This window comes from Microbacterium gorillae (assembly GCF_000826185.2).
In the GTDB taxonomy this organism is placed as follows: Bacteria; Actinomycetota; Actinomycetes; order Actinomycetales; family Microbacteriaceae; genus Microbacterium; species Microbacterium gorillae.
Genome location: NZ_LN648874.1, coordinates 168,444 through 280,789 on the forward strand (window position 1 = coordinate 168,444; position 112,346 = coordinate 280,789).

Genomic DNA, 112,346 nt, shown 5'->3' on the forward strand with positions numbered 1-112,346 from the left:
ATCATCGACGCGCTCGATGTGATGCGGACGCTGCGTGCGGAGAGCGTGCTGCTGTCCGGCTTCACGGAGGTCGGACGGGCACGACTCCGCGACGCCGCGCAGATGTTCGACCGCCTCCGCCGCGCCTCCGGCCAACCGATTCCGGAGCTCATCCGCCTCATCGAGGCCGAGCTGCGCCTGGACATCGAGCTCGCCGCGAACGAGCATCGCGGACCGGCCCGTGTCGCGGCCACGCAGTTGCGGGCGTTCCTGGATGAGGTGCGCGCCTTCCTCGCCGCGGACGAGCGCGGGACGATCGGTTCCCTGCTGGCATGGTTGTCCCACGCCGAGGACACCGACGAACTCATGCCGCGGCCCGAACCGCCACAGCCCGGTGTGGTGCAGCTGCTGACGATCCACGGGTCCAAGGGCCTTGAGTGGGATGCGGTGGCGGTGGTCCGGCTCGTCGCGGAGGAACTGCCCAAGAGCCCACGGACGTCACTCGGCTGGCTCTCTCTGGGCGCGCTGCCCTTCGATTTCCGCGGGGACCGCGCTGCTCTGCCCGAGCTCGAACTGCCCGGTCCCGGTGCGAACCGGACCGCGGTGCTGAAGTCGATCAAGGCGTTCAAGGACGCGAACAAGGCCTATCAGGAGGAGGAGGAGCGGCGACTGGCGTACGTCGCCGTGACACGTGCGCGCAGCGACCTGCTGCTGTCCGGCTCACCGTGGGGCGGTCAGACTCGCGCTCGCAAGCCCAGTCCGTACCTGCTGGAGATGCTGCACGCGCTGAGCCTGGAGACGCCCGACTCCGACGTGGACGGCGAGAACCCGATCGAGCGCGAAGGACGGGTGCTGGCGTGGCCGTTGGATGCCCTCGGGTCGCGTCGTGCGGTGGTCGAGACCGCTGCTGAGCTCGCGCGTGTGACCCCGGCGGCGGCACCGTCGAACGAATTGGAGCGGCTGCTCGCCGAGCGCGAAGCGCGGACACGACGCACACGACCGGTTGCGCCGACGCGCATTCCGGCGTCCTCCTTCAAGGACTACGTGACCGACTTCGCGCGTGCCGCGGGGGACATCTCGCGGCCGATGCCCGAGCGGCCCTATCCGCAGACGCGGATCGGCACCGATTTCCACGCGTGGGTGGAGAACCTGTACCAGGTCGCCGGTGCCGGTTCGTCCCTGGATGACACGCTGTGGGAGCTCGATGATGACCGGCCCGCGACCACGGAGGCGGAAGCCGCCCACGACGACCTCCTGCAGGAGCTGCAGTCGGCGTTCCTGGCCAGCGAATGGGCGGGTCTGAAGCCCCTGGAGGTGGAGAGCGAGGTCGACTACGTGCTCCGGCCCACCGACGGCTCGCCGGCGCACATCATGATCTGCAAGCTCGACGCCGTGTTCCGCCGCGTCGACCGCGGCGACCGGATCGAGATCGTCGACTGGAAGACCGGCCGGCCGCCGGCCACGGCCGCGGAGCGGGAGGAGCGGCTGATGCAGCTCGCCCACTACCGCGTCGCGTACAGCCATGCCCGCGGTATTCCGCTCGAGGACATCGACGTCGCCCTGTTCTACGTGGCGCACGGTCATGTCCTGCGTCCGGAGCACGTGCGCACCGAGGCTGAGCTGGCCGAGGCCTGGACCGCCGCGAAGAACCGCGACTCCGCGCCCTCACCCTCGTGAGTCAGTCCTGGGCCCAGCGGCGGAGGGTGGCGTCCGCGGCGCGCTCCGCATCGGCGACGTCCGCGTCGCCCTCCGGAGTCGCGGCCGCCAGCGTGCCGTCCGACTCCCCATCCGGCTCGTCGAACAGCGTCTGCTGACCGAAGAAACCGCTCTCGATCTCCTGCGTGGCGTTCACGTCGTCCTCGTAGAAACCGCGGTCCAGGGCCTGCGTGGCGTTCGGATCATTCGCCGGTTCGTCCGGGGACGCGCCGGCCCCGGCGAAGAAGCCGGGAGCGATCTCCTGCGTGGCATCGCCGTCCAGGAACCGGCCGAGCTTCTCCGGGTCGTACGCATCGGTCTGCATCGAGGTGTCCACGGCGGCGCGAGCGGCCTCGGGGACGCTGCCGAGCGCCGCGACGGCGTCGTCGATGTCCGAGCCGGCCGCGGTCGGACGCAGCGTGTTGTCACGGACACCGTCCGCGAGCGAATCCAGGAGCGCGGCGGCATCGTCCATGACGTCCTCGCGGTGCTGATCCCGGCCGTGCAGCAGCCAGCGCGCGAACTCGAGCTCCGCGTGCAGACGGGCGCGAACGCGGAGCGACTCGTCCGGAGCGCGATGGGAAGCGGCCGCGTACGCGCTGTGCACCGTGTCCACGGCCTCCGGCGCCGAGGTGAGGAACTGCAGATCCAGGGCGGGGTCGGCCACCTGGAGGCCGTGCCAATCGATCACGCCGACGACGGCGGGTTCGGCCGACACCTCGTCATACACGAAGGAGGTCGCCGAAGCACCGCCCAGAGACACGGCCGGCTCGAACTGCCACACCGCGTCGTCATCGATCACATCGCGCCAGCGGACCATCAGGCGCACCGGCACCCGGCCGGTCGCGCTCGACTCCTCGAGCACCCTGCGGACCTCGTCACGCACGTCGGAGGCGGTGCGGACCGGCAGGCCGGCGCCACGGACCACGGACTCCGGAAGGGCGTGGATGGCAGCGAGGGCGGCACCCAGGGAGGCGGCCACGCCGCGCCCGGCCGGAATGCTCGCCGCCGGCACCTGGTAACCGGGAATGAAGGTGGTCACGAAGACCCGCCCCTCCGGAACCGGTGCGGCGCCGAGGAACTCCGGGATCGCGAAGCTGACGAGCGAGCGCACGCCGTCGGTGAGGGCGCGCAGCGCGAGAGCCTCAGCGGCCAGATCGGCATCGGCGGACTCGTCCAGCGGGATCCGCACGGCGACGCGTCGGCCGTCCACCAGGGTCGCCATCGCGGCGTCATTGCGGCCGTTCGTGCCGGTCGTGAGAGGGCTCGCCTCGACGATCTCGAGACCGGGGACGGCAGCGGTCGCCGCCGCGGCTAGAGTGAGTGCAGAGCGTGCCATGCGTCCAGGTTAGGTCGGTCCAGACCGGGCCCGGAGTCGCCACGCCCGCGAGGAAGGGAGTCGATGAATCGCATCGCTGACACCCCGGAAACCGCATCGACGCCGGTCGGCTTCGACCGGGCCGGTGCTGAGCGCACCGCGGATGGTCTGATCGCCGGATTGCTCGCTGATCCGTCCACCCGGGTGGTCGCGGTGGACGCGGATCGCGTCGCCGGCGGCGCCGACGGAGCCCCGCTGCTGTTCCGGCCGGACGATCCCGGACTGGCCGAGCTCATCGATGACGACACCCTGGTCGGCTTCGTGGGGCGCCTGCACGGAGCCCCGGTGCTCGTGCGCGCCGTGCGTCGGCCGCAGGACGCGCCGTGGCCCGCGCTGCGCACGCTGACGATCGCGGACGCACCGCTGGTGGAGACCCTGATCACCGCGGTCGCGCTCGGGCGCTGGTTCCGCGACGCCGGTCACTGCCCGGTGTGCGGAGGGACGGCACCGCTGACGCAGGCGGGGTGGGCGCGTCGATGCTCCTCCTGCTCGCGAGAGCACTTCCCCCGCACCGACCCGGCGATCATCGTCGCGGTCACGCACGGCGATCGTCTGCTGCTCGGGTCGAACGCGATGTGGGAGCAGAACCGGTTCTCCTGCTTCGCCGGCTTCGTCGAGGCGGGGGAGTCGCTGGAGTCCGCGGTCGTGCGCGAGGTGGCTGAGGAAGCGGGCGTGCGCGTGAGCGATGCGAGCTACGTCGGATCGCAGGCATGGCCGTATCCGCGCTCGCTGATGCTCGGCTTCCGTGCGGAGGCCGAGAGTGAAACGGCGGCCCGACCCGACGGAGAGGAGATCCTCGCCGTGCGGTGGTTCACCCGCGCCGAGATCCGCGCCGCCCTCGCCGGGGAGAGCGAGATCATCCTGCCCGGCTCGGCATCGATCGCTCACCGCCTGATCACCGAATGGGTCGCGGCCGGCGCATGAGCGCGCTGGACGGACTGGACGACCGACAACGCGAGGCCGCTGCCGTGCTGCGCGGCCCCGTCTGCGTGCTCGCCGGGGCGGGCACCGGCAAGACCCGGGTGATCACCCACCGGATCGCGCACGGCGTGGACACCGGCGCCTACTCGCCGGGCCGGGTGATGGCGGTCACCTTCACCGCGAAGGCGGCGGGTGAGATGCGCGGTCGCCTTCGCGCGCTCGGGGTGCAGGGCGTCGCGGCCCGCACCTTCCACGCCGCCGCGCTCAGCCAGCTGAACTACTTCTGGCCGACGCTGACCGGGGGACCGGCACCGAGCATCATCGACAACAAAGTGCGCATGCTCGCGCACGCTTCGGACGGTGTCGGGCTGCGACTGGACACCCCGACGTTGCGCGATGTCGCGTCCGAAATCGAGTGGCGCAAGATCACGATGCGCTCGATCGACCAGTACGCGCTCACCGGACGCACGGTGGGGCGGCTCACGGTCGAGGAGACCGTCCGCCTGCAGCGCGCCTACGAGGCCCTGAAGGACGAACGGCGGCAGCTGGACTTCGAGGACGTGCTGCTCGCGTGTGCCGGAATGCTGGAAGCGGAACCGCGCGTGACCGCCGCGGTCCGGGAGCAGTACCGGCACTTCACGGTGGACGAGTTCCAGGACGTCTCGCCGCTGCAGTACCACCTGCTGAAGCTGTGGTTGGGCGACCGGCGCGACCTCTGCGTGGTGGGGGACGCGAGCCAGACGATCTTCTCCTTCGCCGGCGCCGATGCGAAATTCCTCCTGGAGTTCGATCGGGCGTACGAGGATGCGCGGGTCGTGAAGCTGGAGCGCAACTACCGCTCGGATCCCACCGTGATCGAGGTCGCGAATGACCTGATGCGCGGTCGCCCCGGCGCACTGACCCTCGAGGCGGTGCGTCCGGCGGGCGCGCCGACGCCCACCGTGACCGCTTACGACGACGAGCGGGACGAGGCGTACGGGATCGCCCGCGCCATCGGCAAGCAGATCGCCAGGGGTGCGGGGCCTCAGCAGATCGCCGTGCTGTACCGATCGCAGGCGCAGTCGGCCGCGATCGCCGACGCCCTGGCGCAATCCGGAATCGCCAGCCAGGTCATGGGCGGAAAACGGTTCTTCGACCTGCCGGAGGTGCGCACGGCGGTCCTGGAACTGCGCGGGGCGGCGATCGCGCCGAACACCTCGGGCTTCCTGCCGACGGTGCGCGACGTCCTGCGCGGGCTCGGCCTGACGGACGCGCCCCCGCCCACCGGCGGTGCGCTGCGTGACGCCTGGGAGGCGCTGGCGGCCCTGTTCCGCCTGGCCGAAGACGCCCCCGCCGACACGACCCTCCGCGCGTTCGCCGACGATCTCCTCCTGCGGACGAAGGACCAGCACGAACCGGTGCTCGCCACAGTCACGCTCGCCACCCTGCACGCCGCGAAGGGCCTGGAGTGGGAGCATGTCCACATCATCGGTTGGTCGGAGGGCCTGCTGCCGATCTCGTACGCGACGTCCTTCGACGCCGTCGACGAGGAACGGCGACTGGCCTACGTCGGAGTCACGCGGGCCGGGACATCGGTGTCGCTGTCCTGGGCTCGGGGAGCCGGACGGCAGGCGCGCAAGCCGTCTCGATTCCTTCAGGAGATCGGCAGCCGCAGTCTGCGCGCGGCCGGTGCGTCCGCCAGGATTCCCGGCTCGCCGTCACGCTGACGGCGCTGCTGATGTCATCCCACTCCGCCTGCTCCGCGCGAGTTCGCAACAGGCGCACGGCCAGCTCGCCGGCTCGGGCGTAGCGACCGATGCCGGGCAGACGCGGTGGACGATCCTGCAGCTGTGCCATCAGCGCGGGATAGGCGGGATTCGCGGCCGTCCGTTCCGTCGTCAGACAGGACGCGCAGGCCGTGAGCCCCGGGACGATGACGGGCCCGACGGTGATGCCGTCGGTGTCGACGACGACGGGCAGGTGGACGCGATCATCGGAGAGCCAACCGGCCGCCGTGCGGGGCAGCAGCGAGTGCGGTGTGACGATCACCACCGGTCCGCGATCGGCCGTGATGCGTGCCCCGGCAGCCTCCAGCGCATCGGCGAGCGCTGCGGCCCGGACCCGGTCCATCGCGGCGGGCAGCGCTCGCACCGTCAGATCGAACGGTTCGGGTGAGGTGTCCAGGGCCGGGGCGATCAGTGCCAGCAGGTCCTCCGCCTCGACGGCCGTCACCCCGCAGGCGGCGGCGGTTCGGTCGATGTGGTCGGGCGGGACGCCGAATTCCAGGGCGCGCAGGAACTGCAGCTGCCAGGGCGCCGGGTCGGGGACCAGGACCGGATCGTCGAGGCCGAGCTGCAGGGTGTCCTGGTCGCGCCAGAGCGGTCGGCGTCGGGGATCGAGTCGCAGGTAGGAGGCCATGCCTGATCCTGACTCGCCGACGGCGCGCATCGCGCGGCTGTCCACACCCCGGAACCGGGCGGCGCAGCGCAGTCCGGTGGGGAGGAGCGGATCAGACCGGGCGCGGGCCCTCCGGACCTTCGGGGGAGCCATCCGCGTCCCCGGTGCCACCCTCGCCGCCGGTGTCGGGTGCGTCCGCTTCTCCGCCCGAGCCGAAGTCTTCACCGGCGAGCAGCCGCTCGAGAGCGTCGTCCATCTCATCGCGGGGTGCCTCTTCGCCGCGGGCGCGTGCCTGCAGCCGGGCGACCAGGGCGGAGGGATCGTCGATGTCCGCCGCTGTGGGCATCAGATCCGAGTAGTCCCAGAGCGCGTCCCGTGCCTCCATGCCCACGGCGTCGGTGACCGCCCGCCACATGGCCGCCGCCTCACGCAGGCGCCGCGGCCGCAGCTCCAGTCCGACCAGGGCACCGAGGGCCTGCTCGGCGGGGCCCCCGACGGCCCGCCGGCGCCGGACCGCTTCGCCGATCCGCTCGGCATCCGGAAGACGGGAGGTGGCGTCAGCGGTCACGACGTCCACCCAGCCCTCGACCGTGGCCAGGAGATTCTCCAATCGCGCGAGCGCCTGGGTCTGAGCCTCGGAACGCTGGGGAAGCAGGGCGCCGGACTCCAGCAGTTCCCGCAGCTCGTCCGGGTTCTCCGGATTGAAGCGTCCGGCGAGATCCTCCAGACCCGCGGTGTCGACCTCGACGCCACGGGCGTACTCGGTCACCTGGGAGATCAGGTGCAGGCGCAACCACTTGGCGTGCCGGAACAGGCGCGCGTGCGCCAGCTCACGGGTGCCCAGGTACAGGGCCAGCTGATCGTCCGGGACCTCGAGCCCGCGACCGAAATCCGCGAAGTTCTGCGGCAGGATCGCGGCCTCGCCGGCCGGGAGCAGAGGGATGCCGACGTCACCGCCGGAGACCACTTCGCGCGAGAGTCGACCGATGACCTGGCCGAGCTGGCCGGCGAACAGCGAACCACCGATGCCGCGCATCACGCGACCGGCCCCCTCCACGATGCCGCGCATCTCCTCCGGAGTCTGCTCCCCGAGGGCGGACATCAGGGCGTCCGTGATGCTGGAGGCCACCGGCTCGGCCAACTCCTGCCACACCGGCATGGTCTGTGAGACCCAGTCTCCGCGGGTAAGCGCACGGGCGGGCTGGGCGAGTTCCGAGATCGCGGTGACGCCGCTGAGCCACATGTTGGCCAGCACGAAGGCCTGGTCGAGGTCGGTGCGCTGACCGGCCGTCACGGACAGCCCGTCCTGGTTCGCGATGTGCAGTGCCTGCCGCTCGGCGTTCTCCCACGGGATTCCGCCATCGCCACTGGCGAAGGCACCCTGCATCTGATGCATCAGCTGCTGCAGCATGGCCGGGTCGATCTGCATGCCGGTCAGCCGCTCGATCTGTTCCGGATCGATGCCTGCGCCGCCGGCGCCGAAGAGCTTCTTCAAGAGCTCCTGGAACTCGTCCTCGGGGGAGCGATCATCGTCGGACACTTCAGCCGCCTTCCAGCAGGGTGCTCGGGTCTTCTTCTACGCTAGTCGCACACACGTCCGCACAGCCGGTGTTCGGACGGATGCCTGTACGCCGCTCGCGAACGAGCGTCGGACGAGGCGGAAAGGCGGGCGCAGTGGCGTTCTTCGACGAACGGACCCCGTCGCAGCAACGGTCGCGTGCGCGTCGGACGCGACGCCCTGTGAGCCTGGGACTGATCGCGCTGGCGGTCGCCCTCATCGCGATGTTCACTCTCTCCCTCCTGCCCAGCGGCTTCGTGATCCAGCAGCCCGGACCGGTGGTCAACACCCTGGGTGAGACCACCGGCGAGGGTGACGCTCAGGTCCCGTTGATCGATGTCCCCGATCGCACCGAGTACCCGACCAGCGGCACCCTGTCGCTGGTGACCGTCCAGGTCGTCGGCAATCGTGAAGGCACACCGAGCTGGCTCGAGATCGCCTCGGCGTGGTTCGATCCGTCGCTGGCGGTCCTGCCCCTGGACGCCGTGTTCCCGCTCGGGCAGACGACGGATGAGCGCCAGGCGGAAGACGCGCAGATGATGACCGACTCGCAGACCGCGGCCGCGGCCGCGGCGTTCACCGAGCTCGGCGAGAAGGCGCCGATCAAGATCACCGTCGCCGCTGACCCGGCCGAAGGCACCGCGGCCCACGGACTTCTCCGACAGGGAGATGTGCTGACCAAGGTCGACGGTGCCGCGATCACGAGCACCGACCAGGTGCAGAAGGCGGTCACCTCGTCCGAGGGCAAGCCGGTCACGTTCACGATCGATCGGGACGGGTCCACCGCTGACGTCGCCATCACGCCGAAGCTGACGGACACCACGGCCGGGAAGCTGTACCTCGTCGGGGTGAGCATGGGGGTCACCTATGAGCTGCCCACCCCGGTCCACATCCAGCTGAACGACATCGGCGGACCGAGCGCCGGCATGATGTTCGCGCTCGGCATCATCGACACCCTGACGCCGGGGGACATGACCGGCGGAGCGCACATCGCCGGCACCGGCACGATCGACGGCGCCGGAGACGTCGGCGCGATCGGCGGAATCCGCCAGAAGATGTACGGCGCCGAGCGCGCCGGCAACGACTACTTCATCGCCCCGGCCAGCAACTGCGACGAGGTCGTCGGTCACGTGCCGAGCGGACTTCGTGTGTTCAGCTCATCCACGCTGAGCGAGAGCGTCCACATCGTCGAGACCATCGCCTCCGGGAAGGGACTGGACGCACTGCCCACCTGCCACGCCGGTCAGTGAGTGCACAGGGCATACCCACCGCCGATGCCCAGGCAATGCGCACGTAGGATGGAACGGTGACCACGACCTCAGCGCCGAACCAGGCCACGCCCAACACCGGCCGTCGCATCCTCGTCATCTCGCTCGTCATTCTGGCGGCGCTGGTGGCGGCGTTCTTCATGTTCGCCAACGTCTTCGCCGATTTCCTCTGGTACGACCAGCTGCACATCTCCTCAGTGCTGATCACCCAGTGGACCGGCCGGATCACGATGTTCCTCGTCGGCTTCGTCGGCATGGCCCTGCCCGTGTGGGGAGTGATCCAGCTCGCGTACCGGCTGCGGCCGGTCTACGCGCGCCTGTCGAGCCAGCTCGATCGCTACCAGGAGGTCATCGAGCCGCTGCGGCGCCTGGCCATGTGGGGCATTCCGATCTTCTTCGGAGTGTTCGCGGGCCTGTCCTCCGGCAACCAGTGGGAGACCGCCTGGATGTGGGCGAACGGCGTCGCGACGAAGGAGTACGACCCGCAGTTCGGGTTGGACACCGGGTTCTACATGTTCGCCCTGCCGTTCTACTCGGCCGTGGTCGCGTTCGTCTCCGCCGTCCTGCTGATCAGCCTGCTGGTCACCGCGTTCGTCAGCTACCTCTACGGCTCGGTCCGTATCGGACAGGGCGAGTTGCGGATCTCGAAGGCGGCGCGCATCCAGCTGGCCGTGATCGCGGGACTGTACATCCTCGTCCAGGGCGTCAGTCTGTGGCTGGACCGCTACCGCACGCTGGTCACGGCCAACACCTCCAGCGCCGGCTCCGGCTCGCTGGAGATCACCGGCCCGACCTACGCGACGGCGAACGCCGTCATCCCCGGTCAGACGATCCTCGCCATCGCGGCGGTCCTCGTCGCCGTGATGTTCTTCATCACCGCGGTGATCGGGCGCTGGCGCTTCCCGCTGGTCGGCACGGCGCTGCTCGTGGTCAGTGCGCTCGTGCTCGGCATCGGGTACCCGTGGGTGGTCACGACCTTCCAGGTGAAGCCGAACGGCATCGACCTCGAGTCGACCTACTACGAACGCAACATCGAGGGGACGCAGAAAGCGTTCGGCATCGATCAGATCGAGAAGACCGACTTCAAGGCGGAGACCACCGCCGAGGCCGGACAGCTGCGCGCGGACGCCAGCACGACGGCGTCGATCCGCATCATGGACCCGGCGATCATCTCTCCGGCCGTTCGCCAGTTGGAACAGGTCAAGCCCTACTACCAGTTCCAGCAGGACATGGACGTGGACCGCTACGAGATCGACGGCAAGAGCCAGGACGTCGTGGTCTCGGTGCGTGAGCTGGACATGGCCAACGTGAACGACTCGTGGCAGAACCAGACCACGGTGTACACCCACGGCTACGGCATCGTCGCGGCGGCGGGCAACCAGCGCACCGCCGACGGCAGCCCGGTGTTCCTCGAGCAGGGCATTCCGGCGTCCGGGTTCATCTCGGACGAGGACAAGAACTTCCAGCCGCGGGTCTACTTCGGCGAGCAGTCGCCGAAGTACTCCATCGTGGGCGCGGAGAAGGGCGCCGCGGACGTCGAGATGGACTACCCCCGCGGTGCGGACGGTGCCACCGAGACGAAGACGACGTTCACCGGTAACGGTGGCCCGAAGATCGACAACCTCTTCACCAAGGTGATCTACGCGCTGAAGTTCCAGTCCGAGCAGATCCTGTTCTCCGACCGCGTGAACGCGAACTCGCAGATCCTGTACGACCGCGATCCGAAGACGCGCGTGCAGAAGGCGGCGCCCTACCTGACGCTGGACAGTGACCCGTACCCGTCGGTGGTGGATGGACACATCGTCTGGATCGTGGACGGCTACACCACGAGCTCGAACTACCCGTACTCCACCGGTGTCAGCCTGAGCGGTGCGATCGATGACTCGACGGCGTCGAACAGCTTCCAGGTCGACGACATCAACTACATCCGCAACTCGGTGAAGGCCACGGTGGACGCCTACGACGGCTCGGTGACGCTGTACGCCTGGGACGCCCAGGATCCGGTGCTGCAGACGTGGGAGAAGGTGTACCCCAACACCATCAAGCCCATGAGCGACATGTCCGCGCAGCTGATGAGCCACGTGCGGTACCCGACCGACCTGTTCAAGGTGCAGCGGGACGTGCTGGGCGTCTACCACGTCGACAGCGCTCGCTCGCTGTTCCAGGCGGACAACGTCTGGACCACGCCTAACGACCCGAACGCCTCCAGCGACACCCTCCAGCCGCCGTACTACCTGACGATGAAGATGCCGGGCCAGGATGAGGCCGCGTATTCGATGTTCACGTCGTTCATCCCGCGCGCGGCCAACTCCGCCAACGCGCGGAACGTCCTCACCGGCTACCTCGCCGTCGACTCGGACGCCGGCAGCACCAAGGGTGAGAAATCCAGCGCGTACGGCAAGCTGCGAATGCTCGTGATCGACTCGGACACCACTGTGCCCGGTCCCGGTCAGGTGCGCAGCACGTGGGATTCCGATCCCACCGTGTCGGCGCAGTTGAACGTGCTGAAGGTCTCCACCGGTCAGTCCGACGTCATCAACGGCAACCTGCTGACTCTTCCCGTCGGTGGCGGACTGCTCTACGTGGAACCGGTGTACGTCCAGTCGAAGGGGTCCACGAAGCTGCCCTACCTGCAGAAGGTCCTGGTCGCGTTCGGTAATCAGGTGGCCTTCGAAGACACTCTGAGCGAAGCCCTGGACACGCTGTTCGGTGGCGACTCGGGGGCCCAGACGGGGGACAACAACGTCAACCCGACAACACCGGATGAGCCCACATCGCCCACGGGGAACGGCACGACGCCGACCCCGGCTCCGACCACGAGTCCCTCGCCGAACGAAGGCGGCACGAACTCCGGCGTCACCGGCGAGCGCGACGCCCTGCTGCAGGAGGCCGCGGACGCCCTGAAGGCGCGCGAAGCCGCCATGGCCAAGGGCGACTGGACGGCCTACGGTGTTGCGGACAAGCAGCTCACTGATGCCCTCGAGAAGCTGATCGCGCTCGAGGGGAAGTGACCGTCGAGTCAGCGTCGAACGGGGCGCCCGCTGCTGCGGGCGCCCCGTTCGGGCTTTCGGAGTCGACCGGTCGGGAAGACGGCGACCCGGAGGCGGTGATGTCCGAGCTGCTGCGCGCCGTCCGGGAGTTCGGCGGGGCCCACGAGCGCTTCGCCGGCGCGCTGAAGCACGAGATGACGATGAACGCCAACGACCTGATGGCGCTGCGACTCCTGACCGGCCGGGAACAGCTGGGGCAGCGGGTCACGCCGCACGAGATCGCCCATCATCTGCGGGTCTCGACCGCCTCGACCACCAAACTGCTGGATCGTCTGGTGGAATCGGGGCACGTTCGCCGCGTGCCGCATCCGTCCGATCGCCGCGCACGGGTCGTGGAGCTGACCGCCGCCGCAAGAGCCGAATTCTGGGCGCTGTTCGCCGTACGGATGGACGGCGTTCGGGCAGCATTGGCCGACGTGCCGGCGGCGGAGCTGACAGCCGCCGCGGCCGTGATGCGGCGGGTGTCCGCCGTGCTGGATCCGGGGGACTGACGCGGACGATCGGCGATCTCCACGCAGGCCGCGCTCGCCCTCCGGATCGGAGAAAGGCAGAAGGCCCGGATCATTCGATCCGGGCCTTCTTCTCGTTGCGGGGACAGGATTTGAACCTGCGACCTCTGGGTTATGAGCCCAGCGAGCTACCGAGCTGCTCCACCCCGCGGCACGTCTTCTAACCTAACACGGTTTCAGGCCGGAGCCGTGCACGCGTGGCAGCTCTGCCCCGTGCGAGTGCGGCGTCAGCGGGACTCACCCGAATGGTGACCGCCAGCCCAGACCGACGGCGGCGACCGCGAAGGCCGCGAAGTACAGGATGACCAGGGCGAGCACCCCGAGCACCCACCACCACGCGATGCGCCGCCGCCGCCGATGCGCCCGAATGCTCAGCGTCAGCACGCCGGCCAGAGACAGGAGCGAACCCCACAGTGCCAGCTGCGAAGAGGCGCGATACCATCCCCAGTCGCACGTGGGGGTCGTGCCCACCGGAACATCGGCGCACGGCGCACCCATCGCCCCGAGCCCCACGGCGAGAACGAGGTAGGCGCTCAGGGCGAGGTAAGCGACGGTGGCGAGGACCATCACCACGGCGAAACCGACGGTGCGCGCTCGGGTGGCGGCAGGTGCCGATCGGGTCATACGCCACAGCATAGGCATCCGCGCCGCACCGGCGCGCCGATACCCCACGCGGGTGTGGCCGATCCGTTCGATTCGGGAATGGCAGAAGGCCCGGTTCCTTCGAACCGGGCCTTCTTCTTGTTGCGGGGACAGGATTTGAACCTGCGACCTCTGGGTTATGAGCCCAGCGAGCTACCGAGCTGCTCCACCCCGCGGCACGTTGAACAGCCTATCACCGCAGGGGACAGGGGGCCGCATCGGTGCGGAAGCCCGGGCGTTTCCCGGCTATCGTGAGAGGCCGAGGAGAGGAAGTCCGTGAGCGAGATCCTGGTCGCGGTGGCGCAGTTCGCGCCCGGTCCCGACGACAACCTGCCGGTGGTCCGTGACCTCGTGAGCCGAGCAGCGCGCAGGGGAGCGCGACTCGTCGTCCTTCCGGAGTACGCGTCCTGGTTCGCCAATCCCTTTCCCGCGGACCTGGCCGCACACGCCGAGTCGCTGGACGGCCCCTTCGTGGCGGCACTGACCGAGGTCGCCGCGGGGTCGGCCGTCACCGTCGTCGCCGGAATGCTGGAGGCCGCCGGCGATGGTCGCGCACACAACACCGTCGTCGCGGTCGATGCCGGAGGGCTGCGCGCGCGGTACCGCAAGGTGCACCTGTACGACGCGTTCGGTCAGCGGGAATCGGACCTGATCGCGCCCGGCGCGCCGACGGATCCGGAGACCTTCGACGTCGATGGCATGCGGTTCGGGCTGATGACCTGCTACGACCTCCGCTTCCCGGAGAGCGCCCGGGCGCTGGTGGATGCCGGAGCCGACGTCCTGCTGGTTCCGGCGGAGTGGGTTCGCGGCCCGCTCAAGGAGGATCACTGGGAGACCCTCCTGCGGGCGCGGGCGATCGAGAACACCGTGTACGTCCTCGCGGCGGATCACACTCCGCCCGTCGGCGTGGGACGCTCCGCGGTGATCGATCCGTCCGGCATCCTGCTGGCCTCTCTCGGAACGGAAGCCGGCGTCGCCGTGGCCGCCGTCGGGACCGAAGAGATCGGACGCGTCCGCGCCGTGAACCCGGCACTGGAACTGCGTCGTTACCGCGTCACCCCACGGGACTGACCCGAGCCGGGGCGGTCAGGGGCGTTACAACCGGGACAGGCGGGCGGCAGCCTCGCGGATGACGGGAAGGCGCTTGCAGGCGGCGAACCGGACGAGGGTTCGCACGTCCGCCCGCTCGCCGGGACGGACGAATGCGGTCATCGGGATCGCCACGACGCCGACGCGCTCCGGGAGTGCGCGGCAGAACTCACCGGCATCGGTGGCGCCGACGTCGCCGGCGTCGGCGACCGTGAAGTACGTCGCGGCCGGCGTCGACACCGTCATGCCCGCGGCCCGCAGGCCGGCGCCGAGTTCGTCACGGGCGGTGCGCATCTCCTCGGCCAGTCCGGTGAAGTAGTCATCGCCGAGGCGCAGTCCGGCGGCCATCGCGGGCTGGAAGGGCGCACCGCCGCTGTAGGTCAGGAACTGCTTGACCGCGAGAACCGCATCCACCAGGTCCGCGGGCCCGGTGACCCAGCCGACTTTCCACCCCGTCGTGCGGAACGTCTTGCCTCCGGACGAGATCGACAGCGTCCGCTCCGCGGCATCGGGGAGCGTCGCGATGGGCACGTGACGCGAGCCGTCCAGAACGAGGTGCTCGTAGACCTCGTCGGTGACGATGAGGGCGTCGTGCTTCTGCGCGAGCCGGACGATCTCCGCCCGCGCCTCGGCCGAGAAGACGGCGCCCGTCGGGTTGTGCGGGTCGTTGACCAGGATGATCCGCGTCGCGTCCGTGACCGCGTCGGCGAGCGCATCGAGGTCCGGCTGGAAATCCGGCCAGCGCAGAGGCACCGTGCGCAGGGTGGCGCCGGACAGGGCCACGCACGCGGCGTATGAGTCGTAGTACGGCTCGAACAGGACGACCTCATCCTCGGGACCGGAGACCAGACCCAGCAGCACGGCCGCGAGCGCCTCCGTAGCGCCGGCGGTGACGAGCACGTCCGTGTCCGGATCCGTCATCAGGCCGTACCAGCGGTGCTGGTGTTCGGTGATGGCCTCGCGCAGTGAGACGTCGCCACGACCCGGTGGGTACTGGTTGACGCCCGACGCGATCGCTTCCCGCGCCGCCTCGAGGACCTCTGGCGGGCCATCGCTGTCCGGAAAGCCCTGGCCGAGGTTGATCGCCCCGGTCTGCGCCGCGAGAGCGGACATCTCGGCGAAGATGGTGGGGGAGCCGGTGCCGTCCGCCGAAAGGAGTCCGGCGCCGGCGGCGGCACGGCGCCACGCGCCGGGAATGGTTCGCATGCGGCCCAGGTTAGTCGCATAGGCGCGTCGCACCGGCGGCATAAGCAATACACAGACTCCGAGGGCAATCTGAAGGAGCTTTCGGAGAAGGAGCAATCATGAGCGACAACAGCGACCCTCGTCCCCAGGACGCTTCGGTCAACAATTCGGCCGCCAACCCGGCGACCTCCGGCCACACGCAGCCCACCATCCCGCTCCCCGCGGGCGGCGCGGGATCGTCATCCGTCCCGCAGGCTCCGACCCCGCAGGGGCCGTCCTTCCCGGCGCCGACCGCGCACACCTCATCCGGCTACGCCACGAACGGCTACAACGGCAACGGCTATCCAGCCACCGGCAGCGGCTACACCGGAAACGCCTACGGCAACGGTTACGCCAACGCCCCGCAGCAGCCCACCTACCAGGCCCAGCCGCAGTACGTCGCCGGTGGCCACACCACGCACCCGCAGTACGGCGCCGCGTTCGGTGCAGCCGCAGGCCGCCCGGCCGCGGCCACCGCACCGCGCCCGGCCAAGCGCAAGGGCCTCGGTGTGTTCGCCGGTGCCCTCGTCGCCGTAGCGGTCGTCGGCCTCGGAACCGGCCTCGGCGGAGCGTGGGCCGGCAACCAGCTCTGGGGCGGAAACGCGGCGGCCACGACGCAGGGGCCCTCGAACGTCACCATCAACAACCCGGACAGCGTGAACGCCGTCACCGCGGTGGCCGCCAAGGTCACCCCGAGCGTCGTCACCATCTCCGCCACCGCTTCGACCGAGGCCGGCACCGGTTCCGGTGTGGTCCTCAGCAAGGACGGCTACGTCCTGACGAACACCCACGTCGTCACGCTCGGCGGGGAGACGTCGGATGCCACGCTCAAGGCCACCACGACGGACGGCAAGATCTACAACGCGAAGGTGGTCGGGCTCGACCCGACATACGACCTCGCCGTGATCAAGTTGGAGGGTGTGAGCGATCTCACCCCGATCTCGTGGGGAGATTCGAACAAGCTCAACGTGGGTGACCAGCTCACCGCCATCGGTGCGCCCCTGGGCCTGGACGACACGGTCACCACCGGTATCGTGAGCGCGCTGAACCGCTCCATCTCGATCCAGTCCTCCGCGGTTCCGGAGAACTCGTCCGGTGACACGCAGCAGACCGATCCGAACCAGCAGAACAACCAGAACGGTCCGTTCCAGTTCGATCTGCCGGGCCAGTCGCAGCAGCAGTCCACCACGAAGACGATCTCGATCGCCGTGGTGCAGACGGATGCCGCCATCAACCCGGGCAACTCCGGTGGTGCCCTGGTGAACCGTGACGGTCAGGTGATCGGTATCAACGTGGCGATCGCCTCGACCGGGTCGTCGAGCTCCTCCTCGAGTGAGTCCGGCAACATCGGCGTCGGCTTCGCGATTCCGTCCTCCGTCGCTCACCGCGTCGCGGAGCAGCTCATGTCGAAGGGCTCGGCCACCCATGGCCTGCTGGGCGCGAGCGTGACGGACGCGACCGCGGAGGCGAACGCCACCCAGGAAGGTGCACTGATCCGCTCCACCAGCGCCAACGGTGCGGCCGAGAAGGCCGGACTGCAGGCGGGCGACGTCGTCACGGGCGTCGGCGACGTGCCGATCCAGAGCGCCACGGACCTCACCGCTCAGATCCGCGCCAACGCCGGCGGATCCACGGTGAAGATCACGTACGTCCGCAACGGCAAGGCTCACGACGTCGAGGTCACCCTCGGCACGATGTGACCTGATCGCTCCACCGAGAACTGGACGCCACCCCGCGATAGGCTCGCGGGGTGGCGTCCTTCTCGTTCGATGCGGGCAATGCTCAAAAGCTCGTCCGCATCCCGCTGTATCTGGCGGGAAAGCTCGCGACCCTGGTGATCCCGCGTGAGCGGAACTGGGTGTTCGGCTGCGGTGCGGGGATCGGTGACGGCCCGCTCGCGCTCTTTCGCCACGCCCGGAGCCAGGGTGTGGTCCCGGTCTGGCTGGTCGAGAACGACCGCGATGAGGCGGACGCCCGTGCGCTCGGCATCCCGACGATCCACAAGCACTCGATCCGGGGATTCTGGGCGACCGCCCGGGCCGGAGTGATCGTCGTCTCGCACGGACTGGGCGATGTGAACCGGTACGCCGTGTCCGGTGCGTTCGTCGTCCAGCTCTGGCACGGCATCCCGCTCAAGCGCATCGGCCTGGACTCCCCGGCGACGGTTCGCAGTGCTCTGCTGCCGGACTCCGTCGCCATGCGGCGGCTGCTGGGCATGCTGTACCGGCGCACGGTCAGCGCCATTCGCGTGCTGCCTGCGGCATCGCACCTGGTGCGCGGACGGCTGGAATCGGCCTTCGGTCTTCCCGATGAGAAAGTCCTGGTCACGGGCGAGCCACGCGTGGACGTCCTGAGCGCGGGCGACGCCGCCACCCGGTACGCGACCGCGCGAGCGCTGCTGGATACCGTCGTCGGCCCGCTGCCGGACGAGGTCGTGCTGTACGCCCCGACGTGGCGGGACGGTGAGGCCGATCCTGCGGTGCCGTCCGCGGCGGAGTGGCAGACCATCGACGAGACGCTGAGCCGACAGAACGCGGTGCTGCTGATCCGCTCCCACCCGCTGGGCGCCGGCGCGTACACACCGCCGTTCGCCACCGATCGGATCCGGCTGCTCGGCAGCGACGTGCTGCGGGACGTGACGCCGGCGTTGCCGGGGCTGACGGTGCTCATCACGGATTACTCGTCGCTGGCCTACGACGTCGGCCTCGTACCGCTGCCCGCGCTCTTCCTCGCGCCCGACGAGCAGGACTACGCCACCCGGCGCGGCTTCTACGGCCGGTACCGGGATGTCGCCGGCGACGACGTCGCGGCAGACTGGTCGACCGTGATGGCGCAGCTCGACGCGCTGCTGGCCGAGCCGGACGAGCGCGCCCGGCGCCTTGCCCGGTCCGAGCGCATCTCGGCTCGCGTGCACGCGTTCCGGGACGGCGGTAACACCGCTCGTGTGTACCGTGAGATCGTGCGGCGTTTCCCGCGTGCGCACGGGGAGGGGAGACGATGACGCACGCCGAACTGCGCGGCGATGTCCTGGAGGTGTTCGGGACGGGGGCGGCTCCGGATCACGTTGCGCTCGTCGGCGCCCGCGCCCGGGTGGCCGGGACGGTGCACACCGGAGCGGACGGCTGGAGCGTCACGATCCCCCTGCGCGCGGCCCGCTGGGGTGGGCCGGAACTTCCCGTGCCGGCAGGGGACTATCGCCTCGAGGGCGTCACCGTGGCGCCGGCGATTCCGGTGACCCTTCTGGACACCCTGCGCATCAGCGCTTCCGGCGACCGGGTTCGCATCGACGCACCGATCGATCCGGCGTATGACAGTGGCGAGGGCCAGGCCGCCCTGGAGCGACGCTACGCCGCCCAGACCGGAGACGTGTTCGAGGACGCCGTCTTCTTCGAGAGCTTCTACGGACGCAATGCGAGCTGCAATCCGCTCGCGTTGGACGCTGAGATCGCTCGTGTCGCCCCGGGGGTGACCCGCTACTGGAGCGTGGTGGACCTGTCGGTGCAGGTGCCGGAGGGAGCCGTTCCCGTCGTGGAGGGCTCACCGCAGTGGTGGCGTGCCCGCGGTACGTCCCGTCTGCTCATCGTCAATGACTGGCTCCGCCGTCGGTACGTGCGACGCCGTGGGCAGCGCGTGCTGCAGACGTGGCACGGCACTCCGCTCAAGCGTCTCGCGCTGCACCGCCCCGGCTTCGACCCACGCCGCACCGTCGCCGTCTGGCGGGAGTCGCGGCGCTGGGACGCGCTGCTCGCCCAGAACCCCTACGCCGCCCGCATCCTGCGTTCGGCCTACGCGTTCCGTCGCTCAGTGTGGGTCGAGGGTTATCCGCGCGACGACGTGCTGTCCACGGGCGACGGTGCCGCCACGCGGGCGGCACTCGGCATCGCTGCCGACGAACGGGTGATCCTGTTCGCCCCCACCTGGCGGGACGACCGCGAGCACATCGTCGACTTCCTCGATCCGGTCCGCCTGGCCGAGGACGCCGATGCGGTGGTCCTCGTGCGCGGCCACTCCCGCACGCTCCTGCCGGGAGAGGACGCGCACGGCCCCCGGGTGATCGATGTCACCGGGTATCCCGACACCTCTCAGCTGATGCTGGCGGCGGACGCGCTCGTGACCGACTACTCATCGATCATGTTCGACTTCTCCGTCACCGGAAAGCCCATGTACTTCCTGGTGCCGGACATGGAGCACTACCGCGGCGAACTGCGCGGCTTCTACTTCGATCTCGCCGAACTCGCGCCGGGCCCGTTGGTGCGCACTCACGATGAGCTGCGGGACGCGCTCGCCGCCGAGGATCAGGCGGCGTTCGCTGAGCGCTACCGGCGCTGGCGCGCGCGGTTCAACCCTCGCGACGACGGCTCGGCCGCCGAGCGGGTCGTGGCACGCCTGCTCGATCAGGGGTGGATCGGCGGCTGATCCCGCCGCCGGTCAGGGCAACGGCGTGTTGCGGCCACCGAGTCGCGACGTGTCCACCGTCTCGCCCGCACCGCGAACGATCCCGGCGAGAAATCCGGCGCCCCAGGCCAGGTGCATCGTGGGGAGCACGGCCGCCGTCCAGACCTTGTCCCGCAGGGTGTCGCCGCCGCCGGATCGTGAGAGCGCGACGGCCAGGACCAGCAGAACGTATGCGATCAACGGCAGATAGAGGACGGAGAGCGCGATCGAGAGCAGCCCGTGCACCACACCGGTCAGCTGGAGCACGGCAAGTACGAGTGCCAGGACGACCAGCACCAGCAACGCCGGCGGAGCGAAGAAGCGAATCGAGTTGCGTCGGCCGAAGCGCCGCACCAGTTCCGCGCGCCACGTCCCGGTGGCGAAGAACTGCCGGACCAGGCGGGTCCAGCTCTCCCGCGGCCAGTACGTGACCGACAGCGCCGGGTCGAACCACACGCGGTAGCCCGCCTGGCGGATGCGCAGGTTGAGCTCCCAGTCCTCGCCACGGCGGATGGACTCGTCGAAACCGCCGACCTCATCCAGAACCGAGCGACGCATGACGCCGAGGTACGCGGACTCCGCCTCGCTCTCGGCGCCGCCACTGTGGTACGCGCCGCCCCCGAGTCCCACGGGGGAGTTGTACGCGCGCGCCACGGCGCGCTGGAACGGCGTGCGGCCCTCCGCGTGCATGATGCCACCGACGTTGGCGGCACCCGTGCGCTCCAGGGTCGCGAGCGCATCGCGCGCGTAGCCGGGGTCGAGTTCGGAGTGGGCGTCCACCCGGATCACCGTCGGGTAGCGCGATGCGGAGATCGCCGCGTTCAACCCGACCGGGATGTCGGCGCGCGGGTTGTCCACCAGCACGATGCGCTCATCTGCGGCAGCCAGGTCGCGGGCGAGCTCGGAGGTTCCGTCCGTGGACGGGCCGAGGGCGAGCACGAGCTCGCGGGGGCCGTCGACCTCCTGTGCGAGGACCGTCTGCACCGCCCGGGCGAGGTAGTCCCGCTCGTTCAGCACGGGCATGACGAACGACACCCCTGCGGTCGGGGGAACGGGAGGGGCGTCGTGGGCGTCGGCCGGGTCCGGTTCCTCGGAATGCATCCCACGATCATCCCATGAGAGCGAGGTCGGGGTGCCGGTAGGCTGGTTCAGTGAGCATCGTTTCGGACGCGCGGAAGGCCTATCGGCTGCTGACCCGAGCCGTCGCCACACGCTCCTCGGTGCAACGAGTGCGTCGGGAGCTGTCCGCTCGCGGACCGCTGCCGGAGAAGCGTTTCCAGGTGGCCGTCTACTTCGCCGACGGCGACGTGAACATGTACCAGATGCGGCAGTGGTACAAGCCTCTGTCCGAGCTCGCGAAGACGTGGCCGGTCGTGGTCCTGGCCCGCAACGCGCGCGGCGCGGCCGCCCTGCTGACGGAGAGCGATCTGCCCGTCGCCTTCGTGCCGACCGTCGCCGACCTGGAGGCGGCGATCGCCCGCCAGGACATCCGCGTCGTGCTGTACGTGAACCAGAACACCCGGAACTTCCAGATGTTCCGCTACGGCAAGCGCTGGCACGTGTTCATCAACCACGGCGAGTCCGACAAGATGTACATGACCACGAACCAGTACAAGGCGTACGACTACGCCTTCATCGCCGGTCAGGCCGCGCGCGAGCGCCTGACGCGCGTGCTCTGGGACTATGACGTCGACGCTCGCACGCTCGAGATCGGTCGCCCGCAGGCGGACCACTATTCGGGCGCATTGCCGTACACGCCGGACGATCGCACCGTGGTGCTCTACGCGCCGACGTGGGAGGGCGATCGCCCGTCCGCGCACTACGGTTCGATCCGCACGCACGGCGAGGCGCTGGTGGAGGCGCTGCTGCGCACCGGACGGCACCGCGTCATCTACCGGCCGCACCCGCGCTCGGGCGTCGTCGACCCGGAGTACGGAGCCGCCAGCGCCCGTATCGTCGCCGCGCTGAAGGCGGCGAACGCGTCCGATCCGGGCGCCCACCACGTCTTCGACGACGGTCCCGAGCTCGGCTGGCAGCTCGCCGCCGCGGACGTGGCGGTCGTGGACATCTCGGCGATGGTCTACGACCGACTGGCCGCCGGGAAGGCCCTGTTCGTCACCCGACCGGTGGACGAACGGGCCAGCGTCGACACCTCCGGCTACCTGTCCGACTGCGAGTGGCTGACCGCGGAGCGCGCCCCGGAAATGGTCGAGGAGGTCGAGCGCGTCCTGCACGACCCGACTGCCACCGCGCGGCTGTCGCTGTGGGTCAAGCACTACTTCGGCGACACGGCGCCGGGAGCTCCGACGGCGAAGTTCCACGACGCGATCGCGACGCTCATGGAGCGGTGGGACGAGTGGAACCAGTGGGAGCTGGAGCGCCGTGACGAAACCGAGGAGCACGACCCGGAAGAGCTCGAAGAGGACGACTGACACGACAACGAGACCCGGGCGCTCGTTGAGGACCGCGTGTTCTGGGCCGGACAGGTCGTCGCATCCGACGGCGGAACCGCGTTCGACATCTGGAGCGACGACGACCCGGAGGACACCGACGTTCCCGCTCCCGCGGTGATCGAGGCTCGGCGCGGAGACAGCACGATCCTGCTGTTCGATGCCGGAGGACGGGGCGGGCCCGACGGCGACACTGTTGCGCTCGTCGACGAAACCAGCGTGACGTGGGCGGAGGCGAAAGCGCTCGGGTTCGACTGAATCGACGTCTGGCCTGAACGATCGCCGCGACGGGCTCAGTCGTCGATGGCGGTCTGATCGGAGGGGCGACGCCGGACGACTCGGCCGGCAGCATCGCGGGCGAAACCGCCGATGCTGCGCGACGCGTTGCCGACCGCGGATGCCGCCGAGCGCATCGCGCCGGCGGTCGCCGAAGCCACCTGGGCCTCGAGCTTCTGCGCGCCCAGCCGCGGGGACAGGTCCTCCGGGAACGTCAGCGGCGGCGGACCGAACGCGGGCTTTGCGGAGCGCACCACGCGCCGGCCGAGGATGTTGTTGCCGCCGGCGCCGATCACCGCGCCGACGCCGAAGGGCAGGGCCTTGCCGACGAAGGACGCGCCACCGCGCTTGGCGAACTGCGCCAGGAACACGTGCTTCAGCCGATCCGTCACCGGACCGAGCGCGGCCCGGGGGAGCGTCTTGGTGACCAACTCGCCCCAGAATGTCGACCGTGTCGCGCCGCCGCCGAACTGCGAGCCGAGCTGCTGGATGAGCTGTGTACCCTCGGTGCCAAGGATCATCGTCATGACGAGGGCTCGGGCGCGATCGGGATCCGACACGCGGATCCCGTGCACCTCAGCGACGGACTGAGCGAACAGGGCGGTCGCCTCCAGGAAGCCGAGCGTCTCCGCTCCGGAGAGAGCCAGGGTCGCGACCGTTCCGATTCCGGGCACGACGGCCGTCGCACCGACGGCGGCACCGGTGCCGGTCACCGCGGCGAGATACCGCCGCTCCAGGATGCGCAGCAGCTGCTCGGGAGTCGCGGACGGGTGACGCAGCCGGATGCTGCGCAGATGCGCGAGCACGACCGGTCGCTGCACGCGCAGGACGCGGTCCAGCGCACGGATCGGGATCGGGTGCTCCGTGGACCCTTCGGGCGGAAGCCCTCCCTGCCACGGCGCATCAGCCGGGAGGGAGTGGATCCGATGGACCTTCTCCGGCATCGAGTCAGACGTAGAGGTTCGCGCGCTCGAGGTCCTCGGCGAAGTCCACCTCGACCGCGTACAGGTCGGAGATGTCCATCGGGACCGTGCGCACGCCGTCCTCGATGATCGCGAGCTCCAGTCCGCGCTCGAAGTAGTCCTGATCGTCGACACGACCGAGCTGGCGAATGAACGCCTTCTTGTCCGCGCGGGAGATGTAGTTGATGCCGACCGCCTCGCCGATTCCGCCGACGACGGTCTTCGACAGCTGGTCGATGAAGCCCTCGGCGCTGAGGGTGTACTTGACCTCTTCGTCGCTGACCTTCGAGGTGTTGACCGTGACGAAGGACTGCTCGCGCTCGATCAGCTCGATGGCGCGGCCGAGCACCCGCGGGTCGAACACTACATCGCCGTTCATCCACAGCACGCCGTCCTTGCCGGTCGCGTTCAGCGCGCGCAGCAGGCTCTTGGACGTGTTCGTCTGGTCGTAGCGCTCGTTGTGGACGTAGTCCGCCTTCGGGAACGCGTCCGCGATCGTCTCGGCGCGGTACCCGACCACCGTGGTGATGCGCGTCTTGGGGCCGAACGCCGCGTGGATGTTGTCGTGCTGCTGCTGCATGATGCTGCGGCCGTCGTTGAGGACGGTGAGAGACTTCGGCAGGCTGCGGCCGAGTCGCGAGCCCATGCCGGCGGCGAGGATGACGGTCTGAATGTTCACTGCTTATCGCTCCTTGGGAGTACGTTCATGGTCGGTTCACCGACGAGACACACCCTTGTGCGAGCTCCATGTTAGCGAATACGGCCTGTGAACTCCGGGAAATCCCAGATTACCGTTGCTTGATCGTGACGGCCCGGCCTGCCGACGCCGCCGGGTGACGCGGCGCGTCACGCGGTGCGCGGTGCTCAACGGCGGTTGATAGGTTGGGGTGGTGACGGACGCGCAGGAATCTTTCCATGATCCCGCGGACGCCGCCTCGGGGGGCGAGCGGGACGCGCCGATGAACGCGCCCGAAACCTCCGCCGGACCACAGACTTCCGGTCCGGAGCCGGCGGCCGCCGACACGAACAAGCGTCCGGTGCGGAAGCCCGCCGCCTCGGCCACGAAGAAGGCCGGATCCGCCGCGAAGCCGACGCCCACCGCGAAGAAGTCGACAACCGCCGCGAGGTCGACTTCCACCGCGAAGAAGTCGACAACCGCCGCGAGGTCGACTTCCACGGCGAAGAAGACGACGACCACGAAGACCACCGCGAAGAAGTCGCCGGCCGCCTCGGCCCGCCCGAGCGCGTCGTCTTCCTCGACGACGACTTCGCCCGTACAGTCGAAAGGGACGGCTCGTGCGGCATCCGTGGCAGAGCCGGACGGAGGGGGCTCACGGGTGGCGAAGGACACCGCAACAGGCACGACGACATCTCGCGACGTGACGGACGAGCGCGGTGGTGCAACACGCGCCACGGCAGCGCTCACCGATGCCGGCGCGAAGGTCGAGGTGCCCCGCATCGAGGTCGACCACAGTGTCGACCTGCAGCGCGGAGGCGACTCCGCGACCGTCGCGACCCCACCGCCGCCGCCGCGCAAGCGCACCCCGGCACGCAAGAGCACGGCCAAGAAGAAGGCGCCGGCGCGCAGCACTCAGCCGTCCGCAACGGATGAGCCGGGAGCCGACACTTCGGGGACGACCGCGTCGGTGGAGACCGATGCTGCGGTGTCGGAACCGCAGACTCCGGCTTCCGTCACGGACGCGGCGGAGTCCGACGACGTCCCCGTGACGCACCGGCCCATCGAGGACATCACCCCACACGCCGACGGAGCGGAGCCGGCGGACGACGACGCATCCGACCCGACCGAAGCTCCCGCGGAGCAGAACGCGTCGGCGGACGACGCCGTCTCCATTGCGCCCGCGTCGGCGCCGGAGGCTTCCCGAACCGCCCCGACGGAGACCGACCCTTCGACGAGCGAGGCTCCGGCGGCGACCGCACCACGTCCGCAGCGGCGCGCTGCAGCGTCCCCGACGTTCGTGCCCAAGCCCTCACCCAAGGTCGACCCGAGCGCCGCAGCACTGGTGGCGCGCGGTCTGCAGAAGAACTTCGGCGGCGTGGCCGCCGTGGACGGCATCGATCTCACGGTTCCCGCCGGAACGTTCTACGGGCTGGTGGGTCCGAACGGTGCCGGTAAGACGACGACCCTGTCCATGATCGCGGGTCTGCTGCGTCCGGACTCGGGCACGATCTCGGTGTGCGGTGTCGACGCCCGCAAGGACTCCCGCGCCGCGAAGCGGCTGCTCGGTGTGCTGCCGGACCGCTTCCGGACCTTCGATCGACTGACCGGCCGCCAGTTGCTGCACTACTACGGCGTCCTGCGCGGGCTGCCCGCCGCAGTCGTGGACGAGCGTGCGGCGGACCTCGCGCGTGCGTTCGATCTGACCGACGCCCTGGGACGCGTGGTCTCGGACTACTCCGCCGGAATGACCAAGAAGGTCATGCTCGCCGGTGCACTGATCCACACCCCACGACTTCTGGTCCTCGACGAACCGTTCGAGTCGGTGGATCCGGTCAGCTCGGCCGTGATCCTCGAGATTCTGACGTCCTACGTGTCCGGCGGTGGAACCGTGATCCTCTCCAGTCATGGCATGGGCCTGGTGGAGAAGGTCTGCTCGCGCGTGGCCGTGGTCGTCGGTGGCCAGGTGCTCGCCGAAGGAACCGTGGACGATGTCCGTGGGGGCGTGTCTCTCGAAGAGCGCTTCGTGGAGCTCTCCGGCGGACTCGGCGAGGTGGAGGGGCTGGAGTGGTTGCACACGTTCTCCGGCTGAGGCTGGACCTGCTGCTCGGCTCCTTCCGCGGCGAACGCTCGCGGGTCATCCGCACGGTGCTCGGCGGTGCGGTGTTCATCGCCGCCATCGTGGCGGTCGTGGTGGGGCTCCTGTCCTTGCGCGAAGACACGGTCGCCGCGACCGCTGCCGTGACGGTGTTCGCCGGATCGGCTCTGGTTCTCGGGATCGTGCTGGCTCCGATGATCGCCGGGTTCGAAGATCTGCTGGACCCGCGGCGGTTCGCGCCGTTCGGGCTCGCACCGCGCCCGCTCGCCGTGGCGCTGCTGCTGGCGGCGCCCATCGGCGTCCCGGCGATCGGCCTGATCGCGGTCTGTGCGGTCTTCGCCGTGGTGTGGTCCGAGCACGGGGCCGGCGGGCTCGTCTCCTGGCTGTCGGCCCTGCTCGCGCTGGCGACGTGCCTCGTCGCGACGCGGGTGAGCATGGCCTGTGCGGCGCTGCTGCTGCACGGCCGACGCACGCGCGAACTGACGGGTGTGATCATCCTGGCGGTCATCGTCGTGGTGGTGCCGGTCGCCGTCTTCCTCGGTTCGCTGGAGTGGGGCGGGATCGTGCCGCCGCAGCTCGGTGAGGCCGCCGACATCCTCGCGCTCACGCCGCTCGGTGCGGCCTGGGCGATCCCCGGCGCCGTCGCCGCGGGGGAGGGTGGCGTCGTGGCGCTGATCGTCGCCGTCGCACTGCTGACCCTCGTCCTGCTCACGTGGGCCTGGTTCGCTCTGGTCGCCCGGATGCTCTCCACGATCGAGCGCCCGATCCTGACCCGCGAGCGCGGTGGACTCGGCTGGTTCGCGGTCACGCCGGGAACCCCGGCCGGCGCGGTCGCCGCACGCAGTCTGGTGTACTGGATGAAGGACCGTCGCTACCTGGTGAACGTCATCGTGGTACCGATCGCCGCGGTCGTCACGGTCGTCCCGCTCCTCATCGCCGGCGTTCCCGCCGACCTCGCCTCCTTGCTTCCCGTGGTGCTGATGGCGCTGTTCCTGGGATGGATGCCGCACAACGACGTCGCCTACGACTCCACCGCGGTGTGGCTGCACATCGTCAGCGGCGTTCGCGGCATCTCGGACCGGCTCGGTCGGCTCGTGCCGATCGTGCTGTTCTCGGTGCCGTTGCTCGCCGTCGCGGTCTCCGTCTCGGTCATGCTGCACGGGCGGTGGGCCGTGCTGCCGGCCGTGATCGGCGTGGTCGCCAATCTCTTCCTGGCCGGTCTCGGGCTGTCCTCGATCTCCTCGGTGGTCGCCCCGTATCCGGTCACGCGCCCGGGCGATTCGCCGTTCCAGCAGCCGCAGCGCGCGGGCAGCGGTGTCGGGTCCCAGGCTCTCGTACTGCTCGGGGCCATCCTGTTCAGCCTTCCCTCGATCGGGTTCGCCTGGATCGCGGTCACCTCGGACGTCTCCGCGGCCTCCGACGCGCTCTGGGCGGGACTCGGGGCGGGCGTCGCCGTCCTGGTGGTCGGCCTTGCGATCGGCGCCCTCCTGTTCGATCACCGCGGCTCGCGGATCATGGAGTTCGCCGAGGCCGCGTGATCCGATCCGGCCCTCTCGGGCGGGGTTATCATGGGGCGATGAGCACGCCACTGGACCGCCCCGACGAGGGTGGCGTCACCACTCTGGACCGCGAACTCGAAGAGCTGATCCGTGAGGAGACCATCGAGCCCGGTGACCACGAGCGCTTCTCCCACTACGTCAAGAAGGAGAAGATCCTCGAGTCGGCGCTGACCGGAAAGCCCGTCCGCGCCCTGTGCGGGAAGAAGTGGACGCCGGGGCGTGACCCGGAGAAGTTCCCGGTCTGCCCGACGTGCAAGGAGATCTACGAGTCACTGACCAAGTGACCGGGGGCGTTCCGCGCCTCTGACCTCGGCCCCGCCTCGACCTCTCGCAGCAGTCGCAATCGGCTGATCATGCGGGCGGCATCGGGCCGCGCGGTGGCGGTCGCGACGAAGTCGTCGCGGGAGAGCGCGGAGCGGACGTGCAGGGGAACGTCGAGATCGCTCAGCACGTCCACCAGCGTGAGGAATCGTTGCTGTGCGTCCGGTGAGGTGCGCGTGAACGACGGCACATGCGTGAGTTCGAGCGCGCCGTGCTCGCGCCCCCATGCCCGATACTCCGTCGCCGCCGTGGCGGCGCCGCACAGCTGCTCGAACGTCGCGCGCAGGGCGCCGGGGCTCGCAGCCGTGACGGTGAAGTCCCGGCCCCCGTGTCGCACACTCGTGAAGGTGGTCGGCAGCGGTTCGGTCAGCGTCGTCCAGGTGCCTGTCGCGAACCCGTGCCCGGCGGGCCGCGCTTGTCGGCGGTGGTCGACGCCGTCATCGATCGGGATGACCTCGAGATGATCCTCCAGCAGCGTGATGCACGGCAGCATCAGCTCGTGCCAGAGCGGGGAGGGGAGCAGCTCGCCGGGCGCGAAGTTCGACGTGGTGATCAGCGTCGCGCCGCGTTGCAGCACCGCCTCGACCAGGCGAGTGAGGAGAATGCCGTCGCCGGGGTCGTGGGCGTGGAATTCGTCGAACACCACCACGTCGGCCTCGGCGGTGACCGCCGCGACGGCGGCGATCATCGCCGCGGTGCCGTGCCCGTCCGCTCGCGCGCGGAACAGCGCGGATTGCAGGTCCACCAGCAGTCCGTGCACGTGCACGCGCTGGACGGACGCGTCCGGCACCGCCTGGATGAAAGCGTCGATCAGCCAGGTCTTGCCGCGCCCGACCGGCCCGTGCAGGTACAGGCCCCGCGTGGGCACACGACCGGCGCGCAATTCGTCCCCGATGCGCCCGAGGGCGGCCGCGGCGGTGCGTTGACCCGCGGTCAGGGCGAACCCGGCGGTGCCCGCCGCGGTCGCGATGGCGTCGGTGACGCCCGTCATCGACTCACTTCGCGTTGACGAAGACCGTGGGGATGACCGGGTCGGACTTGCTCAGCGCGAGTCCGCGCACCGGCAGCTCCTCGCGGACCATCGCGTGGTGAGCGCGTGCCGCGGCGGTGCCGTCGACACCCTCGTGGGCGGCGTCGATCTCGCCGTGGTCGACGAAGACCACCTGCAGGGCACGTGCGTCCGGATGATCCGCGGCGGTCTGCACCTTCTCGAAGCCGTCGGAGACCGCCACCAGCTCACTGGTCGCCTTGCCGCGTTCGAGCGTGCGGAAGGCCGCCTTGCGGCCACCCAGAGACGCCTTGTCCTGAGCCTTCTTCGCGACCGCCACCCAGGCGCCGTCCGTGTCCTGACGGGCCACGAGCTTGTAGACCATGCTGGCGGTGGGGTAACCGGAACCCGTGACGACGGAGGTGCCGACGCCGTACGCGTCCACGGGAGAGGCGGCGAGGGATGCGATGGCGTACTCGTCCAGGTCGCTGGTCACGGTGATCTTCGTCTTCGCGGCGCCGAGGGCGTCCAACTGCGCGCGGACTTCGCCGGCGACGATGGGAAGGTCGCCGGAGTCCAGGCGTACTCCGCCGAGGTCGGTGCCGGCGACGCGGATGGCGGTCTCGACACCGGTCGTGATGTCGTACGTGTCCACCAGGAGCGTGGTGCCGACGCCGGACGCCGCGATCTGGGCCCGGAAGGCCTCCTCCTCGGAGTCGTGCAGGAGGGTCCACGAGTGCGCGGCGGTGCCCATCGTGGGAATGCCCCACGTGCGGCCGGCCTCCAGGTTGCTGGTGGCGTCGAAGCCGGCGATGTACGCGGCGCGGGCGGCGGCCACAGCGGAGTACTCGGCCGCCCGTCGCGCGCCCATCTCGGCAAGGGGTCGATCCCCGGCGGCGAGGGACATGCGCGCCGCGGCCGTGGCGACTGCGGAGTCGTGGTTCAGGACGCTCAGTGCGATGGTCTCGAGGATCACGGCTTCGGCGAAGGTGCCTTCGACGGTGAGGATCGGCGAGCCGGGGAAGTACAGCTCGCCCTCGCGGTAGCCGGTGATCGTCCCGGAGAAGCGGAAGTTCTCGAGGAAGGACATCGTCGAAGCGCTGACGACGTGGTTGTCCGCGAGGGACCGCAGCTCGTCCTCACCGAAGTGGAAGTCCCGCAGCAGCGTGAGCAGCCGTCCCGTGCCCGCGACGACACCGAACCGGCGCCCACCGCTGAGTCGCCGGGAGAACAGCTCGAACACGCACTCGCGGTCGGCGGTGCCGTCCTGCAGGGCGGCGTCCAACATGGTCAGTTCGTAGCGGTCCGTGAGCAGGGCGGTGGATCCGGTCATGCGCAGAACTCTACCGTCGCGGCGGGGGCGGAACCCACCGGGTGACGGCGTAGGCTGGATCATCATGTCTGACGCGCCGATCGGGATCTTCGACTCCGGAGTGGGCGGGCTCACCGTCGCTCGTGCGATCGGTGACCAACTCCCGAACGAGTCATTCGTGTACATCGGCGACACGGCCCGCACGCCCTACGGCCCGCGCCCCATCGCCCAGGTGCGGGAGTTCTCCCTCGAGGTCCTGGACTCGCTGGTCGCGCACGGGGTCAAGATGCTCGTGATCGCCTGCAACACCGCCTCGGCCGCCGTGCTGCGCGATGCGCGCGAGCGCTACGACGTGCCGGTCGTCGAAGTGATCGGACCGGCCGTGCGGACGGCGATCTCCACGACCCGCAACGGCCGTGTCGGTGTGATCGGGACGGAAGGGACCATCACGAGCGGCGTCTACCAGGACATGCTCGGCGTCGACGCGCGGTTGACCGTCTTCGCGCAGGCCTGCCCGCGCTTCGTCGAGTTCGTCGAGGCGGGGATCACCAGCTCGCCGGAGCTGCTGGAGATCGCTGCGGACTACCTCGAGCCGCTCCGTCGTGCCCAGGTCGACACTCTGGTCCTCGGCTGCACGCACTACCCCTTCCTCAAGGGCGCCATCAGCTATGTGATGGGCCCGGACGTCTCGCTGGTCTCCAGCGACGTGGAAACGGCCAACGACGTCTACCGCCAGCTCGTCGGGGGCGGTCTGCTGGCGTCCGGTGCCCGGCATCCCACCCGGGTGTACGAGGCGACCGGGACCAGCGAGGAGCAGTTCCTCGCGCTGGCCCGACGACTCATGCGCGGCGACGTCGACCGCGTCCAGCTGGTGCAGACCGGCTCCATCTCCCTTCCTCGTCCCTGATCGAAAGAGGCACCCATGTCCGAGACCGTTCGCGCCGATGGCCGCGCCGTCGACCAGCTCCGCCCCGTCACCATCGAGCGGGGGTGGAGCGCTCAGGCCGAGGGCTCGGCACTGGTCAGCTTCGGTGGCACGAAGGTGCTGTGCACGGCGTCCTTCACGAACGGCGTGCCCCGCTGGCTGACCGGCAAGGGCAAGGGCTGGGTCACGGCGGAGTACGCGATGCTCCCGCGAGCCACGAACAGCCGCAACGATCGCGAGAGCGTCAAGGGCAAGATCGGCGGACGCACGCATGAGATCTCCCGCCTGATCGGCCGCGCACTGCGCGCGGTGATCGACACGAAGGCGCTGGGTGAGAACACCATCGTGATCGACTGCGACGTGCTGCAGGCCGACGGCGGCACCCGCACGGCCGCGATCACCGGTGCTTACGTCGCCCTCGCCGACGCGATCGCGTGGGGACGGGAGCACAAGTTCATCGGGCAGAAGTCCCGGGTGCTGTTCGACTCGGTGTCCGCCGTGTCAGTCGGCATCATCGACGGTGAGCCCATGCTCGATCTGGCATACGTCGAGGACGTTCGCGCCGAGACCGACATGAACGTGGTGGTCACCGGTCGCGGCCTGTTCGTCGAGGTGCAGGGCACGGCTGAGGGGGCGCCGTTCGACAAGCGCGAGCTGGACGCGCTCCTGGAGCTGGGAGTGAACGGTTGCGCTGACCTGCGCGACATCCAGACGCAGGTGCTCGCGTGAGCGTTGACCGCGTCGTCCTGGCCACGCACAACCCGCACAAGGTCGCGGAGTTCCAAGCCATCGTCGCCACGGTGCGTCCGGACCTCACGGTCATCGGCTACGACGGCCCGGAACCGGTCGAGGACGGCGTGACCTTCGCGCAGAACGCACTGATCAAAGCCCGGGCCGCCACCGCCCACACCGGTCTGCCCGCACTCGCGGACGACTCCGGTCTGTGCGTGGACGTGCTGGGCGGCTCACCCGGTGTGTTCTCCGCCTACTGGGCCGGTCATGCGAAGGATGACGTGGCGAACCGCCGTCTGCTCCTGGACCAGCTCTCCGACCTCGCTCCGGAGCACCGTGGGGCGCACTTCACGTCCGTGATCGCACTCACCCTGCCCGATGGCACGGAGCGTACGGTCGAGGGGATCTGGCCCGGGCGGCTCGCGCGCACGGAGACCGGACAGAACGGGTTCGGTTACGACCCGGTGTTCGTGCCGGACGACGCCGACGGAACGCCGGGCACCGGCTCGGCCGCCGAGCTGAGCGCGGAGGAGAAGAACGCGCAGTCGCACCGCTCGCGCGCGTTCGCGCATCTGCTGCCGTTGCTGGCCTCGCTCTGAATCTCACCGAGCACGCCCCATTCGGCGGGGCGTGCTCGCGGACCTGCATCCGTCAGCGGATGCCGCGCCGGGCAGGGGTGGTCGCGTTGATCCGCCGTCGTCAACGGAGGGCGGATCGCCCACGAGGGGCCCCGTCGGAGCGCGTTCGCTCAGTCGTGGTAGCCCTCGACCTCTGACGCCGGGCGCTCGGCGACGCTGTTCGGGTCTTCGCCGAACTCGGCTTTGGCACGACGCTGGCGCAGCAGGTCCCACAGCTGATCCTTCTCGACGTCGAGGGCGCGGAGCCGCTCGAGGTCGGCGGCCGGGCGTTCCGCACCTTCCGTGTCGACCGAGCGCAGCGTGCGCTGCTCGTCGTCGATCGCAGCGATGCGTCGGGTGATCTCCGTGTCGTTCATGCACCGATCCTCTCACCGACGGTTGCGCAGGGGAACGATCGCGCGCAGCAGCGGCGAGCGGACAGATGAGAGGGGTTCTCATTCCCGACTGCGCTGGATCGTGGGGATCACCGCCTCCGGCGTCCTAGCCTGGGAACATGCATGATCACGCGCCTGCAGCAGGGATCCGCGGCGCCGGCAATCGTCGGTTGCTGGCGATCTCGCTGTCCATCACGGCGACCATCATGCTCGTTCAGGTGGTCGGCGCGATCCTGTCCGGCTCGCTCGCGCTGCTGGCCGACGCGGCGCACATGTTCACCGACGCGTCCGCGCTGGTGATCGCCCTGGTCGCGAGCATCGTCGCCGCACGTCCGGCCGATGACCGTCGCACCTTCGGCTACCAGCGCGCGGAAGTGCTGGGAGCGCTGATCAACGCGATCATCCTCGGCGCCCTCGCGATCTGGGTCGGTGTGGAGGGTGTGCTCCGCCTGATCCACCCCGCGCAGGCCGAGGTCCAGGGCTCGCTGATGCTGATCGTCGCGATCGTCGGCCTGATCGCGAACGCGGTCTCGATGTGGTTGCTGAGCTCGGCGCAGCGCACGTCCATCAACGTCCGGGGCGCGTACCTCGAAGTGATGGGCGATCTCATCGGCTCGGCCGGCGTCATCATCGCGGCGATCATCATCCTGCTCACCGGGTGGGTTCAGGCTGACGCCATCGCTTCGCTGTTCATCGCGGTGATGATCGTGCCGCGCGTGATCACGCTGATGCGCGAAGTCGTCTCGGTGCTGTTCGAGTCAGCCCCGGACGGTACCGCGCTCCCGGACATCCGCACGCACATCCTCGGGTACCCGGGAGTCCGAGACGTGCACGACGTGCACGTCTGGCAGTTGACGCGTGGAGCTCCCGTGTTCACGGCGCACGTCGTGGTCGATCCGCAGCTGCTCGCGGACGGCGGACATGTCTCCTTGCTCGCCGATCTGCAGGCATGCCTGGCGGCGCACTTCGACGTGGAGCACTCGACGTTCCAGATCGAGCCCGCCGGCCACAGCGAGCACGACGACGTGCTGCACGACTGAGCGCCGTCAGTCCGTCCGGCGGACGTCGGATGCGGCGATGTCCGTCCGCAACCCGCGCCAACGCGGGTGGCGCAGATGCTCCGACGGACTCCATTCCGCGAACTCGACCTCGCCGACGTGCACCGGCTCCACCCACACGGCATCCGCAGCGTCCGCGGCGGGCACGTCGGCGAAGGGATTCACGTCGGTTCCCAGCGGAGCGAGCAGGCGCAGCAGGGCGTCGGCGGCGGAATCACTGAAACCGGTCCCGACGCGCCCGGCGTAATGGAGGGAGCCGTCCGGCGTGCGGACACCGACCAGCAGAGAGCCGATCGCACCGGCGCGCCCGCCCCGACCCGGGCGGATGCCCCCGATCACGACGTCCTGCGTCCGCGTGAGCTTGAGTTTGAGCCACGCGTCGGAGCGGGACCCGGCGCGGTAGGGCGAACGCGGGTCCTTGACCATCACTCCTTCCAAGTCCAGCGCGCGGGCGGCATCCCACGCGTCGGAAACATCATCGAACACCGGAGGCACGGCGACCGATGCGCTTGCGGCGACCAGGCTCTCCAGACGCTCCCGTCGATCGCGCAGCGGCAGATCGGTGAGGTCGGTGTCGGCGGCAAGGATGTCGAAGAGGAACAACGACACCGGCGTGCGACGAGCTTCGGCGGAGATCGCGGACGCGTCGGTGAGATGCATGCGGTTCTGCAGCAGCGGGAAGCTCGGCCTGTTCGCGCTGTCCAGGGCGACGATCTCGCCATCGAGCACGGCCGAGGTGGCCGCGACCGTCAGCGCACCCGCCGCGGTGAGCTCGGGGTAGCGGGCGGTGATCTCCGTCCCGTTGCGTCCCCAGATGCGCACCCGCCCGCCGTCCCACCCGACGATCGCGCGGATGCCGTCCCACTTCATCTCCACCCACGGCGTCTGCCCGGTCCGGGTGGCGGCGGCGGTGCCCAGGGCGGGGGTCGCCGGCGTCGCGAGCATCGGTGCGACGTAGTGCGCCGCGGCACCAGCCGCGGAGCTCGCGGGTGGCGACGGGGGAGGGCTCAGCGGGTCGTCCTCATCGTGCGGAACAACGGGGGACCCGTCCGGCTGCGCTCGTCCGTCCGCGGTCCGCTTCATGCGGCGCAGCAGCCAGGTGGAGCGCTCGCCTTCCCCGTCCGTGCGGATCAGGACGATGCGGACGCCGTCGGCGGGACCTCCCGGGCGCCCGTGCAGCGTGACGATGATCTCGTCCTCGCGCCATTTCTCCTCGTCGTACGTGCCGCGGTCCCACAACCACATCCGTCCGGCGCCGTACTGGCCGCGCGGGATGTCGCCGGCGAAGTCGAGGTACTCCAGGGGGTGGTCCTCGGTCTGCACGGCGAGGTTGTTGCGCGTCGAGGTCTCCGGGAGGCCCTTGGGCACCGCCCAGCTGACCAGCACTCCGTCGTGCTCGAGGCGCAGATCCCAGTGCAGGGCACTGGCGTGGTGCTCCTGGATGACGAAACGCCGTTCGCCCGTGTCCGTCGCGCGGGGTGTGGACGGCATGGGTTCGGGGGTCTGCGCGGAGCGACGCTTGTCGAGGTATGCGGCCAGGCGTGGTGAGGCCGCGTCCAGGCTCGCGAGGAGGTCGCCGTTCCGGGCGACCCGTCCCAGCACCTCGGTGAACTCCAGCTGTGCGAGGTCGGGGTCGGTCAGCTCCTCCCACGTCCGGGGGGCGGCGACGAACGGCCGTGCTGTGCCGCGCAGGGAGTACGGCGCGATCGTGGTCTTCTTGCCGTTGTTCTGGCTCCAGTCGATGAACACGCGACCCGCCCGCCGGTCCTTGGCCATCGTGCTGACCACGAGGTCCGGCTGGTCCGCCTCGATCGCCCGGGCCAGCGCGTGCGCGACCTCCGAGACCTGGGCGCTGGTCTGCGTGCCGTCCAGGTGGGCGTACAGGTGGATCCCCTTGCTGCCGCTGGTGACCGGAAAGGGTGTCAGGCCCATTCCGATCAACAGGTCGCGGGCGATCATGGCGACGGCGGCGCACTCCGCCAGTCCGGCGCCCTCGCCCGGATCCAGGTCCAGCACCAGCCGGTCGGGATTGCCGCGTTGCCCGGCGGCGTCGAAGCGCCACTGCGGGACGTGCAGCTCGAGTGCGGCGAGCTGCGCGAAGTGGACCAGCGCGGCGGCGGAGTCGGCGAGCGGGTAGTCCTTGTCGCCGTCGCTGTGCGCGATGGTTCGTCGGAGGAGCCAGTCCGGCGCGCCGGGTTCGAGTTGTTTGACGAAGAACGGCCGCTGCGGGTCTTCCGCCGTCCCCACCCCGTGCGGCCAGCGCTTGCGCGTGACCGGACGACCGGCCACGTGCGGCAGCAGGACGGGCGCGATCCGCAGGGCGTAGTCGATCACCTCGGCCTTGGTGGTTCCGGTCGCGGGGTAGAGCACCTTGTCGAGGTTCGTCAGGCGGAGGCGTCGGCCGTCGACGGTCGTCACCACCTCGCCCGCTGCCATGGCCCGACCTTATCCCGGTGCCTGCCTGACGAGGCCGGGATTCGCGGGACTTGTCGGCCCCACCGGGCCGGTGTGTACTGGGGGCATGCGATCCATCTGGAAGGGCGCCGTGACGTTCGGCCTGGTCAACGTCCCGGTGAAGGTGTACTCCGCCACGGAGGACCACGACGTATCCCTGCACCAGGTGCACGCCGCCGATGGCGGACGCATCCGCTACCAGCGCGTGTGCGAACTCGACGGCGAGGTGGTGCCGTACGCGGAGATCGATCGCGCCTACGACGACGGCGTGCAGACGGTGGTCCTGACCAAGGACGACCTCGCGGCGCTCCCCGCGGAGCGCACGCGTGAGATCGACGTCGTGGAGTTCGTGCCGAGCGACCAGGTCGACCCGATACTGCTGGACAAGCCCTACTACCTGGAACCGGACTCCGCGTCGGCCAAGGCGTACGTGCTGCTGCGGGAGACGCTCAAGCGCACGGATCGGACGGCGATCGTCCGGTTCACCCTCCGGCAGAAGACGCGCCTGGCGGCGCTGCGCGTCCGTGACGACGTCCTGATGCTGCAGACGCTGCTCTGGGCGGACGAGGTGCGCGTCGCGCAGTTCCCCTCGCTCACGGACGACGTGAAGATCTCGGACAAGGAACTGGAGCTGTCCGCCGCGCTCGTGGACGGGTTCGCGTCCGATTTCGAGCCGGCCGCCTTCGTCGATGAGTACCAGCAGGAGCTGCGCACGCTCATCGCGGCGAAGCTGGAGCAGGGCGATGCGATCGACACCGAGGAGACCTTCGGTGCCCGCGCGGAGACCGGCGGTGAGGTCATCGACCTGATGGCCGCCCTGCAGGCCAGCGTGGAGCGTTCGCGGGCCGCGCGTGAGGCGGCCCAGGAGCGCTCCGAAGCGGGCTGAGTCAGCTCTCCGGGGTCGCTTCGGTGGCGGCGGCATCCTCCCGCGCGTTCTTGCGCGCCTTCCGCCGCTCGGAGAAGTAGTGCCAGGCTGTGATGGCGATCGAGCCGACGACGGCGGCGAGCAGGATCACGTCGATGTACTGGGCCACGAATTCGCCGAGACCCGGGATGAATCCGATGCCGTAGCCGGCCATGGTGAGGCCGAAGCCCCAGAGGATCGCGCCGATGAAGTTGTACAGGCTGTAGCGCTTCCACGGCATGTGACCGACACCGGCGGCCACCGGTGCGAAGGTCCGGACGATCGGAACCCACCGGGCGATGATGATGGTGAGCCCGCCGAAGCGCTCGAAGAACGCGTTCGTACGGGTCACGTTCTGCATGCTGAACAGGCCGGAATCACGTTTCTCGAACACCGCCGGCCCGCCCTTGTGGCCGATGTAGTACCCGACCTCACCGCCGACGAACGCCGCCAGCCCGATCAGCAGAGCGACCCACCACACCGAGATGCCGAAGACACCGTGCGGGGCGACATCGCTGCCGTGCGCGAGAAGCCCGGACATCACCAGGAGCGTGTCGCCGGGCAGGAGGAAACCGATCAGCAGTCCGGTCTCGGCGAAGATGATCAGGCACACCACGAGCAACGCCCACGGCCCGGCCGCGGCGATGATCGCCTCCGGGTCGAGGAAGGGAATGAGTCCGGCGTGAACCACGGGTGATGTCCTGTCTTAGAGCGACCGTCGTCCGGGAATGGTCGATGGTCGTGCGGAAGGTGGGACTCGAACCCACACGCCGTGAAGCACAGGAACCTAAATCCTGCGTGTCTACCGATTCCACCACTCCCGCGTCCCTCGATTCTAGTTGTTCGCTGTGGGGCGTTACGTGCCGGCCAACCCGCACATCCGCCGGGAATCAGTCGGATTCCGACGGGGCGGAATGCTCCACCGTGGCTGTGGGCGCGCGCTGCCGTCACCGGGGGAGGACGTCTGAGCGGGCGGCAGAACGAGTCCGTGCTCGTCGGCAGCGAGGACGAGTCGAGCCGCATCGGGACTCCGGACGTCGTGCGACGCACCGAGCACGCGCGCGGACTGTGGACGGGCGAGGCGACCCAGCGCCGGTGACCGCATCATGGGCGCCATGCATGCCATCGCCACCGCCGTCGCGGACCGTGTCCGTGCCCAGTTGCGCAGCGAGGAGTCGGACCCGCGTCGGGACCCGGCCCGCGCGCACGACCTCGCGCTCGCGGCCGTCCGCGCCCACAACGATGTGGCGGCGGCCCGCGGGCTCCCGCTCGTGGAGGACGAGTCGGCGTGTGTGCGGACCGTCATCGCCGCCGTCGCCGGGTACGGTCCGCTGCAGCCGTATCTGGATGACCCCGCGATCGAGGAAGGAACGACGCTGTAACACGCTCAGGTTAACACGTTGTGAGGGGTCGCTGTGGTGGGCGTGACGGTGGCACCGCGTCCACGCAAACCGTCTTGCGCGCTTCGACTTGCGGGCGATGATTTTCCTGGTCAGACGCGGTTTTGATGCGTGCTAGCTTGTCGTTTAGGGCGTGGTTTCTCGCCGGTCCTGATCTGAGAGGCAAGCGGCATGATTCGTTTAGACGCGGTGGAGAAAGTGGTCGGTAGCAGCGTGGTTGAGGAGGGTGCGCGGGCGTTCGTCCATGACGTGCGGGAGGACGCCGCAGAGCTCGTGGCGTCATCGGCGCCATTCGATGTCGTCATCGCGCCGCGCCGGGCCGCGTTGATGGTCGCCGCGGCGGACCTGATCGAGGCGCTCGTCGACGTCCACGGTGGTGTGGACGGCCTCGTCGGGGCGGCGGCGCTGGGGCTCGACGTGAGCGGCTGCCTGGAGTACGTGCTTTCCGTCGCGGTCGATGAGGAGGTCGCGCGTATCGCATAGAACGACTCGGATCGCTGGGGAGTGAGGGCGCTGTCAGAAGGGCGCGGAGGCATCGTTGGCGTGTGCGCCGCGCACGTGGGCGAACGCGGCGCGCGGTGACATGCTCGCGAGGCGGGCGCGGGCGGCGGATTCGGTCCCGCCGAGTGCGATGCGGTGGGGGAGGTGCTCGACGAGTGCGACGTCGGGATAGAGGGCGCGGTTGTGGTTCCAGACATCGCACGGTCGCGGAGCCTCTCGACGCCCGATGTGGCCCCCTGGGCAGCGAGGAGCGGTCTCGTAGGTGGCGTTCCATCTCTGCGCTCCGATCACGATGAGGTGGGCGTCGAGGTGCGCGAGTACGGCGGTGCGCAAGCGGTGGCCATTCGGGTCGTCGGCGCGGGCCTCGTCGACCGGGGCATCCGGGATCGGCTCGCTAGTGGTGGACCGGATGGCGGCGACGACGGCGTCGTGGTGGGCGAACTGGCTGGGCCCGGTGCGGAGAGCGCGGCGGCGCGCTATGTCAGGCCCGCCCGTATGCGCCGCGGGGAGGGCGGGAGACTGGGCAGTCGTCGGAAACGCGGGGGAGGCGAGGAGGCGAGTGAATGGCGGGCGTACCGGCGCCCGTCGCGTCAACAGGGGCTAGGTCGCGCGGTGAAGGTAAGCGAGGAGTCCGGGGTGTGCGGCTATGACCTTGGCGGGTTCGATTGCGATCACCTCGGCGGCGAGCGGCGCTCCGGAGTCAAGGAGCTTGGCGAGGCCGGGTGCCATGCCCTTGTTCCAGTGGCCGATAATCTGCCCGTCGACGTGCACGGCGACGGCGTGCGGGTCGTGCAGGTTATCGGGCTCGCGGACGAGTTGCGCCGGGCCGAGGCGGGTGACGCCATCGTAGTAGGACGTGCCGCGCACCTTGACGCCCCAGATGCCGAGGTGGCGGAGCTGGCGGGCGTCGACGTTGACGCGCTTGCCAGTGGTCGTCTCGATGAGCCAGAGCTGTCCGTCAGTCTCGGAGAGCCGGAGCGGCGGCATGCCGTCAGCGCCGACGATGAGGAGTGCGGCGAGTTCGCTGCTGTCGAGGTAGCCGCGTGGATGAGGGCGGCGCGCGCCGTCGTCCGCGGAGGCGGTGATGGTGAACGTCACGGGGCGTGCCTCGGTGGCTGTCGGCGCGGGGGATACCGGGCGGGACAGACCGAGCGCACTGCGGATGGAGTCGAGTAGTCCCACGCGCGCCATCCTAGGGGCCGCCGGAACGACGAAACGCCCCCGCGGTCTACGAAGGCGACTAGGGCGCTCTCAGGATATTCCCAGGAAGTATTGGCGTTACGTCTGAAGCGGTTCGTACGAGCTCGTATGGGTCCGTAGCGGCTCGTATTGGTAGCCATCTACGACAGTGGGATCGAGGGTTCCGATAGCCCGCCTGCTCGACCCGGATTAGTGTCACTTTTCGCCGGTAAACTAGACGTGTACGAAGGACACCCCGGGTAATCGCTTGGGGTTTCTCCTAGCGGGCCGGGGTGGGGTGCCTTTAATTTGCGGTTGCAGGCGCATCGATCCTACCTGCTCTGGATGAGAACGGATACCGAATGCCGTTTTCGTTCGGAGCGTCGGCCCCCGTGCCGTAAGGACTGATGTGGAAGAACGAACTGGTGTTGCGACTGGGGGTTCCCCGAGCCTGAGCCTGTCGCTTGCAGACGAGTTGTTGCGCGCCGTCGCTTTGAGGGCGGTGGTGGGGTGGCAAGCACTCGCCACAGGGCGCGTGCGTGTCGATCATGGCGACGTTGATTCGCTTGGCCCTTGTCCGAACGACGATGAGCACGTCGCTGTCCTCGGTTCGGCGTGTGCAGAGTGTGGCACCTTGGCCTAGCCCGCCGAACTGTCTAGGTCGCTCCGTCCCCCGCGAGGAGGGGCGGGGCGGCTGCTCCAGCGCTTAGCGACAAGGGCGGCGCCTGCGGCGGAGGCCGAGGAGCGGGCGCGGATGGTGTCCATCGCGGCTTTGTACTGCCGAACCTCGGTGATGAGCGGTTTAGCGACGATCTGGCCCTGGGAGCCCTCGACGGTGAGGCCGTTCTCGGTGATGTGGGCCTGCATCGTGTCGGCCTCGCTGAGGAGGTCGCAAGCGGCGTAGAGGGCGCTTAGGGTCGACTTTTCGAGGTCGGGGGTGGTCCTCGGTGACCCCGCGGAAGGTGCGTTTTGCGGCGGCGCTCCAGGAGGTCCGGGCGCGGAAGGCGGTAGCCACGGGGCCCCCTTTCGGGAACGACGAAGGCCCCCGATGCCCGGGGTGGCGGGCGAAGCGGGGGCCGTGCAGTGCTCGGGCTGGCGTCGAAACGGTAGTGTTTGGCGGTGACTCAGATTGACGTTCTCTTCGATGATGTGACCGTCGACGGGCGGCGGCGCAGGTTGGTATCGGTTCACGGTGAGCCGGAAGCGTTGTTCGGGCCACTGCTCGCGGCTGCGGTCGGTCGGGAGCCGTCGACCTGGTTCTACCTCGCTGTGCCCGCGAGCGTAGACGCGCCGTCATTCACAGCGGTCATCGATGCCGAGGCGACTATGGGCGACCTTGCTGCCCTGGCCGATGGGGAGGAATTGCCGGTAGACGCCGGTGGCCGCGGCGGCGGAAACATCACGCTGGTATCAGATCTGATCACGGCGGCCCTGAACATCGCAGGGCTCTACGCCCTGCTTAGGGGCGGCGTAGCGATCCTGTATCAGGCGATCAACCGACCGAAGCGAGACGAGTCCAGAGCATGGCTCACGGCGGACGGCGGGTCTGGCAGTGAGCCGTCTCCTGAGCTGCTGGCGATGGTGAGGCGGTATCCGGAGTACGGACTCTCTGAGGTCGAGAGGGCCTACAACCTGAGCACCGAGCAAGCGGCGAGGCTGCTGCGCGCCACAGGGTTTGAGAAGGTGCCGGACGGCCCGCACACTTATCCCGATTCGTGGCGTCGATTGGCGCAGAAGGAAGCACCCGGGCCCGTCGACATTGACGAGGACTAGCCCGGGCCCTGGTGGCGCTGCGGTCCGACGGGACGAACGTCACGGCGTCAAGATCGGGCCCTTGGTGCGCACCACGCGGGGAAGAGCGTGACCGCTAGATATTCGAGGCGCTGTACCGTCGGCGGGTTTGGCGGAGGCTGAGGCGGGCGTGTCGCTCGTGGACCTGCGTGATGCGGAGCGGTCGACGATGGCGACGAAGTCCGGGGCGGACACGCGCAAGCGATGGGCAGCTCGCGGCGCAGGCATGGGGTTAGTACGGTGGCGATGTCATGCTCGGCCTGGTCGTGGGAGCCGGGGCGGCGGCTGTACTAGCGCCGTTGGTCAAGCGCTGCGCGATACCGGGCGGTCGGGACGGGGCGACCCGATGGACTTCCCAGAGGAGGCGGCGCGCGGCGAGGGAGGTGTCGCCGCACTCGGCAGCCATCCAGTCGCCGCGCGTGTGCTGGTGAGAGTGCGCCCACCGGACGGCATCAAGATATGCCGGGTCGGCGCGCAGAGGAGTGCGGTCATCGTCGAGCGAGCGCAGGGTCGCGAAGACGTCGGCGGGTGTGCGCCAGCCTCGGGAGGAGTTGGCGAGGGTTGGCGGCCTCATCGGGTGGCCCCGCCGTGACGCTGGCGAGCGAGCTTCTGACCAACGGTTGTGGGCGCTATCAGGCGGGCGAGGATGCGCGCGGCGGCCTCCCGGGAGAGGCGGGACTCTACTGTCGCCGGATGCACCACGGCCTGACCAGTGGAGCCGGTGGCGACGTATCCGGCTCCGGCGGCAACGGCTTGGAGGGCATATGCCGCGGTCAGGAGTTCGCATGCCTCCACTAGCGAAGAGTGAGATGCGCCGGAGAGGGTTGGGGACTCGGCGAGGACGGCGTCGTAGGTGTCGGTGACGGCATCGGGCCAGTGGAGGGGGTAAGCGGGCGAGGTCATCAAGAGACCCTTTCAGGGTGTGGGAACGGTGGAAACGCGTGAGGGGGGGCACGCTTGACCGGCAACGCTGTGCCGGAAAAACAGACTTCTGCGGACGCATGAAGAAAGACGCTGTGCCTCTCCGGCCGGAAAAGAGGGCGGCGGGGAGGGGAGCCCCACGTCGCTGGCGTGCACGCACAGGCGTGTGTGCGCGCCAGCGTGGGCGGACGGAGGTAGGGGCCGATGGCGAGGGGGAACTATGCGCTGTGCCGCTACGCTCAGGGCATGCGGCCATACAACGAGGCGGACTGGGCCCCACCGGGATTCCTTCGCGGCTACACCTTCACCCTTGATACGGGCCGTGACGACTACGTGATCGAGGCAACGCTGACGGTTCCAGCCTTCGCTGGAGATTTCTCGGCATTACTGGTGCGCCGAGTGGGCGGCCCCGTGGAGGCCGATCACGAATATCGGCGCAACCTGTACGCCGCAATCGGCGAGGTAGCGGTCGTCGCGGCCCAGGTAGAAACGCTCCTGAAGCGTCTCATCATGCTGATGGCTGATGCCCCCAGCGGCTACCTCGCGGACGCCGAGGGCATGTTCGGCAAGCTCGAAGACACCGCACTGCGGTCGGCGAAACGCGTCGTCAAGGCTGGGTCACGCGACCCGGAGAGCCAGGGGCGCGCGGTGGGCATCATAGAGGCCGTCGAATGGGCCAAGCGCGACAAGCTCGGCGAGCGCCGGAATGACATCGTTCATGGCGTGTGGTGGGACTATGCCGGAGTGGGGGTCGTATACGCCCGCTTCAAGCTGAACGGTGAATCAGACCTGAGGTACGGGACGACCCTGGACCACATTACGGACGTTGCCGCGGGGATGCGTGAGTACGCCACGCGCCTCGAAGCTCTCGTGGGGACGCGGTGGCTTACGGCGTACCTTCCGCGCGGGGGCCCGCAAGAACCCAGCCCGTTCGCGCGGGCGAAGCTGGCCGCGCGCGCAGTTGGAGCTTCGGGAGCCGAATCGGCAATTTCCGAATCGGCGACGGCGGGGCCCTCGGGCTGAGCCGAATATGGGCGCGCGGACGCATGGGCGGTTGGCGCGGGCCAAGCCGCCCTTGACCTCCCGGTCCGTACAGATGCGGGGGTGTTCCGGCGATCCAGGTGGCTCGTACGCCGTCGGCATACCTGGCCTGCAGCTCCTCGTTGGTGGGGGTGCGCCCCGCGCCGACAGCCCTGGTCGGCCGGGCGCTCACCGCGTGTCGGAAAGGCGACGTCGCGCGGTGCGGCGAACGACGTGGTGCTACACGCGCGAGAGGGCGGCAGTGATGGCCTGGGCGACGTGGGCGGCGTTTTCGGCGTAGGCATCGTCCGTGTCGCCGCGGACAAGGGAGATCAGGTCGTGATCCGCGAGGACGGGGTGCGCGCGGAGGGCTCGCTCGCGCCGGAGCTCGGCGCGGGTCGCGGCGAGCTCAGTGGCGAGCGCTACCCGGTGGATATCAGAGGCGGCGGTGGTCGTGCTGGACATTGGGGGCTCCTGGGGGTGTGGGTGGCCCGCCCCCGCTCGTGGTTCGAGCACGGACAAGGGGCGGGCGTTGGAGGCGGCTAGCCGCGGATTGCTGCGACGATTTCGTCGGGGGACGGCACAGGCGGGGCAGGGATAGGCGTGCCGTGCGGGCGCCCAGCCAAGCTGTTGGCCCGGTCGTCGCTGCGGACCTGGACGGCCTGGGTAGGAGTGAGGCCCTGGCGGGATCGGTGAAGGTGCCACAGACCCTCGGGCGTCAGTCGGGCGGCCTCGGCGCGTTCCTCGAAGAAGATGCGCGTGTGCGCGTCGACTTCGGCGAAGGACTTGGGCGCGGGGTGGTCCTCGACGGCATTGGCGACGATGTTCGCGACGGCGCTGTCAGTGATGCTCATTCTGCGGTGCCGTCCGCGGCTCGCGACGGGACGACGCCGCTGTTGACGTAGTCGCCGACGCTAGCGAGGAGGTAGGCGCGGTCGTAGAAGACATTGCGGAGGTCGCGCTGACGTCCGATGAGCCTGTCGAAGTCGTCCCGGTCGTGGAGCGCCTGACGGAGTCCCTCGAAGGCGGCGACGGCTTTCTCATGAGCGGCGTCTCCGAGTGCCTCGTGAGTGGCGATGAATTCCGCCGAGCGCATTCCAGTGCTGACGTGGTCGTGGAGCGCACGGTAAGCGCGTTCGCGGGCGCGTTCCTTGGCCTTGACGGTGTCCCGGGCGACGCGGTAGGAATCGACAGCGGCGTCGAAGTCGGCCTTGGCGACGCCCTCCTTGGGGCGGTTCGCGGGGTCCATCAGATGATAGGCGCTGAGGGCCTTCGCGGCAGCGCCCGCATCGCGGCCCGCCTGGCCGGAGTCCCGCCATGCATTGTGGGCGGCGGTGGCGGCGTCGGCGAGCTCCGGAGCGCCAGGGATGGCGTCGAGGATGAAGGTCGGTGGGATGGTGTTCTTGTTGTTGAACAAGGGATGTGCCTTTCGGTTGGGTGAGCGCGTGGTGCGCTCATGAGGGCCGAGGATTGGCGAGGGCTTGTCGCGGTCCTCGGGGTCGTGCGGGGCCCGTGGCGGGCTTTTGTGGGGTCCTGCCGTGCGTTCGTTCAGCGTCGGCAAGCTGGGGGCGTCATCTGGGCAGAAGCGTCACCGTGCCGAGGGCCCAGGGGGGGCTCTCCTTGGCCGATGTGCGCGCAGGGCTCTGCCGCAAGGATGGGGCGCCGGCTGGGGCGTCGCCGAGCAAGGCCCGTTAGCAGCCGCGGAGGCAACATGGCGCAGGCCTTCGAAATCGTGCCTGCCGATAGCCGAGTCGGTGTGGGCGTTCATGGCGTTGCCTTGCGCGCGCTCGGAGGTGCCAGGGAGCGTGTGGTCGCCCTTCTGGAGCGCCCGCGGGCGTGGCTTGGTCTCGACGATTTCTGGGGCGGTGTGTGGGCACCTGGCGGCTGAGGTCTTGCTCAGTCGTTCGGAGTCCGCGGGGGTGTGTGCTGCCCTGGCCTGGGAAGGGAAACGGGCCCTTCGTGGGGCCTACGCCGTGCGCCGGAGTGGCGTGACGTTGGCGGGGAACGAGTTTCGGAAGTGCGCGCGCTGGGTGGTGAGCGCCCCGACGGTGTCGCCGTTGGCGAGGCGGTCGCGCTGGCGGGCGTGGCGTCGCTCCTCGGCGGCGGTGGTCTCGTCGATGGCATCGCGGAGTTCCCGGTACGCCTCCGTTTCGGCGCGGATCATCTCAACGGTCACGGGGAGCTCCTTCGGAGTGGCGGGTGGTTCGGTGGCGGTGCGCTCGGCGGCGACGTAGAAGCGGCGCTCATTGCCGGAGCGGCGCTCGACGAGACCCAGGGAGGGGGCCATCTGGACGGCGAGTCGCGAGGCTTCGCGGGGGCCGATCACGGGGGGCGTGAACGGGGGAAGGTCGTAGTCATCGACGGCGACGTCGGCCCAGCGCAAGCGCGGCGGAGCGGAGGGGCGCCGCGGACGAGTTGAGGTGCGAAGGCTCGGTTGCATCCGCTTGCGGTCGTCCCAGTGCGCGCGCTCGATGTAGTAGGCCGCGAGCGTGGCGGTGTGGGCGGTCGCGGCGCTGTCGTTCTCGGCGTGGAGCTCGTCGAGTGCCTCGCGGGCCTCGCGGCTGGCGTTCACGATGGCATCGCGGACGTCGTCGCGTGCGAGGAACTCGCCGGGGGCGAGGTCCAGGGTGAGCGCCGCGATGATGTGGCGCACGAAGTCCTTCTTGCGGTCCTCCAGTGCTCGCCGGAATGTGGCGACGCGCTTGGCGGAGGTCTGCGGCGGGGCCGTCGTGCGCGGAGTTCGTGGCCCGGGCGGTGCGGTGCGCTTGGCGCCCTTCGCGGCGAGGCGGTCGAGCTCGGCGAGAGTCGCCGCGACGATGGCGGCGCCATAGGCGTCTTGGTCGAAGTCGGCGGCGTTCTCAGGGTGTGCGTGGTCGTAGTCGAGGGTCGTGGCGGCGTGGAGCCCCCGGTAGTAGTCGGTCAGCCGGAGCGTCGGCGGTGCCGTGTCGAGGTGCTCGCGTCGGCTCTGGGGCGCGCGGTAGGCGAGGCCGCCGTCGAAGCGCCGGGGGATGCTCGCGAGGGTGTCGCGGACGACCGGCGCGACGGCGCTCGGGGCCGTCTCTTCCGCCGCGAAGAGGGCGGGGGCGAGGAGGTAGCGCGCCACGTGCGCCGGGGAGGGGACCGCGTAGCGGCGCGCGTGGTCGTCGCCAGGATGGAGGAATCGGCCCGTGAAGTAGGCGTCGTCGGCAAAGGCGCGGCGCGCACCCTGTGAGGAGCGCGCGTAGGCGTCGAGGGCGGGGCGAAAGAGTTCGGGGGTCATAGTTGGCTCTCGGTGGTGGGAATGGGAAAACGCTGGCAGGCGTCGGGGTGGTGGTCGCGATCTCGGAGGGTGCAGAAATGACGAGGGCCCCCACCGGGGATCAGACCGGGAGGGCCCACGTCGGACGCTGTTTTGTCTGCCAGATTCCGAGAGCGACCATTAGGGGGCGCGCCGACGGGCGGCGCTGATTGGTTACGAAGGTAGAGACCGCCTGGGGTGTCGGCGGTGCTCAGGAAATTGTCTGGGCGAGGAGTGCCACGGTCCGGCGGGCCACTTGCTCAAGGAGCGCGGGGTCTCCGGCGCGGAGGGCGGCGTCGGCCTCGTCAGCGAGGTGGGCGCGGCGGGCGCGGAGCGCGTCGCGGTGGAAGTAGACGCGGTGATTGGGGGAGCAGAAGCGGCCCGGCTGGGTCAGGGCCGCCGCGGTGCCGCAGTATGCGCACGTCACGCTGTAGTTAGTAGTCAAGTGGGGCCTCGCTAGCGGCGCTACGTAACGCCTATCGGGGTAAAGGAAGCGCCCCGGGCGGCGGGGCGCGCTTGGCGCCCTTCGCGGCGAGGCGGTCGAGCTCGGCGAGGGGCGGCGCGCCGCTGGGCGCGGCCTAGGCGGCGTTGGCGATGGGTATTCGTCTCCCGATTGGGTATACCGCCTGGATGCTCACGGGCGTCGGCGTCGACGTCGGCGGCGGGGGCGGGGGCGGCCCTGGTTGCGTCGTGTAGCCGGTAACGTGACGGATTCTCGCGCCTCATGTATTCCCTCTACTAGTCGTCGTCGACTCTCTAGAGAGAAATAAGGAAACGGTCCAATTTCGTCACGTTACCGGCTAGGCGACGCACGCGGAGGGGGCCAACGCCCGCCACCCCGGCGACGACATCGCGGCGCCCGGGCTGAGCTCAGCGGAACGCCTCCGGGAGGGGCTGGGGCCACATGCCAGGCAGCCGCTCGGCGACCGCCGAGGCCGGGACGATGGCGGCGCCGGGAGCGTTCAGGGCCCGCGGGACGATGATGCCGCGGTCCTCATCGGCGAACGGGAGCCAGAAACCGGCGTGATCATGGAAGAGGATGGCGTCGGCGCGGGCGCCGGGGGCATCGGCGAGGCGGAGCTCGTGCGCGACGCGAGCGGCGGAGTAGCCGCTGTGCTCTCCGGTCATGGGCGAGGGGGCCCAGCGGGAGCCCTCGGGCGGTTCTTGAGCGTGCATGTGAGGCTTTCTTTTCTGATGCGCGGGGGCGAGAGGCGGCGGACGCATTGGCCGCCGCCTCTCGACATTCTGACTCGACGAGGCGGAGGGAGAGCTATGCGGCGTCGCCCTCGGCCCAGACGATCCGCATGCGGTCTCGCGCGATGAAGCGGGCGCCGCTGTAAGGGGCGGCGGAGACGATGACGCGGTCGATGGCGAGCCGGAGGAGCTTGCGCGCCTCCAAGACCGGCGCCGCCTCGATGGCGGGGAGCGACAGCTCGGGATCGAGGAGGACGCCGAGGTCCGCCTCGGGGACAGGCATCGTCGCGAGGGTACGTGTTGCGTGGGCGATGCGATCCTCCAAGAGAGCCGTGATGGTGGCATGGCGGTCGGCGCTCAGCGTGGCGCGAACGTAGTGGTCAGCGTCGGCGGCGTCGAGCCGGGCGCGGAGCGTAGCGAGCTCGCTGAGGAGTGCGTCGCGCTCGGTGCGTGAGGCGGGGTCGTGCTTGGCGAGCCAGCGGTCGGCGACGGCGGCGAGGATCGGATCATCCGGCTCAAGCGCGGCGAGTCCGTATGCCCACACGCGCTTCACCTCGCGTTCAAGCGTGGGGATGCGGACGTTGACGGGTGCCTCACATCCGGCGCTCGTGTGGTCGCGTCGGCGGCATCGGTAGGAGTTGCCGAAGGAATTGCACGAGCGGTCGCACTCTGCGCACCGGAGCATGCCGCCGCCGAGGAGGGTCTCAGGTTGCTTGACGGCACGCATGCCGCGTCCGTATCGCCGTAGGCGGCTGTCGAGCTCCGCGAGGAGCGCTTGCCGCTCACCCTCGGCGATGATGGGAGACTCTCCCTCGGCAAGGAGGGAGACGGTCTCGCCCGTGTCGGGGTGGCGCCACGGGTGAATGTCGCCGCCCTCATAGCCCGCCGCGCGAGCCTCTTTGTGTGCTGGCACGAGGCCAGACAGAGAGGGCGTGCGGATGGCGACTGAGAGGGAGGATGCGCGCCAGAACTTGCCGCCACGCCGGGTAGGGACGCCGCGGTCGTTCCAGTCGCGGCAGATGGCGAGCATCGTCTCGCCCGACGCGAGGCGGTCGCATGCCTCGCGGAGGAGCGGTGCCTCGGTCGGATGCTGGCGGAGCTTTCGGTCTGCACCGACGGTGTAGCCGAAGGGCGCCGTGCCGCCGAGATATAGCCCCTGCTTACGCTGGTGCTCTTTCTTGGCGGTTACTCGAAGCGAGGTGCTGGCGGACTCGGCGCGGGCGAGCTCTGACAGCATGACTATGAGCATGCGGCTGTTGGCGACGGCGGAGTCGAGGTTGTCCTTGAGGAATACGATGCGGCCCCCGGCCTCGTCGAGGGCGTCGAGCACGGTTCCGACCTGGCCCGCGCCGCGGCGGCTCAGTCGGTCGAGCTTCCACACGCCGAGGATGGCGACCTCGCCAGAGGTGACGGCGGCGACAGCGGCGTCAAAGTCGGGGCGCTGGACGCCCGGCTTGTAGCCGGATTTTCCCGGGTCCTTCCAGACCTTGCGGACGGTCATTCCCTCCCGGGCCGCCCAGTCGCGCAGGTCGGATTCCTGACGCTCTAGAGAGTCCTTCCCCTCGCGGTCGATGCTGAGGCGGAGGTAGATGTCGCATTGTGCTGAGTCGGCCATGGTGAGCTCCTTGTGTTGGTTGACGCCCATAGAGACCGCCTGGGGCGCTCTCGGTGCTCGTTACATGGGCGCTCCTTCCGAGGAGCTCTGGATCAATGCCCCCGACCGGGTCTTCGTCGCGACCGACGGGGTGCCGCGACGCCTGCCGCTGGCGCTGAGCGAGCAGGACGTCCGAGATCTCGTGGAGCGGATGCTGAACGCCACCGGGCGACGGGTCGATCTGTCTCAGCCGTTCGTGGACGCGTCGCTGCCCGACGGTTCGCGGCTGCACGTCACTATTCCGGACATCACGCGGCGGCACTGGGCCGTGAACGTGCGCAAGTTCGTCCCCCGCGTCCGGGGCCTGGACGGTCTGGTGGCCGCGGACGCCCTGCCGCTGGCGGTCGCGGACTGGCTCACCGAGCGCATGGCGGACGGGTCCAGCGTGCTCATCTCCGGAGCCACCCACGCGGGGAAGACGACGCTGCTGGGCGCGCTCGCGTCCGCCTCCCCGCCGGAGCACCGCATCGTGACCGTGGAGGAGACGTTCGAGCTCGCGGTCGACGCGCCGGACGTGGTCGCGATGCAGGGGCGGCAACCCTCACTCGAAGGCAGCGGCGCCGTGGACCTGCGCCGCCTCGTCAAGGAGGCGTTGCGGATGCGTCCGGACCGGCTCATCGTCGGCGAGGTCCGCGACGCGGAGGCGCTGGACCTCCTGCTCGCGCTGAACACCGGGGTCCCGGCCGCGGCGACGATTCACGCGAACTCCGCCGCGGACGCCGTCGAACGACTCGCGGCGCTGACCCTGCTGGCCGGACGCAACGTGGACCGGACCTTCGCGCGTCCCGCGATCGCGCGCTCGTTGTCCGCGATCGTGCACTGCGAGCGCACGGCCTCGGGACACCGGCGCGTCCGCGAGGTCGTGGTGCCGCGGGTCGTGGGTGCGGACGTCACCGTGGACTCCGTCTATGAGGCGCCGGCATGACCGTCGTCTGGGGGTGTGTGCTCGCCGCCGGAATGCTCCTGGTCGCCGCGCCGTGGCTGTGGCCACGTCGCGCTCGTCCGGTCCGGTCGGATCGCGGCGGGCTGCGACGACTGCTGGATGAGGCCGGACTCCCCGGCCTCACGGCGACCGTGTTCGGCGCGCTGTCGTTCGCCGCTGCGCTCGCGGTGGGGGCGATGACGTGGCTGATCACGGGAATCGGCGTCCTGGCGCTCCTCGGTTCCGTGGCGGCCGGCTGCGGGCCCGCAGCGTGGGTGCGCGGACGGCGAGCGCGTCGGAGCGAGGCGCGACGCGGACTGTGGCCGGACGTGTGCGATCTGCTCGTGGCGTCCGTGCGCGCGGGCATGGGGCTTCCGGACGCCGTCGCCTCTCTGGCCGACACCGCGCCCCCGGTGCTGCGCGTGGCGTTCGCGGACTACCGCCGGGACCTCGCCGCGTCCGGCCACTTCGATGCGAGCGTGTCGCGACTGAAGGACGTCCTCGCGGACGCGACCGCGGACCGCATCGTGGAGACGCTGCGGATGGCCCGGCACGTCGGCGGCACGGAGCTGCCCACCGTGCTGCGATCGCTGTCCGCGTCGGTTCGTGCGGAGGTCGCGGTGCGCGGAGAGGTGACGGCGCGGCAGTCCTGGGTGCGTGGCGCCGCCGTCGTCGGGGTCATCGCGCCGTGGGCGATCCTCGCGCTCCTGATCACACGCCCGGAGGGCGCTGCAGCATACGCGACGGGCGCGGGGGTCGGGTTGATCGTCGCCGCGGCCGCCGTGTCGGTCGTGGCCTACCGCCTGATGATGCGCATCGGCCGCCTCCCGCAGCCCGGACGGTGGTTCCGATGACCGGGGCGATGATGGATGCGGCGCTCGCGATCCTGATCGGCGGAGGGGCGGGCGTGGGCCTGTGGTGCCTCCTCGCGACCCTGCCGACCTGGAGCGCGCCGGCCCTCATGCGTCGCGTGGCACCGTACGTGCGTGACGTCACGGATCGAGCCGGTACGTCGTTGCCCACCCGACTCGGAATCGACCCGGCGGCGGGCCTCATCGCCGTCGGCCGTGCCGCGTGGCGACGCATCTGCGCGATCGCGGCGCGGCTGCTGGGCGGTGGGTCAGCGCTGACCGCTCGCCTCCTGTCAGCTGGCTGGGACCTGACCGCGGACGAGTTCCGCGCGCGCCAGGTGGCCGCCGCAGTCTGCGGCGGCGCGGCCGGCGGTGTGGTGGTCGTCGGCCAGGTCCTGCTCGGCGGGGCGACGGCGGGGAGTTCGGCGGTTCCCGTGGCGCTCGCACTCATCGGCTTCGTCGGGTCCGACATGTTCCTCGCGCGCGCCATACGTCGTCGCCGCGCACGCATCCAGGACGAGCTGCCGACCGTGCTGGACTTCCTCGCGCTCTGCCTCGCGGCCGGGGAAGGACTCACGGACGCATTGCGACGCACCGGAGAGATCGGTTGCGGTGTCCTCGCCGGGGAACTGCGGCGGGTGATCCTGGACGTCTCCACGGGGGACGCCACCGCTGTGGCTCTCGCTTCTCTCGTGCGGCGGACCGACGTGCCCGGGGTGTCCCGCGCCGTGGACCACCTCATCGCGGCGCTCGAGCGCGGCGCCCCGCTGGCGGCGGTGCTCCGGGATCAGGCGGCGGACGCCCGCGACGAGCACCGTCGCGCCCTGCTGGAGAGTGCCGGGCGCAAGGAGGTCGCGATGCTCGTCCCGTTGGTGTTCTTGATCCTGCCGCTGTCCGTTCTGATGGCGGTCTTCCCGGGCCTGCGGCTGCTGGAGGCCGGGCTCGGCTGAATTCTCCGCTCCGGACCGGTGCCGGCCGCCCTTCCGGGACACTGGAGGTCGACGGGAGTCAACGCCGTCGAAAGGACGAGGCGAAAATGTCTGACTCGGAGAATCTCGTCGTGGACGGCGCGATCCGCTACGGCTGGATGCGCGCCCGTCCCCGCGTGGCGAACCCCCTCGAGGGCGCTGCCGGGCCGATCGGGTGGTTGAGACGGACACGGCTGAAAGAGTGGATCGGCCTGTTCGTGGCGCACTCGGAGTGGTCGGCGGGGTTCATCCTGCAGGACGCGAAGTACCATCGCGCATCCGATGTGCACGCGTACCACGGGGACACGGACACGCTTGTCACCCACAGCACGCGGGGAGAGGTGAGCCTGCCGGCGAACGCGCTGGAGACGACCTCGAGCGTGTCCGGGCCCGGCTACGACATCCGACTCGTCTTCGGCGGGCCCGGGGGGACGCATCGCATCACGATCGACGTCGCCGCGTCGACGGAGGGACCGGCGATGCGGGGTGAGCTGCTGCTGCACGGCGAGGGCTCCAGCGCACCACTGTCCGTCAGCGAACGGTTGACACGAGGTTCGCTGTACACGTGGAAGGAGACCTTCCCCGTCAGCGGCGAGCTGCGGGTGGGGGACTCGACGATCCGCTTCGAGCCGGCGCGGGACGTCGCCATCATCGATGAGCATCGCTCGTTGCAGCCGTACCGCACCGACTGGACGTGGGGGACTTTCGGTTTCCCCACGGCTTCCGGAATCGTCGGAGCGAATTTCGTGACCCGTCCGCACCGGGCCGGACAGCAGGGAGAGTCGGCGCTGTGGGCGGACGGGGTGTGCGAGCCACTCGGTGACATCACCTTCGTCCCGTCCGGGCAGGACCCGCTCGCCCCATGGACGATCACGTCCGACGACGGAGGACTGGCCGTGGAGTTCACCCCCAAGCGGCGCAAACCCACCGTGCTCAGCCTCGGGGTGTTCGCGATGGACTACGTCATGATGTACGGCTCCTACCGCGGAATCGTCCGCACCGACCGCGCGACCTACGGTGTGCACGACGTGCCCGGGACGTGCGAACGGATGCACGCGCGCCTGTGAGGGCGATCGGTGGCGCGGGGGAGAGGGAAGGGGAGATACGATGCGGGGGTGCTGAACCTCGTCCTTCTCGCCGTCGGCTTTCTGCTGATCGTGCTCGGTGTGATCCTCGCCGCAGCGCTGGGGCTCGGGGCGGTCGGGATCGCGCTGGAGATCGTCGGCGTGCTTCTGCTCGGCGTGAACATCGGCCTCATGATCCACGCGCGCCGCGGGAACTCGCCCCGCTGATCTCTTCCGGCGCATCGCGGCTCCATCCGCCAGATTTCGCTGCACGCTGCCGTGCAGTAGTCGGGCGCCTGTGGACGGTCGGCGCGTGCACCATCGCGGATGACGGACCCTGGGGCCATGCTGACGATGATGGGACGGGCCCGGGAGCTCGCGACGGATGACCGGGGCGATGTCCCCGGCTGGGTACTGATCACGATGATGACGGCGGCGCTCGTCGTCGTCATCTGGGGCAGCGCGAGCGGGCTGCTGGGCGGGCTCGTGCAGGATGCGCTCGACGCCGTGTCCTTCAAGTGATCCGGGCCTCGCGGCCGTCGTCGGAGGAGGGGTCCGCGGTCGTCGAGTTCGTGCTCGTGGCCGCGCTGCTGGTCGTCCTGACCGGGCTCGTCCTGCAGCTGGCCCTCGTGCTGTACGTGCACAACGTGGTGCACGACGCCGCGATGGAAGGCGCTTACCGTGCGGCGCTCGCGGATGCACGCCCTGACGACGGACCGGCCGCGGTGCGCCAGATCGTCGGGCGCGCGGTCGGCGATGGTGTCGTCCAGGACGTGTCGGTGACCACCACGGGTGTCTCCTCGCGTGCGACCGTGGTGGTCACGGTGGTGGCGAGCCTGCCCCTGATCGGAATGCTCGGGGTGCCGGGGTCGTGGGAGGTGACCGCGCGTGCGCCGCGTGAGTCTCTCACGGCCGAGTGAGGCCGCCGGTGAAGCGGGGTCGGCCTCGCTCGAGTTCCTGCTCGTCGGCGTCCTGCTGCTGGTTCCGCTGGTGTACCTGGTGATCACTCTGGCGCAGGTGCAGCAACAGACCCTCGGCGTGGAGAGTGCTGCGCGCAACGTCGCTCGGGTGATCGCCGGGGGAGCGGCGGACGGGTCCGCCGAGGCGATCGTGGCCGGCGCCGTTGAGGAGTACGGCATGGATCGTGATGCGTTGGAGGTGTCCGTCACATGCGCGCCCGCCGGCGCCTGCCCGCGGGCGGGTGCCATCGTGACCGTCCGGATCACGACGATCGTCCCGATTCCTCTGCTGCCGAACCTCGGCTCGGGCATCACCGTCGGTGCGGTCGGTACCGAGCGCGTGTCGTCATGGTTGGGACAGGGCTGATGACGTGCCGCCTTCGGCGGGGCGCTGCGGACGAATCCGGAAGCATGCTCCCGCTGATCATCGGGTTCGGGCTCATCGCCGCGACTCTGGTCATCGTGACGGTCGACCTCACCGACCTCTACATCGCGCAGAAGCAGACCGACGCTCTCGCCGACGCGGCGGCCCTGGCCGGAGCGGACGGCTTCACCCTCGTCGCTGACGGGACCGGTGTTCGCGCGCAGCTCGACGACGCCGGCGTCCGGCGCTCGGCGATGAGCGTCCTGGACGCGTCGCCGCATGATGCGCGGCTCGTGTCCGCCACGACGTCGGACGGGGCCACCTCCTCCGTCACGGTGGCCACACGATGGGACCCGCCGATCGGGTCGTTCGTGGTCCCCGGCGGAGTGACGCTCACCGCTTCGGCCACGGGCCGCACCGCGCTGAACTGATGCTCTCGCCCTCCGCACTTTTCGAGCTTCGGATGTGCCGAAAGCGATAGCGAGCGCCGGGTCGCTCCCATTCGCGGCAGGAGTACCGCGGGCGGTCTCAAGCGGCTAGTGCAACACCGGTGATGTTCTCGAAGAGTACTTCGCGGGGTTTGCGCCAGTCCAGGATGTGTCGGGGGCGGCGGTTGAGGAGGCGTTCTGCTTCGGCGAGATCGGCGTCGGTGACGTGGTTGAAGTCGGTGCCTTTGGGGTAGAAGTCGCGGATCAAGCCGTTGACGTTCTCGTTGGTGGGGCGTTGCCAGGGCGAGTGCGGGTCGGCGAAGAATACGGGGCATCCCGTCGCGATGGTGAAGTCTGCGTGGCGGGCCATTTCGGTGCCTTGGTCCCACGTGATCGAGGCGAACAACGTCTCCGGAAGGCGTTCGATCATCTGTTGCAGAACATCGATCACGGTCGTGGAATCGCGGCTGCCGGGGAGCCGGCCGAGCATGACGTAGCGGGAGCGTCGCTCGATCAGGGTGATGATGCCAGAGTTGTTCGGCCCGACGACGAGATCCCCTTCCCAGTGCCCCGGAACGGCCCGATCAGCGGCCTCCGCGGGCCGTTCACTGATCCGTGCTCCGTCGAGCCACGGCCGGCTGTCGCGACGGGGAAGCTTGGATTGCGGTTTCCTGCCGGCGCGTCCGGAACGAAGGGCCTTGGCAACGGTGAGCTCATGCCGCAACGTCCCGTAGCCCTGAACGTAGAGGGCTTGGTAGATCGTTTCGTGAGACACGTGCATCTCCGGCCTGTCGGGGAACTGCGTCTTCAGCTCGGCCGCGACCTGCTGCGGAGAGAGCTTGTCGTTCAAGCGTGCCACGACCGCGTCTCGGAGCACGGGATCGTCCAGCCGTCGGGGTCGGACTCGTTCCCGGTCTCGCAGCGCGACCTGATGAGCGGCTTCCGCGTGATACCGCCACTGACCGGCATGGAATTTCACACGGTGAGCGCGCAACTCTCGCGAGATCGTCGAGGGCGCCACCCCCAGCTCGCCCGCGATCTTCCGAATCGACACCGGTGGTCTCAGCCCCCGCGCGGCCTGCACGAAGGCACGATCAGCGAGCGTCAATCGCCGATACGAACGCCCCACCGGCGGCGCGACGCGCTCCGCGTCCACACGAGGTCCTCGAACACCACCACCGCGTCCCCTGACCAACTCCATGCCCGCGAGTCTGGCCCACAACGCCACCCCGTAGCGCGATACCCCGAGACCCTCCGCCGCCTCGATCGTCGATGCGCCACGCGCCAATCGAGACAAAGCCACCGACCACACACCCCACTCCACAGCAACCTCCTCAAACGAGGTGTTGCGCTGACCACCTGAGACGGCCGCGGCAGACGTGTCGGAATCGGGAGCGATCCGAGACGACGACGGCCCGCTGCCGAGGGGGCAGCGGGCCGTGGCCGGGAAGAGTCAGCTCCAGATGTCGTCGCCGCGGAGCGTGGCGTCCGCACCGCCGTCGATGTAGATCGTCTGACCCGTCATGTGCGTGTTCTCCTCGCTCGTGAGCCACGCGAGGGCACGGGCGATCACGATCGCGTCGGAGTGGTAGTTCAAGGGCATCGGCACGTTGGCGTCGACCATCGCGCGTCCTTGCTCGGTGGCGAGCAGGTCCTTGGTCATGTTGGTGATGACCGTGCCGGGTGCGACCGCGTTGATCGGGATGTGGTTCCCGGCATACCGCTCCGTGATGCCGACCTTGCGGATCCAGCGGCTCAGCGCACGCTTGGAGGACGGGTAGTTGAGGTAGCCGACCTGCGGGCCCTTCTCCGAGAGCGCCGTGCCGATCGCGAGGGCGCGAACCTCGTCGCCGGCGAGCATGGCCTCAACGAGTTCCGGGGAGTTCGGCTGCAGTGACGCCATCGAGGACACCACGGCGACCCGCGGTGCGCTGGAGGCCGACAGGGCCTCGACGAGGCCGTCCACGAACTCGGTGACGCCGAAGAAGTTCACTGCGACGGTGAGCGGCTTGGGCAGGGACAGTCCGGCCGCGGCGATCACCGCGTCGACGGTGCCGCCGGTCCGGTCCAGGACAGCGGCGACGGCCTGCGAACGTCCTTCGGGGGTGGACAGGTCGGCGGTGATGTCGGAGCCCTTGAGGTCGACGCCGACGACGTTCTCTCCCCGCTCGCGGAGGAGGTCGGCGGTGGCCATGCCGATACCGGAGCCTGCTCCGGTGATCACATACGTGCGTGTCATGTCTTCGACGCTACGCCGGCGGCGATCCGGTGGCCGCTGCTCGGGCCGGAACTATCCGCGACGGGTAGGGGGCGCCCCACCCGGGCCCGGTCGAGGGACGAATCGGGGCACCCATCGGATGAACCCGAGCGCGCCCAGGAAAGCGACGACGCTCATGAGCCCGGTCGCCCAGGCGAGGGACAGCAGGGCCGTGACAGCGGACACCAACAGTGGTGCCAGCGCGCCGCCGGCATCCGTGAGCGTGCGCCACGAGCCGAGGAAGGCCGCGGGATCGCGTTGCGGAGCGATGTCGGCACCGAGGGTCAGGAGGATGCCCGAGGACAGGCCGTTGCCGGCACCGAGCACCATCGCGAACGTCGCGAACCACATGGTGGCGGACGCGAGATCGTGCGTCACCGCCAGCGCGCCGAAGCCCGCGCCCATCAGGAGCATGGCCGGAAGTGCCGCCCACAGGCGTCCGTAGCGGTCCATCACCTGACCGCTGGCGTAGAACAGCGCGAAGTCGATCGCGCCGGAGATGCCGACGATGAGGGCGATCGTGGACGCGTCCATCCCCAACGAGACTCCCCACAGCGGCAGGATCGCCTGGCGCGCCGATCGCACGGCGGACAGGGAAGCGGCCGCGAGACCGAGCCGCAGCAGGACCGTCCGGTGGTTCCACATCGTCCGGAAAACGCCCGGACTGGGCTGGATGACCCCCACCGGGCCGGTGATCGGCTCACCGGTGTCCGCCGGGTCTGCGGGGCGAGCGGTGCGCGGCGGAGGCGCCTCAGCGGCGATGCGCTCCGGATCCGGGCCGAAGGTCACCAGCGCCACCGCGGCGAGCAGGCACACGCCGAGGAACGCGATCGCGGCCCGCTCATCGCCGAACACCCAGATCAGGCCGGCGGCCACGAAGGGCCCGACGAACATCCCGAGGCGGAACGATCCGCCGAGCAACGACAGGGCGCGGGCGCGGAAACTCAGCGGCACGCGCGTGGTCATGAACGAGTGCCGGGCGAGGGCGAAGGCCGCGGCGCAGAAGCCGATCAGGAGCGCCGCAGCCATCAGCATTCCGACGTTCCGGGCGAAGCCGAGCAGCCCGACCCCGACGAGCGCGACGGTTCCGGAGACCATCATGGTGCGCCGTTCACCGAATCGCGCGACGGCCCAACCGGCGGGCAGGTTGCCACAGAGCTGGCCGACCACGAGGGCGGCGGCGACCAGGGAGGACACCGCGATGTCCGCCCCGAACCTGGTGGCGAGGACCGGCAGAAGGGGGACGACCGCGCCTTCGCCCAGGGAGAACAGCAGCGTCGGGCCGTAGATCATCGGCGCGAGCTTGCGGAGGATGCTGCTCGCGCCGATCGGCTCGTCGCTCATTCGCGATCCTCCCTCGCGCATGACGCCGCGCCGGCGATCACACCTCGACCAGCCTAGCGACGCGTGCGTTCACGGTCCGTCATGCCGCGCGGTGCCGGGACGCGGACCGCGACCTGCCGCCGAACCGCCCCGGCGTACCGAGTAGGATCGGAGGGCCATGCTCGACTATGAATTCACCGCGCAGATCGCTGCCGTCCGGTCCACCTTCGCCGACATCAAGGCCGTCGTCGATGTCGACGCGCTCCGCGCGGACATCGCGCGCCTCAGCGAGGAGGCCGGCGCCCCCGACCTCTGGGACGACCCCGAGGCCGCGCAGAAGGTGACCAGCGCGCTGAGCCACAAGCAGGCCGACCTCGGTCGCGTCGAGGGTGTGGAGCGTCGCCTGGACGACCTCGACGTGCTCGTCGAGCTCGCCAACGAGATGGAGGACGAGGACGCCGAGCAGGAGGCTCGCGACGAGCTGGCCGCGCTCGAGAACGTCGTCAGCCAGCTCGAGGTGCAGACGCTCCTGGACGGCGAGTACGACCCGCGCTCGGCCGTCGTGACGATCCGATCCGGAGCCGGCGGCGACGACGCGACCGACTTCGCCGAGATGCTGATGCGCATGTACCTGCGCTGGGCCGAGAACCACAAGTACCCCGTCAAGGTCATGGACACGTCCTACGCCGAGGGCGCGGGCATCAAGTCCACGACGTTCGAGGTGGACGCGCCGTACGCCTACGGCACGCTCTCCGTTGAGGCCGGAACGCACCGCCTCGCGCGCATCAGCCCGTTCGGTTCCGCGGACAAGCGCCAGACCAGCTTCGCCGCCGTCGAGGTCATCCCCGTGATGGAGGAGGCCCAGGAGGTCGAGATCCCCGAGGGCGACATCCGCGTTGACGTGTTCCGCTCGTCCGGTCCGGGTGGACAGTCCGTCAACACGACGGACTCCGCCGTCCGCCTCACGCACCTTCCGACCGGCATCGTCGTGTCGATGCAGAACGAGAAGTCGCAGATCCAGAACCGCGCGGCGGCCATGCGCGTCCTGCAGACCCGCCTGATGCTGCTGCAGAAGGAGCAGGAAGCGGCGAAGAAGAAGGAGCTCGCCGGTGTCATCACCGCGAGCTGGGGCGACCAGATGCGCTCGTACTTCCTCTACGGCCAGCAGCTCGTGAAGGACCTGCGCACCGGGTACGAGGTCGGCAACCCGCAGACCGTGTTCGACGGTGACCTGGACGGCTTCATCTCGGCCGGTATCCGCTGGCGCAAGCGCAAGGACGACGACGACTGACGCTCCCAGCTCCGACACTTCTGCCACCGCAGACCTGTCGGAGGTGAGAGCGACCGTGTGTTGCTCTCACGCGTTGCAGAAATCAGCGACCGGACCTGTCGAAGGTGAGAGCGAGCCGGACGGGGTGCCCGATCACCCCGTCCGCGTCAGCACACCCAGACCGGTCGGTTCCGGCACCTGCGGAAAGCTGTTGAAGAAGGTCAGCGTGACACCGGTCACGGCCCCGTTCGTGCGGCTGAAGACCGCCGAGGACAGCGATCCCGGCAGTGCGTTCTCGCCGACGGGTGCGAACGCCTTCGTGTCTCCGCTCCAGGGTTCGATCGCGAAGGTGTAGCCGCCGTTCGGGCCCATCGCACCCTCCAGCGTGCCGTTGCGCTCGGTCACCGTGAGGGTGCCGAGGTAGTCGCCGCGGTAGGTGCCGACGTAGTCCGAGAGCGGTCCGGACGCCGCCGCGTGCGCGGGCGCGGTCTGACCAGCGAGGTCGCCGGACGGGGCGTTGAAGCTCTCGAACCGTCCATGGAAGGCGTCCACCCAGTCCCGGGTCTGGGCGCCGTACATGACCTGGTCGATGAACTCCTGCGTCACAGCCTCGGGCATGCCGATCGGGGCCCCGTTCGTGAGCACGGTGATGCCGATCCCGAGGTCGGGGACGAGGATCGCCGCGGTCGCGGTGCCGAGGCCGAAGGCGCCGGAGTGGCTGAGCGTCACTCGGCCGCCGGCGGCCGCGTTGACGTTGATGCCGAAGCCGTAGTGGGTCGGACGCTGGTCGAACGTGGTGTTGTGCGAGGTCACGATCTGCGACGAGAAGGCCTCGGTGAGCGGCTCCGGGTCGATGAACTGCGCGCCGTTCAGCTTCCCGTCGGCCAGCACGAGCGCCATCCACTTCGCCACATCGCCGGAGGTCGATGCCATTCCGCCGGCGGGTGCTTCGGCGTCCGGATCCCGGTCGAACAGCGGCTGGAAGGACTTCTCGCCGATGCGCGCATGCTCGATCGCCCGATCCGTCGTCGCAGCGAAATCGGCATGCGAGGAGGTGGTGGACGTCATTCCGAGCGGTTCGAACAGCAGCTCCTTCGCCATCTCCTCCCAGGACTGACCGCGGGACTCCGCCGCAGCGACCGCCCCCGTAGTGAGGCCGAAGTTCGAGTACTGGTACGTCGTGCGGAACGGCTGGAGCGGGATCTGCGCGAGGTGGCCGAGGATGTACGTCCGGTCGAAGCCCAGGTCCTCCAGATCGTCACCGCCACCGGTGGGGATTCCCGTCCGGTGTGCGAAGAAGTCACCGATCGTCGCGTTGGCGGTGACGTACGGATCGGACAGCCGGAATCCCGGCAGCAGCGAACTCACCTTCGTCGACCACGACAGCGCGCCCTTCGACTCGGTGATGGCCTTCGCGACGACGGTCGCGGAGATGGGCTTGGACAGGGAAGCGATCTGGAACAGGGTGTCCTTGTCGACGAGTTCGCCGGTGCGCGTGTCCCGGACGCCGAACGCCCCCTGGTAGACGGTCTTGCCGTCCGAGACGACGGCGACCGAGGCGCCGGGCACTCCGCTGCGCTGCATCGCGTCCTTCACCTGACCGGGCAGCTTCTTCAGCGCAGCGGCGATCGCGTCGGCCCGGTCGGTGTAGAGCGGGAGGACGTCCTGGTTCGGGGCGGCACCGGCTTCCACGGCGAGGGGAGCCGCGGTCGTGCCAGTGCCGCCGGTCGTGCATCCGGACAGCATCCCCATCACGACCACAGCCGCGGTGGCGGTCACGGTCGTCGCCGCGCGGCGGGCGGCGGATCTCTTCTGGACGTGTCGCATCTCGCCATTCCTCCCGTGGGGCCTGCCTCGACGCTAGGAGGAACCGCACCCCCGAACCATGGACCTGGGCCGCGGACCGCACACAGGACGCAGGTCCCTTGCACGCCCGCGCACGGCGAGTACGTTCAGCATCATGGGTACCTTCTCGCCCTGTTCGTCGCGCGCGCGACCGACGCCGCCCGCGCTTCGCGGGGTGCGGGAGGGGTCGCTGGAGCGGGCACTGCTGTTCCTGCTCGTGGTCGGTCTCCTGCTGGGTATCGGGCAGGTGTGCGCCGCCTACGCCTTCTCCGATGCGGGGTGGGCCGCGCTGTTGTTCGGGGTCGTCTACGCGATCTGGCTCGGGGCCGGCGTTCTGGCATGGTGGCGTCGCCCCGGCAACGGCGTGGGGGCCCTCATCCTGCTGGGTGCGATCTCGATCCACCTCGGAGGCATCGCGAACGTCCCGGCGCCGGCGTACGTGCTGATCAACGCGGTGTTCGCCACGATGGTCCTCGCGGTGACCGTCCACATCCTGCACGCCTTCCCCTCCGGTCGCCTGCGCGGCCGCCTCTCCATCGCGACGGTGGTGCTCGGCTATGTCGTCTCCATCGGCTTCGACCTGGTGAACACCGTGCTTCGGGCGGTGAACCCGAGCGGCATCCCCGTCGTGAGCGCGGTTCAGACCGCCCTCGGCATCCTCGTCATGGTGGTCACGGCCGTGGTCCTGGCGCGCCGACTCGTGCTGGCCGATCGCGTGCACCGGCGGATTCTGCTGCCGCTGTACGCGTACGGCATCGTCTCGGTGCTGGCCGCACCCCTCCTCCCGCTCGTGCTGCGGCCTCGGGGCGTGGACACCGAAACGATCGCCATCGCTCAGCTCGCGGTGCTCGCCGGGCTCCCGATCGCCTTCCTCCTCGGCGTTCTGCTCGGTGGCTTCCGGCGTACCACGGCGATCGAGGCGCTGAGCGCGTGGCTCGCGATCGGCGGTGCGACGCGTCCCTCGGTCGGCCGAGCCCTGGCCGCGACGCTCGGCGACGAATCGCTCGAGGTCGTCTACTGGGATCCGGAGCGCGACGCGTACATGGACGAGAACGGTCACGAGGTTCCGCGTGACGAGAAGCGTGACCGCGGGTGGATCGACGTGCGCGTCGATGATCGACTGGTCGGCGCCATCGGGTACGACGCCCTGATCATGGCGGACGCCGCAGCCGTCCGGCGCGCGGGGGAGGTGCTCGCCATCGCGATCGATCGCGAGCGGTTGACGACCCAGCTTCTGGCGAGCAACGAGGAGCTGACCCGCTCCCGGCTGCGGCTGGTCGAAGCGACCTATCGCGAACGCTCTCGCGTCGCCCGAGACCTGCACGACGGCCTGCAGGTGCAGTTGGTCCTGCTCGCGCTCGAGGCGCAGAAGATCGCGAATGCGCCGGACGCATCGCCCGCCACCGGCGCGGCGGCCGAGCAACTGCGGCACGGAATCGACGCCGCGGCCGCGGAACTGCGCGACTTGGTGCACAACGTCCTGCCCGCCTCGCTGTTCGAGCGGGGGCTCGTCGCGGCCGCCGAGGATCTGGTGGATCGACTCGAGATCCCGGCGACGCTGACCTGCGACGCGGACGAGTCGAGCATGGGCGGCGCGACCACGCTCACGGCCTATTTCGTGCTCGCCGAAGCTCTCGCCAATGCCGCGAAGCACTCCCGCGCCGCCCGCGTGGACGTCCGTCTGCACCAGAGCGCGGGCCGACTGCACGTCCGGGTCGACGACGATGGCGTCGGCGAAGCCCGCGTCGAGGACGGCACCGGACTGCGCGGCCTCTTCGACCGCGTCGCGGCCGTGGACGGGACGATGCGGATCGATTCGCGCCCCGGACACGGGACACGCGTGGAGGTGGATCTGCCATGCGGGTAGTCATCGCTGAGGACGAGGTGCTGCTGCGAGAGGGCCTTGCGCACCTGCTCGAGGACGACGGGATCACGGTCGTCTCGGCCGTCGGCACCGCGGACGACCTGGAGCGCGATGTGACGGCGCACCGCCCAGACCTCGCGATCACGGACATCCGGATGCCGCCGTCGTTCACCGATGAGGGGCTCGCCGCAGCGCTGCGCATCCGCCGGGACTGTCCGGACGTCGGCGTCGTGGTGCTGTCCCAGCACGTCCAGCGCCGGTACGCCGCCGATCTGCTGAGCCAGGGTGGTGGTCGCTTCGGGTACCTGCTCAAGCAGCGGATCGCCGATGTGCACACCTTCACTGAGAACCTGCACCGGGTCGATGCCGGTGGCACGGTGCTCGATCCCGAGGTGATCGCGGTGATGGTGACGCGCGCGCGGCGGGGAGACGGGGCCGTCGGACGCCTGACCCCACGGCAGCGCGAGGTCCTGGCCCTGATGGCCGAGGGCCGCAGCAACGCGGCGATCGCCGGGGCACTCTTCCTCACTGAGAAGGCGGTCGTCCAGCACACCTCGAACATCTACGACGCCCTCGGACTAGCGGTGGACGCCGACGACCACCGGCGGGTGCTCGCGGTGATCCGATACCTCGAAGCGGCCGCCACCCCGCCGGAACACTGAACACGGACGAGAATCCGGGACGATGCTCGGATCGTCCCGGATTCTCGTCCGGCTCAGGAGCAGATCACTGTCACTGTTGGACGACCTTCTCCCACGGCTCGACGCGGCAGGTGGTGGTCGCCTTGTCGAACTCGTCCGCGGGACACGCCTTGATGACCAGCAGGCCGCCGTCCTGGACGGGGGACTGGGAGGTCACCTGGGGGACCATGACCGTCTTGGAGCCGGTGTCGATCACCCACGCGCCGATCGCGACCAGGTTCATCGGAGCGAACTCGATCCACTGCGCCGAGTCCTCGCGGAGGTCGATCTCGGTGTCCTCACCGAACGTGTGCTCCAGGCCCCACGTGCGATCGACCTTCGTGGTGAGTTCGGCCTTGAAGATCTCGCCGATCTTCGCACCCAGCGTGATCTCGACGCCGACGGAGGTCTCGGTGGACTCCTTGGTCTCCCACTTGATGGTCTTCTTGCCCTCGGTCTTGTGGTTGAGCACGACCGAACCGACGACCTTCTGCGGACCGCGCGCGAAGCTGGTTCCGGCCGCGAAATATCGACAGTGGCGCTGGGCGTCCGCGTCGTTGCAGTACCGGTTGATCAGGGCGGCGGCGTCGGCGGTGTTGGTGACCACCTCGACCTTCTTGATCGTGAACACCGGCTCGGGGTTGTACCCGCGGATGTTCTCCCAGCTGCACTGGTAGGGGCTCACCCACGCCCAGGTGCCGCCGTTCACCGGGTCCCCGCGATAGACGTCGCACATGTCGCTGTTCTGACCGTAGGCGGGGCTGGAGAACTTCGTGCCCACCCAGAAGTCCGTGGGCTTGCCGTTGTCGTAGATCCGGTGCCGGTACATGAAGGCCGGCGCCTGTCCGCCGACCTTGAAGGACGACGACGAGGTGACGGTGTCGACCTCGCCGGTCCGCTGCGACCAGGAGCCCGCTCCGCGGAACCACCCGTCGCGGAGGCTGACCCCGTTGCCGATGACCCGGTAGGTCGCCGTGATCGTGCGATCGCCGCGGTAGTGGGTGATCGGTTCGGTCTCGGCGGTGTCGCCGGGCCACTGGTGCTCGCCGGCGTCGCCGGGAACGTAGGGCACGTCGCCGCTCGAGGCGGCACTGAGCGCTACCCCGCTCGCCACCTGACCGGAGGAGGAGCGCGGCGTCGGGGTGGCGGCCCCGGCGAGCGTGGTCAGCGGGCCGACGTCCGCGCTGATGCCCGCGGACGGGGTGGGTGCGGCGGTCGGTGCCGCCAGATCGCTCACGGCCGCGATGCGGTCCGCGGGCGAGCAGCCGCTCAGGGCGGCGGACAGCGTGAGGGCGGCGATCGAGGTGCAGACGATCGCGAGTCGAGTACGCGGCAGGGTGCTACGCATGAGATATCGATTCCTTTCCGTGAATCGTTCCTCCAGCCTCCGGTCTTGCGCCGGACGCCACCATGGACCTGAGTCCCGGCCGAAACCGACTCGGGTCGCGTTCCGGCTCCGAACGTGAGAGCGACCGCACCGGCGGCGCGTCGGCCGGGCAGGCGCGGAACGCGCGCTTAGGCTCGTGACGCCATGATTCGGTTCGAAAACGTCACCAAGCGCTACCGCGGGACGGCGAAGCCGGCTCTCGCGGACGTCGACTTCGAAGTCGCCAGCGGAGAGTTCGTCTTCCTCGTCGGCGCGTCCGGCTCCGGGAAGTCCACCTGCCTGCAGTTGATTCTGCGCGAGCAGGTTCCCACGAGTGGACGCATGCTCGTCCTCGGCAGCGACCTGCGCAAGCTGTCCAACCGTCGCGTGCCGTACTTCCGGCGTCACATCGGTTCGGTCTTCCAGGACTTCCGCCTGCTCTCCACCAAGACGGTGGCCCAGAACGTCGCCTTCGCGCTGCAGGTCACGGGTGCCTCGCGAGGGTTCGTGCAGCAGGCCGTGCCGGAAGCCCTCGAACTGGTGGGTCTGGCCGGCAAGCAGAAGCGCATGCCGCATGAGCTTTCCGGTGGTGAGCAGCAGCGCGTCGCGATCGCGCGCGCCATCGTCAACCGGCCGCAGATCCTGCTGGCCGATGAGCCGACCGGAAACCTCGATCCCGGCACTTCCACCGAGATCATGCGTCTGCTCGCGCGCATCAACGCGAACGGCACGACCGTGGTCATGGCCACGCACGAGGCCGGGTTCGTCGATCAGATGCGCCGCCGCGTGATCGAACTGGACAGTGGTGTGATCACCCGCGACGAGAGTCACGGTGGTTACGGCGACACTTCCGCCATCCCGCGGTTGGAGATGGCCACCGAACGGGGGGCAGCCGCCACGGCCGCCCTCTCTGCGGTGCTGGAAGTGCAGCGTGAGGCCGCGCGTGCGGTGGATGAGCACGATCCGGCCGCTGCGGTCACCGTGAGCGGTTCAAGCCGACCGGCCGCCCGGCCCGTGACACCGGCCAGCGCCGCACCCGAGAAGACGATCGCGGCCGCGCCCACCAGCACGCCGATGGCAGAGGACACGCCCACCGTCCAGCCGGCGGCGACGCCCGCTGCCGGGCCGCAGCCCGCGGCCGCGCCGGCTGACCGTCCGGGCCCGACGGAGGCGTCCGAGACGACGGCGACCGCCGAGGTCGCCGCGGCGGAGGAGGACGAAGCACCGGAGCTCACCCGCCCGGGCGTGGAGCCGGAAACGGCGGGGGAGCAGCGTCCGATGACACGACCGATCGCGCTGCCGGACGTGCAGGTGGACGAGCTGGGGGTGGCCGATCGACTCGGACTCGGCGCCTTCGATGACGACGACGAGGTGGGACCGACCTCATGAGAGTGGGACTGATCATCTCGGAGGTCCTGCAGGGCCTCCGCCGCAACCTGTCCATGGTCATCTCGGTGATCCTGGTGACCTTCGTCTCGCTCACCTTCGTGGGCGCGGCGATCCTGACGCAGGCGCAGGTGTCGAAACTGCACGAGTACTGGGAGGACCGCGCCCAGGTGCAGATCATCCTCTGCTCGTCGTCGATGATCGGCGAGAACTGCACCGGGGGCGCGGCCACCAAGGAGCAGACCGACGCCGTGGAAGCGGAACTGACCGGCAAGACGCTCGGCCCGCTGATCCAGAACTACACGTTCGAATCGCAGCAGCAGGCCTACGACAACCTCATGGCGAGCGTGGACAAGGACTACGCCAGCGTGCTGGCCGTGGACCAGATGAACGCGTCGTTCAAGATCAACCTCAAGGACCAGGGGCAGACGGACGTGCTCACGGAGGCCTTCCACGCCACGCCGGGGGTGCAGGAGGTCAAGAACCAGCTGAAGTACCTCGATCCGCTCTTCCAGTCGTTGACGGTGGCGACCTACATCGCCGTCGGCATCGCCGTGCTGATGCTGGTGGCCGCAGTGCTGTTGATCGCAACGACGATTCGGCTGTCCGCCTACGCGCGACGCAAGGAGATCGGCATCATGCGCCTCGTGGGCGCGTCGAACCGCTTCATCCAGACCCCGTTCGTCCTGGAGGGTGTCGTCGCCGCGTTCATCGGAACGATCCTGGCGTCCGGCGCGATCATCGCCGCCGTGCACTTCGGAATCGACGGCTACCTGCGCTCGCGTGTCGGCTTCATCTCGAGCTGGGTGGGCATGGGCGACGCGTTCGTCGTCGTTCCGATCCTGGTCGTGATCGGTGTGGTTCTGGCCGCGCTGTCGGCGGGCTTCGCCATTCGTCGCTGGCTGCGCGCCTGAGTCGATCCACCGCCGCAGCGTCGTCTTGATAGACTGACGGGCTGTCGTGCGCCCGCACGACGAGAAGGAGAAGATCATGGTCCGCGAGCGCGGGGAGAAGGTCGTCGCGACCAACCGTCGAGCGCGCCACGACTACACCGTCGAGAAGACGTACGAGGCAGGTCTCGTGCTCACCGGGACCGAGGTGAAGTCGCTGCGACAGGGACGCGCGAACCTCACCGATGGTTACGCCTACGTCAAGGGCGATGAGGCCTTCGTGGACAACCTCCACATTCCCGAGTATTCGCAGGGGCACTGGACCAACCACGCGGCCAAGCGCGTGCGCAAGCTGCTCCTGCACCGCGAGGAGATCCTGAAGATCAGCCATGCGGTCTCCGCCGGGGGCTACACGCTCGTCCCGCTGAAGCTCTACTTCAAGGACGGACGAGCGAAGCTCGAGATCGGCGTCGCCAAGGGCAAGCGCGAGTACGACAAGCGTCAGACTCTGCGCGAGCGCCAGGACAATCGCGAGGCCGAGCGCGCGATGCGGATGCGCAACCGGACCGGTGAGGACGACTGAGCCGGCTCAGACGCGGCCTGACGCCGCGTCCGCGGGTGCTGTCGCCGGGTCCCGGAACGCGTGCTCGGGCAGAGTCAACAGGAACACGGCGGCCGCCGCCGCGGTGGCGCCGCACACGATCCACACGGTCAGGTAGCCGCTGAACGACCCCGCCGTCCCGCCGGTCGCAGCCGCGCCGGTGGTTCCGTGCAGGAGCGCGACACCGAAGACGCAGGAGGCGATGGCGCCGCCCACGGTCTTCACCGAATTCGTCAGCCCGGTCGCGACACCGGTCTGCGCGGCCGGAGCCGCCGCCGCTGCCGCGGCCGGCAGCGCGGCGACGAGAGCACCGGAACCGATTCCGGCGACGACCATGTTCACCACGACCTGCAGGTAGGTCGTGTGGAAGGGCACGAACAGGAAGAATCCCAGCCCCACGGCGCAGGCCGCAGCGAACAGCATCCAGCGCGGGCTGGACATGCGCGAGAGCACGGGGAACAGCAGTGCGCCGCAGATCATCGCGATCAGGTAGACGCCGATGAGCAGGCTGGTCGCGAAGCCGGTGGTGCCGAGCCCGTAGCCGTAGTCGCTCGGGTCGGTGCGGGCGAACGTGGACATGGGCGCCTGAGCGCCGAGCACGCTCACACCGAACAGACCGGCGGTGACGAACACCGGACCGAGCGCGGGTGAACGGAACATGCGCACGTCGATCAGGGGGTCCCGCTGGCGCAGTTCCCACCGCACGAAGGGAATCAGCAGGGCGACGCCGAGCAGAGCGACCAGCCACGCGACGAGACTTCCGGCGCCGTTGATGCGCAGCAGGCTCAGTCCGCCGGTGAAAGCGATGAGGGCGAGCGAGATGAGGATGAGCCCGCCGGTGTCGAGGCGCCCGCCCGTGGGGTTCGGCGACTCGCGCACACCGAACAGGATCACGAAGAAGCACAGCACGACGAGGATGCCGGGAATGAACAGGACGGTGCGCAACGGCAGTGCGTCGCTCAGTGCGCCGCCCGCGAGTGCGCCGCTGATGGCACCGGCCTCCAGAGCGGCGACGAGCATCCCGGCCGCACGCGCGGTGACCCGGCCCGGTTCCGGCTGCGACCGCGCGCGGGAGTAGAGCAGGGCGATCTCCATGGGCAGCCAGACGACGTAAAAGCCCTGCAAAGCCCAGGCGATGAGGAAGGGCACGAAGCTGTCGCAGAACGGCAGCGCGAGGGATGCGACCGCGGTCAGTGCGGTGGAGATGAGCAGCATCCGCTTGTGGCCGACCATGTCGCCGAGCTTCGCGAAGGCGGGAACGACGAGCGCCGACAGCATCAGCTGCGTGCCCTCAAGCCAGTTCACGTCGGCATCCGGGACGTTCAGGTGACGCGCGATGTCGGTGAGCATGGGGGTATAGAAGCCCTGGAGGACGCCGGAGGTGAACTCGACGAACGCGAGGAATCCGACGATGCTCGCGGTGACACCGACGATGGTGGCGCGCGTGGTCATGGCTGCTCCTGGAGGACGGACGGAGGCGGGTGGCTCAACTGTAGTGCGGAGCCGAGTCAGGGCAAGCGCGCCAGGAGCGCGCGGTGGAACAGTTCGCCGGCCACGAGGGCATCGACGGCGACCCGCTCGTCGACGCCGTGGATCGTGGCGCGCAGATCGCCGGGCATCGACAGCGGCGCGAAGCGGTACACGGCCGGAGTGAAACGGTGGAAGTGGCGGGAGTCGGTGGCGGCCATCATCACGTACGGCACCGTCACGGCATCGGGGTGCGATACGGCGACCGCGTCCGCGATGAGAGCGAACTGCGCATTGTCCGTCGCGGATTCGGGAGAGGGCTCATCCGCGTCGACGACGGTGACGGTGACCGCGTCGTCTCCGATGCGCCGTCGAAGCCGACGCGCGACCTGTGCGCTGGTCTCGCCGAGGGCGATGCGCAGATTGAGGGTCGCGTGCGCCTGCGACGGCAGGACGTTCGTGGCGGTGCCGCCGGACTGCATGGTGGCCGCGACCGTGGTGCGCACCATCGCCGCCGGTTCACCCCCGAGCAGCGCGAAAACCCGGGCCGTGAGCCACGGTGCGCGTGCCAGCGTCCGCAGAGCGAGACGGATCGGTCCGGAGGTGCGGGGCGCCACGGCGGCGAGTAGTCGGCCGATGGCGCGTGGGGCGTGCGCGGGAAAAGTGCCGGGCGTCAGCTTCGTGACGGCCGCCGCGACGCGCGACACGGCCGTCAGGCGTGGGGGAGCGGACGCGTGGCCGGCATCGCCGCGGGCGCTCACGTCCACGGTCATGATGCCCTTCTCGCCGACACCGACCACGGCGGCCGTCCCGGCGACGAAGGGCAGCAGCTTGTCCGTGACGGCGCCGCCCTCGTCGATCACGATCCACGGCGTGATGCCGCGATCGCGGAAGGTCGCTGCGATCGCTCGGGCGGCGCCACCGAACGTCTCCTCATTACCGCCGAAGGACAGGTACACGTCGCGCGGCGGGACGAAATCCGTTGCGAGCAGGTTCTCGACGGCCTCGAGAATGACGATCAGGGGGCCCTTGTCATCGAGTGCGCCGCGACCGAAGACGGTGCCGTCGGCGATCACCCCGGCGAACGGCGGATGCGTCCACGCGTCGCTCTCATCGACCGGAACCACGTCATAGTGCGCCATCAGAACGGCCGGTGCGCCGTCGCCGGAACCCCGCCAGCGATAGAGCAGGCCGAAGTCCGTGATGCGTTCCCGTTCGAGGCGCTCGTGGACGCGCGGATAGAGCTCCTCGAGGAGTCGCACGAAGTCCTCGAACGGCTCCGCGCCCCGCTGGTCCAGCTCGGCGGACACCGTGGGCAGCTGGATCATCCGGCTGAGGCGCTCCGCGATGCCCGGGCGCACCATTCCGGGTGCAGTCGCGCTCACGAGGCTCGGAATCGGGCTTCGACCGTCGCCGACACGCGAATGGGTTGTGGCTCCAGAGCGAGCGAATCGTTCCCGCCGTGGCCACCGGCCATCATCGCCATCCGCGGCATCTCGTCCGACGACCCGCCCTTCGTGTCACCGAGCAGGCCGGCGTCCGCGACCTCGAGGGCCTGCACGGTGCCGAGGCCGAGCGCGTCCGCGTACGCCTGCGCGCGGGCGACGGCGACCGCCACCGCGTGCTGAGCCACGGCCGCTTCCTGCTCCTTGTCGGTCGCCTCGCTGAGTCGCCAGGACACGCCGTCGACGGTGATGCCCTCCCGCTCCGACACCGAGCCGATCCATTCCGAGAGCGCGGAGAAGTCCGTCCACTCCGAACGCGTGCTGATCACGGCGTTGTGGACGAGCGGTTGCTGCTTGCCCTTATCGCTCCACGGCCGATTCGACCACACCGACAACCGCTCGCTGGAGTGCTCGCTGACGGCACCGGTCGCGGCGGCACCGGCGATCTCCTCCCGCAGCTGCGCGGCCAGGCGAGTGGCGGAGGCGACGACCTCGGCGCGGTCGGGTCCGTCCACGCGTGCTGACACGTTGGCGATTCCGAGTTCGGCGGGGATGCGAGCCTCGTGCTCGCCGCGAACGGTGATGACGACGTCGGTCATGGAGCCTCCCAGGCGCTGGTGTGCACCACACTAACGGTGCGATCGGACACGCGGCAGGAATGCCGGAGGCCCGGGGGATGTTGTAAGCTGAGATGCTCCGAACGATTTCGGAGCAGTGGTAAGTCAACAGTGTGACAGCGGCCCTCCGACACGGAGGAACTCGGGGCTGATCGGTTTCGACAGCGCCTGCGTACCCACGAGAAGCGGGCCGAGGATGCAGGGTTATCTCGTGAACGCTCCCTGCAAAACAATAAGTGCCGATGCAAAGCGCACTGACTTCGCCCTCGCTGCCTAAGCGAGCCCGATAGTCCGTCAGACCGTATGTGATTCCGGTACGGTTCCTGGCGTCATCTAGGAATCTTGCTGCGTGACGGCGTCCGGACGTCACGTGGGACTCTTCCCGGGCTGGGCTCGTCGACTTAGGTGTCTGTGACAAAGGTCGGAGCCGAGCAGAACGTCTTCACAGACTGCGCCCGGAGAATGCGCGGAAACTCAGCGTTGGACGGGGGTTCGATTCCCCCCAGCTCCACCAGCCGTTGTCACTGCTGTCGAAGCCCCCGCGATCCCCGGATCGCGGGGGCTTCGTCGCGTACGCGCCCGGAGCCGTGTCCGGTGTTGACCGTCGCGAGCATCCTGCGTATAAACGTGTTCACCAGCCCGTGGCTGGTTTCGGGCGATCGAGGAACGCGCAGGTGAGTGCATGGGTCGGGCGACGGCGTCGGTCCCCGGGGTTCGATGCGGTCGTGCGTCCGCGGTCCTTCTGGTCGTGCTCCTGCTGCTCGGCTTGGGCGTGCCGGCGCAGGCGTCCGGATCTTCGGCGCTGCCCGCCGTCGAACCCGTCACCTCCTCAGCCGGGTTCACCCACCCGGGCGTCTTCGTCGGTTTGAGCGAGCTCACCGCCTCGAAAGCTCACGTGCGCGCCGGCGATGCGCCGTGGATCACGATCTTCCGGCAATTGACCGATTCGACGGTGATCCGGCGCGGTGCGCCCGACTTCGCGTCGTTCGCCGCGGCCTCGGTTTATCCCTCCACCGTCGCCGAACACTACGAGAACTCGCGGTGCAGCTCGGACGAGTCCACCGGGTGCATCACCTACTGCGGCTCGTTCAACAATCCCGACGTCGGTTGTTCGGACGAGTTGGCGGACGCCCGCGCCGTCTACGGTCAGGCGCTCATGTACTGGTACACGGATGACCGGTCCTACGCCCAGCGAGCGATCGCGATCCTCAATGCCTATGCCGAGCACTTCGCCGGCAACCACGGGTCGAACGGGCCGCTGATGACGGCCTGGATCGCGGAGATGATGATCCGTGGTGCGGAGCTCATTCGCTACACCTACACCCCGGCCGCGGGCGAGGTCGCCTTCGACGTCACGGGCTTCAGCACGATGCTGCGCGACGTGTTCGTGGCCCGGCTGCAGGTGTTCAGCTGGGCGGACGTCAACGGCAACTGGTCCGGCTCCGCCGCCGATGGGCTGATGAACGCGGGCGTCTTCCTGGATGACCGCGCGATCTACGAGGAAGGCGTGGCGCTGTGGCGAGCGCGTGTGCCGACCTACCTCTATCTCAGCTCCGACGGTGCTCTTCCGGTGGCTCCGCCCGGTTCGACCGAGTTCGGCACCGACACCGCGCAGAAGCGGATCAACCTCGCGTGCTGGTGGCTGAACGACAAGGCGGACTCGTGCCGCTTGACGCCCAGGGAGGATCCCGGCCCGCTCCATCTTCAGAACGGCCAGTCGCAGGAGAGCTGCCGCGATTTCGGGCACGTCTCGCTCGGCATCGCCGGCATGGTGAGCGCCGCCGAGACGGCCTATCTGCAGGGTGATGACCTCTATGGCGAGGAACAGCACCGCATCATGACCGGCATCTCGTACCTCGTGCAGGTCGAGCAGCACTGGCGAAAGCACCACGCGTGGCCGCGGGGCTTCTGCAAGGACGTCTCCGGTCTGGTCGCGACCGGTCTGACCACTCCGGACTTCCAAGCCGAGGTCGCGTACAACGCGTACGCGGTACGCGCGGGCGTCGCTTTCCGGACCATCGTGATCCCCGGGTACAGCGACACCTACCCGAACGGTGATCCGCTGGCCGCCTACATCGCTCTCAAGCAGACGGACCGCAACGTCGAGGGGTTCATCGACGCCTGGGACACGCTGACGCACCATGCCGTCCCGACCGGGGCAGCGGTCAAAGGGGAGCGGTCCGGCGTACCCCTCATCCGGTATTACCCCGTGATCTTCGTCGCCCTCGGGCTCGTCGTCATCGCCGCGATCGCGCTGGTGGTGCGGCGCCTGCGCCGACGGTGACGCGCGTTCGGCCTCACGTCGATCGCGGTGCTCAGCGCGGCCAGGCGATCAGCAGGAGACCCTGCTTGGTGTCGGCGAACTTCAACCAGCCGTCACCGAACTGGTACGTCATGCCGTACCCGTCCTCGTCCTTGATGGTGATGGTGTCCTTGGGCTGCGTGTAGAACAGTTCGCCGTGATCACCCTCGATGCGCTCCCACCGCTGCCCCTCGAGCGCCTTCTCGAGCGTGGCGGCGGTGGCGGAATCGATCGTGGCCCATCCCCACATCTGGACGTTGTCGTTGGTCGGTGCGCTGTAGTTGCCCCAGTTGCAGACCAGCCCGCCCTTGACCTCAGTGGTGTCGATGTACATCGGCGCCTCTTGGAAGGTCCACCCCTGTTCACGCAATTGGGCGTCCAGGGAATCGGAGATGAGCGTGTCGCAGGTCGGCGACGCTGCGGTGCCCGTCGGGGTGGCTTCCGGCGCGGCGGTGGTCTTCGTCGCCGGCGTCGGTGCGGCCGAGGTGGTGGCGACCGGTGCCGGGCCGGCGTCCCCGGACGTGCAGCCGGCGAGGGCGACCGTGAGAGCGACGGTCACGCCGACGAGCGCGATGCGGCGGAAGTGGGTCATCAGCGGTCGGTCTCCGTCTCGTGCAGCAGGCGCAGGAAGTCCTCGTGGAGGACGCCGTTGGTCGCCAGTGACGACCGTGAGGAGATGGACGCGATGCCGTCGTAGTCCGTCATCCGGCCCCCGGCTTCGGTGACGATGGGAACCACGGCGGCGATGTCGTACTCCTTCACATCGAACTCTGCCACGAATTCCAAGCGGCCCTCTGAGAGAAGCATGTACGGCCAGACATCTCCGTAGCCCCGGTCGCGCCAGACGGTGCGGCTGAGACGCACCAGAGCGTCGAGGTGGCCGGCCTCATCCCACTGCTGGATGCTCTGGAAGCTCGCGCTCGCCCGGTCGAGGGCGGCTTCATCGGAGACACGGATGCGACGCGGGCCGGACGGCGCATTCGTCCACGCTCCGGCGCCCGTGGCGGCCCACCAGCGGCGGCCGAGAGCGGGCTGGCTCACGACGCCGACCTGCGGGACGCCGTCGATGGCGAGGGCGATCAGCACGCCCCACATCGGGATGCCGCGAAGGTAGTTGTGCGTGCCGTCGATCGGATCGATGATCCACTGCCGTCGACCCTCGCTGGAGCCGAACTCCTCTCCGAGGATGCCGTCCTCCGGACGCTCCGCCTCCAGCAGGTCGCGGATCGCGCGCTCCGTGGCGAGGTCGGCGTCCGTGACGAAGGTGGCGTCAGGCTTGGCTCGCACATCGAGATCGGGCGAGTCGAAGCGGCTCATCGCGACGGCATCCGCGGCATCTGCGAGGCGGAGGGCCAGCTCCAGATCGGCGGCGAAGGGCGAGTGCTGAGGGACGGTCACGACACACAACACTATCGGGCATTTTTCGGTGGAGCGGGCTCTCGATTTCCCTTTGAGGCCGGAGCCCTGGTAATGTGATTCTTCGTTGCCGCAAGGCACGAAAGCGGCTGAGAAGCCACGCACCTCTAGCTCAATAGGCAGAGCAACTGACTCTTAATCAGTGGGTTCTGGGTTCAAGTCCCAGGGGGTGCACCAGGAAGGCCCGGTCATATCTGACCGGGCCTTTTTCGTTCCTCGAGGGACGCGAAACGGGCTTATAGGCCAAACGGGGGGGTCGCCGGCCGACGTCACCCGCGGTGATCCGCGCTCGCGTCCAGCGCTCGTACGGGCGGATTCGCGCGGGGCTCCGGTCTCCCGACGGCGGGCGTCAAGGCGCCGCTGTCCGGTGCGCCGGCCCGGCGGAAGACGAACCGCTGCTGGGCGCTGTAGCTCGTGACGAAGAGGACGGATTCGGTGATCGCTTTCGCAAGCAGGAGCGGGAGACCGAGGTCGGTCAGGGCGTTCATCCAGACGGTGTTCGACGCGAGCAGGAGAACGGCGAGACCGGCGTAACGCAGGGCCTGCCCGGTGACTCGTCTGCGCCCCTGCCGGCGGAAGACGAACCTCCGGTTGATCGCGAAGTTCACTGATGCGCTGAACACGCGGGCTCCCACGATCGACGCGACCAGCGAACTGGTCAGCGCGTGCAGGATGAGCAGCGCGACCGTGTCCAGCGCGAAGGCGAGGAGGGAGGATCCCGCGAAGAGCAGCATCGGCAGCAGCACGCGCGCGGAGTCCATGATCGGCCGGAAGTGGCTGCTCTCGTTCTGCTTGAGGTACACCGTTTCGATCGGGATCTCCCGGGCTGCGTACCCGGCTCTGTGCAGACGGAGCAGCACGGCGATCTCGTACTCGAAGCGCTCACCCGGCACCTCGAGCAGCCACGGCAGCATCCCGCTCGGGATGCCCCGCAGTCCGGTCTGCGTGTCCGTCGCGCGCCATCCGGCGGCCAGCTGGAACAGCCGGCGGGAGACGGCGTTGCCGAAACGACTGCGCCGCGGGACGTCGCCACCGAACGTGCGCGCGCCGAGAATGAGGTGCGGTGCGGGCGAGTGGACCAACTCGGCGCCGACCTGCGCGATGTCGCGCGGAGTGTGCTGACCGTCGGCATCGGCGGTGATGACGTCCTCGCCGGGCCAACGCTCCAGGATCGCTCGGATCCCGGTCTTCAAGGCAGCGCCCTTGCCGCGGTTGACCTCATGACGGAGGACCACCGCGCCCGCCGCGGTCGCGAGCCGGAACCGCTCGCCGTACGCCGGGCCGCTGCCGTCGTCCACGACCAGGATGTGCGCCTCCGGCGCCAGCTCGATCATGGCGCGGACGAGGGGAACGAGGTGTTCGCCGGGTTCGTACGCCGGGATCAGCACGATCACGTCCTCACCCGGCCACGTACAGGATGTCGCTGGTGCCGCGTTCGCCGCCGTTGGACGGACGGTTGACGACCTCGCCGTTGAAATACATCGTGGAGGATCCGCCCCCGTCGATGTTGTAGGCGGTGGTGGCCCCGAGGTCGACCATCATCTGCGCGAGCTCGGTCAGGGTCGCGCCCTTGCTGTAGCCCGGGTCGCGCCCGTCGACGACGACGAAGACGTGTAGTGGTTCGCGTCGATGACGCCGACCGCCGTACGGGGCTGGTCACCCTGGATCGAGTGGTTGCCGACGTTCGTGTCCACCTCGACGCTGTCGATCCCGTTCACGACGGTGCTGTTCTCGACGAGAGCGGGACCGAACGACAGCGTGTTCCAGACTCCGTCCGCGACGAGGTCGTCGGCGGAGGTGGTCGTCTCGTCGTAGACCGCGACGTGGCCGTCCGTGTAGAAGGCCAGCCCCTGTCGGGCGCCGTCGTCCCGGTAGACCACACCGTTGCGGATCTCGATCCCGGTGGAGCGGAAACCGTAGTAGTCGCCGTTGATGGCCAGAACGGCGTCGTTGTCCGCAGCGATCGCGCTCGTGCGTTCGGTGATGTTCTCCCCGAACTGGTTCTTCGCGAACGCGGACCGGACTTCCGTCGCGTCCGTCACGACGACATCGGCCACGTAGGCCGTGACGGTGTCGTCACCGGACCCCGTCGTCTTCTTCGTGACGGTGACCGTCGTCCCGTCGCGCGAGTAGCTGTCGGCCGTGACGGTGGCGGCGGAGGACGTGGTGCTCTGCGGCGTCGGCTCGGCCGTGGACTTCGCGGCCTCGTAGGCGGCCACGTCCGAAATCTGCACGTGTTCGACGAGGTAGCGGTCGGCGGCCCAGGCGGCACCGCCGCCGAGGCACAGGACGACGACCAACGAGCCGGCGATCGTGAGGTTTCGAATCCGCCGACGGCGCGGGCGGAAGGGGGGAGTGCTTCATGGATATCGGCCGCCCTTATGCCGGGTCTCGCCGCTACTTGTGGCCCACCTGCGAACCGCTCAGCGATGAGCCGGCACGATTCGCCAGGGCGGGGACGGCGCGAAATCTCACCGCTTCTCACCGCGCGTCCCGCCCGCTACGGTGAGCATCAGCGCTGCCCGTCACCCGAACCGGGCATCGCCGAGACCGCGGCAGGCGGTCATCCGACGCGCGCAGAACAGGGAGACATGATGGCGGCGGCACAACCTGGGTGGTACGCGGACCCCGTGGATGCGGGGCGAGTGCGATGGTGGGATGGCCGCGGATGGACGATCCGTGTGTCGCGCGGCGGCATTCAGTGGGATGAGCCGCTGCCGGCTCCGGTCATGGACGCGGGGCGGGCGCGCCTCGTTCCGTCGGCTCGGGCCACGGCGGACCCCGGTCCGAGCGCGCATGCGGATGTCCGCCGGGGGCGGGTGCCGGTGTGGCTGTGGATCGTCATCGCCCTCGTGGGCATCGCCCTCCTGTTCGCGCTCGCTCCGCTCGTGGCCGTGGGTGCGGCCGCGGTGCTGGTGACGGCGATCGTGGGAGCAGCGAGCGGAACACGCACCTGGCTCCGGTTCCGGTCACGCGGCGCGGCGATACGCGTCGCGGGAGCAGCGGCTGTCGTGCTGCTCGCAAGCGGATCGATGTCGGCGGTGCACCGCGCTCCGACTGATTCGGAGGCCGGATCCGGGGACGTACGTGCGCTGGTGGCGACGCAATCTGCCGCGTCGCCCTCGGCGAGCGCGGCCCCGGAACGCACGTCGACGCCCGTCACGATCGTGCGCGAGGAGACGGTGACGGAGCCGGTGGCCTTCGCCGAGACCACCGTCGAGGATGCCTCCGTCGCGCGAGGCGAGTCGTGGGTGTCCGTCGCCGGCGTCGCCGGCGAGCGCACCCTCACGTATCGGGTGACGACGGTTGACGGTGTCGAGACTGCCCGGGAACTCGTCTCCGACGTGGTGACGGTGCAACCGGTGGCCCAGCAGACGACGGTCGGGACTTACGAAGAAGTGGCCGCGGCTCCGGTTCCCCTGGTCTCGAACTGCGACTCCAACTACGCGGATGCCTGCGTGCCCATCGCGTCCGATGTGGACTGCGCGGGTGGGAACGGGAACGGTCCGGCGTACTTCGACGGCGTGGCGCGCGTCGTGGGGGAGGACATCTACGGCCTCGATCGCGACGGCGACGGGTACGCGTGCAACTGATCTGCGCCGCGTACAGGAATGACGGGACCGGGAGCGATTGCTCCCGGTCCCGTCATTTCCGCGTCAGTTCGCGTCGCCGACGAAGACGGCCTCGACTTCTTCGAGCTCGTCAACACCTCGCTGATCGATGCGGAAGAGGTGGCGGCGTCCCGTCAGGATGATCACGACGGCGATGAGGACGGACAGCGCTCCGACCCAGAACGGGATGGATGCGTTGAAGGCGTGCCACAGGGCGGCGGCCAGCGGCGGTGCGATCGCACCGCCGAGGAACCGAACGGCGGAGTAGGACGACGAGGCTACGGAGCGGGGGAGGTCCGTCGCCTCCATGACCGCCTCGGTGAGCGTCGTGTTGATCACGCCGAGGACCAAGCCGCCGACGATGATCGCGACCACGACCGCGGCGGGGCTGGCCACGACCAGACCGGCCGCGATGAGGTCGAGGGCGAGGAGGACGAACATCCAGATCAGCACGGTGCTGCGCTTGAATCGGCGCAGCAGCATCGGGGCCACCCAGACGCTCGTGATCGCAAGACCCAGACCCCAGCCGAAGAAGGTCAAGCCGATGCCCATCTCGGCGAACCCGAGGATGAACGGCGAGAAGGCGAGGAGGGTGAAGAAGCCGATGTTGTAGAACACGGCGGCGGCGGCCAGACGTCCCAGGGCCGGGTCAGCCAGGGCACGGAACGGTGCGGACAGCTTCACCGGATGCGGATGCCGGTCGCCGCCCTTGAGCAGCACGGTGATCGCGACGAAGGCGACCGCCATCAGGATCGCGACGCCGAAGAACGGGCCGCGCCAGCTCCACGTGCCGAGCAGTCCACCGAGCAGCGGACCGACGGCGATGCCGATGCCCAGAGCGGCCTCGTAGAGCATGATCGCCGCCTCGCTGCCGCCGGCGGCGGCGCCGACGATCGTGGCGAGGGCGGTGGAGATGAACAGGGCGTTGCCGAGACCCCAGCCGCCGCGGAAGCCGATCACGGCGTCAACGGAGGTGCTGAGCGCGCAGGCCAGGGCGAACGCCACGATGACGGCGAGTCCGATCAGCAGAGTCTTCTTGGCGCCGAGGCGGGAGGACACCCAGCTGGTGAAGAACATCGCCAGTCCGGTCACGACGAGGTAGCTGGTGAAGAGGAGCTCCGTCTGAACAGGTGTCGCCTGCAGGCTGTTCGCGATGGCGGGCAGGATCGGGTCCACCAGTCCGATACCCATGAACGCCACGACGGACGCGAACGCGACCGCCCACACCTGCATCGGCTGCCGCCACAGGGACGGCTGGGATTCTGAACTCATTGATCGTGCTCCTCGGTTTGAACGGTTGCGGCGGAGAGGATCTCGGCGGCGCGCGTGAGCACGGCCCAATCCTCCTCCGGCAGGTCGGCGAAGTAGGGCTGGAGGGCCTCGTTCAGCTGCGCCTTCCAGGCCTCGAGCGCTTGTGCGCCCGCTTCGGTGGTGGAGATCACGGTGGCGCGGGAATCCGCGGGGTCGGGTGTGCGGGCGACGAGGCCGTCCGCGACCATGGTCCCGATCAGGCGCGTCATGCCGGGTTGGGTCACCCGACTGAGGCGCGCGAGTTCGCCGAGTCGCTGGGCTCCGCCGCCGAGAATCGTGAGCGTGCGCCACTGCGCAGCGGGCGTCTCATTCCGGGTCCCCACGGCGGCGATGCGGCCGAGCGCGGACGCTGCTGACACGATCCGCACGATGTCACTGGTTGATCTCACAACGATGAGTATACCAAGGATATATACCGTTGGTATGCATTGATGTGCGATGGGCCGATTCGGGCGTGCGTGAGGCATCGTGGAGCGACCGGGCCGTGATATCAGGTTCTCGCCGACGTGGCTCGCTCCGTCCCAGAGCGACGCGCCGACCGGTCGGAGTCAGATCTCCGTGGCGCCGTGCTCGCCGTCCGGCGCGTCACCCGTGATTGCGGCCTTGGCGAGACCGATCATCTGCGCCACGGGGTTGCCCGCGCTCCAGTACGCACCCTGGTGGGCGTCGACGCGAAGGATGACGTTGTCGGGGTCTTCCGCGTCGCCGGCGTACGCCTCGTTCAGGCGGCCCCAGAGCTCCTTCTTCTCTGCGACGCTGCGACTCACGCTTCCGCGACCGGAGATCGAGATGTAATTCCCGCCGTCCATGACGGACAGGTTGACTTCACGTCCGTCGGACTGCTGCACGGTGGCGTCGTCGTCCTGGGCGATGAAGGCGAAGGTCCAGTCATCGAATTCCTGCACGGTCATGGGTCGGCTGATCAGTGCCCCATCCTCGTCAATGGTGGTGAGCATGACGAAGCGCTGACTCTTCATGCGCTTGAGCAACTCGGCGGTGGTGTCGGTGGCGTCAGACATGAGTTCCCCTTTTTGTCGCTGGCGTGCGGTGTCGGGGCCGACAGTACGCTCGATCCGACCCGTCTGACACCCCCATCGCGGCCGCGTCAGCGTGGTCGTTTCACGGTGACGCGGATCAGCACCCAGCCCGCGATCGCGACGACGGCCGTCACGCACAGTGCGATGATTCCGGCCGTCCGCCCGACCACCACGTCGAAGATCAGGCAGCAGACGCCGGATGCGATGACGGTGACGACGCCGAGCAGGATCATGAGGATGCGGTTGCCGAGACGGACGATCCGCTCCTTCTCGCCGTGTCGGAACAATCGGCGGTGGACGAGCACGGGCGCTATGCCGAGCAGTGTTGCCGCCGCGGACAGCGACACCAGACACAGGTATACGGTCCGTTCGAGGTCATCCAGCTTGTCGAACGCCGGCTGGAAGGCCACGGCCAGGAGGAAGCCCGTCATGATCTGCGTCCCCGCCTGCGTCGCACGCAACTCCTGCAGGATGTCGATCCAGTTCCGGTCCGCGCGCTGCGCCGGCGATTCATCGCGCTCGGGGAGGAGCGGAGGGTGGGTGTCCTCGGTCATCCGGGTCTCCTTCGAATTGCGGCCAGCCTAGGGGAGTGGGGCGTATCGGGTGCCGGACGGCGGGCATCTCGGAATTGTGACTCATCGGGGTTCGGAGGTCGGGTTCCGTTCCGTGGTTCTGAGGGGGCGGCGCGAGAGGTGCTGCGCTTGCGTTGGGGCGGCGTCCTGCGTTTTCGTCGGGTCGCGTTCTTTCGCTTAAGACGGATCAGTGAATGGCTGCGTTCGGCGCGCCGGGTCGCGTTGCGTGGTTCTCAGGGGCCGGCGCGAGAGGTGCGGCGCTTGCGTTGGTGGGGCGTCCTGCGTTTTCCTCGGGTCGCGTTCTTTCGCTTAAGACGGATCGGTGGATGGGGACGTTCAAAGATCGGCTCACGTCCTCAGATGGGGCCTCAAACCCGGTCGCTCGGGCGAGCATGAGCGAGACGAAGTGTCGTGAGATGGGTGCAGGGGTCGGGGGTGAGAGAAACCTCATCTCCACAGGCCGAAATCAATCCACAGCCTGGGATATTCGACGTCCAATGTCGGAGGCCCGTCGTAAAATATGGGTTATGAACAACACGATGGAACGGACCCGGGAAACGATGGCTCACGCCGTCGCCGACCTCCGCTCCATCCTCGCCTCCGGCACCCTCGACACCGCCGACCGGGACGACGTTCTCGGGTTCATGATCGGGGTCGGAGACCTGTACCGGCAGGTCGAAGCCACCCTCGTGATCGGCACCGGTGTCATCGAGAAGCGCTCCGCCACGGCGGAGCGCTTCGACGTTTCCTCCGACTGCCGCTCCGCGAACGAAGTGATGCAGCGCACCACCGGTGCCGCCCCCACCACCGTCAAGCGATGGAGCCGGTTGGCCGCGACGATCAAGCCCGCCCGGGTGCTGTCCTCTGGTGAGGAGAAGCCGGCGGAGTTCCCCGCCCTCCGTGAGGCACTCACCACCGGTGCCATCGGGGCGGACGGCCTGGAGGCCGCGACCCGGCCCCTGCGGGAGATCAAGGACCGCGTCGACGCGGCCGATCTCGCAGAGGTTGATGAGGTTCTCGCCGCGATGACCACGACGGCCGGTGCGCCGGTGATGTGCGACACCCTCCGCGGCCTCTCCCTCCGGCTCGCCACCGACCTCGATATCACCGGCGCCGACGACGAAGAAGAGAAGGCGTTCCGGGGTCGGGCCCTGAGGCTCGGAGTCAAGCGGAACGGGCTCGTGCCGATCACCGGTCAACTCGTCCCCGATGTCGCTGGGGCACTCTCAGTGCTGTTGGATTCGATCAACAACCCCCACGGCCAACCCGCGGGCGTGAGATTCCGCCCCTCCGACGAAGCCGAGGGGAACGCGGATGTGCGGAGCATGGCGCAACGCAACCATGACGCCCTCGGCGCCATCCTCGCCGCCGTCCCCAACGCACCGGACATGCCGACGAACGGTGGCGGCGCACCGGTGCTCGTCATCCACGCGACCGAAGACACTGTGCGGGCCGGTGAAGGATGGGCCACGATCCCCGGGGCCGACGCCACCGGCACGGATGTTCCCGTCCCGTTCGCCGCCGCCAAGCACGTCGGCTGCTGTGGCACCATCCAACACCTCACCACCGCCGCCAACGGACGGATCGTCAAGCTCACCATCGACAAGCGCGTCTTCAACACCGACCAGCGGCGTGCGATCAGCCACCGCGACCGGTCCTGTGTCATCCCGGGATGCCACACCCCGGCCCGATGGTGTGAAATCCACCACGTCACCGGGTGGGCGCAAGGAGGTGAGACCGACGTCGATAACGGGGTGCTGATCTGCTGGCACCACCACCGATTCATCGACCGAATGGGCTGGGACATCCGGATGACAGAGGGAGTCCCCGAAGTCCGTCCACCCGACTGGATCGACCCCACGAAGACCTGGCATTCGACCGGCCCACGGGCCGCGGGACTGCCGAAGCGGGGTGCGTGATGCGTGGGGAGAACTCCGCCCGGATCACGTCTGCCACCCAAGATGTGATGTTGGCGACCACGGGGACGACCGGCCACGGGATCGCGACCGCGAAGACAACCGGTGATTTGGCGGCGACCGATGATCGGATGGCCGACCCGAGGACGCGAGCCGGCGACGTGAGCGGATCCGTGACGGACGGTCTTAAGCCGAAAACCCAACCCCGCCGGACCCCACAGCGCCGAACGCAACGCACCCACCGCATCCCGAGCGCACCCGACCCAACCAACCCGAAATCCGCGCGCCGACAAACGAACCGAATTACCCCGACAACCCGTGTCGTATTAAGCGAAAAGAACGCGACAACGCTGGAACGCGACACGAGAGCCTCCGTCACCCACGGAATCACGTTTCGTCGAGAGGGCGCCCGCTCAACACCCGCGACGGCGACACCACGGGGACACGCGACGCGAACCTCAGCCGCACGCGGAGCGCCCCTTCGCCTCACCGGCGTTCGCTCAGCGACCCAGATGGCCGGCGATGGGACGGGTCACCGGCCGGACGCCGCGAGCATCCCGGAGAGCTGGTGAGCGTGGGCGAGGAGCGTGCGGCCGAGCATAGGGAGCCGGTCCGGTCCGAAGCGGAACTCCACACCCGTGAGGCTGAGCGCCCACTCCGGACGTCCCGTGGCGTTGAACACCGCGGCGCCGAGACCGAAACTGCCGTGCACGATCAATCCCGGATTCACTGCGAACCCGCGATCCCGCGTCTCCCGCACCCGCGTCCGCAGCGCGGCCTCCCCGTGCGACTCGCCATGGGCGCCGGCCAAGTCGGGGTGTCGGGCGAGATACGCGTCGATCTCCCCATCGGGAAGGAACGCCAGCATCGCCAGCCCGGCCGACGCGACTCCGAGCGGGAAGCGGACGCCCTCGCTGAGCACGAACGAACGGATCGGGAAGCTTCCGTCCTCGCGGACCAGGCACACCGTCTCGTCTCCGCGCCGGACGGACAGGAACGCGCTCTCCTCGGTCCGCGCCGCCAGCGACCGAACGATCCCGCGCGCCAGCTCGGTCACGTCGTACCGCGCGGCCGCGACCGTCCCCATGAGATACAGCTCCGGCCCCGGAAGCCACCGACCGTCGGCGTCGTTCCGGTCGACCAGTCCTTCGGCCCGAAGCGCGGACAGCAGCCGATGCGCGGTCGACCGGGTCAGCTCCGCGCGGTGGGCAAGTTCAGCGACGCCGACTCCGTCCGTCCCCGCCGCCGTCACCAGGCGAAGGAGGGCGGCCGCGCGCGCCACAGCCTGCGTGCCCGGGACGGTGCGGGTACTGTTCATAATGTGGACACTAGTGCCAAGAATCGCCATATCGCAGTGCCGATTCCTCGCGCGGCGATCGCGGGGCGCAGAGTGGTACCAGCAACGACACGACGAAGGAGTGATCCGTGATCGACAAACAGGTCAGCAGCGCCGCGGAGGCGATCGCCGACATCGCGGACGGAGCCAGCCTGGCCGTCGGCGGATTCGGACTGAGCGGCAACCCCATCCAGCTGATCGAGGCACTGCTCGCACAGGGCACGACCGACCTCAGCGTCGTGTCCAACAACTGCGGCGTCGACGACTGGGGTCTCGGCGTCCTGCTGAACGCGAAGCGCATCCGGAAGATGACCTCCTCCTACGTCGGGGAGAACAAGGAGTTCGAACGACAGTTCCTCTCCGGTGAGCTCGAACTCGAACTCACCCCGCAGGGCACGCTCGCCGAGAAGCTCCGAGCCGGCGGCAGCGGCATCGCCGCCTTCTACACGCAGACCGGCGTCGGCACGCAGGTCGCCGAGGGCGGTCTGCCGCGCAAGTACGACGGTTCCGGCGGCATCGCCGTCGCCTCACCCGCGAAGGACGTCCGCACGTTCTCCGTCGACGGCGAGGACCGCGACTTCGTGCTCGAAGAGGCCATCACGACGGACTTCGCCCTCGTGCACGCCATGGTCGGAGACCGCCACGGCAACCTCGTGTTCAACAAGGCCGCCCGCAACTTCAACCCGCTCGCCGCGATGGCCGGCCGCATCTGCATCGCCCAGGTCGAGCACCTCGTCGAACCCGGCGAGATCGACCCCGACGCCGTGCACCTGCCGGGAATCTTCGTTCACCGCATCGTCGAGGTCGGCGAGGGCATCGAGAAGCGCATCGAGAAGCGCACCGTCCGAGGAGGCAACTGAGATGGCACGCACACGTGACGAGATGGCCGCGCGCGCCGCGCAGGAGCTCGGGGACGGCGCGTACGTCAACCTCGGCATCGGCCTGCCGACCCTGGTGCCGAACTTCGTCCCGGACGGCGTCACCGTCGTCCTGCAGTCCGAGAACGGCATCCTCGGCGTCGGTCCCTACCCCTCCGATGACGCCGTCGATCCGGACCTCGTCAATGCCGGCAAGGAGACCGTCACGGTCCTGCCCGGCGCCAGCTTCTTCGACTCCGCGCAGAGCTTCGGCATGATCCGCGGCGGCAAGATCGACGCCGCCATTCTCGGCGCCATGCAGGTCTCCGCCGGCGGTGACCTCGCCAACTGGATGATCCCCGGAAAGATGGTCAAGGGTCCGGGCGGGGCGATGGACCTCGTCCACGGCGCCGACCGGGTGATCATTCTGATGGAGCACGTCGCCAAGGACGGCTCCGCGAAGATCGTCAACGAGTGCTCGTTGCCACTGACCGGTCGCGGCGTGGTGCACCGGATCATTACGGACCTCGCCGTGATCGATGTGACCGCCGACGGACTCGTCCTGGTCGAGACCGCCCCGGATGTCAGCGTCGCGGACGTCATCGCCGCCACCGAGCCCGAACTCATCATCTCCGACGCGCTGAAGGATGCCGACGCGCAGCCGGACGCCAACGAATCGAACGAAGAGGAAGAACAATCATGACCGACGCCGATGTCGTCATCGTCGCCGCCGCCCGCACTCCGCAGGGCCGCCTGAAGGGCCAGCTCGCCGCCTTCACCGCGCCGCAGTTGGGGGCATTCGCGATCCGCGGTGCGCTCGAGAAGGGCGGCATCCCGGCGGACGCCGTCGACGCCGTCATCATGGGGCAGGTTCTGCCCGCCGGGTCCGGGCAGAACCCGGCCCGCCAGGCGGCCATCGGCGCCGGAATCGGCTGGGACGTGCCGGCGTCGTCCGTGAACAAGGTGTGCCTGTCCGGTCTCACCGCGATCATCGACGCGCAGCGCATGATCGCCGCCGGGGATGCGACCGTCGTGGTCGCCGGCGGCATGGAGTCGATGACGCGCGCGCCGCACCTGCTGATGGGCTCGCGTGACGGCTGGCAGTACGGCAGCGTCGAGGTCCTGGACCACATGGCCGTCGACGGCCTGACCGACGCGTACGACGCGGAGAGCATGGGGGCCTCGACGGAGCGCCACAACCCGCGCTACGGGGTGTCCCGCGAGGACCAGGACGGCGTTGCCGCGCGCTCCCACCAGCGCGCCGCGGCCGCCGCCGAGGCCGGCGTCTTCGATGACGAGATCGTCACGATCGAGGTGCCTCAGCGCAAGGGCGAGCCCGTGATCGTCAGCCGTGACGAGGGCGTGCGCCCGGACACCACGCTCGAGTCGCTCGGGCGCCTGCGCGCCGCGTTCGCCGAGGGCGGGTCCATCACGGCCGGCAACGCGTCGCAGATCTCCGACGGCGCCTCCGCCGTCGTGCTGACCACCCGAGCACACGCCGCCGAGAAGGGGTGGGCGGTGCTGGCCGCCGTGGGTGCCAACGGGCAGACCGCAGGGCCGGACAACTCCCTGCAGCTCCAGCCCGCCGACGCCCTCAACCGAGCGCTGGAGAAGGACGGCATCGCCGCATCGGATCTCGACCTGGTCGAGATCAACGAGGCCTTCGGTGCGGTCGTGGCGGCGTCGCAGCGCGAGCTCGGGGTGTCCGAGGACGTCGTGAACATCCACGGCGGCGGCATCGCCATCGGTCACCCGATCGGCGCCAGCGGTGCGCGTCTGGTCGTCCACGCCGCGCACGAACTGGTGCGTCGCGGACACGGCGTCGCGGGCGTGGCCCTGTGCGGCGGCGGTGGACAGGGCGAAGCCCTCATCCTGCGTCGGTGAGCCAACGCGAAGGGCGGTCCGGATTCCGGACCGCCCTTCGCGTTCTCGTCAGCGGAGCTTCTTGAGCAGCTTCTTCTCCGGCGCCAGCTCGTCGTGCTCGACGACCACGCCCTGCCGGACCCGGCGCACCTCGTTGATGGTGCCGATCGCGAGGGCGAGGGAGAGCCCCCAGGACAGCCAGGCGATCGCCGTGCGCCAGGTGAATTCCTGCTCGCGCATGCTCTTGAGAAGAGTGACCCCGGTCGTCACGACGCCGATGATGCCGGTTCCGAAGAGGTATCTGCGCATGCCGCCCACGCTATCGCGGATGAGGCTAGCCTGGAACGAACGGCGCATGCGCCGTTCGTGACAGGAGCTCCCGTGCCGCAAGCAGAACTCGTCGTCGTCGCGAATCGTCTCCCCGTGGACCGCGTGATCGACGCCACCGGTGAAGCCGCGTGGCGCACCTCACCGGGCGGCCTCGTCGCCGCGCTCGAGCCGATCATGCAGCAGGTCGACGGTGCGTGGGTCGGATGGGCCGGACAACCCGACCTGGAACTCGAGCCCTTCGACGCCGACGGCATCCACCTCGTACCGATCACCCTCACGGAGGAGGAGGTGGAGCTCTACTACGAGGGCATGTCCAATGACACGCTCTGGCCGCTCTACCACGACGTCATCTCACCGCCGCGGTACCGCCGCGTCTGGTGGGAGGCGTATCAGCGCGTCAACCGCCGCTTCGCGGAGGCCGCCGCCGCCGCAGTCGCACCGGACGGCACGGTCTGGGTGCACGACTACCAACTGCAACTCGTTCCGGCCATGGTGCGCAAGCTGCGCCCGGACGTGACCATCGGCTACTTCCACCACATTCCGTTCCCCGCTTACGGGCTGTACTCCCAGCTGCCCTGGCGCCGCCAGATCCTGCGTGGCCTGCTCGGCGCGGACGTGATCGGCTTCCAGCGCGAGGCGGACGCAGGAAACTTCCGCCGTGCGGTGCGTCGGGTGTTCCACTTCGAATCGAAGGGGTCCACCATCCTCGTCCGCAGTCACGAGGAGAAGCACCCCGACCGCGACCACCCGAGCGAGCCGTCGCGGCGCGTGCTCGCGAAGTCCTTCCCGATCTCCATCGACGCGTCCGTCTACGTCGAACTGGCCCAGCGGGCCGATGTCCAGGCACGCGCTGCGGAGATCCGCGCCAGCCTCGGTGACCCGCAGACGATCCTGCTCGGCGTGGACCGCCTGGACTACACCAAGGGCATCCGCCACCGTCTGAAGGCCTTCGGTGAACTTCTCGAGGAGGGGCGATTGAGCGTGGGTGACGCGACCCTCGTCACCGTGGCCAGCCCCAGCCGGGAACGCGTGGACGCCTACATGCAACTGCGTGACGAGATCGAGCTGACCGTCGGGCGCGTGAACGGTGCGTTCGACACGCTCGATCACACCGCGATCCGCTACCTGCACCACTCCTACCCGCGCGAGGAGATGGTGGCGCTCTACCTCGCCGCGGACGTGATGCTCGTCACCGCCCTGCGAGACGGCATGAACCTCGTCGCGAAGGAGTACGTCGCCACGCGCATCGACGATCGCGGCGTGCTCGTGCTGAGCGAGTTCGCCGGTTCGGCGGACGAACTGACCTCGTCCGTGCGGGTCAACCCGCACGACATCGACGGTATGAAGGACGCGATCATGACGGCCGTCCGGATGCCGGAGGAGGAACAGCGCCGCCGCATGACGGCGATGCGTCGCACGGTGCTCACGCACGACGTGCGGGCCTGGTCAGCGTCGTTCCTGGCGGCTCTGAATGACGCGCGTGGCGGTGCGGCTGAATGACCGCGCACATCATCGACGCCGTCCGGGCGCTCGCCACCACACCGACCCTCCTGGTCGCACTCGACTTCGACGGCACGGTGTCGCATCTCGACGATGACCCGATGGCCGTCCGCGCCATCCCCGCCGCCGCGCGGGTCGTGAACGAGCTCGCGCATACGGACGACACCTATGTGGCGTTCGTCTCGGGCCGTGCCCTGCGCGACCTCGCCATCATCAGTGAACGGCCTCCCGTCTCGCCGATCCTGCTCGCCGGGTCGCACGGGGCGGAGTACATGCTGCCGGTGGCCCTCGCCGATCAGACGCCGGCGGACGCGGCGATACGCCCGGCTGACGCGGCGGAGGTGGAACGGGCCGCGACGGCCGCCGTCGCGGGGTTGCCGGGTGCGCGCATCGAGAGCAAGACGTACGGCTTCGCACTGCACACCCGCCTCGCCGCCCCCGATGTCACAGAACTCGCGCAGAGCCGAGTCGCGGACGTCATGGCGGCCGCACCGGATTGGCGCCGCCGCGCGGGTCATGACGTCCGCGAGTACGCGTGGCGGGACGAGGGCAAGGACGACGCCGTCGCGTACCTGCGGGAGCTCACCGGCGCGACGGCCGTGCTCTTCGCCGGCGATGACGCCACGGACGAGGACGCGCTGGCCTCCCTCTCGAACGGGGATCTCGGAGTCCGCGTGGGGGAGGGAGCGACGTCGGCCACCCTGCGCGTCGCGGACCCCGAGGAGCTCGCCTCACTGCTGAACGTGATCGCGTCGATCCGGGTCCGCGCGGCGGCTTAGACTCGATTCATGCCCGCCGCCTCGTCGTCCGCGACGCGCCTGTGGTGCGTCCCGGACGTGGTCGGGAGCACCCCGCCGCGTGTACTACGATTGACGAACGTTCGAATCGTCGTCGGCACAACCGCACGACGGATCGGCGGCAGAGCAGGCGAGAACGCATATTCCGGTTCCGTCAGCGATGGTGATCTGAAACGGGTCGATATCGCGGCTCGATTCCGAGGGTCACTCGTCCCCGGATCAGAGCCGGGCGTGCCATCTGAGCGCACGCCGATCTCTCCGCGCTCCACCCGTGGCGCACAGGCACAGCGCGTGCGCCCGCCCCGACGGCGGCCGTTCCGCCGTGACGCCTCACGCACCTCATCCGCACACGAAACGCAAGGACTGCCAGCATGACCGACGCATCCGGATCGGCCGTTCCCCGGCCACCAGCCCGCACCGCCACCGCGCCCGTGCTCACGGGCGCGGAAGCGGTCGTCCGTTCCCTTGAGCTCCTCGGGGTGACCGACGTCTTCGGCCTTCCCGGCGGTGCGATCCTTCCGGTGTACGACCCGCTGATGGACGCGTCCAAGATCCGTCACATCCTGGTTCGCCACGAACAGGGCGGCGGTCACGCCGCCGAGGGCTATGCGTCCGCGTCCGGACGGACCGGCGTCGCGATCGCGACCTCCGGCCCCGGCGCGACCAACCTCGTCACGGCGATCGCGGACGCCTACATGGACTCCGTCCCGATCGTCGCGATCACCGGCCAGGTCTTCTCCACGCTGATGGGGACGGACGCGTTCCAGGAGGCCGACATCGTCGGCATCACGATGCCGATCACCAAGCACTCCTTCCTCGTGCGCGACGCCGCAGAAATCCCCGGTGCCCTGGCCGCGGCCTACGAGATCGCCTCGACCGGTCGTCCGGGCCCTGTCCTGGTGGACATCACCAAGGACGCCCAGCAGGCCGACGCGCCCTTCATCTGGCCGCCGAAGATCGACCTGCCCGGCTACCGCCCGGTGACCAAGGCGCACGGCAAGCAGATCCAGGCGGCCGCGAGCCTCCTGGCGGAGGCACGCAAGCCCGTGCTGTACGTCGGCGGCGGGGTGATCCGCGCCGCCGCGGCGGCGGAGCTGAAGGCGCTCGCCGAAGCGACCGGTGCGCCGGTCGTCACGACCCTGATGGCCCGTGGCGCGTTCCCGGACTCGCACCCGCAGCACCTGGGCATGCCGGGCATGCACGGCACCGTTCCGGCCGTGCTGGCCCTGCAGGAGTCCGACCTCATCATCGCGCTCGGCGCCCGCTTCGATGACCGCGTCACCGGCAAGGCCGAGCTGTTCGCGCCGGATGCGAAGGTCGTCCACGTCGACATCGATCCGGCCGAGATCGGCAAGATCCGTGCCGCGGACGTGCCCATCGTCGGTGATGTGCGCGACGTGCTGATCGACCTGGACGCGGCCTACCTGGGCCTGACCGGCGGACGCAAGACCGATCTCACCGAGTGGTGGTCCTACCTCGACGGCCTGCGGGATGAGTTCCCGCTCGGCTTCCAGGCGACCAGCGACGGGCTTCTCTCGCCGCAGCACGTCATCCAGCGCATCGGTGAGCTCACCGGTCCGGAGGCCGTGTACGCCGCAGGCGTCGGCCAGCACCAGATGTGGGCGGCGCAGTTCATCAAGTACGAGCGCCCCAACTCCTGGCTGAACTCCGGTGGTGCGGGCACGATGGGCTACTCGGTCCCCGCCGCCATGGGCGCCAAGGTCGCCGAGCCGGACCGCGTGGTGTGGGCGATCGACGGCGACGGCTGCTTCCAGATGACCAATCAGGAACTCGCCACCTGCGCGATCAACGACATTCCGATCAAGGTCGCGATCATCAACAACTCCTCGCTCGGCATGGTCAAGCAGTGGCAGACGCTGTTCTACGACGGACGTCACTCGAACACCGAGCTGAACACGGGCCACGGCAGCGTGCGCATCCCGGACTTCGTGAAGCTCGCCGAGGCCTACGGGTGCTTGGGCATCCGAGTGGAGAAGGAGGAGGAGATCGACGCCGCGATCCAGCTCGCTCTGGAGACCAACGACCGCCCGGTCGTGATCGATTTCACCGTGTCCAAGGACGCCATGGTGTGGCCGATGGTGCCGCAGGGAGTCAGCAACAGCTTCATCCAGTACGCGCGTGAGAACGCGCCCGCCTTCGACGAGGAGATCTGACCATGTCGACTCATGTGCTGAGCCTCCTGGTCGAGGACAAGCCCGGTCTGCTGACCCGCGTGGCGGGGTTGTTCGCCCGTCGCGGCTTCAACATCGAATCCCTCGCCGTGGGCGTGACCGAGCTGCCGGGGCTGTCCCGCATCACGGTCGTCGTCGACGTCGACAACCAGCCGCTGGAGCAGGTGACCAAGCAGCTGAACAAGCTCGTCAACGTCATCAAGATCGTCGAGCTGGAGTACTCCGCCTCCGTGCAGCGCGAGCACATGCTGATCAAGGTGCGCGCCGACAACAGCACGCGCTCGAATGTCCTCGAGGTCGTCAATCTCTTCCGTGCCCAGGTGGTGGACTACGCGCACGATGCCGTGGTCGTCGAGATCACCGGTGACACCGGCAAGACCGACGCCTTCCTGCGGGCACTCGAGCCCTTCGGCGTCAAGGAACTCGCCCAGTCCGGCCTGCTGGCCATCGGACGCGGCGGCAAGAGCATCACCGAGCGGGTCCTCCGCGGGTGACCGGAACCACGAACAAGGAGAAACACGAAGTGACTGAGATCTTCTACGACGCAGACGCCGACCTCTCGATCATCCAGAGCAAGAAGGTCGCGATCGTGGGCTACGGCTCGCAGGGCCACGCCCACGCGCAGAACCTGCGTGACTCGGGCGTCGAGGTCATCATCGCGCTCAAGGACGGCTCCAAGTCGACCCAGAAGGCCACCGACGAGGGCTTCGAGGTCAAGAACGTTGCCGACGCGACCGCGTGGGCCGACCTGATCATGATCCTCGCGCCGGACCAGCACCAGCGCGGCATCTACGCCGAGTCGATCGCGCCGAACCTGACCGCGGGCAAGACCCTCGCCTTCGCGCACGGCTTCAACGTGCGCTTCGGCTACATCGACGCTCCGAAGGACGTCGACGTGATCCTCGTCGCGCCAAAGGCTCCGGGGCACACCGTGCGTCGCGAGTTCGTCGCGGGCCGCGGTATCCCGGACATCATCGCCGTCGAGAACGACGCCACCGGCACCGCCTGGGCGACCGCGCTGTCCTACGCTCGCGCAATCGGTGGCACCCGTGCCGGTGTCATCAAGACGACCTTCACCGAGGAGACCGAGACCGACCTGTTCGGTGAGCAGGCCGTCCTGTGCGGCGGCATGAGCCACCTGGTGCAGGCAGGTTTCGAGACGCTGACCGAGGCCGGCTACCAGCCGCAGATCGCCTACTTCGAGGTGCTGCACGAGCTGAAGCTCATCGTCGACCTGATGTGGGAGGGTGGCATCGCCAAGCAGCGCTGGTCCATCTCCGACACGGCCGAGTTCGGTGACTACGTCTCCGGCCCGCGCATCGTGGACGAGCGCGTGAAGGAGAACATGAAGGCCGTCCTCGCGGACATCCAGTCGGGTGCCTTCGCGAAGCGCTTCATCGACGACCAGGACGCCGGCGCCCCCGAGTTCCTCGAGCTGCGCGCCAAGGAGCAGGAGCACCCGATCGAGAAGACGGGCAAGGAGCTGCGCGCCCTCTTCGCTTGGAAGCAGGCGGACTCCGACTACGTCGAGGGTTCGGCCGCACGCTGACCTGACGCACACGACGGCGGGACCGGTACTCCGGTCCCGCCGTCGTCGTCTGTGCGTGCGGCGTAGGCTCGCGACATGGCCGACACCGAGCGAGTGACTCTGCGGACACGGACGGACGCCGACGCGGACGTGCTGTACCGCATCGCGAGTGATCTGGATGACTGGGAGCAGCGCAGTCCGCGTCCGCCGGCACCGCTGACGCGCGAGGCCTACCTGGCGCGGCTCGCGGCGGGAGCGGAGGGACCCGATGCCCCGGTCCAGTTCGTGGTCGACCTGGATGGGGACGCCGTCGGCAGCGTGTCGCTGTTCGACATCGACCTGCTGGCCCGCCATGCGGAGGTGGGGATCGCGCTGTCTCCCGCGGCACGGGGACGCGGCATCGGCACCGCGGCGCTGCGCCAGCTGATCGAGTTCGCCTTCGTCCGGGACAATCTGCGGCGCGTGCACCTGCAGGTCCTCGCATCCAACGCCGCCGCGATCCGCTCGTACGAGAAGTGCGGGTTCGTCACGGAGGGTCGCCGTCGCGAGCACGCCTGGGTGCGGGGGAGCTACGAGGACATCATCGTGATGGGCCTGCTGCGTGCGGACTGGGACTCCTCCCGTCCCTGACGGTCCGCGCGGCGCTCAGGATCGGTCGGCCGGCGTCACCGCGTCGTCCCGAACCGCCGCGGCGACCGCGGCACGTACGCGCTCCGTCGAGGCCGGAGCCCCGGGCGGCACGGCCTCTCCCGCCTGGCGACTTCGCATGACCTCCGGGTCTGCGGCGTAGGGCAGGCAGTAGGCGGGACGATCCCGCTCGGTGCGCCAGCTGTCCGCGAGCGTGCCGTAGACGAACGCATCGTAACCGAGGTCGTCCAGGAAACGGACGACCTCGGCACCGGCCGCAGCGTCGTCCGTGGCCAGCGGGAGAGCGGATCGCTCCGGTGAGCCCGGCGCACGGGCGAGGTCGCGCAGGTGCGCCCAGACGATGCTGTTCAGCCCCTTCACGACCCGCGCGCCGAGGAAGTGGTCGGAGACGAGCCCGGAGGTCGTCGCCCCCGGCGCACTCAACGCCACGATGGCGCCGTCGCGGTCCGGATAGTGGTTGCCGGCGTCCACGACGATCCGCCCCGCCAGGAGATCGGCCGGAAGTGAGGGGATCGCGCCCAGCGGGATCGCGAGCACGACGACGTCCGCGGTCGCGGCGTCCGCCGGCGTTCCGGCCGCCGCACGCGGACCCAGGTTCGCGATGAGAGAGGCGAGAGACCCTGGGCCGCGGCTGTTGCTCAGCACGACCTCGTACCCGGCGGCCAAGGCCAGGCGTGCCACGGTCTCGCCGATGTTCCCGGCGCCGATGATTCCGATCCTCGTCATGGCGGCACGCTATCACGAGTTCGATGAACGTCGAACTACCGCGGCTGCGGCATCGCCTAAGGTGGGCTCATGGCGAGCACGGACGCACACGAGGTCACGGCCGTCCTGCACGCGCTCGCCGATCCGGTGCGGTTGGAGATCGTGCGGCAGCTCGCTTCCGCGACGGCGCCCATCGCGTGCGGGGACTTCGGTCTCACCGTCGTCAAGAGCACGCGGAGCCACCATTTCCGGGTGCTGCGCGATGCCGGCGTGATCGGGTCGCAGCGCGTCGCTGGACGGGTGCTCAATGAGCTTCGCCGCGCTGACCTGGATGCCTCGTATCCCGGGCTCCTGGACGCCGTCCTCGGCTCACATCAGGACGTCGAGCTGGAAGGCGCGTGAGTCGCGACGCAGCACGGTGGCGAGCTCGCGGAGTCCGTCCGCGGCGGAACCCGATGCGTGTTCGGAGAGCTGCTTGAGCTGGTCCGACGCTTCCGCCGGAGTGTGCCAGATCGGGTTCGGCCCGAGCAGCTCCGCCAGCTCCTCCGGGTCACCGTCGAAGTCGTCCGGGATGTCCCGATCGTCAGCGTAGGACGCCAGCGTTCGAAGACCCGCGGACTCGGCGGCGACGTCGATCTCCTCGAGGTGCGCGATCAGCATTTCGCCGTGTTCCAGGGAGCCGGTCTGACCGTCCTCCCACCGGATGACCAGTTCGAGAGACATGGCCCCAGTGTCCCAGGTCCACACGGCCGGTTCCAGGGGTGGGGCGGATCAGCGTGCTTGACTGAACGGATGAGCCTCCCTCCGCAGATCGAGATCGTCGCGCAGAGCGCGGCGGACGCCCGCCGTGCCATCGCCGGGGGTGCCGATCGCGTCGAGCTCTGCCAGGCCCTCGCGGTGGGCGGCCTCACGCCCTCGATCGGTCTGATCACCGCGACGGCGGACGCGATCGGTCCGGAGCGGATCGCGATGCTGGTCCGCCCGCGCGGAGGCGGATTCATCTATGACGATGACGAGGTGGCCGTCGTGGCAGCCGACATCCGCGCCGCCGCGGCGATCGGCGTCGGGGCATTCGTGGTCGGCGCGCTCACCGCGGACGGCCGGCCGGACGCTCGCGCCGTGCAGCGGTGGCGCGACGCGTGCGGCGACGCCACGCTGGTGTTCCACCGCGCGATCGACGTGCTGCCCGACCCGGCCCGGTCCGTCTCCGACCTCGTCGATCTCGGTGTTGACCGGGTGCTGAGCAGCGGGGGAGCGGCAGCGAGCGGCGAAGGCGTCGCGACTCTCGCGCGCATGGTCGCGGAAGCCGCCGGCCGTCTGGAGATCATGGCCGGCGGTGGCGTCACCATCGCCGCGATTCCGGCGCTCGTGGGGACCGGAGTCCAGGCCGTGCATCTTTCCGCGCGCACCACGGCCGGTGCGGATGCCCCGGCTGGGCCCGGCGGCGGTGTCGCCGGTCATGACGTCGTGGACCCCGCCGTGGTCGCCGCGGCGGTCGCGGCCGCGCGGCTAGACTGAGCCCCATGACACGCGGCTCCGATTCCTCGGCTGAGGACGACGCCCTGAGCTGGGCGGGCGATGAGAAGGAACCCGAACTGCCGCGCGGCTGGCGTGCCGTGGGGAAGGGCGCGGAGTCCGTGGAGACCGTGGGCGATGAGGTTCCACGCGCCGAGACACGTCCCGGTGACGGGCTCAGCGCGGTACCGACCCCCGCGGGGAACGGTGCACTGCTGGGCATCGGCGTGCTCGCCGGCGTTTACCTGCTCTACGCGGTCGGCTGGTTCGTGGCGGGCAACCGCCTGGCGATCGTGGGCGACGCGCTGCTGTACGGCCAGGTCACCTTCACCATCGTGAAGTGGGCGGCGATCGTCGCCCCGATCATCTGGTACGCCGTGGTGTTCACGCTGACCCTGCACTCGCGCACCTGGGTCCGGTTCGCCTGGCTGATCGCCGGCGCGGTGCTGCTGATTCCGTGGCCGATGCTCGTGAACTGGCAGAGCGCCCTGTTGGGAGGAACGCAGTGAGCGAGACCGTCGCGGGCGTCCCGTCCGAGCATGACAAGCCGCGCACGTCCGGTGCCGGATCGTGGTTGCGGTGGACCGTCGCCGCCGTGTTCGGCTTGCTGTACGCCTATGCGATCTGGCTCGCGCTGTTCATCTTCATCGCGGCCTCGTCCGCTCAGGGCAGCGGGTTGACCGGTCTCGGTGTGGTCGTGATGCTCCTCCCCGTGGCCTTCCCGGTGCTGATCTACCTCGCGGCCATCGTGATCGGCCGGCGGATGTGGGTCTGGCGGCAGGCCTTGATCTTCCTGGCCGGGCTGGGCCTCGTCGCCGTGTTCTGGCTGGACGTGGTGATGTTCCAGGTCGCCGCGCAGTCCTCTCTCGTCGCCGCCTGAGACGACCGCCGCACAGCGCAACATGGTCAGGAGCACCCGACCCGGCGCGGTAGGCTGGCTCCGATCGCGCCCCCCGACGGCGTGCGGCGCATCGGCCTGACTCCCGCGAAAAACCGCTACGAAGGATACCTCTGTGCCTCAGCCCGTCGTGCTCCTCGCCGAGAAGCTCTCACCCGCTACGATCGACGCTCTCGGTCCCGACTTCGACGTCCGTCAGGTCGACGGTACGGACCGGCCCGCGCTGCTGTCCGCGCTCGCCGACGCGGATGCGGTCCTGATCCGTTCCGCGACCCAGATCGATGCCGAGGCGCTCGCCGCAGCCCCCAAGCTCAAGGTCGTCGCACGCGCCGGCGTGGGCCTGGACAACGTGGACATCAAGGCGGCCACCGCCGCCGGAGTCATGGTCGTCAACGCACCGACGTCCAACATCATCTCCGCCGCCGAGTTGACCATCGGTCACATCCTCTCGCTGGCCCGCCACATCCCCGCCGCCCACGCGTCGCTGTCGCAGGGGGAGTGGAAGCGCAGCTCCTTCACCGGCACCGAACTGTTCGAGAAGACGCTCGGCATCATCGGCCTCGGCCGCATCGGCGCGCTGATCACCGCCCGCATGCAGGCCTTCGGCATGCGGGTCGTCGCGTTCGACCCCTACGTCACCTCCGCCCGCGCGCAGCAGCTCGGCGTCGAGCTGCTCAGCCTGGACGACCTGCTCGCGCAGAGCGACTTCATCACGATCCACATGCCGAAGACGCCGGAGACCACCGGCATGATCTCCACCGATCAGCTCGCGGCCATGAAGGATTCGGCGTACATCGTCAACGTCGCCCGCGGTGGCCTGATCGACGAGGATGCTCTCTTCCACGCCCTCAGTGACAACGTGATCGCCGGTGCCGGCCTGGACGTCTTCACCAGCGAGCCGCCGACGGACCAGCGCCTGCTCGGCCTGCCGAACGTCACGGTCACGCCGCACCTCGGTGCGTCCACGGACGAGGCGCAGGAGAAGGCCGGCGTGTCCGTCGCCCGCTCGGTGCGTCTCGCGCTCGGCGGCGACCTCGTCCCGGACGCCGTCAACGTCGCCGGTGGCGCCATCGACCCCTACGTCCGCCCCGGTATCGCCCTGGTGGAGAAGCTCGGTCAGTTCTTCTCGGCCCTGGCTCGCTCACCGCTGACCAGCCTCGACGTCGAGGTACACGGTGAGCTCGCCGACTACAACGTCGACGTGCTGAAGCTCGCCGCGCTCAAGGGCGTGTTCACGAACATCGTCAGCGAGACCGTGTCGTACGTGAACGCTCCGCTGCTGGCCGAGCAGCGCGGCATCGACGTCCGCCTGCTCGTGGACGCCGAGTCCGAGGAGTACCGCAACGTCATCACCCTGAACGGTGCGCTCTCGGACGGTTCGCAGCTGTCCGTCTCCGGCACGCTGACCGGTCCGAAGCAGATCGAGAAGCTCGTCGGCATCAACGGACACCACCTGGAGCTGCCGATCGAGGAGCACCACATCGTGATGCTCTACACCGACCGCCCGGGCATCGTGGCCGTGTACGGCCAGAAGTTCGGCGACGCCGGCATCAACATCGCCGGCATGCAGATCGCGCGTGACGCCGCCGGTGGCGCCGCCCTCAGCGTGCTGACGGTCGACTCCCCGGTGTCCGAGGAGCTGCTTGAGGAGGTCAGCGCCGCGATCGACGCCGACGTCTTCCGCCAGATCGAGATCACCGAGGCCTGACCCCTCGCGAACGAGGTCGGCCCCGCCCGTTCCGGGCGGGGCCGACCTCGTTTCGGCGTGCGTTTCAGCTCGCCGCGACCGCAGACCGGTCCCGGACGCTGTCATCGATCGTGGACAGCGAACCGCCGACGCGGAAGCGCGAGCCGTGGTGGTTCTCGGGAAGGCGGTCACCGGCGCCGAAGAGCTTGTTGCGCAGGGTGCCGTCGGCGTACTCGGTCGGGTACAGGCCACGGCGCTGGAGCTCCGGGACGACGAACTCGACGACGTCCTCGAACGTGCCGGGCGTCACTGCGTAGGCGAGGTTGAACCCGTCGATCCCGGTCTCCGCGACGATGCGTTCCATCGTGTCCGCGACCGTGGCGCCGGAGCCGACGACGGTGGTGCCGAGTCCGGCGACGCCGATGTGATCGACGAGGTCGCGCACCGTCCACGTGATGCCGTCGCCGCTGCCGGAGTCGAAGCCTGCGACGATCGACTGGATCGCGTTGCTCTCGATGTTGCCGATCGGCTCGTCCAGGTCGTAGCGGGACAGGTCCACGCCCATCCAGCCGGACATCAGCGTCAGCGCGCCCTCCGGATTCACGAACGACAGGTAGTCCGCGTGCTTCGCGTGCGCGAGCTCGTCGGTCGCGTCCGTGATCACGGTGAGGAGGAGGTAGATCTTCGCCGAATCGGCCTCACGACCGGCGTCGACCAGGGCGGCGCGGATCGAGTCGACGCTCTTCTTCGCCGCGGCGGTCGTCGGACACGCGATGAAGATCGCCTCCGCGTGGCGGGACGCGAACGCGATACCGCGCGGGGAGGCGCCGGCCTGGAACACCAAGGGTGTGCGCTGCGGCGACGGCTCGGAGAGATGGATGCCCGGGACGCGGAAGTGCGTGCCCTCGTGACCGATGTGGTGCACCTTCGCCGGATCGGCGAAGACGCCGCTCTCGCGGTCGCGCACGACGGCGTCGTCCTCCCACGAGCCTTCGAGCAGCTTGTAGATGACCTCGAGGTATTCGTCGGCGTGGTTGTAGCGGTCGTCGTGCTCGCGCTGGTCGTCGTGTCCGAGGTTCCGGGCGGCGGAGGGGAGGTAGCCGGTCACAACGTTCCACGCGACGCGCCCCTTCGTCAGGTGGTCCAGGGTCGAAAGGCGGCGGGCGAACGGCACCGGGTGCTCGTACGCGGTGCCCGCCGTGATGCCGAAGCCGACGTTCTCGGTGACCGCGGCCATCACCGCGGCGAGCTGCACGGGATCGTTCACCGGCACCTGGGAACCGGTGCGGATGGCGGCCTCGTCGCTGCCGCCGTAGACGTCGTACGTCCCGAGCACATCAGCGATGAAGACCGAGTCGAACAGGCCGCGCTCGGCGATCCGGGCGAGGTTCGTCCAGTAGGAGATGTCCTTGTAGCGCCACGCCTGGTCTTCGGGGTGGCGCCACAGGCCCGAGCTCTGGTGCGCGACGCAGTTCATCTCGAACGCGTTGAGTCGGATGTGCTTGCGCAGTTGTGCCGCCATGACGAGCGTCCCTTCGGTTCGGGTCACGTCGCGGCCGGCGGGCCGCGAGCCCCTCAGAAGTTACGGGAATCGCTCGCGGAAAGCGCATCAGATGACGCGGGATGTCGCCGGAGGACCGCGTGTGTCATCCCGCGGACCCGCGGTCAGGAATCTTCCGGCGTGAAGTTCAGCGACAGGGAGTTCATGCAGTACCGCTGGCCGGTCGGGGTGCCGAAGCCGTCGGGGAAGACGTGGCCGAGATGGCCTCCACAGCGGGCGCAGCGGACCTCGGTGCGCTCGATGCCGAGCGAGGTGTCCGGCAGAAGCTCGACGGCTTCCGGGCGGACGGAATCGTAGAAGCTCGGCCAGCCGCAGTGCGAGTCGAACTTCGTGCCGCTCTGGAACAGCTCATTGCCGCAGCCGGCACAGGTGTAGAAGCCCGTCCGATCCTCATCGAGAAGCTCGCCCGTCCACGCGCGCTCGGTCCCCGCCTCTCGCAGCACCGCGTACTGCTCATCGTCGAGCTCTGCACGCCACTGCGCTTCCGTCTTCTCGACGTCATATGCCATATCCAGACCCTATCGAGCCCGCGGGTGGGAAGACGCTCGCGGGCCCCTGCAAGACGCTTCATGACGCACTGTGGCACCCGGATCGTCGTCCGGAAATCCCCGACCATACGCTGAGGACATGACCGCGTCCCGCGCCCAATCGACCTATCAGGTGCGCCTTGCGTGGGGCGCTGCCGGTCTGACCCGACTCGCCGACGCCGGAGTCGTGGTGCTCGTTGACGCCATCCCGGAATCCGCGGACGCGGTGCGCGCCCTCGCCGCGCAGGCTCGGGAACGGGCGGGGGCGCCCGTGGTGTTCGCGGGGACGCTGCGCAACGCGACCGCGACGGCCGAGGCGATCTACCGCGAGCAACTCGCCCGTGGCGGCCGGACCGCCGTGAACCTCGTGCTCGTCGGCGACGACGGCGCCTTCGCGGTTGAGGACTATCTGGCCGCCGGCGCGATCGGCGCTGCCCTGACGAAGCTCGGCCTCGACCACTCCGCGCCCGATGTCGCCGTCGCGACCGAGGGATTCCACGGGCTCACTCGCGCGCTCAAACACCTGCTCTCCGCCAGTGCCGCGGGTATGGAACTGACCGCCGCCGGACGCCGCGATGAGGTCCGCGCCGCGGCCGAGGTCGACGCGGAGACGGTCGCCGCGCCCATCCGCGACTGATCGCACGCCAGACGAACGAAACGCCCCGTCCGGCATCGTGCCGGACGGGGCGTTCTGCGGTGCGGGCCGGACCCGCGAACGCTCTCAGCGTGCCGTGACCTGCCGCTTGGACGAGATGACGCCGGTGTCGAAGCCGGCGAGGTGCAGGCCGCCGTGGAAGCGGGCGTGCTCGATCTTGACGCAGCGGTCCATCACGACCTGCAGGCCTCCGGCCTCGGCGATCGCGGCGGCCTCCTCGTTCCAGGAGCCGAGCTGCAGCCAGAGCACCTTCGCGCCCACGGCGACGGCCTCGCGTGCGACGCCGGGAAGGTCCGCATTCTTGCGGAAGACGTCGACGATGTCCGGGACCACGGGAAGATCGGCGAGCGATGCGTAGACCTTGTGCCCCAGGATCTCGTCGACGCGCGGGTTGACGAAGTAGACCTCGTACGGCGAGCTGGAGAGCAGGTAGGTCGCGACGAAATAGCTCGCGCGGGCGGCGTTCGCGGACGCCCCGACGATCGCGATGGACTTGGCCGTGCGGAGCATGCCGAGGCGCGCCGCCGCGGTGGGTCCCTGCCACGTGCGTACCGCGGTCGTGTTCGCTGCGGGAACCGGTAGCGCGCAGGCCACGCCCGCGGTCGGGTCCGGGGTCGAGGCGTCGGTCATCGCTGCTCTCCTGTCGCGAGGGTGAGTGCCTGGTCCAGGTCCCACAGGATGTCTTCGGGGTCTTCGATGCCCACCGAGATGCGGATGAGATCGGCCGGGACGCCCGCGGTGACCAGCTGCTCGGGCGTGAGCTGCTGGTGCGTGGTGGACGCGGGGTGGATCACGAGCGTCCGCGCGTCACCGATGTTCGCCAGGTGGCTGGCGAGCTGCAGCGACTCGATGAACGTCTCGCCCGTCGAGCGGGCGGCGTCCAGGCGCTCCGCGTCCGAGGCGAAGCCGCCGGAGGGACGGACACCGAACGCGAACACCGATCCCGGACCGAGGGGGAAGTACTTCTGCGCGCGCTCGTGGTGCGGGTGGCCTTCCAACCCGGCCCACGTGATGAACGACACGCGGCGATCGCCGGCGAGCCACTCCGCGACCACGCGCGCGTTGGCGATGTGGGCGTCCATGCGCTGGGGGAGCGTCTCCACGCCCTGGAGCAGGTTGAACGCCGACTGCGGGCTGAGCGAGGGTCCGATGTCGCGCAGCTGCTCGCTGCGGAGCTTGGTGAGGAAGCCGTACTCGCCGAAGTTGTCCCACCACGAGATGCCGCCGTAGGAATCCACCGGCTCCGTCATCTGCGGGAACTTGCCGTTGCCCCAGTTGAAGGTGCCGGCCTCGACGACGATGCCGCCGAGGGTCGTGCCGTGGCCGCCGAGGAACTTCGTCACCGAGTGGATGACGATGTCGGCGCCGTGCTCGATCGGACGCAGCAGGTACGGGGTGGCGAGCGTCGCGTCGACGACGAGGGGGATGCCCGCCTCGTGCGCGACGGCGGCCAGGCCCTCGAGGTCGGAGATCTCGCCGCCGGGGTTACCGATGGCCTCGACGTAGAGCACCTTCGTGTTCGCGCGGATGGCCTTGCGGAACTCCTCCGGGTCGGACGACGCCACGAACGTCGTGTCCACACCGAAACGGCGCAGCGTCACATCGAGCTGCGTCACGGTGCCGCCGTAGAGCTGCGCGGACGCGACCACGTGATCGCCCTGGCCGACCAGCGCGGCGAACGTGATGAACTCCGCCGACATGCCGCTCGCCGTGGCGACGGCGCCGATGCCGCCCTCGAGCGACGCGATGCGCTCCTCCAGCGAAGCCACGGTCGGGTTGCCGATGCGCGTGTAGATGTTGCCGTACTTCTGCAGCGCGAACAGGTTCGCGGCGTCCTGCGGGCTGTCGAACACGAACGACGTGGTCTGGTAGATCGGCACGGCGCGCGCGCCCGTGGTCGCGTCGGGGGCGCCGCCCGCGTGGAGGGCTCGGGTGCGGAACCCGAACTGATGCTCGCTCATGTGGTTTCCTTCGCTGCAGTGGTCGGTGCCTGGGCGAGACGGACGGCTTCACGGACGCCCTCGACGGCCCAGGGGTTCTGGAGGCTGGTGGTGTCACCGAGCGGATCACCCTGCCAGATCTGCGCGAGGAGTCGCCGCAGGATCTTCCCCGACCGGGTCTTGGGCAGTTCCGGGACGCGGACGACGATCTTCGGCTTCGCGATCGGGCCGATGTCGTGCGCCACCTGGGCGCGCAGATCGTCGGGAGTCGGTTCGCCCGCTGCGCCGTCGACGACGAACGCGGCAACGGCCTGGCCAGTCAGGGGGTCGGCGATGCCGGTGACGCCCGCCTCTCCGACGGTCGGGTGCGCGACGAGGGAGGACTCGATCTCGATCGTGGACAGGCGGTGGCCGGAGACGTTGATCACGTCGTCGAGGCGTCCGAGGATCCAGACGTAGCCGTCCGCGTCCATCGTCGCACCATCACCGGCGACGTAGTAGGCGCCGTGCTCGCCCGTGCCGGCGAACGGGGCCCAGTACGAGTCGCGGTAGCGTTCCGGGTTGCCCCAGACGGTGCGCGCCATGCCCGGCCACGGACGGCGGACGACCAGGGTGCCAGACCGTCCGGGGGCGACGGGGTCGCCCGCCTCGTCCACCACGGCGATGTCGATGCCGGGCAGCGCCACTGTCGCGGACCCCGGTTTCAGGGCGGTCACGCCGGGCAGCGGGACGATCATGGCGGCGCCGGTCTCGGACTGCCACCACGTGTCGATCACCGGAGTCTCGTCGCGCCCGAAGTTTCGGCGGAACCACACCCAGGCTTCCGGGTTGATGGCCTCGCCGACCGTGCCGAGCAGACGAATCGTGGACAGGTCGTAGCCGCGGGTGTTCGGGAGCGTGTCACCGAACCAGGTCATCAGCGTGCGGATCAGCGTCGGGGCGGTGTAGTACACCGTGACCCCGTAGCGGTCGATGATCTCGAGGTGACGCTCACGGTGTCCGGCGTCCGGGGTGCCCTCGTAGATCACCTGCGTCAGGCCGTTCGAGAGCGGCCCGTAGATCTCGTACGTGTGCGCGGTCACCCACGCGAGGTCCGCGGTGCACCAGTGCACGTCGTCCGGCTTGGCGTCGAAGTGCGCCCAGTGCGCCCAGCTCGCCTGGGTGAGATAGCCGCCCATCGTGTGCACGAGGCCCTTGGGCTTGCCGGTGGTGCCGGAGGTGTAGATGATGAACAGCGGCTGCTCGGCGTCGAAGGACTCGGCGTCGTGCGTCTCCGCCTGGGTCTCGACGACGTCGTGCCACCGCACGTCCCGGCCGTCGGTCCACGGCACGTCGAGACCGGTGCGCGGGACGACCAGCACGTGTTCCAGGTCGGGGAGGTCGGCGGCCGCGTCGTCGGCGATCGACTTGACCTCGACGGCCTTGCCGCGGCGGAACTGACCGTCGCTCGTGACGAGCAGCTTCGCGCCCGTGTCCTCCAGGCGGAAGCGGACGGCTTCCGCGGAGAAACCGCCGAACACGAGGGAGTGGACGGCGCCGATGCGTGCGCACGCGAGCGCGATGACGACCGTCTCGACCAGGACGGGGAGGTACACCACGACGCGGTCGCCGGCCTCGATGCCGAGGGAGGTGAGTCCGTGCGCCGCCTGCGCGACGCGGCGCTGGAGGTCGGCGTACGTCACGGTGGTCCGGTCGCCGGGTTCGCCCTCGAAGAACAGGGCGACCTTCTCGCCGCGTCCGGCGGTGACGTGTCGGTCGACGCAGTTCGTCGCGACGTTCAGTCGCCCGCCCAGGAACCATGCCGCTTCCGGAATACTCAGCGAACCGTCGGCGGTCGGCACGGGAGGCGCCCACGTGTGGGCGGTGTGCCAGCGTTCGGTCCACTCCAGGCGCTCGGCGGCGCGCTCCCAGAACGCGGTCGGGTCGGCGGCCGCGGTGTCGTAGACGGACGCGTCGACATTGGCCTGCGCGGCGAACGCAGCGGACGGGAGGAAGGTGCGCGATTCGGTCAGGCGCACTTCCGCATCGGTGTCGAGCACGTCGGTCACCGGATCGCAGCCATCGCTTCGAGCACGATGCGAAGCGCGGTGGCATCGGCGCGCCGCGCGCGTCCGATCGGCGCGGGTACAGGCGTTGTGAAGTGCTGACTCATCACGCGAAGTCTTGCCGGGACGAGCGTGATCCGTGCATTCGTGACGTAACAAAGCGATTCATCGGCGTCGCGAGCGGGCTCGTTCCGGCAAAGATGCGGCGCCGGGGCAGGGGGTCAGACGATGGCTCGCGACAGCAGGGCCAGGAGGGCGTCGATGTCCGGAACGCCCGCGACAGACCCCACGCCGAGGGCGGCGTTGAAGTAGACGCCGTCGGCGACGAGCATCACCAGGTCCACGGCCGTCTCATCGCTGATCGCTTCGCGCAGGAGCTCGCGCCAGGACGTCCGCAGCGCGGTGAGGGCCGCGATGGCGGCGGGGGAGCCGACCGTGGCGAGACGTCCGACCGCGATGAGGGCGCGATCCAGCGGAGTGCCCACCTCCACCGACGTGCGGATGAACGCGTCCACGACGCCACCCGGTGCGGCGCGCATCGCCGCCGTGTCGGCGTCGACGAGCGCGAGGAGACGCTCAGCCAGGCCCTCCTCGAGGGCGAGCTTGGACGGGAAGTGGTAGATCAGCCCGCCCTTGGAGACGCCGGCTCGGGAAGCGGTGGCGTCCATCGTCGCGGCGCGCTCGCCCTCGTCGATGATGAGGGCCTCGAAGGCGTCGAGCACCTTCTCGCGGGCGTGTGGGGGACGGGCCATGATCAGTCTCCGTTCGGGTTCTTGTATTACTATACCGGCTGGTCGGTATAGTTTCCTGAGGCCGACCCGGACGAACGAGGAAGAAATGTCGATCAACACGCGCGCACTCCGAGCCCCCGGCGGTGACGGGCGCGTCACCTGGCGGGGCTGGATGGCACTCGTGGTGCTCATGCTCCCGGTGCTGCTGGTGTCCGTTGACAACACGGTCCTGACGTTCGCGCTCCCGGACATCGCTCAGGCCCTCCGTCCCACGAGCATCGAACAGCTCTGGATCGTGGACGCCTATTCGCTCGTCCTGGCCGCTCTTCTGGTCACGATGGGAACGCTCGGCGACCGGTTCGGACGTCGTCGTCTGCTGCTGATCGGCGCGACGGGCTTCACCGCCGTCTCCGTGCTCGCCGCGTTCGCCCCGACGGCCGCTCTGCTGATCGCCGCCCGCGCGGCGCTCGGCGTCTTCGGTGCGATGCTGATGCCGTCCACGCTGTCCCTGATCCGGACGATCTTCATGGACGACACCCAGCGTCGCCTGGCCATCGCGATCTGGGCGTCCGGATTCTCCGCGGGGGGAGCGCTCGGGCCGATCGTCGGCGGCTTCCTGCTCGAGCACTTCGCGTGGGGCTCCGTCTTCCTGATGGCCGTCCCGGTGATGATCCCGCTGCTCGTGTTCGCGCCGATGCTCGTGCCGGAGACGCGGGACCCTAACCCGGGCCGGATCGATCCCGTCAGCATCGTCCTGTCCATCGCTGCGATGACACCGTTCGTGTACGGCATCAAGGAGCTCGCCGTTGAGGGGCCGCTGAGTCTCGCACCGGTGTGGTTCGTCGTCGGCATCGTGTTCGGCGTCCTGTTCGTGCGCCGCCAGCTCCGGGCCCGCGAACCGATGCTGGACGTGAAACTGTTCGCCAACCCGCGATTCAGCGGGTCGGTGCTCGTGAACCTGCTCAGCGTCTTCGGCCTGATCGGGTTCCTCTTCTTCGCCTCGCAGCACCTGCAGCTGATCCTCGGCCTGAGCCCGATGCAGTCCGGCCTCGCCCTGCTGCCCGGCCTCGTCGTGATGATCATCGCGGGCCTCGCGGTCGTCCCGATCGCCCGCCACGTCGCGCCGCGGGTGATCGTCCCGATCGCGCTGGCGTTCTCCGTGATCGGCTTCGTCCTCTCCGCGGTGTCCGCGCAGGACGGCGCTCTCGGCACGCTGATCGCGGCGTTCGTCGCGCTCGGCCTCGGGATCGGCGCAGCGGAGACGATCTCCAACGACCTGATCCTCGCGTTCGCTCCGCCCGCGAAGGCCGGGGCCGCATCCGCCGTCTCCGAGACGGCCTACGAACTCGGCGCGGTCCTCGGCACCGCCGTGCTGGGCAGCGTCCTGACCGCGCTGTACCGGGTGCACCTCGTGGTGCCGTCCGGGATCGGAGCCGACCAGGCCGCCGCGGCCCACGAAACCCTCGCCGGCGCGATGGTGACCGCGGACGAGATCGGCGGGACGCTCGGGGAGCAGCTGCGGGACGCGGCGGCCCACGCGTTCGACTCCGGAGTGCTCGTCACGGGCCTCATCGGGGCCGGACTCATCGTGATCGCGGGCGTCATCGCGGCCACTACGCTGGGAGGACGGTCCGCCTCGTCCGCCGCGGACTGACAACGAAGGAGTGCCATGTCGCGTGTCGTGAAGCTGGCCGTCATCCCCGGTGACGGCATCGGCCCGGAGGTCGTCGCCGAGGCGGAGAAGGTGCTCGCCGCGGTCACCGCGAACAGCGACGTGACATTCGAGCGCACCCCGTTCTCGCTCGGCGCGGCACGTTACCTCGAGACCGGCGACACACTCACGGACGCTGACCTCGCCGCGATCGCCGAGCACGACGCGATTCTGCTCGGCGCCGTCGGCGGCGTACCGGGCGACCCGGCGCTGAAGGACGCCAACATCGAGCGTGGTCTGCTGCTGAAGCTCCGCTTCGAGCTCGACCACTACGTGAACCTCCGTCCGTCGCGGCTGTACCCGAACTCGTCCTCGCCGCTGGCCGAGCCCGGCGAGATCGACTTCGTCGTCGTGCGTGAAGGCACCGAGGGGCCGTACGTGGGCAACGGCGGCGCGATCCGCCGCGGCACGGCGCACGAGATCGCCAACGAGGTCAGCGTCAACACCGCCTACGGTGTCGAGCGCGTCGTCCGCTACGCCTTCGAGCTCGCGCAGAAGCGCCGCCACAAGCTGACGCTGGTGCACAAGACGAACGTCCTGGTGCACGCCGGTGGCATGTGGCAGCGCATCGTGAACGCCGTGGCCGAGGAGTTCCCGGAGGTCGCAGTAGACTACCTGCACGTCGATGCCGCGACGATCTTCCTGGTCACGAACCCTTCGCGCTTCGACGTCATCGTCACCGACAACCTGTTCGGTGACATCCTCACCGATCTGGCTGGGGCCGTCACCGGCGGCATCGGCCTCGCCGCCTCCGGAAACATCAACCCGGACGGCGCGTTCCCGTCGATGTTCGAGCCCGTGCACGGTTCGGCGCCGGACATCGCCGGCCAGCAGAAGGCAGACCCCACGGCTGCGATCGGTTCCGTCGCCCTCCTGCTCGATCACCTGGGGCTGGAGGACGAGGCGCGTCGCGTCCACGACGCCATCGAGGCCGACGTCGCCGAACGAGGCGACACGGTCCGCACCACCACGCAGATCGGCGACGCGATCGCGGCGCGGGTTCAGGCGTAATCTGGTCCCGCGCGACAACGCCGTTCCGACACAAACTCACCCAGGATGTGACATGACCGATACCTCCACGCTCGAGTTCCAGGTGACCCGCAATCTCGCGGCGAAGACCGATGCTCAGCGAGACGAGATCCTCGCCAACCCCGGCTTCGGGCAGTACTTCACCGACCACATGGTCGATGTCTGCTGGTCCGAGAACGGTGGCTGGCACCGCCCGCGCGTGCAGCCCTATGGCCCGATCTCGCTCGACCCGGCGGCCTCCGTCCTGCACTACGGTCAGGAGATCTTCGAGGGCATCAAGGCCTACCGGCACGCCGACGGTTCGGTGCACACGTTCCGCCCGCTGGAGAACGCTCACCGGCTGCAGCGCTCGGCTCGCCGGATGGCGCTGCCGGAGTTGCCGGAGGAGATCTTCGTCCAGTCGCTGCGGGAGCTCATCGCGCAGGACGTCGCGTGGGTGCCGTCCGGTGCCGACCAGTCGCTGTACTTCCGTCCGTTCATGTTCGCCAAGGAGGCCTTCCTCGGTGTCCGTCCGGCGAAGAAGGTGGCGTACTACCTCATCGCCTCTCCCGCCGGGGCGTACTTCGCCGGTGGCGTGAAGCCGGTCAGCATCTGGCTGAGCGAGGACTACGCCCGCGCAGGCAAGGGCGGCACCGGGGCCGCGAAGACCGGTGGCAACTACGCCTCCAGCCTGATCGCTCAGGCCGAGGCCGCCGAGCACGGTTGCGACCAGGTCGTCTTCCTCCGCGACGGCAACGTCGAGGAGCTCGGCGGCATGAACGTCGTCTTCGTC

General features: G+C 69.4%; 109 protein-coding genes, 4 tRNA genes, 1 other RNA gene and 1 pseudogene (2 of these 115 cut by a window edge). 62 read left to right on the forward strand and 53 right to left on the reverse strand.

The features are described from left to right. A protein-coding gene (locus BN1193_RS06675) for an ATP-dependent DNA helicase (protein ID WP_040165007.1) crosses the window boundary here: on the forward strand, positions 1–1,656 show its 3' portion. 1,731 nt of this gene lie to the left of the window's left edge; 1,656 of the gene's 3,387 nt are visible here — the last part of the coding sequence; its start codon lies off the left edge, out of view; the stop codon is at positions 1,654–1,656. 1 nt (position 1,657) lies between these two features. Here BN1193_RS06675 and BN1193_RS06680 read toward each other — a convergent pair whose 3' ends face one another. After that, a complete protein-coding gene (locus tag BN1193_RS06680; protein WP_052460519.1) occupies positions 1,658–3,013 on the reverse strand; it encodes a phosphotransferase in 1,356 nt (451 codons plus the stop codon). A gap of 63 nt (positions 3,014–3,076) precedes the next feature. Here BN1193_RS06680 and nudC point away from each other — a divergent pair, with 63 nt between their 5' ends. Both nudC and BN1193_RS06690 read left to right on the forward strand, forming a co-directional pair. Beyond that, entirely contained in the window at positions 3,077–3,976 is a 900-nt protein-coding gene (nudC, locus tag BN1193_RS06685; protein WP_040165008.1) for an NAD(+) diphosphatase, read from the forward strand. Next, positions 3,973–5,679, forward strand: coding sequence for an ATP-dependent helicase (locus BN1193_RS06690; RefSeq protein ID WP_040165610.1), 1,707 nt, complete (start codon positions 3,973–3,975; stop codon positions 5,677–5,679). Before nudC ends, BN1193_RS06690 begins: the two co-directional genes overlap by 4 nt. A gap of 782 nt (positions 5,680–6,461) precedes the next feature. Here BN1193_RS06690 and BN1193_RS06700 read toward each other — a convergent pair. Next, positions 6,462–7,889 carry a zinc-dependent metalloprotease gene (locus tag BN1193_RS06700; protein ID WP_040165010.1) on the reverse strand — a complete coding sequence of 476 codons (1,428 nt, stop codon included), beginning with the start codon at positions 7,887–7,889 and terminating at the stop codon, positions 6,462–6,464. A gap of 200 nt (positions 7,890–8,089) precedes the next feature. Between BN1193_RS06700 and BN1193_RS06705 the strand changes: the two genes are divergently transcribed. From BN1193_RS06705 to BN1193_RS06715, 3 genes are read left to right on the forward strand one after another with little or no spacing between them, the layout of a single operon-like run. Then, positions 8,090–9,157 carry a YlbL family protein gene (locus BN1193_RS06705; RefSeq protein ID WP_230206437.1) on the forward strand — a complete coding sequence of 356 codons (1,068 nt, stop codon included), beginning with the start codon at positions 8,090–8,092 and terminating at the stop codon, positions 9,155–9,157. A gap of 56 nt (positions 9,158–9,213) precedes the next feature. Continuing rightward, positions 9,214–12,186, forward strand: coding sequence for a UPF0182 family membrane protein (locus BN1193_RS06710; protein ID WP_040165012.1), 2,973 nt, complete (start codon positions 9,214–9,216; stop codon positions 12,184–12,186). Then, entirely contained in the window at positions 12,183–12,716 is a 534-nt protein-coding gene (locus tag BN1193_RS06715) for a MarR family winged helix-turn-helix transcriptional regulator (protein WP_230206438.1), read from the forward strand. Before BN1193_RS06710 ends, BN1193_RS06715 begins: the two co-directional genes overlap by 4 nt. A 95-nt stretch (positions 12,717–12,811) precedes the next feature. On the opposite strand, the gene BN1193_RS06720 is transcribed toward BN1193_RS06715, so the two are convergent. From BN1193_RS06720 to BN1193_RS06730, 3 genes are all read right to left on the reverse strand, one after another. Continuing rightward, a tRNA-Met gene (locus tag BN1193_RS06720) sits at positions 12,812–12,885 on the reverse strand. A gap of 86 nt (positions 12,886–12,971) precedes the next feature. Then, positions 12,972–13,358, reverse strand: coding sequence for a hypothetical protein (locus tag BN1193_RS06725; RefSeq protein WP_141396638.1), 387 nt, complete (start codon positions 13,356–13,358; stop codon positions 12,972–12,974). A gap of 120 nt (positions 13,359–13,478) precedes the next feature. Continuing rightward, positions 13,479–13,552, reverse strand: a tRNA-Met gene (locus tag BN1193_RS06730). Positions 13,553–13,652: 100 nt separating this feature from the next. On the opposite strand from BN1193_RS06730, the gene BN1193_RS06735 reads away from it, so the two are divergent. Next, positions 13,653–14,447, forward strand: coding sequence for a carbon-nitrogen hydrolase family protein (locus BN1193_RS06735; RefSeq protein ID WP_040165014.1), 795 nt, complete (start codon positions 13,653–13,655; stop codon positions 14,445–14,447). A 24-nt stretch (positions 14,448–14,471) separates the two neighbouring features. Here the strand turns inward: BN1193_RS06735 and BN1193_RS06740 are convergent, their stop codons facing one another. Then, the gene (locus tag BN1193_RS06740; RefSeq protein ID WP_040165015.1) at positions 14,472–15,671 is read right to left on the reverse strand and encodes an aminotransferase class I/II-fold pyridoxal phosphate-dependent enzyme; all 1,200 of its coding nucleotides are present in this window, start codon (positions 15,669–15,671) and stop codon (positions 14,472–14,474) included. A 98-nt stretch (positions 15,672–15,769) separates the two neighbouring features. On the opposite strand from BN1193_RS06740, the gene BN1193_RS06745 reads away from it, so the two are divergent. The 3 genes from BN1193_RS06745 to BN1193_RS06755 are packed head-to-tail and all read left to right on the forward strand — an operon-like array spanning position 15,770 to position 20,105. Then, positions 15,770–17,389 carry a S1C family serine protease gene (locus tag BN1193_RS06745; RefSeq protein ID WP_052460520.1) on the forward strand — a complete coding sequence of 540 codons (1,620 nt, stop codon included), beginning with the start codon at positions 15,770–15,772 and terminating at the stop codon, positions 17,387–17,389. 50 nt (positions 17,390–17,439) lie between these two features. Further along, positions 17,440–18,690 (forward strand): CDP-glycerol glycerophosphotransferase family protein, encoded by a 1,251-nt coding sequence (locus tag BN1193_RS06750; protein WP_040165016.1) that lies wholly within the window; start codon positions 17,440–17,442, stop codon positions 18,688–18,690. Further along, a complete protein-coding gene (locus BN1193_RS06755) occupies positions 18,687–20,105 on the forward strand; it encodes a CDP-glycerol glycerophosphotransferase family protein (protein ID WP_040165017.1) in 1,419 nt (472 codons plus the stop codon). Before BN1193_RS06750 ends, BN1193_RS06755 begins: the two co-directional genes overlap by 4 nt. A gap of 12 nt (positions 20,106–20,117) precedes the next feature. On the opposite strand, the gene BN1193_RS06760 is transcribed toward BN1193_RS06755, so the two are convergent. Beyond that, positions 20,118–21,224 (reverse strand): glycosyltransferase family 2 protein, encoded by a 1,107-nt coding sequence (locus tag BN1193_RS06760; protein WP_052460521.1) that lies wholly within the window; start codon positions 21,222–21,224, stop codon positions 20,118–20,120. A gap of 50 nt (positions 21,225–21,274) precedes the next feature. Between BN1193_RS06760 and BN1193_RS06765 the strand changes: the two genes are divergently transcribed. Further along, positions 21,275–22,555 carry a CDP-glycerol glycerophosphotransferase family protein gene (locus tag BN1193_RS06765; RefSeq protein WP_040165019.1) on the forward strand — a complete coding sequence of 427 codons (1,281 nt, stop codon included), beginning with the start codon at positions 21,275–21,277 and terminating at the stop codon, positions 22,553–22,555. 36 nt (positions 22,556–22,591) lie between these two features. After that, the gene (locus BN1193_RS06770; protein WP_040165021.1) at positions 22,592–22,831 is read left to right on the forward strand and encodes a hypothetical protein; all 240 of its coding nucleotides are present in this window, start codon (positions 22,592–22,594) and stop codon (positions 22,829–22,831) included. Positions 22,832–22,866: 35 nt separating this feature from the next. On the opposite strand, the gene BN1193_RS06775 is transcribed toward BN1193_RS06770, so the two are convergent. The 3 genes from BN1193_RS06775 to BN1193_RS06785 are packed head-to-tail and all read right to left on the reverse strand — an operon-like array spanning position 22,867 to position 25,162. Beyond that, positions 22,867–23,793 carry a hypothetical protein gene (locus tag BN1193_RS06775; RefSeq protein ID WP_052460522.1) on the reverse strand — a complete coding sequence of 309 codons (927 nt, stop codon included), beginning with the start codon at positions 23,791–23,793 and terminating at the stop codon, positions 22,867–22,869. Between the two features lie 4 nt (positions 23,794–23,797). Next, entirely contained in the window at positions 23,798–24,490 is a 693-nt protein-coding gene (locus tag BN1193_RS06780) for a phosphocholine cytidylyltransferase family protein (protein ID WP_094770326.1), read from the reverse strand. Between the two features lie 36 nt (positions 24,491–24,526). Continuing rightward, positions 24,527–25,162, reverse strand: coding sequence for a hypothetical protein (locus BN1193_RS06785; RefSeq protein ID WP_052460523.1), 636 nt, complete (start codon positions 25,160–25,162; stop codon positions 24,527–24,529). Here BN1193_RS06785 and BN1193_RS18485 point away from each other — a divergent pair. Genes BN1193_RS18485 through BN1193_RS06800 form a run of 3 tightly spaced genes read left to right on the forward strand, consistent with a single transcriptional unit; the run spans position 25,149 to position 28,428 of the window. Further along, the gene (locus tag BN1193_RS18485) at positions 25,149–26,579 is read left to right on the forward strand and encodes an ATP-binding cassette domain-containing protein (RefSeq protein ID WP_326845048.1); all 1,431 of its coding nucleotides are present in this window, start codon (positions 25,149–25,151) and stop codon (positions 26,577–26,579) included. The two genes, BN1193_RS06785 and BN1193_RS18485, sit on opposite strands and share 14 nt — an antisense overlap. Then, positions 26,555–28,123 carry a hypothetical protein gene (locus BN1193_RS06795; RefSeq protein ID WP_040165023.1) on the forward strand — a complete coding sequence of 523 codons (1,569 nt, stop codon included), beginning with the start codon at positions 26,555–26,557 and terminating at the stop codon, positions 28,121–28,123. Before BN1193_RS18485 ends, BN1193_RS06795 begins: the two co-directional genes overlap by 25 nt. A gap of 38 nt (positions 28,124–28,161) precedes the next feature. Continuing rightward, positions 28,162–28,428 (forward strand): DUF3039 domain-containing protein, encoded by a 267-nt coding sequence (locus tag BN1193_RS06800; protein ID WP_040165025.1) that lies wholly within the window; start codon positions 28,162–28,164, stop codon positions 28,426–28,428. Here the strand turns inward: BN1193_RS06800 and zapE are convergent. After that, positions 28,407–29,456, reverse strand: a complete 1,050-nt coding sequence (zapE, locus tag BN1193_RS06805; RefSeq protein WP_052460524.1) for a cell division protein ZapE — start codon at positions 29,454–29,456, stop codon at positions 28,407–28,409. The two genes, BN1193_RS06800 and zapE, sit on opposite strands and share 22 nt — an antisense overlap. A gap of 4 nt (positions 29,457–29,460) precedes the next feature. Next, positions 29,461–30,786 (reverse strand): nicotinate phosphoribosyltransferase, encoded by a 1,326-nt coding sequence (locus tag BN1193_RS06810; protein WP_040165026.1) that lies wholly within the window; start codon positions 30,784–30,786, stop codon positions 29,461–29,463. Positions 30,787–30,850: 64 nt separating this feature from the next. On the opposite strand from BN1193_RS06810, the gene murI reads away from it, so the two are divergent. Genes murI through rdgB form a run of 3 tightly spaced genes read left to right on the forward strand, consistent with a single transcriptional unit; the run spans position 30,851 to position 33,021 of the window. Continuing rightward, positions 30,851–31,672, forward strand: coding sequence for a glutamate racemase (gene murI / locus BN1193_RS06815; protein ID WP_040165028.1), 822 nt, complete (start codon positions 30,851–30,853; stop codon positions 31,670–31,672). A gap of 15 nt (positions 31,673–31,687) precedes the next feature. Beyond that, positions 31,688–32,419: a ribonuclease PH gene (gene rph, locus BN1193_RS06820; protein WP_040165030.1), complete on the forward strand. Its 732-nt coding sequence runs from the start codon at positions 31,688–31,690 to the stop codon at positions 32,417–32,419. Beyond that, the gene (rdgB, locus tag BN1193_RS06825) at positions 32,416–33,021 is read left to right on the forward strand and encodes an RdgB/HAM1 family non-canonical purine NTP pyrophosphatase (RefSeq protein ID WP_040165031.1); all 606 of its coding nucleotides are present in this window, start codon (positions 32,416–32,418) and stop codon (positions 33,019–33,021) included. The genes rph and rdgB overlap by 4 nt, the downstream gene beginning before the upstream one ends. Before the next feature lie 149 nt (positions 33,022–33,170). On the opposite strand, the gene BN1193_RS06830 is transcribed toward rdgB, so the two are convergent. Further along, positions 33,171–33,416 (reverse strand): DUF2630 family protein, encoded by a 246-nt coding sequence (locus BN1193_RS06830; protein WP_040165032.1) that lies wholly within the window; start codon positions 33,414–33,416, stop codon positions 33,171–33,173. Positions 33,417–33,553: 137 nt separating this feature from the next. Between BN1193_RS06830 and BN1193_RS06835 the strand changes: the two genes are divergently transcribed. Further along, positions 33,554–34,474 carry a cation diffusion facilitator family transporter gene (locus tag BN1193_RS06835; RefSeq protein WP_040165033.1) on the forward strand — a complete coding sequence of 307 codons (921 nt, stop codon included), beginning with the start codon at positions 33,554–33,556 and terminating at the stop codon, positions 34,472–34,474. Positions 34,475–34,480: 6 nt separating this feature from the next. Here the strand turns inward: BN1193_RS06835 and BN1193_RS06840 are convergent, their stop codons facing one another. After that, positions 34,481–36,928 carry an ATP-dependent DNA ligase gene (locus tag BN1193_RS06840; RefSeq protein WP_040165035.1) on the reverse strand — a complete coding sequence of 816 codons (2,448 nt, stop codon included), beginning with the start codon at positions 36,926–36,928 and terminating at the stop codon, positions 34,481–34,483. A gap of 85 nt (positions 36,929–37,013) precedes the next feature. Between BN1193_RS06840 and ku the strand changes: the two genes are divergently transcribed. Then, a complete protein-coding gene (ku, locus tag BN1193_RS06845; protein ID WP_040165037.1) occupies positions 37,014–37,832 on the forward strand; it encodes a non-homologous end joining protein Ku in 819 nt (272 codons plus the stop codon). Between the two features lies 1 nt (position 37,833). Here ku and BN1193_RS06850 read toward each other — a convergent pair whose 3' ends face one another. Further along, positions 37,834–38,541, reverse strand: a complete 708-nt coding sequence (locus tag BN1193_RS06850) for a DedA family protein (protein WP_040165039.1) — start codon at positions 38,539–38,541, stop codon at positions 37,834–37,836. A gap of 51 nt (positions 38,542–38,592) precedes the next feature. Then, positions 38,593–38,674, reverse strand: a tRNA-Leu gene (locus BN1193_RS06855). 291 nt (positions 38,675–38,965) lie between these two features. Between BN1193_RS06855 and BN1193_RS06860 the strand changes: the two genes are divergently transcribed. Together BN1193_RS06860 and BN1193_RS06865 are read left to right on the forward strand one after the other, a co-directional pair. Further along, the gene (locus BN1193_RS06860; RefSeq protein ID WP_141396639.1) at positions 38,966–39,232 is read left to right on the forward strand and encodes a hypothetical protein; all 267 of its coding nucleotides are present in this window, start codon (positions 38,966–38,968) and stop codon (positions 39,230–39,232) included. Between the two features lie 189 nt (positions 39,233–39,421). Beyond that, entirely contained in the window at positions 39,422–39,733 is a 312-nt protein-coding gene (locus BN1193_RS06865) for a hypothetical protein (protein WP_141396640.1), read from the forward strand. Positions 39,734–39,766: 33 nt separating this feature from the next. Here the strand turns inward: BN1193_RS06865 and BN1193_RS06870 are convergent, their stop codons facing one another. From BN1193_RS06870 to BN1193_RS18560, 3 genes are all read right to left on the reverse strand, one after another. Continuing rightward, on the reverse strand, positions 39,767–40,084 hold the full coding sequence (locus BN1193_RS06870) for a hypothetical protein (protein ID WP_040165042.1): 318 nt from the start codon (positions 40,082–40,084) through the stop codon (positions 39,767–39,769). 267 nt (positions 40,085–40,351) lie between these two features. Then, a complete protein-coding gene (locus BN1193_RS06875) occupies positions 40,352–40,933 on the reverse strand; it encodes an HIRAN domain-containing protein (protein ID WP_195907822.1) in 582 nt (193 codons plus the stop codon). 636 nt (positions 40,934–41,569) lie between these two features. Beyond that, positions 41,570–42,121, reverse strand: coding sequence for a P27 family phage terminase small subunit (locus BN1193_RS18560; RefSeq protein ID WP_407662093.1), 552 nt, complete (start codon positions 42,119–42,121; stop codon positions 41,570–41,572). Between BN1193_RS18560 and BN1193_RS06885 the strand changes: the two genes are divergently transcribed. Beyond that, the gene (locus tag BN1193_RS06885) at positions 42,050–42,703 is read left to right on the forward strand and encodes a hypothetical protein (protein WP_040165047.1); all 654 of its coding nucleotides are present in this window, start codon (positions 42,050–42,052) and stop codon (positions 42,701–42,703) included. The genes BN1193_RS18560 and BN1193_RS06885 overlap by 72 nt on opposite strands. A 588-nt stretch (positions 42,704–43,291) precedes the next feature. Here BN1193_RS06885 and BN1193_RS18130 read toward each other — a convergent pair. Next, positions 43,292–43,624, reverse strand: coding sequence for a hypothetical protein (locus BN1193_RS18130; RefSeq protein ID WP_040165048.1), 333 nt, complete (start codon positions 43,622–43,624; stop codon positions 43,292–43,294). Between the two features lie 264 nt (positions 43,625–43,888). On the opposite strand from BN1193_RS18130, the gene BN1193_RS06895 reads away from it, so the two are divergent. Beyond that, entirely contained in the window at positions 43,889–44,665 is a 777-nt protein-coding gene (locus BN1193_RS06895) for a hypothetical protein (protein WP_141396641.1), read from the forward strand. A gap of 237 nt (positions 44,666–44,902) precedes the next feature. On the opposite strand, the gene BN1193_RS06900 is transcribed toward BN1193_RS06895, so the two are convergent. The 7 genes from BN1193_RS06900 to BN1193_RS06930 form a co-directional block, all read right to left on the reverse strand. Then, positions 44,903–45,127 (reverse strand): hypothetical protein, encoded by a 225-nt coding sequence (locus tag BN1193_RS06900; RefSeq protein WP_040165052.1) that lies wholly within the window; start codon positions 45,125–45,127, stop codon positions 44,903–44,905. 77 nt (positions 45,128–45,204) lie between these two features. Further along, complete coding sequence (locus tag BN1193_RS06905; RefSeq protein ID WP_040165055.1) at positions 45,205–45,516, reverse strand: hypothetical protein; 312 nt, start codon at positions 45,514–45,516, stop codon at positions 45,205–45,207. Further along, entirely contained in the window at positions 45,513–46,079 is a 567-nt protein-coding gene (locus BN1193_RS06910; RefSeq protein ID WP_040165057.1) for a hypothetical protein, read from the reverse strand. Before BN1193_RS06910 ends, BN1193_RS06905 begins: the two co-directional genes overlap by 4 nt. A 549-nt stretch (positions 46,080–46,628) precedes the next feature. Beyond that, positions 46,629–47,921 carry a hypothetical protein gene (locus BN1193_RS06915; RefSeq protein ID WP_040165059.1) on the reverse strand — a complete coding sequence of 431 codons (1,293 nt, stop codon included), beginning with the start codon at positions 47,919–47,921 and terminating at the stop codon, positions 46,629–46,631. A gap of 229 nt (positions 47,922–48,150) precedes the next feature. Next, a complete protein-coding gene (locus BN1193_RS06920) occupies positions 48,151–48,366 on the reverse strand; it encodes a hypothetical protein (protein ID WP_040165060.1) in 216 nt (71 codons plus the stop codon). A gap of 443 nt (positions 48,367–48,809) precedes the next feature. Next, a complete protein-coding gene (locus tag BN1193_RS06925; protein WP_141396642.1) occupies positions 48,810–49,115 on the reverse strand; it encodes a hypothetical protein in 306 nt (101 codons plus the stop codon). Positions 49,116–49,209: 94 nt separating this feature from the next. Then, positions 49,210–50,748, reverse strand: a complete 1,539-nt coding sequence (locus tag BN1193_RS06930) for a recombinase family protein (RefSeq protein ID WP_040165063.1) — start codon at positions 50,746–50,748, stop codon at positions 49,210–49,212. A gap of 64 nt (positions 50,749–50,812) precedes the next feature. On the opposite strand from BN1193_RS06930, the gene BN1193_RS06935 reads away from it, so the two are divergent. The 9 genes from BN1193_RS06935 (at position 50,813) to BN1193_RS06965 (ending at position 56,346) form a co-directional block, all read left to right on the forward strand. Further along, positions 50,813–51,712 (forward strand): CpaF family protein, encoded by a 900-nt coding sequence (locus tag BN1193_RS06935; protein ID WP_407662094.1) that lies wholly within the window; start codon positions 50,813–50,815, stop codon positions 51,710–51,712. Then, a complete protein-coding gene (locus tag BN1193_RS06940) occupies positions 51,709–52,563 on the forward strand; it encodes a type II secretion system F family protein (protein WP_040165066.1) in 855 nt (284 codons plus the stop codon). Before BN1193_RS06935 ends, BN1193_RS06940 begins: the two co-directional genes overlap by 4 nt. Beyond that, positions 52,560–53,510 carry a type II secretion system F family protein gene (locus tag BN1193_RS06945; RefSeq protein ID WP_040165068.1) on the forward strand — a complete coding sequence of 317 codons (951 nt, stop codon included), beginning with the start codon at positions 52,560–52,562 and terminating at the stop codon, positions 53,508–53,510. Before BN1193_RS06940 ends, BN1193_RS06945 begins: the two co-directional genes overlap by 4 nt. Before the next feature lie 86 nt (positions 53,511–53,596). Then, a complete protein-coding gene (locus BN1193_RS06950; RefSeq protein WP_052460527.1) occupies positions 53,597–54,595 on the forward strand; it encodes a DUF2804 family protein in 999 nt (332 codons plus the stop codon). 48 nt (positions 54,596–54,643) lie between these two features. Then, complete coding sequence (locus BN1193_RS18020) at positions 54,644–54,820, forward strand: hypothetical protein (RefSeq protein WP_154670782.1); 177 nt, start codon at positions 54,644–54,646, stop codon at positions 54,818–54,820. 117 nt (positions 54,821–54,937) lie between these two features. After that, positions 54,938–55,114: a hypothetical protein gene (locus BN1193_RS18135; RefSeq protein WP_195907823.1), complete on the forward strand. Its 177-nt coding sequence runs from the start codon at positions 54,938–54,940 to the stop codon at positions 55,112–55,114. Beyond that, on the forward strand, positions 55,111–55,512 hold the full coding sequence (locus BN1193_RS06955) for a TadE/TadG family type IV pilus assembly protein (protein ID WP_230206439.1): 402 nt from the start codon (positions 55,111–55,113) through the stop codon (positions 55,510–55,512). The genes BN1193_RS18135 and BN1193_RS06955 overlap by 4 nt, the downstream gene beginning before the upstream one ends. Continuing rightward, on the forward strand, positions 55,490–55,918 hold the full coding sequence (locus tag BN1193_RS06960) for a TadE/TadG family type IV pilus assembly protein (protein WP_040165638.1): 429 nt from the start codon (positions 55,490–55,492) through the stop codon (positions 55,916–55,918). Before BN1193_RS06955 ends, BN1193_RS06960 begins: the two co-directional genes overlap by 23 nt. 44 nt (positions 55,919–55,962) lie before the next feature. Further along, positions 55,963–56,346 carry a pilus assembly protein TadG-related protein gene (locus BN1193_RS06965; protein WP_195907824.1) on the forward strand — a complete coding sequence of 128 codons (384 nt, stop codon included), beginning with the start codon at positions 55,963–55,965 and terminating at the stop codon, positions 56,344–56,346. A gap of 97 nt (positions 56,347–56,443) precedes the next feature. Here BN1193_RS06965 and BN1193_RS06970 read toward each other — a convergent pair whose 3' ends face one another. The 3 genes from BN1193_RS06970 to BN1193_RS06980 form a co-directional block, all read right to left on the reverse strand. Next, complete coding sequence (locus BN1193_RS06970; RefSeq protein WP_094770328.1) at positions 56,444–57,544, reverse strand: IS30 family transposase; 1,101 nt, start codon at positions 57,542–57,544, stop codon at positions 56,444–56,446. Positions 57,545–57,796: 252 nt separating this feature from the next. Then, the gene (locus BN1193_RS06975) at positions 57,797–58,582 is read right to left on the reverse strand and encodes an SDR family oxidoreductase (RefSeq protein ID WP_040165074.1); all 786 of its coding nucleotides are present in this window, start codon (positions 58,580–58,582) and stop codon (positions 57,797–57,799) included. Positions 58,583–58,633: 51 nt separating this feature from the next. Next, positions 58,634–59,944 (reverse strand): MFS transporter, encoded by a 1,311-nt coding sequence (locus BN1193_RS06980; protein ID WP_040165076.1) that lies wholly within the window; start codon positions 59,942–59,944, stop codon positions 58,634–58,636. A 157-nt stretch (positions 59,945–60,101) separates the two neighbouring features. Here BN1193_RS06980 and prfB point away from each other — a divergent pair, with 157 nt between their 5' ends. After that, positions 60,102–61,214 (forward strand): peptide chain release factor 2, encoded by a 1,113-nt coding sequence (prfB, locus tag BN1193_RS06985; RefSeq protein WP_040165078.1) that lies wholly within the window; start codon positions 60,102–60,104, stop codon positions 61,212–61,214. Between the two features lie 132 nt (positions 61,215–61,346). On the opposite strand, the gene BN1193_RS06990 is transcribed toward prfB, so the two are convergent. Next, entirely contained in the window at positions 61,347–63,020 is a 1,674-nt protein-coding gene (locus tag BN1193_RS06990; protein WP_052460529.1) for a serine hydrolase, read from the reverse strand. Positions 63,021–63,153: 133 nt separating this feature from the next. Here BN1193_RS06990 and BN1193_RS06995 point away from each other — a divergent pair, with 133 nt between their 5' ends. Next, the gene (locus tag BN1193_RS06995) at positions 63,154–64,905 is read left to right on the forward strand and encodes a sensor histidine kinase (protein ID WP_195907825.1); all 1,752 of its coding nucleotides are present in this window, start codon (positions 63,154–63,156) and stop codon (positions 64,903–64,905) included. After that, complete coding sequence (locus BN1193_RS07000; protein WP_040165079.1) at positions 64,896–65,564, forward strand: response regulator transcription factor; 669 nt, start codon at positions 64,896–64,898, stop codon at positions 65,562–65,564. The genes BN1193_RS06995 and BN1193_RS07000 overlap by 10 nt, the downstream gene beginning before the upstream one ends. 70 nt (positions 65,565–65,634) lie before the next feature. On the opposite strand, the gene BN1193_RS07005 is transcribed toward BN1193_RS07000, so the two are convergent. After that, on the reverse strand, positions 65,635–66,930 hold the full coding sequence (locus BN1193_RS07005) for a hypothetical protein (protein WP_040165080.1): 1,296 nt from the start codon (positions 66,928–66,930) through the stop codon (positions 65,635–65,637). 183 nt (positions 66,931–67,113) lie between these two features. On the opposite strand from BN1193_RS07005, the gene ftsE reads away from it, so the two are divergent. The 3 genes from ftsE to smpB all read left to right on the forward strand — a co-directional run bounded on the left by ftsE (position 67,114) and on the right by smpB (position 69,807). Next, positions 67,114–68,337: a cell division ATP-binding protein FtsE gene (gene ftsE / locus BN1193_RS07010; protein WP_040165081.1), complete on the forward strand. Its 1,224-nt coding sequence runs from the start codon at positions 67,114–67,116 to the stop codon at positions 68,335–68,337. Continuing rightward, the gene (ftsX, locus tag BN1193_RS07015; protein ID WP_040165082.1) at positions 68,334–69,248 is read left to right on the forward strand and encodes a permease-like cell division protein FtsX; all 915 of its coding nucleotides are present in this window, start codon (positions 68,334–68,336) and stop codon (positions 69,246–69,248) included. Before ftsE ends, ftsX begins: the two co-directional genes overlap by 4 nt. 76 nt (positions 69,249–69,324) lie before the next feature. Next, positions 69,325–69,807 (forward strand): SsrA-binding protein SmpB, encoded by a 483-nt coding sequence (smpB, locus tag BN1193_RS07020; RefSeq protein ID WP_040165646.1) that lies wholly within the window; start codon positions 69,325–69,327, stop codon positions 69,805–69,807. 6 nt (positions 69,808–69,813) lie between these two features. On the opposite strand, the gene BN1193_RS07025 is transcribed toward smpB, so the two are convergent. Genes BN1193_RS07025 through BN1193_RS07035 form a run of 3 tightly spaced genes read right to left on the reverse strand, consistent with a single transcriptional unit; the run spans position 69,814 to position 73,336 of the window. Beyond that, entirely contained in the window at positions 69,814–71,277 is a 1,464-nt protein-coding gene (locus BN1193_RS07025) for an MFS transporter (RefSeq protein WP_040165083.1), read from the reverse strand. A 56-nt stretch (positions 71,278–71,333) separates the two neighbouring features. Further along, positions 71,334–72,677 carry a M20/M25/M40 family metallo-hydrolase gene (locus BN1193_RS07030; protein ID WP_230206440.1) on the reverse strand — a complete coding sequence of 448 codons (1,344 nt, stop codon included), beginning with the start codon at positions 72,675–72,677 and terminating at the stop codon, positions 71,334–71,336. Then, positions 72,674–73,336 carry an SIMPL domain-containing protein gene (locus BN1193_RS07035; protein WP_040165086.1) on the reverse strand — a complete coding sequence of 221 codons (663 nt, stop codon included), beginning with the start codon at positions 73,334–73,336 and terminating at the stop codon, positions 72,674–72,676. The genes BN1193_RS07030 and BN1193_RS07035 overlap by 4 nt, the downstream gene beginning before the upstream one ends. A gap of 162 nt (positions 73,337–73,498) precedes the next feature. Here BN1193_RS07035 and ssrA point away from each other — a divergent pair. Together ssrA and BN1193_RS07045 are read left to right on the forward strand one after the other, a co-directional pair. After that, positions 73,499–73,868, forward strand: a transfer-messenger RNA (tmRNA) gene (ssrA, locus tag BN1193_RS07040). A gap of 168 nt (positions 73,869–74,036) precedes the next feature. Next, a complete protein-coding gene (locus BN1193_RS07045; protein WP_040165087.1) occupies positions 74,037–75,638 on the forward strand; it encodes an alginate lyase family protein in 1,602 nt (533 codons plus the stop codon). Positions 75,639–75,669: 31 nt separating this feature from the next. Here the strand turns inward: BN1193_RS07045 and BN1193_RS07050 are convergent, their stop codons facing one another. Further along, a complete protein-coding gene (locus BN1193_RS07050; protein WP_040165088.1) occupies positions 75,670–76,248 on the reverse strand; it encodes a DUF3558 domain-containing protein in 579 nt (192 codons plus the stop codon). Further along, positions 76,248–77,054, reverse strand: a complete 807-nt coding sequence (locus BN1193_RS07055; RefSeq protein WP_040165089.1) for an inositol monophosphatase family protein — start codon at positions 77,052–77,054, stop codon at positions 76,248–76,250. Before BN1193_RS07055 ends, BN1193_RS07050 begins: the two co-directional genes overlap by 1 nt. A gap of 119 nt (positions 77,055–77,173) precedes the next feature. Between BN1193_RS07055 and BN1193_RS07060 the strand changes: the two genes are divergently transcribed. Then, positions 77,174–77,249: transfer RNA gene (locus BN1193_RS07060), tRNA-Lys, on the forward strand. Between the two features lie 92 nt (positions 77,250–77,341). Here BN1193_RS07060 and BN1193_RS07065 read toward each other — a convergent pair. Continuing rightward, entirely contained in the window at positions 77,342–78,466 is a 1,125-nt protein-coding gene (locus BN1193_RS07065; RefSeq protein WP_040165090.1) for a bifunctional glycosyltransferase family 2/GtrA family protein, read from the reverse strand. 4 nt (positions 78,467–78,470) lie between these two features. Next, positions 78,471–79,399 (reverse strand): annotated as a pseudogene (locus tag BN1193_RS07070) (phosphodiester glycosidase family protein). Positions 79,400–79,666: 267 nt separating this feature from the next. On the opposite strand from BN1193_RS07070, the gene BN1193_RS07075 reads away from it, so the two are divergent. Beyond that, positions 79,667–80,665: a G5 domain-containing protein gene (locus BN1193_RS07075; protein ID WP_268259556.1), complete on the forward strand. Its 999-nt coding sequence runs from the start codon at positions 79,667–79,669 to the stop codon at positions 80,663–80,665. Positions 80,666–80,728: 63 nt separating this feature from the next. Here the strand turns inward: BN1193_RS07075 and BN1193_RS07080 are convergent, their stop codons facing one another. From BN1193_RS07080 to BN1193_RS07095, 4 genes are all read right to left on the reverse strand, one after another. Then, positions 80,729–81,955: an MFS transporter gene (locus tag BN1193_RS07080; protein ID WP_040165091.1), complete on the reverse strand. Its 1,227-nt coding sequence runs from the start codon at positions 81,953–81,955 to the stop codon at positions 80,729–80,731. Next, on the reverse strand, positions 81,952–82,383 hold the full coding sequence (locus BN1193_RS07085) for a MarR family winged helix-turn-helix transcriptional regulator (RefSeq protein WP_040165093.1): 432 nt from the start codon (positions 82,381–82,383) through the stop codon (positions 81,952–81,954). The genes BN1193_RS07080 and BN1193_RS07085 overlap by 4 nt, the downstream gene beginning before the upstream one ends. A 159-nt stretch (positions 82,384–82,542) precedes the next feature. Next, the gene (locus tag BN1193_RS07090) at positions 82,543–83,013 is read right to left on the reverse strand and encodes a pyridoxamine 5'-phosphate oxidase family protein (RefSeq protein ID WP_040165094.1); all 471 of its coding nucleotides are present in this window, start codon (positions 83,011–83,013) and stop codon (positions 82,543–82,545) included. Between the two features lie 86 nt (positions 83,014–83,099). Next, positions 83,100–83,585, reverse strand: a complete 486-nt coding sequence (locus BN1193_RS07095; RefSeq protein ID WP_040165095.1) for a DUF6328 family protein — start codon at positions 83,583–83,585, stop codon at positions 83,100–83,102. Between the two features lie 545 nt (positions 83,586–84,130). On the opposite strand from BN1193_RS07095, the gene BN1193_RS07100 reads away from it, so the two are divergent. Further along, positions 84,131–85,522 carry an HNH endonuclease signature motif containing protein gene (locus BN1193_RS07100; protein WP_040165097.1) on the forward strand — a complete coding sequence of 464 codons (1,392 nt, stop codon included), beginning with the start codon at positions 84,131–84,133 and terminating at the stop codon, positions 85,520–85,522. A gap of 529 nt (positions 85,523–86,051) precedes the next feature. On the opposite strand, the gene BN1193_RS07105 is transcribed toward BN1193_RS07100, so the two are convergent. After that, the gene (locus BN1193_RS07105) at positions 86,052–86,837 is read right to left on the reverse strand and encodes an IclR family transcriptional regulator (protein WP_040165099.1); all 786 of its coding nucleotides are present in this window, start codon (positions 86,835–86,837) and stop codon (positions 86,052–86,054) included. Positions 86,838–86,944: 107 nt separating this feature from the next. On the opposite strand from BN1193_RS07105, the gene BN1193_RS07110 reads away from it, so the two are divergent. The 3 genes from BN1193_RS07110 to BN1193_RS07120 are packed head-to-tail and all read left to right on the forward strand — an operon-like array spanning position 86,945 to position 89,596. Continuing rightward, positions 86,945–87,715 (forward strand): CoA transferase subunit A, encoded by a 771-nt coding sequence (locus BN1193_RS07110; RefSeq protein ID WP_040165101.1) that lies wholly within the window; start codon positions 86,945–86,947, stop codon positions 87,713–87,715. Position 87,716: 1 nt separating this feature from the next. After that, the gene (locus tag BN1193_RS07115) at positions 87,717–88,415 is read left to right on the forward strand and encodes a CoA transferase subunit B (RefSeq protein ID WP_040165102.1); all 699 of its coding nucleotides are present in this window, start codon (positions 87,717–87,719) and stop codon (positions 88,413–88,415) included. Further along, positions 88,412–89,596: an acetyl-CoA C-acetyltransferase gene (locus tag BN1193_RS07120; RefSeq protein WP_040165104.1), complete on the forward strand. Its 1,185-nt coding sequence runs from the start codon at positions 88,412–88,414 to the stop codon at positions 89,594–89,596. Before BN1193_RS07115 ends, BN1193_RS07120 begins: the two co-directional genes overlap by 4 nt. 48 nt (positions 89,597–89,644) lie before the next feature. Here the strand turns inward: BN1193_RS07120 and BN1193_RS07125 are convergent, their stop codons facing one another. After that, a complete protein-coding gene (locus BN1193_RS07125; RefSeq protein WP_040165651.1) occupies positions 89,645–89,884 on the reverse strand; it encodes a hypothetical protein in 240 nt (79 codons plus the stop codon). A 72-nt stretch (positions 89,885–89,956) separates the two neighbouring features. Here BN1193_RS07125 and BN1193_RS07130 point away from each other — a divergent pair, with 72 nt between their 5' ends. The 6 genes from BN1193_RS07130 (at position 89,957) to BN1193_RS07155 (ending at position 96,552) form a co-directional block, all read left to right on the forward strand. Further along, positions 89,957–91,405, forward strand: coding sequence for an alpha,alpha-trehalose-phosphate synthase (UDP-forming) (locus BN1193_RS07130; RefSeq protein WP_040165106.1), 1,449 nt, complete (start codon positions 89,957–89,959; stop codon positions 91,403–91,405). Further along, positions 91,402–92,184, forward strand: coding sequence for a trehalose-phosphatase (otsB, locus tag BN1193_RS07135; protein WP_040165108.1), 783 nt, complete (start codon positions 91,402–91,404; stop codon positions 92,182–92,184). The genes BN1193_RS07130 and otsB overlap by 4 nt, the downstream gene beginning before the upstream one ends. Positions 92,185–92,573: 389 nt before the next feature. Continuing rightward, entirely contained in the window at positions 92,574–94,376 is a 1,803-nt protein-coding gene (locus BN1193_RS07140; protein WP_040165109.1) for an acetolactate synthase large subunit, read from the forward strand. A gap of 2 nt (positions 94,377–94,378) precedes the next feature. Beyond that, positions 94,379–94,888, forward strand: coding sequence for an acetolactate synthase small subunit (gene ilvN / locus BN1193_RS07145; RefSeq protein ID WP_040165110.1), 510 nt, complete (start codon positions 94,379–94,381; stop codon positions 94,886–94,888). Positions 94,889–94,917: 29 nt separating this feature from the next. Beyond that, positions 94,918–95,943 (forward strand): ketol-acid reductoisomerase, encoded by a 1,026-nt coding sequence (ilvC, locus tag BN1193_RS07150; RefSeq protein ID WP_040165653.1) that lies wholly within the window; start codon positions 94,918–94,920, stop codon positions 95,941–95,943. A 75-nt stretch (positions 95,944–96,018) separates the two neighbouring features. Then, positions 96,019–96,552, forward strand: coding sequence for a GNAT family N-acetyltransferase (locus BN1193_RS07155; protein WP_052460531.1), 534 nt, complete (start codon positions 96,019–96,021; stop codon positions 96,550–96,552). Between the two features lie 15 nt (positions 96,553–96,567). Here the strand turns inward: BN1193_RS07155 and BN1193_RS07160 are convergent, their stop codons facing one another. Then, positions 96,568–97,296 carry an NADPH-dependent F420 reductase gene (locus BN1193_RS07160; protein WP_040165112.1) on the reverse strand — a complete coding sequence of 243 codons (729 nt, stop codon included), beginning with the start codon at positions 97,294–97,296 and terminating at the stop codon, positions 96,568–96,570. 69 nt (positions 97,297–97,365) lie between these two features. Here BN1193_RS07160 and BN1193_RS07165 point away from each other — a divergent pair, with 69 nt between their 5' ends. After that, on the forward strand, positions 97,366–97,677 hold the full coding sequence (locus BN1193_RS07165; protein WP_040165114.1) for an ArsR/SmtB family transcription factor: 312 nt from the start codon (positions 97,366–97,368) through the stop codon (positions 97,675–97,677). Here the strand turns inward: BN1193_RS07165 and BN1193_RS07170 are convergent. Next, positions 97,645–97,998, reverse strand: a complete 354-nt coding sequence (locus tag BN1193_RS07170) for a hypothetical protein (protein ID WP_040165116.1) — start codon at positions 97,996–97,998, stop codon at positions 97,645–97,647. The two genes, BN1193_RS07165 and BN1193_RS07170, sit on opposite strands and share 33 nt — an antisense overlap. Positions 97,999–98,067: 69 nt before the next feature. On the opposite strand from BN1193_RS07170, the gene BN1193_RS07175 reads away from it, so the two are divergent. The 4 genes from BN1193_RS07175 to serA all read left to right on the forward strand — a co-directional run bounded on the left by BN1193_RS07175 (position 98,068) and on the right by serA (position 101,396). Continuing rightward, positions 98,068–98,793: a copper homeostasis protein CutC gene (locus BN1193_RS07175; protein WP_052460532.1), complete on the forward strand. Its 726-nt coding sequence runs from the start codon at positions 98,068–98,070 to the stop codon at positions 98,791–98,793. 5 nt (positions 98,794–98,798) lie between these two features. After that, a complete protein-coding gene (locus tag BN1193_RS07180) occupies positions 98,799–99,299 on the forward strand; it encodes a hypothetical protein (RefSeq protein WP_040165118.1) in 501 nt (166 codons plus the stop codon). Next, positions 99,296–99,670: a hypothetical protein gene (locus tag BN1193_RS07185; protein WP_052460533.1), complete on the forward strand. Its 375-nt coding sequence runs from the start codon at positions 99,296–99,298 to the stop codon at positions 99,668–99,670. Before BN1193_RS07180 ends, BN1193_RS07185 begins: the two co-directional genes overlap by 4 nt. Positions 99,671–99,803: 133 nt before the next feature. Next, positions 99,804–101,396, forward strand: a complete 1,593-nt coding sequence (gene serA / locus BN1193_RS07190) for a phosphoglycerate dehydrogenase (protein ID WP_040165119.1) — start codon at positions 99,804–99,806, stop codon at positions 101,394–101,396. A gap of 64 nt (positions 101,397–101,460) precedes the next feature. Here serA and BN1193_RS07195 read toward each other — a convergent pair whose 3' ends face one another. Next, positions 101,461–102,897, reverse strand: a complete 1,437-nt coding sequence (locus tag BN1193_RS07195; RefSeq protein ID WP_230206441.1) for an LLM class flavin-dependent oxidoreductase — start codon at positions 102,895–102,897, stop codon at positions 101,461–101,463. A 143-nt stretch (positions 102,898–103,040) separates the two neighbouring features. Further along, complete coding sequence (gene msrB / locus BN1193_RS07200; RefSeq protein WP_040165121.1) at positions 103,041–103,445, reverse strand: peptide-methionine (R)-S-oxide reductase MsrB; 405 nt, start codon at positions 103,443–103,445, stop codon at positions 103,041–103,043. Positions 103,446–103,563: 118 nt separating this feature from the next. Between msrB and BN1193_RS07205 the strand changes: the two genes are divergently transcribed. After that, the gene (locus tag BN1193_RS07205) at positions 103,564–104,100 is read left to right on the forward strand and encodes a 2-phosphosulfolactate phosphatase (protein ID WP_040165122.1); all 537 of its coding nucleotides are present in this window, start codon (positions 103,564–103,566) and stop codon (positions 104,098–104,100) included. A gap of 84 nt (positions 104,101–104,184) precedes the next feature. Here BN1193_RS07205 and BN1193_RS07210 read toward each other — a convergent pair whose 3' ends face one another. The 4 genes from BN1193_RS07210 to BN1193_RS07225 all read right to left on the reverse strand — a co-directional run bounded on the left by BN1193_RS07210 (position 104,185) and on the right by BN1193_RS07225 (position 108,855). After that, positions 104,185–104,628, reverse strand: a complete 444-nt coding sequence (locus tag BN1193_RS07210; RefSeq protein WP_230206471.1) for a CoA-binding protein — start codon at positions 104,626–104,628, stop codon at positions 104,185–104,187. 116 nt (positions 104,629–104,744) lie between these two features. Next, positions 104,745–106,079: an O-acetylhomoserine aminocarboxypropyltransferase/cysteine synthase family protein gene (locus BN1193_RS07215; RefSeq protein WP_040165126.1), complete on the reverse strand. Its 1,335-nt coding sequence runs from the start codon at positions 106,077–106,079 to the stop codon at positions 104,745–104,747. Next, entirely contained in the window at positions 106,076–108,106 is a 2,031-nt protein-coding gene (gene acs, locus BN1193_RS07220; RefSeq protein ID WP_052460534.1) for an acetate--CoA ligase, read from the reverse strand. Before acs ends, BN1193_RS07215 begins: the two co-directional genes overlap by 4 nt. A gap of 218 nt (positions 108,107–108,324) precedes the next feature. Continuing rightward, positions 108,325–108,855: a TetR/AcrR family transcriptional regulator gene (locus BN1193_RS07225; RefSeq protein WP_040165128.1), complete on the reverse strand. Its 531-nt coding sequence runs from the start codon at positions 108,853–108,855 to the stop codon at positions 108,325–108,327. A gap of 85 nt (positions 108,856–108,940) precedes the next feature. Here BN1193_RS07225 and BN1193_RS07230 point away from each other — a divergent pair, with 85 nt between their 5' ends. The 3 genes in view from BN1193_RS07230 to BN1193_RS07240 are tightly spaced (at most 52 nt apart) and all read left to right on the forward strand, a layout consistent with a single transcriptional unit that may run on beyond the window. Continuing rightward, positions 108,941–110,488, forward strand: coding sequence for an MFS transporter (locus BN1193_RS07230; RefSeq protein ID WP_040165130.1), 1,548 nt, complete (start codon positions 108,941–108,943; stop codon positions 110,486–110,488). Positions 110,489–110,503: 15 nt separating this feature from the next. Beyond that, positions 110,504–111,556 carry a 3-isopropylmalate dehydrogenase gene (locus BN1193_RS07235; RefSeq protein WP_040165131.1) on the forward strand — a complete coding sequence of 351 codons (1,053 nt, stop codon included), beginning with the start codon at positions 110,504–110,506 and terminating at the stop codon, positions 111,554–111,556. A 52-nt stretch (positions 111,557–111,608) separates the two neighbouring features. After that, a protein-coding gene (locus BN1193_RS07240; protein ID WP_040165133.1) for a branched-chain amino acid aminotransferase crosses the window boundary here: on the forward strand, positions 111,609–112,346 show its 5' portion. 342 nt of this gene lie beyond the right edge of the window; 738 of the gene's 1,080 nt are visible here — the first part of the coding sequence; it begins with the start codon at positions 111,609–111,611; its stop codon lies beyond the right edge, outside the window.

Excerpts from the sequence above, each read along its gene's own strand:
- BN1193_RS06775 (WP_052460522.1), bottom strand. The coding sequence starts at position 23,793 with ATGCCGGAGAAGGTCCATCGGATCCACTCCCTCCCGGCTGATGCGCCG.
- BN1193_RS06905 (WP_040165055.1), bottom strand. The coding sequence starts at position 45,516 with ATGAGCATCACTGACAGCGCCGTCGCGAACATCGTCGCCAATGCCGTC.
- msrB (WP_040165121.1), bottom strand. The coding sequence starts at position 103,445 with ATGGCATATGACGTCGAGAAGACGGAAGCGCAGTGGCGTGCAGAGCTC.
- BN1193_RS06990 (WP_052460529.1), bottom strand. The coding sequence starts at position 63,020 with ATGCGACACGTCCAGAAGAGATCCGCCGCCCGCCGCGCGGCGACGACC.
- BN1193_RS06965 (WP_195907824.1), top strand. The coding sequence starts at position 55,963 with ATGCTCCCGCTGATCATCGGGTTCGGGCTCATCGCCGCGACTCTGGTC.
- BN1193_RS06930 (WP_040165063.1), bottom strand. The coding sequence starts at position 50,748 with ATGGCCGACTCAGCACAATGCGACATCTACCTCCGCCTCAGCATCGAC.
- BN1193_RS07105 (WP_040165099.1), bottom strand. The coding sequence starts at position 86,837 with ATGAACAGTACCCGCACCGTCCCGGGCACGCAGGCTGTGGCGCGCGCG.
- BN1193_RS18130 (WP_040165048.1), bottom strand. The coding sequence starts at position 43,624 with ATGACCTCGCCCGCTTACCCCCTCCACTGGCCCGATGCCGTCACCGAC.
- BN1193_RS18135 (WP_195907823.1), top strand. The coding sequence starts at position 54,938 with ATGCTGACGATGATGGGACGGGCCCGGGAGCTCGCGACGGATGACCGG.
- BN1193_RS06690 (WP_040165610.1), top strand. The coding sequence starts at position 3,973 with ATGAGCGCGCTGGACGGACTGGACGACCGACAACGCGAGGCCGCTGCC.
- BN1193_RS06860 (WP_141396639.1), top strand. The coding sequence starts at position 38,966 with ATGCATGCCATCGCCACCGCCGTCGCGGACCGTGTCCGTGCCCAGTTG.
- BN1193_RS06940 (WP_040165066.1), top strand. The coding sequence starts at position 51,709 with ATGACCGTCGTCTGGGGGTGTGTGCTCGCCGCCGGAATGCTCCTGGTC.
- murI (WP_040165028.1), top strand. The coding sequence starts at position 30,851 with ATGTCTGACGCGCCGATCGGGATCTTCGACTCCGGAGTGGGCGGGCTC.
- BN1193_RS07005 (WP_040165080.1), bottom strand. The coding sequence starts at position 66,930 with ATGCGTAGCACCCTGCCGCGTACTCGACTCGCGATCGTCTGCACCTCG.
- BN1193_RS07050 (WP_040165088.1), bottom strand. The coding sequence starts at position 76,248 with ATGACCCACTTCCGCCGCATCGCGCTCGTCGGCGTGACCGTCGCTCTC.
- BN1193_RS07075 (WP_268259556.1), top strand. The coding sequence starts at position 79,667 with ATGGCGGCGGCACAACCTGGGTGGTACGCGGACCCCGTGGATGCGGGG.
- BN1193_RS06725 (WP_141396638.1), bottom strand. The coding sequence starts at position 13,358 with ATGACCCGATCGGCACCTGCCGCCACCCGAGCGCGCACCGTCGGTTTC.
- BN1193_RS06680 (WP_052460519.1), bottom strand. The coding sequence starts at position 3,013 with ATGGCACGCTCTGCACTCACTCTAGCCGCGGCGGCGACCGCTGCCGTC.
- BN1193_RS07235 (WP_040165131.1), top strand. The coding sequence starts at position 110,504 with ATGTCGCGTGTCGTGAAGCTGGCCGTCATCCCCGGTGACGGCATCGGC.
- BN1193_RS07165 (WP_040165114.1), top strand. The coding sequence starts at position 97,366 with ATGGCGAGCACGGACGCACACGAGGTCACGGCCGTCCTGCACGCGCTC.
- BN1193_RS07225 (WP_040165128.1), bottom strand. The coding sequence starts at position 108,855 with ATGGCCCGTCCCCCACACGCCCGCGAGAAGGTGCTCGACGCCTTCGAG.
- BN1193_RS06945 (WP_040165068.1), top strand. The coding sequence starts at position 52,560 with ATGACCGGGGCGATGATGGATGCGGCGCTCGCGATCCTGATCGGCGGA.
- BN1193_RS06925 (WP_141396642.1), bottom strand. The coding sequence starts at position 49,115 with ATGCACGCTCAAGAACCGCCCGAGGGCTCCCGCTGGGCCCCCTCGCCC.
- BN1193_RS06970 (WP_094770328.1), bottom strand. The coding sequence starts at position 57,544 with ATGGAGTTGGTCAGGGGACGCGGTGGTGGTGTTCGAGGACCTCGTGTG.
- BN1193_RS07175 (WP_052460532.1), top strand. The coding sequence starts at position 98,068 with ATGAGCCTCCCTCCGCAGATCGAGATCGTCGCGCAGAGCGCGGCGGAC.
- prfB (WP_040165078.1), top strand. The coding sequence starts at position 60,102 with ATGCTCGACTATGAATTCACCGCGCAGATCGCTGCCGTCCGGTCCACC.
- BN1193_RS07045 (WP_040165087.1), top strand. The coding sequence starts at position 74,037 with ATGGGTCGGGCGACGGCGTCGGTCCCCGGGGTTCGATGCGGTCGTGCG.
- otsB (WP_040165108.1), top strand. The coding sequence starts at position 91,402 with ATGACCGCGCACATCATCGACGCCGTCCGGGCGCTCGCCACCACACCG.
- BN1193_RS06950 (WP_052460527.1), top strand. The coding sequence starts at position 53,597 with ATGTCTGACTCGGAGAATCTCGTCGTGGACGGCGCGATCCGCTACGGC.
- BN1193_RS07025 (WP_040165083.1), bottom strand. The coding sequence starts at position 71,277 with ATGACCACGCGCGCCACCATCGTCGGTGTCACCGCGAGCATCGTCGGA.
- BN1193_RS07230 (WP_040165130.1), top strand. The coding sequence starts at position 108,941 with ATGTCGATCAACACGCGCGCACTCCGAGCCCCCGGCGGTGACGGGCGC.
- BN1193_RS06980 (WP_040165076.1), bottom strand. The coding sequence starts at position 59,944 with ATGAGCGACGAGCCGATCGGCGCGAGCAGCATCCTCCGCAAGCTCGCG.
- nudC (WP_040165008.1), top strand. The coding sequence starts at position 3,077 with ATGAATCGCATCGCTGACACCCCGGAAACCGCATCGACGCCGGTCGGC.
- BN1193_RS07140 (WP_040165109.1), top strand. The coding sequence starts at position 92,574 with ATGACCGACGCATCCGGATCGGCCGTTCCCCGGCCACCAGCCCGCACC.
- BN1193_RS06975 (WP_040165074.1), bottom strand. The coding sequence starts at position 58,582 with ATGACACGCACGTATGTGATCACCGGAGCAGGCTCCGGTATCGGCATG.
- BN1193_RS06840 (WP_040165035.1), bottom strand. The coding sequence starts at position 36,928 with ATGGCAGCGGGCGAGGTGGTGACGACCGTCGACGGCCGACGCCTCCGC.
- BN1193_RS06935 (WP_407662094.1), top strand. The coding sequence starts at position 50,813 with ATGGGCGCTCCTTCCGAGGAGCTCTGGATCAATGCCCCCGACCGGGTC.
- BN1193_RS06755 (WP_040165017.1), top strand. The coding sequence starts at position 18,687 with ATGACGCACGCCGAACTGCGCGGCGATGTCCTGGAGGTGTTCGGGACG.
- BN1193_RS07205 (WP_040165122.1), top strand. The coding sequence starts at position 103,564 with ATGACCGCGTCCCGCGCCCAATCGACCTATCAGGTGCGCCTTGCGTGG.
- BN1193_RS06810 (WP_040165026.1), bottom strand. The coding sequence starts at position 30,786 with ATGACCGGATCCACCGCCCTGCTCACGGACCGCTACGAACTGACCATG.
- BN1193_RS07210 (WP_230206471.1), bottom strand. The coding sequence starts at position 104,628 with ATGCTCCGCACGGCCAAGTCCATCGCGATCGTCGGGGCGTCCGCGAAC.
- BN1193_RS07170 (WP_040165116.1), bottom strand. The coding sequence starts at position 97,998 with ATGTCTCTCGAACTGGTCATCCGGTGGGAGGACGGTCAGACCGGCTCC.
- rph (WP_040165030.1), top strand. The coding sequence starts at position 31,688 with ATGTCCGAGACCGTTCGCGCCGATGGCCGCGCCGTCGACCAGCTCCGC.
- BN1193_RS06830 (WP_040165032.1), bottom strand. The coding sequence starts at position 33,416 with ATGAACGACACGGAGATCACCCGACGCATCGCTGCGATCGACGACGAG.
- BN1193_RS07120 (WP_040165104.1), top strand. The coding sequence starts at position 88,412 with ATGACCGACGCCGATGTCGTCATCGTCGCCGCCGCCCGCACTCCGCAG.
- smpB (WP_040165646.1), top strand. The coding sequence starts at position 69,325 with ATGGTCCGCGAGCGCGGGGAGAAGGTCGTCGCGACCAACCGTCGAGCG.
- BN1193_RS07125 (WP_040165651.1), bottom strand. The coding sequence starts at position 89,884 with ATGCGCAGATACCTCTTCGGAACCGGCATCATCGGCGTCGTGACGACC.
- BN1193_RS06865 (WP_141396640.1), top strand. The coding sequence starts at position 39,422 with ATGATTCGTTTAGACGCGGTGGAGAAAGTGGTCGGTAGCAGCGTGGTT.
- BN1193_RS06740 (WP_040165015.1), bottom strand. The coding sequence starts at position 15,671 with ATGCGAACCATTCCCGGCGCGTGGCGCCGTGCCGCCGCCGGCGCCGGA.
- BN1193_RS06745 (WP_052460520.1), top strand. The coding sequence starts at position 15,770 with ATGAGCGACAACAGCGACCCTCGTCCCCAGGACGCTTCGGTCAACAAT.
- BN1193_RS07080 (WP_040165091.1), bottom strand. The coding sequence starts at position 81,955 with ATGAGTTCAGAATCCCAGCCGTCCCTGTGGCGGCAGCCGATGCAGGTG.
- BN1193_RS06900 (WP_040165052.1), bottom strand. The coding sequence starts at position 45,127 with ATGTCCAGCACGACCACCGCCGCCTCTGATATCCACCGGGTAGCGCTC.
- BN1193_RS07115 (WP_040165102.1), top strand. The coding sequence starts at position 87,717 with ATGGCACGCACACGTGACGAGATGGCCGCGCGCGCCGCGCAGGAGCTC.
- BN1193_RS06915 (WP_040165059.1), bottom strand. The coding sequence starts at position 47,921 with ATGACCCCCGAACTCTTTCGCCCCGCCCTCGACGCCTACGCGCGCTCC.
- ilvN (WP_040165110.1), top strand. The coding sequence starts at position 94,379 with ATGTCGACTCATGTGCTGAGCCTCCTGGTCGAGGACAAGCCCGGTCTG.
- BN1193_RS07195 (WP_230206441.1), bottom strand. The coding sequence starts at position 102,897 with ATGGCGGCACAACTGCGCAAGCACATCCGACTCAACGCGTTCGAGATG.
- BN1193_RS07095 (WP_040165095.1), bottom strand. The coding sequence starts at position 83,585 with ATGACCGAGGACACCCACCCTCCGCTCCTCCCCGAGCGCGATGAATCG.
- BN1193_RS06895 (WP_141396641.1), top strand. The coding sequence starts at position 43,889 with ATGCGGCCATACAACGAGGCGGACTGGGCCCCACCGGGATTCCTTCGC.
- BN1193_RS07155 (WP_052460531.1), top strand. The coding sequence starts at position 96,019 with ATGGCCGACACCGAGCGAGTGACTCTGCGGACACGGACGGACGCCGAC.
- BN1193_RS07100 (WP_040165097.1), top strand. The coding sequence starts at position 84,131 with ATGAACAACACGATGGAACGGACCCGGGAAACGATGGCTCACGCCGTC.
- BN1193_RS07090 (WP_040165094.1), bottom strand. The coding sequence starts at position 83,013 with ATGTCTGACGCCACCGACACCACCGCCGAGTTGCTCAAGCGCATGAAG.
- BN1193_RS07180 (WP_040165118.1), top strand. The coding sequence starts at position 98,799 with ATGACACGCGGCTCCGATTCCTCGGCTGAGGACGACGCCCTGAGCTGG.
- ftsX (WP_040165082.1), top strand. The coding sequence starts at position 68,334 with ATGAGAGTGGGACTGATCATCTCGGAGGTCCTGCAGGGCCTCCGCCGC.
- BN1193_RS07215 (WP_040165126.1), bottom strand. The coding sequence starts at position 106,079 with ATGAGCGAGCATCAGTTCGGGTTCCGCACCCGAGCCCTCCACGCGGGC.
- BN1193_RS07160 (WP_040165112.1), bottom strand. The coding sequence starts at position 97,296 with ATGACGAGGATCGGAATCATCGGCGCCGGGAACATCGGCGAGACCGTG.
- BN1193_RS07035 (WP_040165086.1), bottom strand. The coding sequence starts at position 73,336 with ATGACCGACGTCGTCATCACCGTTCGCGGCGAGCACGAGGCTCGCATC.
- ftsE (WP_040165081.1), top strand. The coding sequence starts at position 67,114 with ATGATTCGGTTCGAAAACGTCACCAAGCGCTACCGCGGGACGGCGAAG.
- BN1193_RS06835 (WP_040165033.1), top strand. The coding sequence starts at position 33,554 with ATGCATGATCACGCGCCTGCAGCAGGGATCCGCGGCGCCGGCAATCGT.
- BN1193_RS06995 (WP_195907825.1), top strand. The coding sequence starts at position 63,154 with ATGGGTACCTTCTCGCCCTGTTCGTCGCGCGCGCGACCGACGCCGCCC.
- BN1193_RS06800 (WP_040165025.1), top strand. The coding sequence starts at position 28,162 with ATGAGCACGCCACTGGACCGCCCCGACGAGGGTGGCGTCACCACTCTG.
- BN1193_RS06760 (WP_052460521.1), bottom strand. The coding sequence starts at position 21,224 with ATGCATTCCGAGGAACCGGACCCGGCCGACGCCCACGACGCCCCTCCC.
- zapE (WP_052460524.1), bottom strand. The coding sequence starts at position 29,456 with ATGACGGGCGTCACCGACGCCATCGCGACCGCGGCGGGCACCGCCGGG.
- ku (WP_040165037.1), top strand. The coding sequence starts at position 37,014 with ATGCGATCCATCTGGAAGGGCGCCGTGACGTTCGGCCTGGTCAACGTC.
- BN1193_RS07000 (WP_040165079.1), top strand. The coding sequence starts at position 64,896 with ATGCGGGTAGTCATCGCTGAGGACGAGGTGCTGCTGCGAGAGGGCCTT.